Annotated in this window: 111 protein-coding genes (2 of these 111 cut by a window edge); 68 read left to right on the top strand and 43 right to left on the bottom strand. The window is 67.9% G+C overall.

Annotated elements, in window-relative coordinates; all coding sequences use genetic code 11:
- The 4 genes from M2351_RS40155 to M2351_RS40140 form a co-directional block, all read left to right on the top strand.
- A protein-coding gene (locus M2351_RS40155; protein WP_264661557.1) for a hypothetical protein crosses the window boundary here: on the top strand, positions 1-190 show its 3' portion. 440 nt of this gene lie to the left of the window's left edge; 190 of the gene's 630 nt are visible here — the last part of the coding sequence; its start codon lies beyond the left edge, outside the window; its stop codon occupies positions 188-190.
- A 25-nt stretch (positions 191-215) separates the two neighbouring features.
- Positions 216-743, top strand: a complete 528-nt coding sequence (locus tag M2351_RS40150) for a hypothetical protein (protein WP_264661556.1) — start codon at positions 216-218, stop codon at positions 741-743.
- 98 nt (positions 744-841) lie between these two features.
- The gene (locus M2351_RS40145; RefSeq protein ID WP_264661555.1) at positions 842-1,330 is read left to right on the top strand and encodes a YajQ family cyclic di-GMP-binding protein; all 489 of its coding nucleotides are present in this window, start codon (positions 842-844) and stop codon (positions 1,328-1,330) included.
- Positions 1,331-1,645: 315 nt separating this feature from the next.
- Positions 1,646-2,092, top strand: a complete 447-nt coding sequence (locus tag M2351_RS40140; protein WP_264661554.1) for a hypothetical protein — start codon at positions 1,646-1,648, stop codon at positions 2,090-2,092.
- Positions 2,093-2,098: 6 nt separating this feature from the next.
- Here M2351_RS40140 and M2351_RS40135 read toward each other — a convergent pair whose 3' ends face one another.
- The 3 genes from M2351_RS40135 to M2351_RS40125 form a co-directional block, all read right to left on the bottom strand.
- Positions 2,099-2,863, bottom strand: a complete 765-nt coding sequence (locus tag M2351_RS40135; protein ID WP_264661553.1) for a metallophosphoesterase family protein — start codon at positions 2,861-2,863, stop codon at positions 2,099-2,101.
- Between the two features lie 190 nt (positions 2,864-3,053).
- Entirely contained in the window at positions 3,054-3,749 is a 696-nt protein-coding gene (locus M2351_RS40130; protein WP_264661552.1) for a hypothetical protein, read from the bottom strand.
- Positions 3,750-3,853: 104 nt separating this feature from the next.
- Positions 3,854-5,623, bottom strand: a complete 1,770-nt coding sequence (locus M2351_RS40125) for an ABC transporter ATP-binding protein (RefSeq protein ID WP_264661551.1) — start codon at positions 5,621-5,623, stop codon at positions 3,854-3,856.
- 304 nt (positions 5,624-5,927) lie between these two features.
- Here M2351_RS40125 and M2351_RS40120 point away from each other — a divergent pair, with 304 nt between their 5' ends.
- Positions 5,928-6,086, top strand: coding sequence for a DUF3309 domain-containing protein (locus tag M2351_RS40120; RefSeq protein WP_264661550.1), 159 nt, complete (start codon positions 5,928-5,930; stop codon positions 6,084-6,086).
- A gap of 300 nt (positions 6,087-6,386) precedes the next feature.
- On the opposite strand, the gene M2351_RS40115 is transcribed toward M2351_RS40120, so the two are convergent.
- The gene (locus tag M2351_RS40115; protein WP_264661549.1) at positions 6,387-6,602 is read right to left on the bottom strand and encodes a hypothetical protein; all 216 of its coding nucleotides are present in this window, start codon (positions 6,600-6,602) and stop codon (positions 6,387-6,389) included.
- A 197-nt stretch (positions 6,603-6,799) separates the two neighbouring features.
- Here M2351_RS40115 and M2351_RS40110 point away from each other — a divergent pair, with 197 nt between their 5' ends.
- Together M2351_RS40110 and M2351_RS40105 are read left to right on the top strand one after the other, a co-directional pair.
- Positions 6,800-7,276, top strand: a complete 477-nt coding sequence (locus tag M2351_RS40110; protein WP_264661548.1) for a CYTH domain-containing protein — start codon at positions 6,800-6,802, stop codon at positions 7,274-7,276.
- A 271-nt stretch (positions 7,277-7,547) separates the two neighbouring features.
- On the top strand, positions 7,548-9,095 hold the full coding sequence (locus M2351_RS40105) for a BON domain-containing protein (RefSeq protein ID WP_264661547.1): 1,548 nt from the start codon (positions 7,548-7,550) through the stop codon (positions 9,093-9,095).
- 80 nt (positions 9,096-9,175) lie between these two features.
- Here the strand turns inward: M2351_RS40105 and M2351_RS40100 are convergent, their stop codons facing one another.
- Positions 9,176-9,583, bottom strand: a complete 408-nt coding sequence (locus M2351_RS40100) for a bacteriohemerythrin (RefSeq protein WP_264661546.1) — start codon at positions 9,581-9,583, stop codon at positions 9,176-9,178.
- A 221-nt stretch (positions 9,584-9,804) separates the two neighbouring features.
- Here M2351_RS40100 and M2351_RS40095 point away from each other — a divergent pair, with 221 nt between their 5' ends.
- Positions 9,805-10,563, top strand: a complete 759-nt coding sequence (locus M2351_RS40095) for a Fic family protein (protein WP_264661545.1) — start codon at positions 9,805-9,807, stop codon at positions 10,561-10,563.
- Between the two features lie 9 nt (positions 10,564-10,572).
- Here M2351_RS40095 and M2351_RS40090 read toward each other — a convergent pair whose 3' ends face one another.
- Together M2351_RS40090 and M2351_RS40085 are read right to left on the bottom strand one after the other, a co-directional pair.
- Positions 10,573-12,234: a CocE/NonD family hydrolase gene (locus M2351_RS40090; RefSeq protein ID WP_264661544.1), complete on the bottom strand. Its 1,662-nt coding sequence runs from the start codon at positions 12,232-12,234 to the stop codon at positions 10,573-10,575.
- A gap of 163 nt (positions 12,235-12,397) precedes the next feature.
- Positions 12,398-12,913 (bottom strand): adenine phosphoribosyltransferase, encoded by a 516-nt coding sequence (locus M2351_RS40085; RefSeq protein WP_264662433.1) that lies wholly within the window; start codon positions 12,911-12,913, stop codon positions 12,398-12,400.
- A gap of 179 nt (positions 12,914-13,092) precedes the next feature.
- On the opposite strand from M2351_RS40085, the gene M2351_RS40080 reads away from it, so the two are divergent.
- The 6 genes from M2351_RS40080 to M2351_RS40055 all read left to right on the top strand — a co-directional run bounded on the left by M2351_RS40080 (position 13,093) and on the right by M2351_RS40055 (position 18,932).
- On the top strand, positions 13,093-14,235 hold the full coding sequence (locus tag M2351_RS40080) for an MlaE family lipid ABC transporter permease subunit (protein WP_264661543.1): 1,143 nt from the start codon (positions 13,093-13,095) through the stop codon (positions 14,233-14,235).
- Positions 14,236-14,241: 6 nt separating this feature from the next.
- Positions 14,242-15,066 carry an ABC transporter ATP-binding protein gene (locus tag M2351_RS40075; RefSeq protein ID WP_454464606.1) on the top strand — a complete coding sequence of 275 codons (825 nt, stop codon included), beginning with the start codon at positions 14,242-14,244 and terminating at the stop codon, positions 15,064-15,066.
- Between the two features lie 9 nt (positions 15,067-15,075).
- The gene (locus tag M2351_RS40070; protein WP_264661542.1) at positions 15,076-16,035 is read left to right on the top strand and encodes an MlaD family protein; all 960 of its coding nucleotides are present in this window, start codon (positions 15,076-15,078) and stop codon (positions 16,033-16,035) included.
- On the top strand, positions 16,032-16,721 hold the full coding sequence (locus tag M2351_RS40065) for an ABC-type transport auxiliary lipoprotein family protein (protein WP_264661541.1): 690 nt from the start codon (positions 16,032-16,034) through the stop codon (positions 16,719-16,721). Before M2351_RS40070 ends, M2351_RS40065 begins: the two co-directional genes overlap by 4 nt.
- Before the next feature lie 154 nt (positions 16,722-16,875).
- Positions 16,876-17,637 carry a DUF6969 family protein gene (locus tag M2351_RS40060; RefSeq protein WP_264661540.1) on the top strand — a complete coding sequence of 254 codons (762 nt, stop codon included), beginning with the start codon at positions 16,876-16,878 and terminating at the stop codon, positions 17,635-17,637.
- Positions 17,638-17,771: 134 nt separating this feature from the next.
- Complete coding sequence (locus tag M2351_RS40055) at positions 17,772-18,932, top strand: DUF2336 domain-containing protein (RefSeq protein ID WP_264661539.1); 1,161 nt, start codon at positions 17,772-17,774, stop codon at positions 18,930-18,932.
- A gap of 6 nt (positions 18,933-18,938) precedes the next feature.
- Here the strand turns inward: M2351_RS40055 and M2351_RS40050 are convergent, their stop codons facing one another.
- Positions 18,939-19,481, bottom strand: a complete 543-nt coding sequence (locus tag M2351_RS40050; protein WP_264661538.1) for a histidine phosphatase family protein — start codon at positions 19,479-19,481, stop codon at positions 18,939-18,941.
- A 214-nt stretch (positions 19,482-19,695) separates the two neighbouring features.
- Between M2351_RS40050 and M2351_RS40045 the strand changes: the two genes are divergently transcribed.
- From M2351_RS40045 to M2351_RS40035, 3 genes are all read left to right on the top strand, one after another.
- On the top strand, positions 19,696-20,343 hold the full coding sequence (locus M2351_RS40045; RefSeq protein ID WP_264661537.1) for a YjbE family putative metal transport protein: 648 nt from the start codon (positions 19,696-19,698) through the stop codon (positions 20,341-20,343).
- A gap of 110 nt (positions 20,344-20,453) precedes the next feature.
- Positions 20,454-21,344, top strand: a complete 891-nt coding sequence (locus M2351_RS40040; RefSeq protein WP_264661536.1) for a DUF3618 domain-containing protein — start codon at positions 20,454-20,456, stop codon at positions 21,342-21,344.
- A 12-nt stretch (positions 21,345-21,356) separates the two neighbouring features.
- A complete protein-coding gene (locus M2351_RS40035) occupies positions 21,357-22,367 on the top strand; it encodes a YihY/virulence factor BrkB family protein (protein ID WP_264661535.1) in 1,011 nt (336 codons plus the stop codon).
- Between the two features lie 4 nt (positions 22,368-22,371).
- Here the strand turns inward: M2351_RS40035 and M2351_RS40030 are convergent, their stop codons facing one another.
- The 4 genes from M2351_RS40030 to M2351_RS40015 form a co-directional block, all read right to left on the bottom strand.
- On the bottom strand, positions 22,372-23,340 hold the full coding sequence (locus M2351_RS40030) for a heparan-alpha-glucosaminide N-acetyltransferase (protein ID WP_264661534.1): 969 nt from the start codon (positions 23,338-23,340) through the stop codon (positions 22,372-22,374).
- 52 nt (positions 23,341-23,392) lie between these two features.
- Entirely contained in the window at positions 23,393-24,340 is a 948-nt protein-coding gene (locus M2351_RS40025) for a DMT family transporter (protein WP_264661533.1), read from the bottom strand.
- Positions 24,341-24,451: 111 nt separating this feature from the next.
- Positions 24,452-25,018, bottom strand: coding sequence for a DUF2934 domain-containing protein (locus M2351_RS40020; RefSeq protein WP_264661532.1), 567 nt, complete (start codon positions 25,016-25,018; stop codon positions 24,452-24,454).
- Between the two features lie 164 nt (positions 25,019-25,182).
- Entirely contained in the window at positions 25,183-25,746 is a 564-nt protein-coding gene (locus M2351_RS40015; RefSeq protein WP_264661531.1) for an acyloxyacyl hydrolase, read from the bottom strand.
- A gap of 313 nt (positions 25,747-26,059) precedes the next feature.
- On the opposite strand from M2351_RS40015, the gene M2351_RS40010 reads away from it, so the two are divergent.
- From M2351_RS40010 to M2351_RS39985, 6 genes are all read left to right on the top strand, one after another.
- Entirely contained in the window at positions 26,060-27,625 is a 1,566-nt protein-coding gene (locus M2351_RS40010) for a bifunctional aminoglycoside phosphotransferase/ATP-binding protein (RefSeq protein ID WP_264661530.1), read from the top strand.
- Positions 27,626-27,777: 152 nt separating this feature from the next.
- Positions 27,778-28,644, top strand: coding sequence for a universal stress protein (locus tag M2351_RS40005; protein ID WP_264661529.1), 867 nt, complete (start codon positions 27,778-27,780; stop codon positions 28,642-28,644).
- Positions 28,645-28,813: 169 nt separating this feature from the next.
- Positions 28,814-29,074, top strand: coding sequence for a hypothetical protein (locus M2351_RS40000; protein WP_264661528.1), 261 nt, complete (start codon positions 28,814-28,816; stop codon positions 29,072-29,074).
- A 175-nt stretch (positions 29,075-29,249) separates the two neighbouring features.
- The gene (locus M2351_RS39995) at positions 29,250-29,609 is read left to right on the top strand and encodes a hypothetical protein (protein ID WP_264661527.1); all 360 of its coding nucleotides are present in this window, start codon (positions 29,250-29,252) and stop codon (positions 29,607-29,609) included.
- 171 nt (positions 29,610-29,780) lie between these two features.
- Entirely contained in the window at positions 29,781-32,141 is a 2,361-nt protein-coding gene (locus M2351_RS39990) for a PAS domain S-box protein (protein WP_264661526.1), read from the top strand.
- 37 nt (positions 32,142-32,178) lie between these two features.
- Positions 32,179-32,547, top strand: coding sequence for a response regulator transcription factor (locus tag M2351_RS39985; RefSeq protein ID WP_264661525.1), 369 nt, complete (start codon positions 32,179-32,181; stop codon positions 32,545-32,547).
- Positions 32,548-32,616: 69 nt separating this feature from the next.
- Here the strand turns inward: M2351_RS39985 and M2351_RS39980 are convergent, their stop codons facing one another.
- The 3 genes from M2351_RS39980 to folK all read right to left on the bottom strand — a co-directional run bounded on the left by M2351_RS39980 (position 32,617) and on the right by folK (position 34,063).
- Complete coding sequence (locus M2351_RS39980; RefSeq protein WP_264661524.1) at positions 32,617-32,775, bottom strand: hypothetical protein; 159 nt, start codon at positions 32,773-32,775, stop codon at positions 32,617-32,619.
- Positions 32,776-32,998: 223 nt separating this feature from the next.
- A complete protein-coding gene (locus tag M2351_RS39975; RefSeq protein WP_264661523.1) occupies positions 32,999-33,397 on the bottom strand; it encodes a hypothetical protein in 399 nt (132 codons plus the stop codon).
- Between the two features lie 135 nt (positions 33,398-33,532).
- Entirely contained in the window at positions 33,533-34,063 is a 531-nt protein-coding gene (gene folK, locus M2351_RS39970; protein WP_264661522.1) for a 2-amino-4-hydroxy-6-hydroxymethyldihydropteridine diphosphokinase, read from the bottom strand.
- A gap of 228 nt (positions 34,064-34,291) precedes the next feature.
- Here folK and M2351_RS39965 point away from each other — a divergent pair, with 228 nt between their 5' ends.
- From M2351_RS39965 to M2351_RS39955, 3 genes are all read left to right on the top strand, one after another.
- Complete coding sequence (locus M2351_RS39965) at positions 34,292-34,705, top strand: hypothetical protein (protein WP_264661521.1); 414 nt, start codon at positions 34,292-34,294, stop codon at positions 34,703-34,705.
- A gap of 169 nt (positions 34,706-34,874) precedes the next feature.
- On the top strand, positions 34,875-35,609 hold the full coding sequence (locus tag M2351_RS39960; RefSeq protein ID WP_264661520.1) for an SRPBCC family protein: 735 nt from the start codon (positions 34,875-34,877) through the stop codon (positions 35,607-35,609).
- A gap of 129 nt (positions 35,610-35,738) precedes the next feature.
- Positions 35,739-36,119, top strand: a complete 381-nt coding sequence (locus tag M2351_RS39955; protein ID WP_264661519.1) for a c-type cytochrome — start codon at positions 35,739-35,741, stop codon at positions 36,117-36,119.
- A 93-nt stretch (positions 36,120-36,212) separates the two neighbouring features.
- Here the strand turns inward: M2351_RS39955 and pepN are convergent, their stop codons facing one another.
- From pepN to M2351_RS39895, 12 genes are all read right to left on the bottom strand, one after another.
- Positions 36,213-38,870: an aminopeptidase N gene (gene pepN / locus M2351_RS39950; protein ID WP_264661518.1), complete on the bottom strand. Its 2,658-nt coding sequence runs from the start codon at positions 38,868-38,870 to the stop codon at positions 36,213-36,215.
- A gap of 174 nt (positions 38,871-39,044) precedes the next feature.
- A complete protein-coding gene (locus M2351_RS39945; protein WP_209762593.1) occupies positions 39,045-39,392 on the bottom strand; it encodes a HesB/IscA family protein in 348 nt (115 codons plus the stop codon).
- A 16-nt stretch (positions 39,393-39,408) separates the two neighbouring features.
- On the bottom strand, positions 39,409-39,831 hold the full coding sequence (locus M2351_RS39940) for a DUF59 domain-containing protein (RefSeq protein ID WP_264661517.1): 423 nt from the start codon (positions 39,829-39,831) through the stop codon (positions 39,409-39,411).
- A gap of 40 nt (positions 39,832-39,871) precedes the next feature.
- On the bottom strand, positions 39,872-40,339 hold the full coding sequence (sufU, locus tag M2351_RS39935; RefSeq protein ID WP_264661516.1) for a Fe-S cluster assembly sulfur transfer protein SufU: 468 nt from the start codon (positions 40,337-40,339) through the stop codon (positions 39,872-39,874).
- Positions 40,336-41,607: a cysteine desulfurase gene (locus M2351_RS39930; protein ID WP_264661515.1), complete on the bottom strand. Its 1,272-nt coding sequence runs from the start codon at positions 41,605-41,607 to the stop codon at positions 40,336-40,338. The genes sufU and M2351_RS39930 overlap by 4 nt, the downstream gene beginning before the upstream one ends.
- Positions 41,608-41,622: 15 nt before the next feature.
- Positions 41,623-42,984 carry a Fe-S cluster assembly protein SufD gene (gene sufD, locus M2351_RS39925; RefSeq protein WP_264661514.1) on the bottom strand — a complete coding sequence of 454 codons (1,362 nt, stop codon included), beginning with the start codon at positions 42,982-42,984 and terminating at the stop codon, positions 41,623-41,625.
- Between the two features lie 3 nt (positions 42,985-42,987).
- A complete protein-coding gene (gene sufC, locus M2351_RS39920) occupies positions 42,988-43,740 on the bottom strand; it encodes a Fe-S cluster assembly ATPase SufC (RefSeq protein WP_264661513.1) in 753 nt (250 codons plus the stop codon).
- 31 nt (positions 43,741-43,771) lie between these two features.
- The gene (sufB, locus tag M2351_RS39915) at positions 43,772-45,259 is read right to left on the bottom strand and encodes a Fe-S cluster assembly protein SufB (protein ID WP_264661512.1); all 1,488 of its coding nucleotides are present in this window, start codon (positions 45,257-45,259) and stop codon (positions 43,772-43,774) included.
- A gap of 42 nt (positions 45,260-45,301) precedes the next feature.
- Positions 45,302-45,766: an SUF system Fe-S cluster assembly regulator gene (locus M2351_RS39910; protein ID WP_264661511.1), complete on the bottom strand. Its 465-nt coding sequence runs from the start codon at positions 45,764-45,766 to the stop codon at positions 45,302-45,304.
- A 276-nt stretch (positions 45,767-46,042) separates the two neighbouring features.
- Positions 46,043-47,017, bottom strand: a complete 975-nt coding sequence (locus M2351_RS39905; protein WP_264661510.1) for a hypothetical protein — start codon at positions 47,015-47,017, stop codon at positions 46,043-46,045.
- Complete coding sequence (locus M2351_RS39900; RefSeq protein ID WP_264661509.1) at positions 47,014-47,478, bottom strand: phage holin family protein; 465 nt, start codon at positions 47,476-47,478, stop codon at positions 47,014-47,016. Before M2351_RS39900 ends, M2351_RS39905 begins: the two co-directional genes overlap by 4 nt.
- Positions 47,475-48,557 carry a hypothetical protein gene (locus M2351_RS39895; protein WP_264661508.1) on the bottom strand — a complete coding sequence of 361 codons (1,083 nt, stop codon included), beginning with the start codon at positions 48,555-48,557 and terminating at the stop codon, positions 47,475-47,477. The genes M2351_RS39900 and M2351_RS39895 overlap by 4 nt, the downstream gene beginning before the upstream one ends.
- A 250-nt stretch (positions 48,558-48,807) precedes the next feature.
- Here M2351_RS39895 and M2351_RS39890 point away from each other — a divergent pair, with 250 nt between their 5' ends.
- From M2351_RS39890 to M2351_RS39860, 7 genes are all read left to right on the top strand, one after another.
- Positions 48,808-50,139: a hypothetical protein gene (locus tag M2351_RS39890; RefSeq protein WP_264661507.1), complete on the top strand. Its 1,332-nt coding sequence runs from the start codon at positions 48,808-48,810 to the stop codon at positions 50,137-50,139.
- 994 nt (positions 50,140-51,133) lie between these two features.
- Positions 51,134-51,568 (top strand): hypothetical protein, encoded by a 435-nt coding sequence (locus tag M2351_RS39885; RefSeq protein WP_264661506.1) that lies wholly within the window; start codon positions 51,134-51,136, stop codon positions 51,566-51,568.
- On the top strand, positions 51,552-52,358 hold the full coding sequence (locus M2351_RS39880; RefSeq protein WP_406567496.1) for a response regulator transcription factor: 807 nt from the start codon (positions 51,552-51,554) through the stop codon (positions 52,356-52,358). The genes M2351_RS39885 and M2351_RS39880 overlap by 17 nt, the downstream gene beginning before the upstream one ends.
- A complete protein-coding gene (locus M2351_RS39875; RefSeq protein ID WP_264661504.1) occupies positions 52,339-53,937 on the top strand; it encodes a sensor histidine kinase in 1,599 nt (532 codons plus the stop codon). The genes M2351_RS39880 and M2351_RS39875 overlap by 20 nt, the downstream gene beginning before the upstream one ends.
- Positions 53,938-54,084: 147 nt before the next feature.
- Positions 54,085-56,718, top strand: a complete 2,634-nt coding sequence (locus tag M2351_RS39870; protein WP_264661503.1) for a cation:proton antiporter — start codon at positions 54,085-54,087, stop codon at positions 56,716-56,718.
- Between the two features lie 14 nt (positions 56,719-56,732).
- Positions 56,733-57,626, top strand: a complete 894-nt coding sequence (locus M2351_RS39865; protein WP_264661502.1) for a DMT family transporter — start codon at positions 56,733-56,735, stop codon at positions 57,624-57,626.
- 222 nt (positions 57,627-57,848) lie between these two features.
- Positions 57,849-58,241 carry a hypothetical protein gene (locus tag M2351_RS39860; protein ID WP_264661501.1) on the top strand — a complete coding sequence of 131 codons (393 nt, stop codon included), beginning with the start codon at positions 57,849-57,851 and terminating at the stop codon, positions 58,239-58,241.
- Here the strand turns inward: M2351_RS39860 and M2351_RS39855 are convergent.
- Entirely contained in the window at positions 58,201-59,172 is a 972-nt protein-coding gene (locus M2351_RS39855) for a LysR family transcriptional regulator (RefSeq protein WP_264661500.1), read from the bottom strand. The genes M2351_RS39860 and M2351_RS39855 overlap by 41 nt on opposite strands.
- Positions 59,173-59,293: 121 nt before the next feature.
- Between M2351_RS39855 and wrbA the strand changes: the two genes are divergently transcribed.
- From wrbA to M2351_RS39840, 3 genes are all read left to right on the top strand, one after another.
- Complete coding sequence (wrbA, locus tag M2351_RS39850; RefSeq protein WP_264661499.1) at positions 59,294-59,896, top strand: NAD(P)H:quinone oxidoreductase; 603 nt, start codon at positions 59,294-59,296, stop codon at positions 59,894-59,896.
- A gap of 60 nt (positions 59,897-59,956) precedes the next feature.
- Positions 59,957-60,904 (top strand): glutathione S-transferase family protein, encoded by a 948-nt coding sequence (locus M2351_RS39845; RefSeq protein ID WP_264661498.1) that lies wholly within the window; start codon positions 59,957-59,959, stop codon positions 60,902-60,904.
- 80 nt (positions 60,905-60,984) lie between these two features.
- A complete protein-coding gene (locus M2351_RS39840; protein ID WP_264661497.1) occupies positions 60,985-61,368 on the top strand; it encodes a hypothetical protein in 384 nt (127 codons plus the stop codon).
- Between the two features lie 13 nt (positions 61,369-61,381).
- Here the strand turns inward: M2351_RS39840 and M2351_RS39835 are convergent, their stop codons facing one another.
- The 3 genes from M2351_RS39835 to M2351_RS39825 form a co-directional block, all read right to left on the bottom strand.
- Complete coding sequence (locus M2351_RS39835; RefSeq protein ID WP_264661496.1) at positions 61,382-61,759, bottom strand: hypothetical protein; 378 nt, start codon at positions 61,757-61,759, stop codon at positions 61,382-61,384.
- A gap of 103 nt (positions 61,760-61,862) precedes the next feature.
- Entirely contained in the window at positions 61,863-62,249 is a 387-nt protein-coding gene (locus tag M2351_RS39830) for a response regulator (protein WP_264662431.1), read from the bottom strand.
- A gap of 74 nt (positions 62,250-62,323) precedes the next feature.
- Positions 62,324-62,710 carry an Hpt domain-containing protein gene (locus M2351_RS39825; RefSeq protein ID WP_264661495.1) on the bottom strand — a complete coding sequence of 129 codons (387 nt, stop codon included), beginning with the start codon at positions 62,708-62,710 and terminating at the stop codon, positions 62,324-62,326.
- A 176-nt stretch (positions 62,711-62,886) separates the two neighbouring features.
- Here M2351_RS39825 and M2351_RS39820 point away from each other — a divergent pair, with 176 nt between their 5' ends.
- The 5 genes from M2351_RS39820 (at position 62,887) to M2351_RS39800 (ending at position 67,367) form a co-directional block, all read left to right on the top strand.
- Positions 62,887-63,225: a hypothetical protein gene (locus M2351_RS39820; RefSeq protein ID WP_264661494.1), complete on the top strand. Its 339-nt coding sequence runs from the start codon at positions 62,887-62,889 to the stop codon at positions 63,223-63,225.
- A gap of 4 nt (positions 63,226-63,229) precedes the next feature.
- On the top strand, positions 63,230-64,147 hold the full coding sequence (locus tag M2351_RS39815; RefSeq protein WP_264661493.1) for an NAD(P)/FAD-dependent oxidoreductase: 918 nt from the start codon (positions 63,230-63,232) through the stop codon (positions 64,145-64,147).
- A gap of 111 nt (positions 64,148-64,258) precedes the next feature.
- Positions 64,259-65,191, top strand: a complete 933-nt coding sequence (gene coxB, locus M2351_RS39810; RefSeq protein ID WP_264661492.1) for a cytochrome c oxidase subunit II — start codon at positions 64,259-64,261, stop codon at positions 65,189-65,191.
- Positions 65,192-65,260: 69 nt separating this feature from the next.
- A complete protein-coding gene (gene ctaD / locus M2351_RS39805) occupies positions 65,261-66,889 on the top strand; it encodes a cytochrome c oxidase subunit I (RefSeq protein ID WP_264661491.1) in 1,629 nt (542 codons plus the stop codon).
- Positions 66,890-67,175: 286 nt separating this feature from the next.
- The gene (locus M2351_RS39800) at positions 67,176-67,367 is read left to right on the top strand and encodes a hypothetical protein (protein WP_264661490.1); all 192 of its coding nucleotides are present in this window, start codon (positions 67,176-67,178) and stop codon (positions 67,365-67,367) included.
- Position 67,368: 1 nt separating this feature from the next.
- Here M2351_RS39800 and M2351_RS39795 read toward each other — a convergent pair whose 3' ends face one another.
- Both M2351_RS39795 and M2351_RS39790 read right to left on the bottom strand, forming a co-directional pair.
- On the bottom strand, positions 67,369-67,701 hold the full coding sequence (locus M2351_RS39795; RefSeq protein ID WP_264661489.1) for a chaperone modulator CbpM: 333 nt from the start codon (positions 67,699-67,701) through the stop codon (positions 67,369-67,371).
- Positions 67,702-67,729: 28 nt separating this feature from the next.
- On the bottom strand, positions 67,730-68,656 hold the full coding sequence (locus M2351_RS39790) for a DnaJ C-terminal domain-containing protein (RefSeq protein ID WP_264661488.1): 927 nt from the start codon (positions 68,654-68,656) through the stop codon (positions 67,730-67,732).
- A gap of 211 nt (positions 68,657-68,867) precedes the next feature.
- On the opposite strand from M2351_RS39790, the gene M2351_RS39785 reads away from it, so the two are divergent.
- The 3 genes from M2351_RS39785 (at position 68,868) to M2351_RS39775 (ending at position 72,665) form a co-directional block, all read left to right on the top strand.
- Complete coding sequence (locus tag M2351_RS39785) at positions 68,868-69,854, top strand: zinc metalloprotease HtpX (RefSeq protein WP_264661487.1); 987 nt, start codon at positions 68,868-68,870, stop codon at positions 69,852-69,854.
- A gap of 163 nt (positions 69,855-70,017) precedes the next feature.
- On the top strand, positions 70,018-71,988 hold the full coding sequence (locus tag M2351_RS39780; protein WP_264661486.1) for a PP2C family protein-serine/threonine phosphatase: 1,971 nt from the start codon (positions 70,018-70,020) through the stop codon (positions 71,986-71,988).
- 92 nt (positions 71,989-72,080) lie between these two features.
- A complete protein-coding gene (locus tag M2351_RS39775; RefSeq protein WP_264661485.1) occupies positions 72,081-72,665 on the top strand; it encodes a cytochrome b in 585 nt (194 codons plus the stop codon).
- Between the two features lie 44 nt (positions 72,666-72,709).
- On the opposite strand, the gene M2351_RS39770 is transcribed toward M2351_RS39775, so the two are convergent.
- Positions 72,710-73,048: a hypothetical protein gene (locus M2351_RS39770; RefSeq protein WP_264661484.1), complete on the bottom strand. Its 339-nt coding sequence runs from the start codon at positions 73,046-73,048 to the stop codon at positions 72,710-72,712.
- Between the two features lie 61 nt (positions 73,049-73,109).
- The gene (locus M2351_RS39765; protein WP_264661483.1) at positions 73,110-74,243 is read right to left on the bottom strand and encodes a DNA topoisomerase IB; all 1,134 of its coding nucleotides are present in this window, start codon (positions 74,241-74,243) and stop codon (positions 73,110-73,112) included.
- A 145-nt stretch (positions 74,244-74,388) separates the two neighbouring features.
- Here M2351_RS39765 and M2351_RS39760 point away from each other — a divergent pair, with 145 nt between their 5' ends.
- The 3 genes from M2351_RS39760 (at position 74,389) to M2351_RS39750 (ending at position 77,685) form a co-directional block, all read left to right on the top strand.
- The gene (locus M2351_RS39760; protein WP_264661482.1) at positions 74,389-74,721 is read left to right on the top strand and encodes a hypothetical protein; all 333 of its coding nucleotides are present in this window, start codon (positions 74,389-74,391) and stop codon (positions 74,719-74,721) included.
- A gap of 64 nt (positions 74,722-74,785) precedes the next feature.
- On the top strand, positions 74,786-76,420 hold the full coding sequence (locus M2351_RS39755) for an alpha-amylase family glycosyl hydrolase (protein WP_264661481.1): 1,635 nt from the start codon (positions 74,786-74,788) through the stop codon (positions 76,418-76,420).
- A 158-nt stretch (positions 76,421-76,578) separates the two neighbouring features.
- Positions 76,579-77,685 carry a TRAP transporter substrate-binding protein gene (locus tag M2351_RS39750; protein ID WP_264661480.1) on the top strand — a complete coding sequence of 369 codons (1,107 nt, stop codon included), beginning with the start codon at positions 76,579-76,581 and terminating at the stop codon, positions 77,683-77,685.
- Positions 77,686-77,737: 52 nt separating this feature from the next.
- On the opposite strand, the gene M2351_RS39745 is transcribed toward M2351_RS39750, so the two are convergent.
- Both M2351_RS39745 and M2351_RS39740 read right to left on the bottom strand, forming a co-directional pair.
- Positions 77,738-78,358, bottom strand: coding sequence for a glutathione S-transferase family protein (locus M2351_RS39745; RefSeq protein ID WP_264661479.1), 621 nt, complete (start codon positions 78,356-78,358; stop codon positions 77,738-77,740).
- Positions 78,359-78,472: 114 nt separating this feature from the next.
- On the bottom strand, positions 78,473-79,168 hold the full coding sequence (locus M2351_RS39740; RefSeq protein WP_264661478.1) for an EboA domain-containing protein: 696 nt from the start codon (positions 79,166-79,168) through the stop codon (positions 78,473-78,475).
- 140 nt (positions 79,169-79,308) lie between these two features.
- Here M2351_RS39740 and M2351_RS39735 point away from each other — a divergent pair, with 140 nt between their 5' ends.
- The 14 genes from M2351_RS39735 to M2351_RS39670 all read left to right on the top strand — a co-directional run bounded on the left by M2351_RS39735 (position 79,309) and on the right by M2351_RS39670 (position 97,712).
- The gene (locus tag M2351_RS39735) at positions 79,309-81,135 is read left to right on the top strand and encodes an extracellular solute-binding protein (RefSeq protein WP_264661477.1); all 1,827 of its coding nucleotides are present in this window, start codon (positions 79,309-79,311) and stop codon (positions 81,133-81,135) included.
- 34 nt (positions 81,136-81,169) lie between these two features.
- Positions 81,170-81,562: a response regulator gene (locus M2351_RS39730; RefSeq protein WP_264661476.1), complete on the top strand. Its 393-nt coding sequence runs from the start codon at positions 81,170-81,172 to the stop codon at positions 81,560-81,562.
- Positions 81,563-81,913: 351 nt separating this feature from the next.
- Entirely contained in the window at positions 81,914-82,318 is a 405-nt protein-coding gene (locus tag M2351_RS39725) for a response regulator (RefSeq protein ID WP_264661475.1), read from the top strand.
- A gap of 102 nt (positions 82,319-82,420) precedes the next feature.
- Entirely contained in the window at positions 82,421-83,347 is a 927-nt protein-coding gene (locus M2351_RS39720; protein ID WP_264661474.1) for an NAD-dependent epimerase/dehydratase family protein, read from the top strand.
- A gap of 17 nt (positions 83,348-83,364) precedes the next feature.
- Positions 83,365-84,231, top strand: a complete 867-nt coding sequence (locus M2351_RS39715; protein ID WP_264661473.1) for an endo alpha-1,4 polygalactosaminidase — start codon at positions 83,365-83,367, stop codon at positions 84,229-84,231.
- Complete coding sequence (locus tag M2351_RS39710; protein ID WP_264661472.1) at positions 84,228-86,510, top strand: polysaccharide deacetylase family protein; 2,283 nt, start codon at positions 84,228-84,230, stop codon at positions 86,508-86,510. Before M2351_RS39715 ends, M2351_RS39710 begins: the two co-directional genes overlap by 4 nt.
- A 10-nt stretch (positions 86,511-86,520) precedes the next feature.
- Positions 86,521-89,589 carry a tetratricopeptide repeat protein gene (locus tag M2351_RS39705; protein ID WP_264661471.1) on the top strand — a complete coding sequence of 1,023 codons (3,069 nt, stop codon included), beginning with the start codon at positions 86,521-86,523 and terminating at the stop codon, positions 89,587-89,589.
- Positions 89,570-91,141, top strand: coding sequence for a tetratricopeptide repeat protein (locus tag M2351_RS39700; RefSeq protein WP_264661470.1), 1,572 nt, complete (start codon positions 89,570-89,572; stop codon positions 91,139-91,141). Before M2351_RS39705 ends, M2351_RS39700 begins: the two co-directional genes overlap by 20 nt.
- Before the next feature lie 26 nt (positions 91,142-91,167).
- Positions 91,168-91,791, top strand: a complete 624-nt coding sequence (locus M2351_RS39695; RefSeq protein ID WP_264661469.1) for a CsgG/HfaB family protein — start codon at positions 91,168-91,170, stop codon at positions 91,789-91,791.
- A gap of 41 nt (positions 91,792-91,832) precedes the next feature.
- Positions 91,833-93,221 (top strand): GAF domain-containing protein, encoded by a 1,389-nt coding sequence (locus tag M2351_RS39690; protein WP_264661468.1) that lies wholly within the window; start codon positions 91,833-91,835, stop codon positions 93,219-93,221.
- On the top strand, positions 93,218-94,324 hold the full coding sequence (locus M2351_RS39685) for a tetratricopeptide repeat protein (protein WP_264661467.1): 1,107 nt from the start codon (positions 93,218-93,220) through the stop codon (positions 94,322-94,324). The genes M2351_RS39690 and M2351_RS39685 overlap by 4 nt, the downstream gene beginning before the upstream one ends.
- A complete protein-coding gene (pelF, locus tag M2351_RS39680; protein WP_264661466.1) occupies positions 94,321-95,862 on the top strand; it encodes a GT4 family glycosyltransferase PelF in 1,542 nt (513 codons plus the stop codon). Before M2351_RS39685 ends, pelF begins: the two co-directional genes overlap by 4 nt.
- A 1-nt stretch (position 95,863) precedes the next feature.
- On the top strand, positions 95,864-97,243 hold the full coding sequence (gene pelG / locus M2351_RS39675; RefSeq protein ID WP_264661465.1) for an exopolysaccharide Pel transporter PelG: 1,380 nt from the start codon (positions 95,864-95,866) through the stop codon (positions 97,241-97,243).
- 4 nt (positions 97,244-97,247) lie between these two features.
- Positions 97,248-97,712 (top strand): hypothetical protein, encoded by a 465-nt coding sequence (locus M2351_RS39670; protein WP_264661464.1) that lies wholly within the window; start codon positions 97,248-97,250, stop codon positions 97,710-97,712.
- A gap of 43 nt (positions 97,713-97,755) precedes the next feature.
- On the opposite strand, the gene M2351_RS39665 is transcribed toward M2351_RS39670, so the two are convergent.
- From M2351_RS39665 to M2351_RS39655, 3 genes are all read right to left on the bottom strand, one after another.
- Positions 97,756-98,664, bottom strand: a complete 909-nt coding sequence (locus M2351_RS39665) for a hypothetical protein (RefSeq protein ID WP_264661463.1) — start codon at positions 98,662-98,664, stop codon at positions 97,756-97,758.
- A gap of 107 nt (positions 98,665-98,771) precedes the next feature.
- Positions 98,772-99,968: an E22 family MetX-like putative esterase gene (locus tag M2351_RS39660; protein WP_264661462.1), complete on the bottom strand. Its 1,197-nt coding sequence runs from the start codon at positions 99,966-99,968 to the stop codon at positions 98,772-98,774.
- A gap of 119 nt (positions 99,969-100,087) precedes the next feature.
- On the bottom strand, positions 100,088-100,408 hold the full coding sequence (locus tag M2351_RS39655) for a heavy metal-binding domain-containing protein (RefSeq protein ID WP_209762756.1): 321 nt from the start codon (positions 100,406-100,408) through the stop codon (positions 100,088-100,090).
- A gap of 226 nt (positions 100,409-100,634) precedes the next feature.
- Here M2351_RS39655 and M2351_RS39650 point away from each other — a divergent pair, with 226 nt between their 5' ends.
- From M2351_RS39650 to M2351_RS39625, 6 genes are all read left to right on the top strand, one after another.
- Complete coding sequence (locus tag M2351_RS39650) at positions 100,635-101,270, top strand: XRE family transcriptional regulator (protein WP_264661461.1); 636 nt, start codon at positions 100,635-100,637, stop codon at positions 101,268-101,270.
- A 335-nt stretch (positions 101,271-101,605) separates the two neighbouring features.
- Complete coding sequence (locus tag M2351_RS39645; RefSeq protein ID WP_264661460.1) at positions 101,606-102,571, top strand: YqaJ viral recombinase family protein; 966 nt, start codon at positions 101,606-101,608, stop codon at positions 102,569-102,571.
- Positions 102,572-102,588: 17 nt separating this feature from the next.
- The gene (locus M2351_RS39640; RefSeq protein WP_264661459.1) at positions 102,589-103,443 is read left to right on the top strand and encodes a hypothetical protein; all 855 of its coding nucleotides are present in this window, start codon (positions 102,589-102,591) and stop codon (positions 103,441-103,443) included.
- Between the two features lie 46 nt (positions 103,444-103,489).
- The gene (locus M2351_RS39635; RefSeq protein WP_264661458.1) at positions 103,490-103,795 is read left to right on the top strand and encodes a hypothetical protein; all 306 of its coding nucleotides are present in this window, start codon (positions 103,490-103,492) and stop codon (positions 103,793-103,795) included.
- Positions 103,796-103,839: 44 nt separating this feature from the next.
- Positions 103,840-104,190, top strand: coding sequence for a hypothetical protein (locus M2351_RS39630; RefSeq protein WP_264661457.1), 351 nt, complete (start codon positions 103,840-103,842; stop codon positions 104,188-104,190).
- A 155-nt stretch (positions 104,191-104,345) separates the two neighbouring features.
- Complete coding sequence (locus tag M2351_RS39625) at positions 104,346-104,978, top strand: LysE family translocator (RefSeq protein WP_264661456.1); 633 nt, start codon at positions 104,346-104,348, stop codon at positions 104,976-104,978.
- Between the two features lie 4 nt (positions 104,979-104,982).
- Here the strand turns inward: M2351_RS39625 and M2351_RS39620 are convergent, their stop codons facing one another.
- From M2351_RS39620 to M2351_RS39610, 3 genes are all read right to left on the bottom strand, one after another.
- Positions 104,983-106,092: a sensor domain-containing diguanylate cyclase gene (locus M2351_RS39620; RefSeq protein WP_264661455.1), complete on the bottom strand. Its 1,110-nt coding sequence runs from the start codon at positions 106,090-106,092 to the stop codon at positions 104,983-104,985.
- Between the two features lie 115 nt (positions 106,093-106,207).
- A complete protein-coding gene (locus M2351_RS39615; RefSeq protein ID WP_264662430.1) occupies positions 106,208-108,583 on the bottom strand; it encodes a Tex family protein in 2,376 nt (791 codons plus the stop codon).
- A gap of 244 nt (positions 108,584-108,827) precedes the next feature.
- Complete coding sequence (locus M2351_RS39610; RefSeq protein ID WP_264661454.1) at positions 108,828-109,127, bottom strand: hypothetical protein; 300 nt, start codon at positions 109,125-109,127, stop codon at positions 108,828-108,830.
- Positions 109,128-109,228: 101 nt separating this feature from the next.
- Here M2351_RS39610 and hyfB point away from each other — a divergent pair, with 101 nt between their 5' ends.
- Positions 109,229-111,235 carry the 5' portion of a hydrogenase 4 subunit B gene (gene hyfB / locus M2351_RS39605; RefSeq protein WP_264661453.1) on the top strand. It continues 18 nt past the right edge of the window, so only the first 2,007 of its 2,025 coding nucleotides appear in the window; the start codon lies at positions 109,229-109,231; the stop codon falls past the right edge of the window.

Raw genomic sequence — 111,235 nt, 5'->3', positions numbered from 1 at the left:
GGTCCGGGTCGTCGCGCGCGTGAAGACGGAGAACGAATCGGGTGCCGCCACCGTCGCCGCCACACGCGTCCGCCTGGACCATGAAGGGGAGGAGGTCACGGCCTTCCGCTTCAACCTGACGGAAAAGGGCGAACTGGTGCCGGGATCCCTGAACGCCGTGTTCAAGCCGCTTCGATCCGCAAAGAATTGATCCGCCTTTTTTCGAGAGTGCGCCCATGGAAAGCCTCACCGTCATATTCGGCTTTGTCGCGATCGTCCTGCTGTTGCTGGTGCTGTCGGCGCTGCGCTGGGCGCGCAACCGCATGGCGCGGGCGATCATCCTGGGATTGTTCGCCCTGATGCTGCCGGCGGCCTATGCCGCCCCGGCGACCCTGCTGGGCCGGGCGAAGCCGGTCACGCTGGAATGGCTGGGTTCCCACGTCCAGGAGGCGAAGGTGCTGAGCGCCACACTGGTGGAGAACGAGGCGATCTACCTCACCCTGCTGTGGGAGCACGCGCCGAACCTCTACCGCTTGCCCTGGGACCGCCGCATGGCCGAACAGCTCCAGGAGGCGCAGAAGGAGGCGCAGCGCAACGGCACGCAGCCGATGATGCGCCTGCCCTTCGAACGGTCGTGGGACGACCGGGAGCCGCGATTCTACGCGCTGCCGCAGCCGAAGATGCCCGACAAGCCCTACCAGAACAGCCCCGGCAACGGCGGACCGGGCGGGATCGAGTTCCAGCATCCCGGGCAGCCGACGTGATGGGCCGACCTGACGCGCGCGGCCAACCGGAGGCTTGAGGTGGCGGGCCGGCTCGACTAGGGTCTGCCAAATTTGTCCGCTGGAGGAAAGAGGGCGTCATGCCGTCGTTCGACATTGTGTCCAAGACCGACATCCACGAAATCGACAACGCGCTGAACGGCATGCGCCGGGAGATCGAGACGCGCTTCGATTTCAAGGGATCGCGTTGCACGGTGGAGCGCACGGAGAATGACATAACGCTGCTGGCTGACGACGACCCGAAGCTGCAGCAGATGCAGGAGTTGCTGCGCGTCTATGTGACCCGCCGCAAGCTGGACGCCGGCGCGCTCGACTTCTCCAAACAGCCGGAGCGGGCGGCCGGCGACGCCCTGCGCCAGGTGATCACCGTGAAGCAGGGCATCGCCCAGGACCTCGGCAAGACGATCGTCAAGGCGATCAAGGACAGCAAGATGAAGGTCCAGGTCTCCATCCAGGGCGATGAACTGCGCGTGACCGGCAAGAAGCGCGACGACCTGCAGGACGCCATCCAAGTGGTCCGCGGCCTGAAGATCGAGCAGCCGCTGCAATACGTGAACTTCCGGGACTGATGCCGAAGGCGTTTGATGGCTTCCATCAAACGCCTTCGGTTCAAACCCGACAACACATGGCGCAGCCATGTGCGAAAGGGGCATACGGCCGGCCGATCATGGAACTGTTCATGCGCCGGCCGTATGAGAAGCACCACCCCACACCCGTCAAAATTTTCCCTGCGCGCCGGTCCGTTTTTGCCGGGGCGTAGGGCAATTTTTGCCGGGTAACGGCGGCCTCCCGCCGGGAAGTCCCCGTTTTTCCACGGCGCGTTGGTGGCGCGGCGTTTGCTTGACCCTTCCAGGATTGCCGAACGCTCCAAGGGTTCCCGTCCCATGTCGATCTTGGCAAACGCCGATGCTTCCCAGCAGATGCGCATCCGGGCCGAAGAGCTTCTGGAGCGCAAAGGCACGGGCGCGCCCCGGAAGGCGGGGGAACTCGCCGGCCAATTCGCGGCGATGCTGGAGCAGTTGAACGGTGTCGGCGATTCGAGCGGCAGCGGGACAGAGCTGGGAGACGTCGCGGCCGCGGCGACCGGAACGTCGTCCACGGTCCAGCATCGGCTTGGCATCGGCGCGGTGAGCGTCTTCGCCCAAAGCACCGCCGACGATGGGTCGGACGCGAACGCCCAAACGCCGGACCCGCGGATGTCCAACGCGGACGAGGCCATGCAGGTGGTGCAGAGCGCCTTGCAGTCCGGCGGCGCGTCCAACGACTTCCGCTGGCTGACCACGCTGCTGACACAGACCGCGCCCGAGGCGCCGACCTCCAGTTTCGGCTGACCCTTTTTACACCGTGCAGAGGAAGCGCCGCTCGGTGCCTTCTAGGACGAGGGCGGTGAGCCGGTTGGTGGCGAAGGCGCCGGTGTCGATCCCGATCCGGTTCGACCGCACCTCCGGCTGCTCCGCGATGGTGTGGCCGTGCACCACGACCTTGCCATGGTCGGCGGTCGAGTGCAGAAACTCCCGCCGGATCCACAGAAGGTCCGATTCGGTCTGGCGGTCGAGAGGAACGCCGGGCTTGATGCCCGCGTGCACGAACAGATAGTCGCCGATGGCGATGCAATTCCGCAGGCGCTTCAGAAAGGCGAGGTGATGGTCGGGCAGTGCGGCGAGGAGCTGCTGACGCGCCTCCTCCAAAAATTCCGGCGGGGCGTCTTCGGCGGGTGGGACGACGCCGTAGCTGGCCATGGTGGCGTTGCCGCCGTAGGCGATCCAGGCGCCGCCGACCTGGACGTCCGCCAGGAAGTCCAGCATCGCGGCCTCGTGGTTGCCGCGCAGGTGAATGGCGCCGAAGCCGGGCAGGGGCGGGCCCGCCAAGCGCTCGATCACCAGCCGCGACTGCGGACCGCGATCCACATAGTCGCCCAGGAAGACAACGTATTTGACGAGGTCGGCCGCGGCTTCCGCGTCGCGCTCGATCTGCCCCAGAAGCTGCTCCAGCAGATCGAACCGGCCATGAACGTCGCCGACCGCGTAGACACGCACACCGCGCGGCACCGCGGCCACGACGGGTTCCGGGTCCGACCACAGTTTGCGCGCAAAGGCGAACACGCGACGCACTCCTCCTGCGTTATGATCCAACGAAATCTTGCCGGTTCTTATGGTGGGGATGCGGACAGGCACGCTCCATCCCTCCGCGACGGCTTACTTCCGTCGCGAATACGAGGATATGTCAATCCGCTCTTCCGGGTAAGCCGGAATCGCGACCCCGTCCGTTCGCGAGGCCGCTTATGGGCTCCAATCAGGAACCAGGCATCGCCCGGTCGAGCGACGCCAGCAGGTCATCGACGCGCAACGTCACCACCCGGCTGTCCAGCCGCACCCAGTGATAGACTTTTTGCTCCGTTCCGTTGGCGACCTGGAATTCCAGCCGTGCCGTGTGGCCGGTCCGCAGCAGCGGCAGCAGGCGTTCCATCGGCCCGCAGGTCAGGCCCACGCGGCGGGCCTCCTTGACCGCGGCGAAGCGGGTCAGCATCTCCGGACCCGCGTCGGAGTCCTTCACGCGACCGCTGGTCACCTGCTGGAGAAAGCTCGTGAACTCCGGCGGCGCGTCGTCGGGGAGTTTCCCATCGTCGAGCGCACGGGCCAGTTCGCTAAGGGCGCCGGGCGTGTAGAAGCGCTGCGGCGGCGCGCCGTCAACGGTCAGCGTCACCGGCTGGTCGAGCGCGATGGGGCCGTCGAAGACGATGTGGAGGGTGGTGCAGGTCCCGTCGCGGACGGCGTTGAGGCTGAGTTCGCTCTGGCCGCCGCGGTTGTTCGCGAAGTCCTCGACCGCCGAGGCGGTGCAGCGCCGCGCGGATCCGTCGCCCGCGCAGGCGACGGGAAGGGCCGATGGCGGGGCCGTCGAGGCAGGTACCGCCGTTTCGGCCAGTGCCGGGGCGGACAGCCCGATCAACAGCCCCAATCCCAGAAGAGGAAAGCCCATCCAGCGTGCCATCCGCGCGACTCCCTTCGGCAAGACGCCCTGCGTGAAGGGGCGGACGTTAGCGGAAACGGGCTTTCATCTTGGTTAACGAAATCACAATTTCCGACAATTCGTCCTTACGCGGCCAAGGTCATTCCGGAAACCCAACGGCGCACGTCGGTGGTGATGTTGGTGATGCGCCCGGCCTCCATCTCGATCAGCATGTCGCAATCGCGCAGCGTGGCGAGGCGGTGCGTGATCATGAAGGTGGTCCGGCCGTCCATCAGCCGCTCAACCCCGTCCATGATCGCCTGCTCCGTGCGCAGGTCCACGGCGCTGGTCGGCTCGTCCAAGATCAGGATCGGCGCGTCGCACAGGAAGGCGCGGGCGAGCGCAATGCGCTGGCGCTCGCCGCCAGAAAAGCGCATGCCGCGCTCCCCCACCGGCGTGTCGTAGCCGGCGGGCAGACGCATGATGAAGTCATGGGCGTCGGCGGCCTTCGCCGCGGCGACGATCTCGTTCATCGTTGCGTCGGGGCGGCCGTAGGCGATGTTCGCGGCCACGGTGGTGGAAAACAGGATGGTGTCCTGGCCGACGATGGCGAACTGGCGGCGCAGGTCGGCGAGCCGCAGGTCGCGCAGATCCTCGCCGTCCAGATAGACCGCGCCGGCCTGCGGGTCGTAGAGGCGGGTCAGCAGCCCGACCAGGGAGGACTTGCCGGCGCCCGACTTGCCCACGATGCCGACGCGGCTGCCGGCGGGGATGGCGAAGGTCATGCCCTGCACGATGGGACGCCCGGTGCCGTGGTCGAAAGACACGTTGGAGAAGGCGACGTCGCCCCGGGCGCGCAGCATCGGCTTGGCCTGCGGGCGCTCCGCCGGGTCGGTCGTCTCGTCCAGCAGGGAGAAGGCGCGGCGGAGGTTCGCCATCAGCTTCTGCTGGGCGGCGACTTGGTGGCCCATGTTCTGGAGCGGTTGGTAGAGCTGGGCGAGGTAGGAGAGCGCCAGGAGAAGTTCGCCCACCGTCAGGGCTCCGGCTTGCACGTCGGTGACGCCAATCCACAGGACCGCTGCCGTTCCGGAGGCCAGCAGGATCGACACCAGGAAGCCCAGGCCGCTTTCCGCCAGCGCGGCGCGCATGAAGCTGCGGATCAGGTCGTCGGTGCGCTGGGCGAAGCGCGCGACCTCCCGCTCCTCCTGGCCGAAGGCGCGGACCACGCGCAGGGCCGACAGTGTCTCGTGCAGCACGGACTTGGCCGCGCTGTCCTTTTCGCAGACGGCATCCCAGCGGCTACGCAGCCGGTGGTGCGACAGGGCGGTCAGCAGGGCGAACAAGGGGGACACAGCCAGTGCGACGATCGCCAGCTTCGCGTTGATCAGCGCCGTCACCCAGACCATGCCGGCGAAATAGGCGGCGGACGTGACGAAGGGCAGCAGCACGTGGCTGATCTGCCATTGGATGGCGCTGGCGTCGTCCTCGATCCGGTTCAGCGCGTCGGAGATGCCCTTGCTGTCGTGCCGGACGAGCGCGAGGCGCTGGGCGTGCAGGAACAGCTTGGCGCGGAAATCGGCGACCATGCGCTGGCCGGTCCAATCCCGCAGCATGCGGTCGGCCAACCCGTGCAACTGCGTCAGCAGCGCCGCGATCACCACCAGCCCGACCGCCAGGACGATCGGATTCCCCTGCAGCCACTCCGGCACCGCACCGGCCACCGGGCCGGGCAGGGGCTTGCCGCCGATGACCGTGTCCACCGCGATGGTGACCGGCAAGGGCATCAGCAGCCCGAGCGGCGTGCCGAGCACGCCCAGCAGAAGCAGGCCCGCCAGCTGGGGCTGGAAGCGATTGGCTTCACGAAAAACGCGGGTGTAGAGGGAGAACAGTCCGGCTGAAGACGGCGTGGCAGCCATGGTCGGTCTCGCGGAGCGCTGTTGGATAAAATTTGAGCCGACATTCCGCGAAGTTGGTTAATGACTTATTGCCTATGCCTTATGTCGCAAATTTCCCTCCTTTGTACCCTTTCGGCCGATGCCACCGAAGGGTGAGCTGATTCGAAGCCGCAAGCGCTCCGCGAGCAACCAGCCCGTTAATCCGAAAGGCATGTTCTTGCTCGCCCAATTTTCACGGGTCGCCCGGAAGCACACGCAGTGGAGAGGAACAAAACTGTCGAGTTCGCGTTCTGCTGTGCGAATGTTCGTCACTTCGGAGGATGCCATGACCGTTGGCACCATCTTGCTGATCATTCTGATTCTGGTGCTTTTGGGCGCGGTGCCGGCTTGGCCCTACAGCCGTTCCTGGGGGTATGGGCCGAGCGGCATTGTCGGTGTGGTGCTGCTCATCCTGATCGTCCTGCTGTTGATGGGACGGATTTAACCGCGAAAAACAGGCCGGAACCTTGAGCGGCGCCGCACGGTTTCCGGTGCGATGCCGACGGGATCGGCAAGGTCCGCCCCACCGACGGGGCCATCAACGGAGGAGAACCAAAGGATGCCGGCCAATATCTTCTACATCATCGGCGTTGTCGTCGTCGTTCTGCTGATCCTGTCCTTCCTCGGCCTTCGGTAAGGACGGCCCAGGACAGTTCCGGCACCGGACGTGTCCGGCGGAACGCACCGGAGGCTCCGTTTCAGGTCGATGGAACGGCGCCTCCGGTGCGGTCCGCCTTTTGTGTTCTCAGCTCCGGCGCGGCGTGCGGCGCAAGACGAACATCAGCCAGCCGATCGGCCCCAGGATCAGCACCATCACCAGCCATCCCACGCGCGGCCCGAAGGGACAACGCGACCCGGGAGGCGGGCGCCAGGACCCGCCGCGTGGCGACAGCAGGATGTGCAGGAGGGGCGCGCCGTATAGCGCGAACAGGATCAGCCATGGGGTGGGATCACGGGACATGGGATTACTCTACCCGAAAACGGCCATCCACTCCCACTCCGGAGCCAAGCCCACGGCCATGGGTGCGCTTGCGGGGCCTGTGACGAAATGGTAATACCGCATGGCTGGCGATTGAGTCATGCCCGGCTTGCGACCTTGTCGTCTCTGGCCGGTTGACCTATGATCCCGCGTCTCAGCTATGCCGAAAGGCGAGTGTCATGGCCATCGAGATTGAACGACGCTTTCTGGTCCGCAAGGACATCCGTCGTCTCTGCCGGGATGGTGTCCGCATCGTGCAGGGCTATCTGCCGTCGGATGGGGAGCACACGGTCCGCGTCCGTCTTGCCGGATCAGTAGGCACGCTGACCATGAAGAGCCGCCGCCGCGGGCTGTGCCGCGACGAGTTGGAATACACCCTTCCCGAACATTATGCCGCGCGCCTGCTGCGCACCGCCTGCGGCACCGGTCTGATTGAGAAGACCCGCTACCTCGTCCATCATCACGGCCATTGCTGGGAAGTGGATGTGTTCGGCGGCGAGAACGCCGGGCTCGTCATCGCGGAGATCGAGCTTTCGCACCCCGAGCAGATCGTTCCGCTGCCGGATTGGGTCGGGGCCGAAGTGACCCATCTTCCGGCCTACAGCAATTCCTCTCTGTCCCGCTCCCCCATCCGCCGCTGGCTTGCCGTGGCCTGACCAGCCGCCCGGGCCGCCACGGACATCCCAAAAAAAGGCCCCGGTTCGATGAACCGGGGCCGAAGTCTGCGTGGATGACTGGTCTTACCATAGCAATTTGCGTGCCGTTTTGAAGGGGGAACGTCTTTTGGCGGGTCCCTGTTGACCAGAAGCCGATTTCGCGGGACGGCCCGTGGGACGGCAGGGAAACGACAAACGGGACGTTTGCACCATGGCTCAGAACGAAAATCGGTGGAGGAACGAGGGCCGCTCCTGGAGTGAGGACGATCGCTTGCGCGGTGAAAACCGCGACTGGAGCGGGCAGGGCCGAAGCGCCGGGTCCCAAGACCGCAACGAAAGCCACCGCGACGAAAGCCGAGGTTACGGGCGCGGGGATTACGGACGGGGCGCCTACGATGTGGGCGATTATGGCCGTGGTGATTACAATCGCGGCGAATCGATGCGCGGTGGCTACGGCGAAGGCAGCCAGGGCCAGGGCGGCTACAATCGCGATGACAGCCGGAGTGGCTACGGGCGTTCGGAAACCGGGCGTTCGGAAACCGGGCGTTCGGATTACGGCTCGTCCCGGTCCGACTGGCAGGGCGGGCGCGAGACCTATCGCAGCCAGGACACCGGCGGCAACCAGGACTGGGGACGGAACCAGGATTGGGGCCGCGATCAGAACCGTAGCGAGCAGCGCCGGGATTACGGCGGCTATGCCGGCCGGGAAGGATCAAGCAGCTTCGGCGGCTATGGCGGCGCCGGCTACGCCCGCGAGGACCGCATGGGAAGCGACTATGGCGGCCGTGATTTTGGAGGGCGTGATTTTGGGGGGCGCGACTCTGGAGACCGCCAGTTCGGGTCCGGGATGGGCGGTTCCGGCATCGGAAGCGCGGGCGTGAACCGCAATTACGGCAGCCGCAACGACTGGGGCCGGTCGGATTCCGGTTCTTCGGGTTTCCGGTCTTCGGAATATGGGCCATCCAATTACGGCTCTTCGGAAAATCGCTGGTCCGACCGCAACCGCTCCGATTGGGGCCGTTCGGACCAGAGCCGCCAGGATTACGGACGCAGCGATTACGGACGTGGCGATTATGGGCGCGGCGAATATGGCATTGGCACGTCCGGCCGCTCCTGGTCGGATCGCGAGGAAGGCTACGGCCAGGGCCGGGGCTTCGCCGGCTACCGGGGCATGGGCTCCGAGTATGGCTATGGCGAGGACCGCGACCCGAGTCGGCGTTGGAGCAGCGACTGGGGCCACAGCGGCGACCGCGGCCGGCGCGATTACCGCGAGGATCGCGGCTTCTGGGAGCGCGCCGGTGACGAGATCGCGTCCTGGTTCGGCGACGAGGATGCGGAACGCCGCCGTCGCGAGGACGAGATGCGCGCGCAACGCGGCGGGCAACATCACGGCCGTGGCCCGCGTGGCTACAACCGGTCCGACGACCGGGTGCGAGAGGACATCAACGACCGTCTGACCGACGACCCCTACATCGACGCGTCGGACATCACCGTCACCGTGTCGAACGGAGAGGCAACCCTGTCCGGCGACGTCGATCACCGCATGGCGAAACGGCGGGCCGAGGACATCGTCGAGTCGATCTCCGGAGTGCGTCACGTGCAGAACAACCTGCGCGTCCGCCAGCATGGCGGGACCGGAAGCGGCCTGACCGGGACCGGCAGCACGACCACCGCCGGCGCGTCCGCCATGGCCGGGGCGGGGACGTCTTCCGGCACCACGACCGGATCCACCCTGGGGGGCACGGGCACGACGTCGGGGACGACGGCGGGATCCACGACGACCAGTGACCTGAGCGGGACGCGCGCGACGACGCGTTAAACGGCTTGGGACCATAAGGAAAAGGGCTCCTCTTCCCGCGCGGAAGGGGAGCCCTTTTCAATGCGACCGGGCGTGCCGTGTCAGTGGGCGGCGTCCGCCATGAAAGGCGTGTACTGGGCGTCGACGTTCTGGATGTGCTCGATCAGCCATTCCTTGAGCAAAAGGATCAGGTCGATGCGCAGCATCATCTCGTTGCTGTCGTCATTGTCCTGGCAGAGCTTCTGCACCTCGTCGATGAAATAACGGTGCGCCGCCCGGTGCTGCTCAAGGTTCGGGTATTTCTGGCGTTCCATCAAATCTTCTTCGCGGGCGAAATGCACTTTCGTGTAATCATTGAGTCCGCCGAGCAGGCCGGACAGGCTTTCGCGGTCCTTTTCCGCGATGCCCGTTTTCAGGAGGCCGTTGAACATGTCGATCAGCTTTTTATGGTCGTCGTCAAGAACGGCGACTCCGACGCTCATATTTTCATCCCAGGCGACATTTTCCATGGCATCAATCCTCCCTATGGGCCGGAATGCGTGAATATTGTTGCCGCTTTTTACTTTGCGCGGGATCCTAGAGCCGGCAACGGCGCCGATTCAAGCGGCAAAAAACCGCAGGGAGGGGGTGCGGCGATGCGCGCGCCCTTTGTGATCGCCAAACAAGGATGTTCTTTCCGGCGGGACGGGCACGCATTATTACATGAAAGGGATCTGCGGAGTTCCGGCATATGGCGCTGCTCGACGACATCACACAGAAAAAGCGGGCTTTGGACGACGCCAGGCCGTTGCCGCCGGAGGTCGTGCGCGATCTGGCGGACTGGTTCGAACTGGAACTGACCAAGGCCTGCAACGCGGTCGAGGGCGGTGAACTGGCGTCGGACGAGGTGCGCACCGTGCTCGACCGCGGCACGGTGCTGCGCCATCGCCCGCCGGAGGCCCAGCGTCTGGTCCTGAACCACCGGTCCGCGCTGGAACTGATGGCCCGCCTGTCCTACCAGCCCGGCGGAGTCGTGACGGAGCGGACTGTGGCCGCCTTCCACGGCGTGCTCTACCAGGGCATCGACGATGACGCCGGCCGGTACCGCGAAGGGCCGCTGAAGGACGGCAGCGTCGGCGCGTCGCCCGACCCCGCGAAGGTGCGCGTGTCGATGTCGGCTCTGTCCGGCTGGCTGCGCCGCACGGAGCCTAGTCCCGAGTCCGCCTTCGAGGCACACCACCGGCTGATGAGCGTCCGACCCTTCTTCGAAGGCAACGCCGCGACGGCCCTTCTTCTCTGCAACCTCATCCTGAACCGGGCGGGATTCCCGCCGGTGGTGGTGCGGGCCGAGGATGCGGACCAGTACCGCGGGCTTGTGGAGCGGGCCTGGTCGGTCGGCGACAAGACGCCCTTTCGCGACCTGATGATGCGCTTCCTGGACCGCAGCCTGGACGTCTGTCTGGTTGGCGTGTCGAAGGCGCCGGCCGCGGAGGACGCCGAGGAGGCCTGACCGTCCCGTTCAGGCCTCCGCCACAGGCAGCAGCAGACGCGACGGCCGGTTGCCGCCGCCGTGGATCAGCAGCGTGATCGGCTGTGCATCGACCAGCCGCGTTTCGCCCGGCTCCGCCCCCGTACCCGGGTTGACCGGATAGGCCGGGTAGCTCGCCCCGGCGAGGCTGAGGCGCAGCGCGCCTCCCGCCGGCAAGGTCGCGCAGACGGCGCGCAACGTCACCGTCAGCGGGCGCTGGTTGTCGCCGGGCTCCACGCGGGCGTGCCCCTGGGCCAGGGGAAGGGCCCGGCCATCGGGAAGCACCGCCGACAGCACGGCGCTGACGTCGAAGGACGGGGAGTCCGCCTCGACCCAGACCTCCAGCGTGACTCGGCCGGCGAGAAGCCGGGGCTCCGCGACCGGCGCCGTCGTGTAGGTCGCCACATCCGGGCGCGCGTCCACCGTGGCGCGGTCGCGTGGGCCGGCGTCCGGCACCGCGTGGCCACCGACCGTCGGCACGGGATCGCGCGGGTCGTGCACCAGCACGTCAAGGAAGTCGTCCTCCGGGGCGACGTCCCCAAGGTCGCCGCCCTGGCGCCGGCAGGCCAGCCCGTCGCTAACGAGGTGGAGCGGCGTGGTGGGCGCGGGCAGCGCGGGCAGGTCGCGCCAGCGCCGTGTCAGAAGGTCGAACAGCCGGACGGGGCCGGCCCGTTCCGCTCCGTTGGACTCTCCCTTCAAAAAGCGGTCGAACCACGCGAGTTGCAGGCTGTCGAAGGACGGCGCCTCCGTCCCCGCCCAAGGCGCGTCGCCGTTGGCGTCCCACGGCCCGACGAGCAGCCGGACAGGCGCCGACGATCGTTCCGACAGCGCCGCGTGCGCGTCGAGCGTTCCGCTCAGCCGTGGATCGTACCAACCGCCGATCTGCAGGATCGGAACGTCCGCCGGAGCGTCGGCCAGCGAGTCACGCGGCGACAAGGCGTCCCAGCTCGGCGCCGGGCCGGGCGTGGTCAGCCAGTCGTCGTAATGGCAATGGCGCGCATAGTCGCGCAGGACCTTCGGCCGGGAGGGAATCTCGTCGCCGAGCGGCAGGTCGCGCGTGGATTGCAGCAGGGCGCGGAAGGCGGCGCCGTCTTCCAGCCGGCGGGCCGACTCGGTGGCGCAGCGCAGCGCCCAGCCCATGGCGTCGGCGAGCCGGAACGCGCCGCCCTCGTAGGCCCAGTCGGTGAAGACGTCCCACCCCGCCAGCGCCGGAACCATCGCGCGCAACGCGTCCGGCCGCTCGGCCAGGGCAAGCCACTGCGCCATGCCGGCGTAGCCGCAACCGTACATACCGACCGTGCCGTTCGATCCGGGCAGGGACGCCGCCCAGGCGACCGCGTCGGCGCCGTCCTCGCGCTCCGTCTCGAAGGGGCGGAAGCGGCCTTCCGAGGTGCCGCGGCCGCGCACGTCCTGCACCGCCACCACATAGCCGCGCGCCGCGTACCATCGCGGGTGGGCGTAATGGCTGGTCAGGGCGGTGCGCCGCCCGCAGGTGACGCGGACCAGCAAGACCGGCCAGGAGCCGGGCGCGTCGGGACGGTAGACGTCGGCGTCGAGGCGGGCCCCGTCCCTTGCCCGCATTGATACGGTCTCGGGCGGCCGGACGGCCAGGAGCGGGTGGTGTTCGAGAATCACCGGAGCCATGTGGGTCATGCTGCGCCCTTCCGAGCGACGTTGACGATCCACATAGGCAATCTTCGTGCCACGCCTACGCGCTGAGAAAGCCGGTCATAGGCTCCGGCCGGGGCGCCCAACAATTGGGCAAGAGCCTTCATGTTGGGCGAAGACGCCGCGTGATCAGCGCAGGTTGCGCTGTTTACGAATCGTAGGCGGTCAGGGAGACGCTGGGCACGTCGAGCTTGTCGCGGCCGTTCAGGAAGGTCAGCTCGACCAGGAAGGCCGCGGCCCGGACGTCGCCGCCGACCTGGCGAAGCAGCTTGATCGCCGCGGCCATCGTGCCGCCGGTGGCGAGCAGATCGTCCAGCACGACGATGCGCTGGCCGGGCTTCACCGCGTCGGCCTGCACCTCGATGGTGTCGGTGCCGTATTCCAGGTCGTAGGAGTGGGCCACCTTGTCGCCGGGCAGCTTGCCGTGCTTGCGCACCATGATGAAGCCGGTGCCGAGCACCAGAGCCAGCGGCGCGGCGATGAGGAAACCGCGGGATTCGATGCCGACCAGCAGATCGGGCTTGTGCGGGCGGATCGCTTCGGCAAGCTGGTTCACCGCCTCCTTCCACGCCTCGGCGTGCGCGAGCAGCGGGGAGATGTCGTAGAACAGGATTCCGGGCTTCGGGAAATCGGCGATGCCGCGGATGTGGTCCTTGAGGTTGATGGCGTTCGACATGAGGGGCGTGGTTCCTGTGCAACAGCGGCGCCATACTATCGACGCCGTCCGCCCGGTGCAAACCGGCATCGTGACGCGCTATCCCGCGGTATGGTTGACCGGCACGGGGTCTTGCGGCCAAGTTCGCCCTGACGCCTTCGGGGTACACCACGGTGGATAGGGGAAGGATGGCGCGCGACGGGGCCCGTTTGGAGCCGACACGCGACGGGGACGGCGGCTGGACGCTGGCGGCGATCGGCCGGTGGGACCTGCGGGCCACCGGCGGCATGGCGCGCGAGCTGGAGGCCTATGCGCTGGACGGCGCCGGCAACGCCGCGGTCCGCCTCGACCTGTCGCGGCTCGACGCGCTGGACACGGTCGGCGCCTACCTGTTGTCGGCGCTGGCGCAACGCCTGACGGCGGCCGGGCACCCGGTGACCGTGGCCGCCGTCCGGCCGGAACACGCAGCCCTGTTCGACGCCGTGCGCGCGGTCTGCCCACCGCAGCCCGAGCCGCCGGCGCCGCAGCACCCGATCCTGGACATGCTGGAGCGCACCGGGCGAACGGCCATTCACGCGGTGCACGAAGGGCTGGCGCTGCTGTCCTTCCTCGGCCTGATCACGGTCACCTTCGGGCGGCTGGTCCTGAACCCGCGGCGCCTGCGGATTCGCGCGGTGCTGTTCCACATCGAGCAGACCGGGCTGAACGCGCTGCCGATCCTGGGGCTGCTGTCCTTCCTGATCGGCGTGGTGCTGGCCTTCCAAGGGGCCGACCAGTTGCGCCGGTTCGGAGCGGAGCTGTTCGTCGTGAACCTGCTGGGCGTGTCCATCCTGCGCGAGATCGGCATCCTGATGACCTCGATCATCGTCGCCGGCCGCTCCGGCTCCGCCTTCACCGCGCAGATCGGCACCATGAAGGTGAACCAGGAGGTCGACGCCATCAGCACGCTGGGCCTTGATGTGATCGAACTGCTGGTGGTGCCGCGCGCGCTCGCCCTGATGATCAGCCTGCCGCTGCTGGCCTTCTACGCCGACATCATGGGCCTGTTCGGCGGCGCGGTGATGAGCTACGCGACGCTGGACATCACCTTTGGGCAGTTCATCCGGCAGCTGCACGGCGCCGTCACGCTGCCGCATTTCCTGGTTGGACTGGTCAAGGCGCCGGTCTTCGCGCTCGTGATCGCCATGGTCGGCTGCTACGAGGGGCTGAAGGTGTCGGGCAGCGCGGAGAGCGTCGGCACGTTGACGACCAAGTCGGTGGTGGAGTCGATCTTCCTGGTCATCGTGCTGGACGCCGTCTTCTCCATCCTGTTCTCCTTCCTGAGGGTGTGAGGTCCCGTGGCGCCGCAAGACCAGCATCAGCCCGACCAGTCTCCTCCCGAGCCGGCCCGCACCGCGCACGCCCCGCCCGTGATCCGCGTGCACGGGCTCGTCACCCGATTCGGGGCGCAGGTGGTCCATGACGGGCTCGACCTCGACGTGCGCAAGGGCGAGGTGCTGGGCGTCGTCGGCGGATCCGGCACCGGCAAGTCCGTCCTGTTGAAGGAGATCCTGGGGCTGATGCACCCGGCGGAGGGGCGGATCGAGCTGCTGGGCCGCGACACCGCCGGCCTGCCGGAGGCGGAGCGCGTGGCGCTCCAGGCGCGGACGGGGGTGCTGTTCCAGAACGGCGCCCTGTTCAGCTCCATGACCGTGGCGGAGAACGTCATGGTGCCGTTGAAGGAGCACACCGACCTGCCGCTGGCCTTGGCGGCGGAGATCGCGCGGGTCAAGATCGGTATGGCCGGCCTGCCGCCCAACGCCGGGGCCAAGTTCCCGTCGGAACTGTCCGGCGGCATGATCAAGCGCGCCGGGCTGGCTCGCGCGCTGGCGCTCGACCCGGAGATCCTGTTCCTGGACGAACCGACCGCCGGCCTCGACCCCATCGGGGCGGCGGCTTTCGACCAGCTGATCCACAACCTCCAGCGCAGCCTGGGGTTGACCGTCTTCATGGTCACCCACGACCTGGACAGCCTGACGTCCATCTGCGACCGCATCGCTGTGCTGGTGGACAAGAAAGTCCGCGTCGGCACGCTGGACGAGCTGCTCCAGGACACCCATCCCTGGATCCACGAGTATTTCCACGGACCGCGCGGCCGCGCCGCGCGCCATGCAGAGGCCTGACCGAACGCCATGGAAACCCGCGCCAGCTACATCCTGGTCGGCAGCTTCGTGCTGGCCATCCTTGCCGGCCTGTTCGTCTTCACGGTCTGGGTCGCCAAGGTCCAGCTGGAGGAGACCCGCCAGCCCTATTACATCTACTTCACGGGCTCCGTCACCGGCTTGCAGGAAGGCAGCCCGGTGCGTTACCGGGGCATCCCCGTGGGCACGGTGACCGACATCCGGCTCGACCCCAACGACGTCAGCCGCGTGCGCGTGACCATCGAGGTGCAGGAAGGCACGCCGATCAAGACCGACTCCATCGCCTCGCTGGAGGTGCAGGGGATCACCGGCGGCGCCTACATCCAGATTTCCGGCGGAACGGAGCTGAGCGAGCTGCTGCGCACCGCGCACGACAGCGGCGTTCCGGTGATTCCGTCACGCCCATCGTCGCTGACGGTGTTCGTGGACGCCGCCCCGCAATTGCTGAACCGCGCGCTCGACCTGACCAACCGGATGGCCGACCTGCTGACCCCGCAAAACCAGGCGGCCATCGCCGACATCCTGCAAAGCACGCGCACGCTGACGGCGGAACTGGCGAAGGCCAGCAACGGCCTGGAATCGACCATGCAGCAGGCCGGCCGCACGCTCCAGGGGTTCGAGGCGGTCGGGCCGCAGCTGAACCAGACCATGGCCCAGGCCCAGCGCACGCTGGCGACCGTGGAGGGCAGCACCAAGACGCTGACCGGCGACCTGCACGACCTGTCGACGTCGCTGAAGCAGACATCCACCCAGTTGAACGCGATGGTCGGGGAAAACCGCGAAGCGGTGCGCGACTTTACGGGCAGCGGGCTGTATGAATTGACGCTGCTGATCACCCAGTTGCGTGACCTGTCCGGGCAATTGTCCCGCGTGGTCACGCGGATCGAGAATGACCCGTCGAACTTCCTGTTCGGCGGGACCCGGCAAGGCGTGGAGATTCGCGGACGATGAGCGGGCGTTGGACCACTGCAATCGGGCTGGCAACCGGCAAGGCGCGTCGGGCGCTGCTCGCGGCGGCCCTGCTGGGCGCGCCCCTGTGGCTGGGTGCCTGCGCGGTGCTCGACCCGACTGCGCCCAACCTCTACACCCTGACGCCGAGCGGACCGGCCGATCTGAGTGTGCCGCGCGCCGACTGGCAGCTTTTGGTCGAGACCCCGGTGGCCGGCGCTGGCATCGATACGCCGCGGATCGCGGTCACGCGCGGTGTCACCGCGATCGACTATTTCGCCGACGTGTCCTGGGCGGACCGTGTGCCGAACCTGCTTCAGGGGCTGATCGTCCAGTCCTTCGAGAACAGCGGGCGCATCGTGGCAGTCGGGCGCGACACCGTGGGCCTGCGCGCCGACTTCGTGCTGAAGACCGACCTGCGCGATTTCCAGGCGGAGTTCGTGACGGCCAACGCGACCTTCCCCGACCGCGTCCATGTCCGCATCGCCGCCAAGCTGGTCAGTATGCCGCGCCGCACGATCGAGGCGGGGGAAACCTTCGAGGCGATCGTGCCCGTGCACGGCCGGACCTTCCCGGACGTGATCAGCGCCTTCAACGAGGCCCTGGGCACTGTGGAGGCCGGGCTGGTCCAATGGGCGCTGCGCAACGGCAACGCCGTCTACCGGGCTGGAAGTGGTCGGACCGGCTGAGGAAATCGCTTGCTAAGCATACGAATCCTCATACCTAATGGGGATCAAGGATTCCGGGATTGTGGTTATTTCGGATCGGCCGCCTGCGGCGGATTACGGAGGGCCGGAACGGAACCGCAGGGCTTGGGCAAGGGATCACGGGGCTGACCATCCGATGATGGATCTTTCGGAGCTTTCCCGCGAAGAACTCGACGAGATGGCCGAGGCGGCGCGCGAGCTGAGGACCTGCCAGCGCGTCCTGACCAAGACCGGCGACACCGTCGTCGGCGAATTGCTGCGCGGCCACGGCACACTCTACGAATGGCGGCATTACCCGCCGGGCGACGTCTACGACGCCGAATACCACGCCCAATATTACTACCACTGCCACCCGGAGACGGAGCGGCCGGACGGCGAGCACGGGCATTTCCACACCTTCCTGCGGCCGCTCGGCATGCCGGCGGGCGTCGCGCCGGCCCCGCTGGACGATTACGAGGAACCGGAGAACCAGAACGACGCGCTGTCCCACCTCGTCGGGATCGCTATGGACGTGGCGGGACAGCCGGTGCGGCTGTTCACCACCAACCGCTGGGTCACCGGGGAGACGTGGTACGCAGCCGAGGACGTCATCCGCATGCTGGATGGATTCGTGGTGGACCACGCGCGGCCGTCCTGGCCGGCCAACCGCTGGATCACCGCGCTGATGCGCCTGTTCCGCCCGCAGATCGAGGCCCTGCTGCGGGAGCGCGACGAGACGATCCGCCACTGGGCCGGCCGGCACCCGGACGGCTACGTCTACGAGGACCGCAAGCTGGAGGTCGCCTCGCAGATCGTGATTTCGGTGGACGAGCAGACCGCCGCGGTGGAGATGGCGCTGCGCGGCATCCGGCGCCGCCGTTCCGTCCTGCCGGAACCCCCGCGCTTCGTGGAGCCGTAAACAGACGGACGGGTTTCGGCGGCGTTGGCGAGGCCATTAACAAAGACTCAACGCTTTTGGTCGGATGATATCCTGAAACGATGTCCTCCCGAATGATCAACGGGAAAGACTGGGGCAGGAAGGGTCAAGGACCCATGAACAACCATCCGACTGCCGGCCAAGCGATTGGCGGCCAAGTTTCCGGCGACCGGCTGACCAAGGAAGACGTTGCCCGGCTGCTGTCCGACCCGTCGCCCAATGGCCGGTCGGAACTGGCCGTCAAGGTCGCCCAGCAGTTCACCGGGGCCGCGCTGTCCGACGCCGAGCGCAAGCTGGCGGAGGACATCATCCGCGTGATGGCGCGCGACGCCGTCGTCCGCGTGCGCCAGTCCCTGGCTGAAAACCTGAAGGCCAGCCCGTCGCTGCCGCGCGACGTCGCCCTGACGCTGGCGCGCGACGTGGAGGCCGTGGCGATCCCGGTGCTCAGCGTGTCGACGGTGCTGACCGACGCGGATCTGGTGGAGATCGTCCGCACGGGCACCGACGCCAAGCACACCGCCATCGCCCAGCGCCCGGCCGTGCCCGCCAGCGTCGCCGACGCACTGATCGAAACGGCCTCGGAAGGGGCGGTGGCCGCACTGGTGGCCAACAGCGGCGCGGAGTTGGGGGAGAAGAGCCTCGGCCGGGTCATAGACCGCTTCGCCGGAAGCGAGGCGGTGGGCGACCCGCTGGTGCACCGGACGAAGCTGCCGATCACCATCGCGGAGCGGCTGGTCGCCGTCGTGTCGGAGACGCTGCGGCAGCATCTGGTCACCAACCACGAGTTACCGGCCAAGGTCGCCGCCGACCTGATCCTGCAAAGCCGCGAGCGCGCCACCGTGTCCCTGTTCTCCGGCGAGAACGACGAGGGCGCGCTGGAACGGCTCGTCGCCCAGTTGTCGCGGACCGGGCGCCTGACCTCGTCGCTGCTGGTGCGGGCGCTGTGCGTCGGCGACGTGGCCTTCTTCGAGACGGCGATGTCCTACATGGGCAACGTGCCGCTGACCAACGCGCGCCTGCTGATCCACGACGCCGGGCGGCTCGGCCTGAAGTCGATCTACGACAAGGCGAAGCTGCCGCCCGCACTTTTGCCGGCCTGCCGGATCGCGCTCGACGTCCTGAAGGAAACACCCTACGACGGGGAGGCGCACGACATCGAACGCCACCGCCGCCGCGTCATCGAGCGGATTCTGACGCAGTACGAGGACCTTGCGGCGGAAGACCTCGACTATCTGCTCGCCAAGCTCGGCGACCTGATGGTGGCCGAGGCGGCGTGAGGGCGCTCAAGGCTTCTCGAACAGGTAGAGCTTCCCGTTTTCGGGGACGGTGAACTTCGGGCCTTTGAACCCCTGGCGCAGCAGTTCCTTGCGCAGGAAGATCATAAATCCGGCGTGGCCGACGACCAGCGTGTTCTCGCCGCTGTTCGGCAGGATCTCGTTGGCGAAGGTCTTCACGTTGTTGAGGAACACCGTCTTGGCGTCGCGTTGCGACCGGTGCGAGGTCGCCCAGGCGATCCGCAGCATCATCGTCCAGAAGGGGAAGGGCATGCGGATGTTGGCGCGGGCGATGGGCCTCAGCGCCGGTTCGCGCAGCATTGGCGTGCTGTCGATTGGGCCCGGATAGATCGCCTGCGCCGTCTTCAAGGCGCGCGGGGAATCGCTGGAAATGCACCGCGTCCAGCGGATGTCGCCCAGGTCGACCCGGCCCAGGCGGATTTCCGCCCCATCATAGTCGGTCAGCCATTGGGCGATCTGTTCCGGTGTCATCCATTGCCGGTTCGGGATGCCGAGGGTGACTTCGAAATGACGAACAAGGCCGATCTTCATTGTTGTCCGCTTTGGTTTCTTGTTTTCTTCGCCATTCCTACAGCAAACCGCAAGCTGCGCAACACGGTACCCATGCACCCTTTGGGGGGAGAACGGGCACCTTCGGAACCCCGCGGATTTCCGGCCGCGGTGCACCCCTGACGGTCGGCGGGCTTGCGCCGGAGGACCTCGGACGGTATAGGCAACCACACGTTCGGATTGAGGACTGCACGCCGTGCTAGAGACGTACCTTCCGCAGCTGGCCGCCCTCGGCCAGGTGATCCTGATCGACCTTGTCCTGGCCGGCGACAACGCCATCGTCGTTGGCATGGCGGCAGCCGGCGTTGCGCGTGAGAAACGGGCCCAGGTCATCTTCTGGGGCATCTCCGCCGCCGTGGTGCTGCGCATCATCTTCGCGCTGATCACCACCCATCTTCTGAACGTCATCGGGCTGACGCTGGCGGGCGGCCTTCTGCTGCTGTGGGTGTGCTGGAAGTTGTTCCGCGAACTGCGCGGGCAGCGGGAGGAGGCCATGGCCGCCGCCCTGATCGCGGAAGAAAACGGCGAGGACACCGCATCCGGTCCGAAGGCCGGCACCAAGCCGGTGCGCACCGCCGTGTGGGAGGTGGTCGTCGCCGACGTGTCCATGTCGCTCGACAACGTGCTGGCGGTGGCCGGCGCCGCGCGGGAGCATCCCTACATCCTGGCGCTCGGCCTTCTGCTCTCCGTCGGGCTGATGGGCGCCGCGGCCAGCGTGATCGCGCGTTTGCTCAACCGGTTCCACTGGATTGCTTACATCGGCTTGGCCGTGATCGTCTATGTGGCGCTGGACATGATCCGGCGGGGCACCCTGGAGGTCGTAGCGGCGGCCGGACCTTTGTAACTAGGTCCTTCCGGCCGGGTCTTTCCGGCCGGGATCGAGCTTGGATCGCGCCGGAACCTTCTGCCTTTCGTACGTGTTGTGGCGGCAGTCTCAAGAGGGGAGTCGCCGGCATGAACCGAGCCACGGACACGTATGTCAACCGAGGTGGCACCGCCGCGGAGGATGCCGAAGCCCGGGCCGCGAGGTCCGGGACCGTTCCTCCGGCGCCACCCCACCCACCATCCAAGGTTGTTGTTGCCGACGAGCCCGGCACCGCGGGCACCACAGGCGTTTCCGGCGGGCGCCGTTCGCCGGACGATATCGAGCGTGACATCCACGGCATCCGGGCCCGCATGGATTCGGTCCTGGACGAGATCGAGTTCCGCCTGTCGCCCGGGCAGATGTCCGGAGGGGTGATCGACGTGGTCCGCGACGTGGTGGAGGGGAACCCGACGCGCGTCGCCCGTGCCATCCGCTCCAACCCCTGGCCGCTGGCCGTGATCGCGGCGGGCGCCCTCTGGCTCGCCTGGAACGTCTCGCGCACGCCGGAGGTGGAGAAGACCCCGCTGGGCAGCCCCGCGGGAATGGTGAACGACGACAGCATCCGCAGCCTGCTTGCCGACCTGATCGACGCGTGCCGGCAGGGGGCCACCGGCTTCCGGCAGGCCGACCTGATCCTCGACGATCCGGGGCTGACGCCGCGCCTGACCCAGGTCGCCTTGCAGTTCGACCGCAGCGCCGCGGCGCTCGACGCCGAACTCAGCCGCCGCGGCGGCGCGCCGATGGCGGAGGGGCCGGTCCACCCGGTGTGGGACGACCTGCATCGGGAGCTTGGCGGGAACCGCTCTCGCGGGGCGGTGCTCGCCGGGCTGGAGCGTGGCGTTGAGGGGGTGCTGGGGCTGTTCCGCGACGGGCTGCACGGCGATCTGCCGGAACAGCTGCGCGTCGTGGTCGGCGCCCATTTCCACGAGATCGAGACGGTGCGCCACCGCGTCGGTGCGCTGCGCGAAGCGGTCGCGTAAGGGGGGCGGCGGATGCTGGGGCTGAGCCGTCGTCACCACTACAAATACCCGCGGGTGCAAATGGAAGACGGTCGCGGGCGGTCCGCGGACAAACCGTCGGACATCCCGAAGGCCGGCTGGAAGGACATCCTCTGGCGCACCTGGGAGGAGCAGGGCAAGGACAACATCTCCATCGTCGCAGCGGGTGTGGCCTATTACGCCCTGTTCGCGATCTTCCCGGCCATCGCGGCTCTGGTGTCGATTTACGGCCTTGCCTTCGATCCGGCGGGCGTGGAGCGGCAGATCAGCCAGCTGGCCGACTTTCTGCCACCGGAAGCGCTGAAGGTGTTGAGCGACCAGGCGCACAGCGTCGCCACCGCGCCCCGCCAGGGATTGGGCTTCGGCGTCCTGTTCGGCTTCGTGCTGACGCTGTGGAGCGCGTCGCGCGGCACCAACTCGCTGATCACGGCGCTGAACATCGCCTACGGCGAGGAGGAGCGGCGCAGCTTCATCCGGCTGGCGCTGATCTCGCTGGGGCTGACCATCGCCGCCCTGTTGTTCCTGATCGTCACGCTGGGCCTGATCGTGGCGGTTCCGGCGGTCATCAACTTGCTAGGGTTGCAGGACACCATCATTGGATGGGTCGCCAGCTTGGCGCGATGGCCGATCCTGGCGGTGGCGGTCGTGCTCGTCCTGGCGGTTCTTTACCGCTACGGCCCTGATCGTCGAGAGCCGAAATGGCGCTGGGTCACCTGGGGGTCTGCCATTGCGACGATGCTGTGGATCCTCGCCTCGGTCGGGTTCTCGCTCTACGTCTCCCACTTCGGCAGCTACAACCAGACCTACGGGTCGGTCGGGGCCGGCGTCGTGCTGCTTCTGTGGTTCAACCTGACGTCCTACGTCATCCTGATGGGCGCCGAGCTGAACGCGGAGATCGAGCACCAGACGGCCCGCGACACCACCGAAGAGAAGGGGACCGGCGAGAAGCCGCTGGGGACTCGCGACGCTTATGTCGCCGACACGGTGGGCCGGCGGCGGGCGTAACCGTTCAGTTCGGCGCGCTGCAGCGCTGGATGATGGTGTCAACCTGGGCCTGGGCGCGCGCGTTCAGCCGGTCGTTGATGAAGTCGGTCCACAGGTCGGACCGGCCCAGCCCCTCGGTCACGCAGCGGCAGCGGGCGGTGCATTGCGCCGGCTCGATGCCGCTGTTCCCACAGGAGGCGGTGCAGGATTCCATGAAGTTGCGCACGTCCAGCGGCTCGACGCCGATCCCCAGCGCCACCAGCGAGAGAGCGCCGAACAGCATCGGCTGATGGATCAGGTAGATGGCGAGGCTGTGCCGGCCCGCCCAGGCGAAGCCGCGTCCGACCCGCGTCCGGGGCACTCCCGCCGGCCGTGGGCGCCAGAGGCGGCCCAGCGCGATCCCGAACAGCACCGCGCCGAACCAGGGGAACAGCGGCACATAGTCGTTGGACTCCGGCTCGAAGGTCATCAGCCCGACCCAGCGCAACACTGGGGTGTCGAACAGCGGCAGCGCGACGGTCTTGCCGACGGCGATCACCGACACCCCAAGGGCCAGCGTCACCGGCCAGGGCAGGCGGAGAAAGGCCAAGCCCAGCACACTCGCCACGGCGATGTGGTGGAGCACGCCGAAGGAGATCGGGCTGTCGGGGAACATGGCGGAGGACACCGCCGACACCGCCGCCGCCGCGAGTACGAGCAGCAGGAGCCGGCGCCCAAAGCGGCGCGGGTCGAGCCCGCGGTCGGTCGCCAGCACGAGGCTGACGCCGACCAGAAGCAGGAAGCTGCCAAGGATCAGGGTGCGCGCGGCCAGCCACAGCGGGTCGTTCAGCAGGTCGAACTGCGCCAGACCGAGGAAGGTCAGGTCCCAGGAGCCGTGGTAGACCGCCATGGCGAGCAGCGCGACCCCGCGCGCGACGTCGATGGCGCCGAGTCGGTGGGCGCCAGTCTTGGATATGGTGGGGGGCAGCAGGGGCATGGCGCGTTTCTGACGCATTGGCGCCCGCCTGTCCACCGGGGCCATGCGCCCAGCCATGCGCCGCGGTGGCTCAGTCGTCCCCGCCCGGCCCGGCGGACGGCGGGGTCAAAGGGCGGCGCTTGCGCGTTTCCCGGTGCAGGATGTAGAGGCCGCTCGCCGCGACCACCGAGGCGCCGAGCGCCATGTGCGAGGACGGCACGTCGTTCCACAGCAGCCAGCCGAAGATCACCGCCCAGAGCAGCGAGGCGTAGTTGAAGGGGGCGATCACCGCCGCCGGGGCCAGGGAATAGGCCCGCGTCATGAACAGCTGCGCGCCGCCGCCCAGCAACCCGGTCCCCACCAGGATGGCGAAGTCCGGCAGGCTGGCCGGCGTGACCCAGACGAAGGGCATAGCGAAGGCGGTGAGGATCGTGGTGATCAGCGTGAAGTAGAAGACAATGGTGTTGGGCGGCTCGGTCGCGCTGAGCTGCCGGATGGCGATCATCGCGAAGGACTGCGTGAAGGCCGCCCCCAACCCGACGAACGCGCCGAGGTGGAGCAGCATCTCCCCGCTCGGCCGCACGATGATCAGCACGCCGATGAAGCCGACGAGCACGGCGCTCCAGCGGTGCAGGCCGACCTTTTCTCCCAAGAAGGGAACCGACAGCGCGGTCAGGAACAGTGGAGCGGAGAAGTTCAGCGCCACCGCGTCGGCCAGCGGCATGAGATGGAACGACCAGAAGGTCAGCGACATCGACGACAGGCCGATGATGGAGCGCCAGACATGCCCCCACGGCCGGTCGGTGCGCAGCCCCGTCCCCCAGCCACGCTGCAGAGTGATCGCCAGCGCGACCGGAAACAAGGCGAACGCGTTGCGAAAGAAAGTCACCTCGGGCACGGGGTACCGCTCGGTGCCGATCTTGATCAGCACGTTCATCATGGAGAACAGGAACACCGAGCCCAGCATCATCGTGATGCCGAGCGGCGTGTTGTCCACGCGGGTGTGCGTGCGGGCGGGGGAGAGGGATGAGGCGGACACACCCCGATGCTACCAAAGCGAAACCACCCGCGTCACGGTGTCGCGACACGGGCGGTCATGCCCTGGCGGAATGGCCGGATTGCGGGAGTCCCGTTTGCCGGGCCGCAGCAATCAGCGTTGTTGCAGCATCTCCGCGATTTCCGTCTCGGCGCGCAGCCAGTGGTCCATCTCCCGACCGTCGGGCCGGCCCTCGCGCTCCCAGATCTCGTAGGCGCGCTCCTGCACCATGCGGTTCTGCTGGCCGCGCAGCAGTCCCTCCGCGATGTGCATGTTGATGCGCGACAGCGATACCAGCTTGGCCGCCTCGATGGAGCCCTTGGTCGCTTCCATGGTGGTGGTGGACACATACTGCGCCAAGTTGCGCAGGTTGGCCTTCACCGCCGGCTCCAGCGTGTTCTCCTCGTTCTGGAGGACCGTCTTGATGGCCACCCAGAGGCGCAGGTTGTGGTCGAGCGCGACGTTGGCCTTTTCCGGCGTGTCGGCTTCCACCAGCAGGCTGGCGGCGTGCAGCAACGCGACGGCGTCCTGCTCGATCATCGTGAAGTTGGTCTGCAGGACGATCTCGGCGCCGGTGTCGGTGGCGATCGTCTCGGCGGTTTCGGGCGACGTGATGGTGTCGGCAGCGTTCGCGGTTTTCGCGGTGGTGGTCTTCGCGGTGGCGGTCTTGCGCTTGGCCATGGTCGGATCCCCGGGCAGATGTACCAGGGCCAATAGATCGGTGTGTTGTTAACAACCGGTTAAGACTAGAATTTTCAGGGCTGCTGTTCAGCCTTCGCGACAAATGAACAGCGTGGTGATTCGGCGGCGCTTGTGTTGCGCTGCAAAAATGCTCTGGCTGGCGATCACTGTCCGGCCAGTGCGCCGAAGGGCAGGCGGTAGTAGAGACCGAACACGTTGTTGGTCGACGCGTTCGAATCCGGGGTCGAACCGGTGCTGTCGATTCGGCTGTAGCCAAGGCTGAAGCGCGACTTGTTCTCGAACTGGTAGCCGAGTTCGAGTTGCGAGCGGAACTCCATGGTGGAGCCCGTCTCGCGGGTCGCGCGGTTGGCCCGCGGCAGGGTGCCGGCGCCGATGCTCGGCGTGAACACGAAGGACCCCAGCGGCACGTCGATCAGCACGCCACCCATCCCGTGCAGGCTGCCGTCCACCGACGGGGAACTCATCGACACCCAGGGCCGGATGTCGGCGTAGGGTTCCAGCTTGGGCAGAAGGGACGATCCGATGCGCACCTTGCTGTGCAGGTCGGACACCGTGGTGTCGGGTACGTCGCCGGTCACATAGGCCAGCGCGCCGATCTTCCAGTTGCCAATGCGGTCGGCGGACGTGTCCTGGGCGTGCGCCGGAAGGGCGAGCGCGAGGCCCACGGCCACGACCATCACAGGGAAACCCTTGGAGACCCTGCCCACGGCGGAACACTCCCGATTGTGCGTTGCCCCAAGCAAAAACGCAGAAACCAAAGCCGTCGGACCATACCACGCCCGAACTTGTCACTGGTGTGTCATTACGGGCGCGCGTTCCGCGTTTGCAAGCGCCTTTCGGTGCTACTCCCTGATGTCGTTACGCAATGCCCCCACGTCAATGGAGGAGGTGCAGCCACCTTCACCCTCCCAATTGCGGAGTGGGGTTAGCACCGATGGATTCACGGGCCGCGACGCATGGACGCGCCTGCGAACCGGGCGGATCCGCCCCGTGATGGTCCGGCCGTGCTAGACTTCGGCCATGCAGCACGCGCAGTCCGATCCGGTGCAGCGGGAGGTGGCCGCCTTTCTCGGCGACCCGCGCAGTCACGGCGGCGCGGCGGTGGAGCGTGTGGACACGCACGCGGCCATGGTGTTCCTGGCCGGCGACCGGGCTTACAAGCTGAAGCGCGCGGTGCGCTACCCCTACCTGGACTTCTCATCCGTCGAGCGACGGCACGCCGCCTGCGTGGCGGAATTGGCGCTCAACCGCCGCACGGCGCCGACCCTTTATCTGGGCGTCGAGCCGGTGGTGCGACGTGAGGATGGGCTGGCATTCGGTGGAGGCGGCACGGTGCCTTCCGATCAAGTGGTGGACTGGGTCGTCGTCATGCGCCGTTTCCCGGCCGATGCCCTCCTGGAGCGGATGGCCGAGCGCGGCGCGCTCACCGACGACCTGATGCGCGACCTAGCCGACGCGGTGGCCACCTTCCACCAAGCGGCCGAGCGCCGCACGGACGGCGGCGGGGCCGAGGCCATGCGCGCGGTCGTCGACGGAAACCTGCGGGAGCTTCGCGAAACCCCGGCCCTGTTCCCGCCGGAGCACGTCGAGCAACTCGCGTCCCGGTCGGCCTCCGCGCTGGAACGCCTCGCGCCGTTGATGGAGGCGCGCCGGGCGAGCGGTCTCGTGCGCCACGGACACGGCGATCTGCACCTGCGCAACATCGTGCTTCTCGACGGCCAGCCGACCCTGTTCGACGGGATCGAGTTCGACGAGTCCCTTGCGGTCATCGACATCGCCTACGACCTGGCGTTCCTGGTGATGGACCTGGAGCAGCGCGGCCTGCGCAACCACGCCAACGCCGTACTGAACCGCTGGCTGGACGCCACCGGCGATCTAGACGGACTGGCGCTCTTGCCGCTGTTCCTGTCGATGCGCGCCGCCGTGCGGGCGAAGGTCGCCGCGGCGGCGGCCAAGCTGAGCGCCGACGATGGTGCGGCGGCCAAGGACTCGTCGGCCGTACTGGAGCGCGAGGCCGCCGGCTATCTGGATTTTGCCATCCGTGCCCTGGATCCGGCACCGCCACGACTGGTCGCCGTCGGTGGGCTGAGCGGGACCGGAAAGACGCGACTCGCCCTGGGACTTGCGCCGTGGCTGGGGCCCATGCCGGGGGCGGTGGTGCTGCGCTCCGACGTGCTGCGCAAGCGGCTGTTCGGGGCGGCGGACACCGACCGGTTGCCGGCGGAGGCCTACGACGCGGCGGTCACCCGCCGGGTCTACGCCATGCTGGTGGACAAGGCGCGGCGGGTGCTCGCCGCCGGCCACGCGGCGGTGGTGGACGCGGTCCACGCCCGACCGGAGGAGCGCGCGGCCATCGCCGCGGCGGCACGGGACTCCGGGTTGAAATTCGACGGCGTCTGGCTGGACGCGCCCTTGGACACGCGCGTAGCGCGTGTGGCATCTCGCCGCGGCGATGCCTCCGACGCCACGGCGGAGGTGGCGAAAAGCCAGGAATCCTATGATGTCGGCGCGATCGATTGGCTGCGTGTGGACGCGGGCAGGGATGCGGCGGACGCGCTTGCGGCCGTGCGGGAAAGACTGGCGTAATTCCAGGTGGAACGGGCGCGCCGCCGTCCGATGCGGTACAATGGCCGACGCACAGTCCTCGACGCCCGCAGGCGAAGGACGCGCGGCGCTGGACGCGGCGCACCGAACCACCGTCCGATAAAGGGCCGGCGGAAACGGCCCGGGGGGAGATCATGTCACTGAAGACGATTCTCGTGCCGCTGGCCGGCACCGACAGCGACCCGGTGGCGCTGAACGCCGCCATTCAGATCGCGCGGACGTTCGACGCCCACGTCGATGCGCTGTTCGTGAAGCTCGACCCGCGGGACGCCGTCCCGATGCTCGGCGAAGGCATGTCGGGCGCCATGGTCGAAGAGATCATGCGCGCCGCGGAGGGGGAGGCGAACAGCCACCTGCGCACCGCCCGCCGCACCTTCGACGCGGTGGTGCAGGACGCCCAAATCGAGTTGCGGGATGTCCCCTCGGGCGTCGAAGGCCCGAGCGCCCGCTGGCGCGAGGTGGTCGGCCGGATCGAGGACGTGGTGCCGCTGGAAGGGCGGCTGGCCGACCTTCTGGTCTTCGCGCACAGCCGGCTGGACACCGACACCCAAGCCTACGCCACGGTCGAGACGGCGCTTCTCGGCGCCGCCCGGCCGATGCTGCTGGTGCCCGGCAATCTTCCGGACGAAATCGGCCGGACCATCACTGTCGCATGGAACGGCAGCGCCGAATCCGCCCGCGCGATCGCCGGGGCGATGCCCTTCATCCGCAACGCCGACACGGTCCATGTGCTGACCGCCGAAACCGCTCATACGGAGGCTGCGGCGGGTCGTCGCACGGTCGATTATCTGGCTTGGCACGGAGTTAACGTTCAGTTAACTATATTGAAGCCGGGATCGGAACCCGTCGGCCAGACCATCATCAACAGGGCCGCGGAATTGGGCTCGGACCTCCTCGTCATGGGGGGCTACGGGCACAGTCGGATGCGGGAAATGATCCTGGGTGGCGTGACCCGCTATGTGCTGAACCACGCCGGTCTGCCCGTGCTGATGGCCCACTGACCGGGCCGGACTCCGGGACGATCGCCGCGGTCGGATCGTCGGGCGGGAACGTCAACCCGACGCGCGGCGCTGTCTGCTGAATGCGCCCTCCACGCCGGTGGTGAACAACCACAGGGCCGCTGCCGGACGGTATCCGACGGCGGCCCGGCAATCGGGAAGGGAACGCGCCATGTTGACGATCGACGATTGCATCGCGCTGAGCGATCTGACCGAAGACGAGATCGACGCCATCGCGGAACACGAGCACCTGCCGGAAATGGTTGCGGTGGAGCTGGGCTGCTGCCTGGTGCACGCCGCCGACGGCCCGCGCCGGATCGCCCGCATCATCCGCGACGACATCGAAAACGCGCGCAGCCACGGCCAGGCCCGACACGCCGACCAGCTGGTGGTGGTGCTGGATGGGTTCGTGGCGCATCATCCGGCGCTCTGAAAAGAGGCAAGGGGGCGCTGTTCGGCAAACGGCCTTTTGGGAAACGGCTTGGGGGGAAACCAGCCGGGGAAGGGGCAGGCGCCGGAACAACCGGGCCGCCCGGAAAGTTGGATGGGGAGGAAAACGCGGGGGGCGCGGGCGACGCGCTCCCCGTTTCTGCCGGAGGACAACGCCCGTGCCGCTCAAGAAAATCCGCCTCGAACTGGCCCGCACCGCCGACCATCCGGAGGGAAGCGCCGACCACGGTTATGAATTCACCGCGCCGCTGACCGCGGACGGCCATCTCGACCCCGAGGAATGGCGCACGCACAAGACCGCCTGCACCGTCCACCGCTTCTGGCGCGGCGAGGACGACCAGACCGGCCACCTGATCCATCGCGGCAAGGGCTGGCTGTTCGACTATGACGAGGACGACGCGGACGACGACGAGCCGATCTTCCGCTTCGACCGCCACACGCTGGTGGAGGGCGAATACATCTCCATCACCGAGCATGATGGCATCCAGCGGCCGTTCCGCGTGGTGTCGGTGCGGTAAGGGTGCGTTAGGCGCCACTCCCCTGCGACAATCCGCCCAAGCGTCATTCCTCCCGGATGGGCCCGTTCGGCATGGCGGCGCTTCATATCGCCCTCGCGCGTGGGTAGACTTGGCTCCGGCAATTTCTCCGCTTGGGGCGTGCAACGGGTGGTGGCGGACGCGATCCTACCGGTGTCGGACGACGCACTGCTGGTCATCCGGTGGCGCGAGGGGGAAGGGTGTCGGATTGACGCCGCCTCTCCCACCGTCCTCCGCATGCTGGGGGAGACGGCAGAAAGCGAGCCCTGCCTTCAAGCGCTCCTCCATCCGCTCGACCGCGACTGTTTCCTGACGGAGATCGCGCGGGCACGCCGGTGCGGACACGACCGCGCGCGGCACGCTGACCACCGCGTCGTCGACCGCGATGGTCGGGTGTCGTGGTGGCAGACCGTCACCGTGCTGCACCCGCAGCCGGACGGCGGCCTGCGCGCTGTCAGCCACGCCTTCGACATCACCGGACTGCGCGGCTGCGGCCCACCCCAACCGGCGGATGCCCTACCGGAGACCGCCCAACCGGAACACGCCCAACCGGAACACGCGATGCCCTGCGCGGAGCGCGCGCTCCTGCAGGCGATGCTCGACTCCATACCGGACCTGATCTTCTTCAAGGACCTGGACAGCGTCTTCGTCGGCTGCAACCGCGCCTTCGCCGCCTTTCTCGGCCGGTCCGAGGAGGAGATCGTCGGACACAGCGACTTCGACCTCGTCCCGCGCGACCTCGCCCAGGCGTTCCGCGCCGATGACCGGGAAGCGCTGCGGGTCGGGGTGCCCCGCCGCATTGTCGAATCGGTGCGGCTGCCGGATGGGCGCGAGGCACTCCTGGAAACCATCAAGACGCCCTACCGCGGCCCGTCGGGAGAGCTTCTCGGCCTTGCCGCCGTCTCCCGCGACGTGACGGAGGCACGCAGCACCGAGGAAACCCTGCGCACCCTGTCGCTGGCCGTCGCGCAGAGCCCGGTGGCGGTGGTGATCACTGACGCCATGGGCAAGGTGGCCTACGTCAACGCCCGCTTCACCGCGATGACCGGGCGCGAGGCGTCCGCGGTCCACGACCTGGAAAGCTTTGCGCTCTGCTTCGCCGAAACCGGCTCCGACGAGTTCCGGGAGATGTGGCGCGTCCTGTCCGGCGGGGAGACATGGCAGGGCGAGCTTCCCGCCCGCCGCAGCGACGGCGGCCTGTATTGGGCGTCGGTGACCATCGCGCCGGTCCGGGAGGCCGACGGGCGGATCACCAACATCATCGGGACCGCCGACGACGTGACGGAGCGCCGGCAGGCGGAGGAGCAGATGCGCCGCGCCCAGAAGATGCAGGCGGTCGGCGTGCTGGCGGGCGGCATCGCCCACGACTTCAACAACATCCTGACCGCGATCCTGGGATACAGCCACTTGGCGCTCGACAGCCTGCCCGAAGGGTCGGAGGTCCGCGACGACGTCGCCCAGGTCACCATCGCCGCCGAGCGCGCCAAGGGGCTGGTCCAGCAGCTCCTGACCTTCTCGCGCAAGGAAAAGGCCGGGCGCGAGGTCGTCGACCTTCGGCGCATCGTCGAGGAGGCGCTCCACCTCATCCACCCGACCGTTCCGCTCGACGTGACCATCCGCTTCGTCTGCGACGACGGCGACATGGCGGTGTTCGCCGCGCCGACCCAGATCCACCAAGTGGTGGTGAACCTGTGCAAGAACGCGGTGGACGCCATCGGCGACGACCCGAAGGGCGGCGGTATGCCGCGGCTGATCGTCGTGACGCTGGCGCACGCCACGGTCGGGGCACCGAAGGAGCTGGCGCGGGCCCGGCTGAATCCCGGCCGCTACCTCTGCCTCACGGTGTCCGACACCGGCTGTGGCATGGACGCGGCGTTGATCGAGCGGATTTTCGAGCCCTTCTTCACCACCAAGGCGGTGGACAAGGGGACGGGGCTCGGCCTTGCCGCGGTCCACGGAATCGTCGCGGACCACGGCGGCGTGATCGACGTGGTCAGCGCGCCCGGTGAGGGATCGAGCTTTTCCATCTACCTGCCGCGGCATGATCCGGAACTGGGGCTTCGCGCCATCAAGCGCGGGCGCGGGCGCATCCTGCTGGTCGGGGACGAACGCACGATGCTGGGCATGGCCGGACGGTTGCTGCGGATGCAGGGATTCCAGGTCGTCGCGTCCGCCGGCAGCCGGCGGGGGCTGGCCCTGTTCACCATCGCGCCGGAGCGGTTCGATCTGGTGGTGCTGGAGCAGGGTCCGGCCGGGCAGGCTTGGCGGCTGCTGACCCTGGCGCGCGCTTTCGCGGCCGCGTCGCCGGGCATCCCGATCCTGGTCTGCACCAGCCCCGACAGCGAACTGGAAGGTGCGGCGGTCGAAGCGGCGGGGGTGACGCGCATCCTGCGCACGCCGGTCGTGCCGGACCAGTTCGTGACCCTGGCCCGCCAGCTTGTGGAGGAGCGGTTGGCCCAGAAGGCCGGACGGAACGCGGAAACCACCACGGGCCGGGGTCCCCGGTCGGCATGATGGAAGCAAGCACAAGCAACGAGGAGGACGCGCCGCCATGGCCAACGTGCTGATCATCGACGACGACGACATGGTCCGCACCATGCTTCTACGCACCCTGACCCGCGGCGGACACGAGGCGGTCGGCGCGCGCGACGGGATCGAAGGCGTCGACGCCTTCCGCCGGAAGCCCGCCGACCTCGTGATCACGGACATCTTCATGCCGAACCAGGAAGGGCTGGCGACGATCATGGAACTGCGGCGCAGCTACCCCAACATCAAGATCATCGCGATTTCCGGGGGCGGCGCGCGCGCCTCGCTCGACGTCCTTCCAGTGGCCGAAGCGCTGGGCGCGCAGAAGACCCTGCGCAAACCCTTCACCCCGGCTGAGGTGATGGACGCCGTACGTGATGTGCTGGGCGCTTAGACGCCCAGCCCCGGTTCTGATGGTGGGGATGCGGTGTGCGCTGCGGGCGCGGTCCCGTCGGGATTGCCGTCAGGCGGCCATCCGCTCTTCGCGGGCGCGCAGATTGCGCCTTACGCGTTCGAGGAGCTGGTTCAAGCACTCACGGCTGATGCCGTCGCGCTTCATCAGGGCCACGATGATGGGCTCGTCCAGGATCTCCGACAGCGTCGGATCCTTCTGATGGTCCATGCTTTCCTCCCTGGCATCGGCTGGTTTTCGCCGATCAATTTTATTATACGCGTAGAATAGAATTGCGCAATGATACTGCATTGCGAAATTTCATGTCATTCCGCCGGACGGCGGATGACCATCCAGCCTAAATGCCTCAATGCACCACCCTTCGGCTATGCCTTCTTGAGGATTACGCCGATTGCATCACCGGAAGCGCTCCTTAAGAGTCGCTTCGGCCGGGTCAAGTCGCCTGTTCGCGGGTGATCGACACGCCGGATCCCGTCATGTCGGGCAGGGCGGAGGACAGCTCCACATCCACGCGGACGCGGCGGACCTTGGCGTGGGCGAGGCACAGGACGGCCGCGCGGTCGGCCAGGTAATCGGGGCCGGGCACCGCGTCCTCCGCGCACAGGCGGCGCAGATCCTCGACGATGTCCTCATAGGACATGACGGCGGCGATGTCGTCCGGGAAGTCGCGGCCGGGGTGGCTGACCTTCAGCTCCAGGTTGATGCGCGCGGTCGTGCGGTCCGGCCGGCCGGCGAGCGACACGGTGGCCGTGAAATCCCGAAGCAGGATGGTGTAGGTCATCGTCGCGTCGCAAGCGGCGTCGGCGCGTCGGGAATCAGTGTGGTTGGCCAAAAAAGCAGTCTCCAGGCGGCCGTGTCGTCGCCACGCCGACGGCACTATAGCGCAAGCGCCCGCGATTGCCATCGTGTGGAGGTGGGTGTGGAGGTGGGTGTGGAGGGCGCGCGGGCGCGCCCCGGGTTACCGGTATCAGACCGCTTCCGCGATCATGCCGGTCACCGGCACCACCGTATCCCGGCCTGGCACGGCCTCTTCCAACTGCCCGATGCTGCGGCTGAGCGCCGGATGGACCAGATCCGCCGCGATGTCGGCCAACGGGCACAGCACGAAGGCCCGCTCCGCGATGCGCGGGTGGGGGATCTCCAGTTCCGGTGCGTACATGACGAGTTCGCCGTAGAGCAGGATGTCGATGTCGATAGGGCGGGGACCGAAGCGCAGGCCGCCTTCGCTCCGCCCGAGCGCCGCCTCGATCCCCTTCACGAAGCGGAGCAGTTCCCAGGGGCCGAGCAGAGTCTGCCCGCGCACCACCATATTGAGGAAGGCCGGCTGGTCGGTGACGTACATCGGCGCGGTTTCGTAGACGCGCGAGAAGCGGTCGAGGCGCACTTGGGGGCCGAGCTTCCGCTGCGCCTCCTGCAGGTTTGCGGAGCGGTCACCGAGGTTGCTGCCAAGAGCGAGGTAGACCGTGGTCATCGCGATGCCGTCGCTAGTCGAAACCATATCCTCACCTGTCATAACATGATCCCCCCGTGCCGCAATTGACAAAGCGACCTATCCTTCCAAATTGCCACAGCCGCAATGTCCTATGCGCAATCTCCTAGCCGCCTTCCGGCGGGAACCGCAAGCCATCGCTTGGGTTGTGTTCATGGAATGGCCTCAGGTCGGAGGGTGTAAACGATGTTGGTCGGGCGTGCGGCGACGAGGGCGGGACTGCTTCTTGGTTTGGGAATGACGGGGCTGTTGCTCGCTTCCTGCGCGACCGGGCCGGACCCGCAGGTGGCGCGGCGCGCCCAATCCGAAATGCTCGGCATGCCCAAGGAGCGGCTGCTCGCCTGCGCCGGCGTGCCCGCGCGTCAGGCGACCGCGGGCGGCAAGGAATACTTCACCTATGTCGAGCGCCCGGCGGTGGCCGCCGGGCCGGGCACCAGCATCGGCATCGGCGGCTTCGGCGGCAGTTCCAGCGGCGTCGGGGTCGGTCTGGGCTTCGGCTTGCCGGTGGGCGGCTACAGCGGCGGCAGCGGCTGCGAGGCGACGTTCGTTCTCGGCGGCGGCGTGGTGGAGCAGGTGTCGTACCCGGCCAGTTCCGAACTGTCCGCCTGCACGCCCATCGTCCAGAACTGCATCCCGCCGGAACCGCGCTGACTCATACTTTTCGAGGGGGTGACCTCCGGAATGAGGGACTGTCCGAGGTCGCAGCGATGCCGTATCGTCCTGGCCTGAGCTTGGCCTTGCGCGCGATCCGCATGGCGCGCGGGCCGGGCTTCAACAATGCGGGCGTGGGGTTTGGGCAGGGGTTTGGAGGGACGACGTCATGGACATGAGTGGCAGCCAGCGCATCGCGGCACCGCGCGAGGCGGTTTGGAAGGCGCTGAACGATCCTGAGATTCTGCGCCAGTGCATTCCCGGCTGCGAAGAGGTGCAGAAGGTCTCCGATACAGAATTCACCGCGAAGGTCGTCGCCAAGGTCGGTCCGGTCAGCGCGAAATTCGCAGGAAAAGTGACCCTGTCGGATCTCGACCCGCCCAACGGCTACACCATCACGGGCGAGGGGTCCGGAGGTGCGGCCGGGTTCGGCAAGGGCGGCGCCACGGTGACGCTCGCACCGGATGGCGACGCAACCCTCCTGTCCTACACGGCGAAGGCGCAGGTCGGCGGCAAACTGGCGCAGATAGGCTCGCGCCTCGTCGATGCGACCGCGCGCAAGATGGCCGACGATTTCTTCACCCGCTTCACCACGGTGGTCGGCGCGCCGGAACCGGCGCCGGACACGGTGGCCGAGCCCGTGCCGGTGGCAGACCCCGCCAGTGCGGAGGCGGACGTGGTCCCGCGCCGCGTCGTCATCGCCGAGGCGCCGGCCGCGGAGTGGAGCGGGGCGTCGGCAGCACCCGCGCCCACGTCTGCGCCCACCGTGACCCCGGCCGTGGAAAGGCCGCCGGAATTGCCGCTTCCCTTGCCCGCCGCCCGCAGCCGGAGCGGCCTCTACGTTCCCTGGTTGGCGCTCATCGCCGTGGCGATTCTCGTCATCGTGCTGGCCTGGATGAAATAACCCGTCCTTGGTGTTTATTTAACGTGGCGCGACGCCTTGGGGGTTTAGCCTTACCCCAAGAATGTGTATCCTGCGCCACGTTCTCGCCGGCATTGTGCGCCGGCCACATCCGGATAGGGAAAAGCAACAATGAAGAAGCATCTCCTGGGCGCCACTGTGATCGTCGGTATCGTGATGGGCGCGGGTGCCGCGCTGGCCGCCGACGCCGCCGCCGGCAAGGACGTGTTCAAGGTCTGCATGGCCTGCCACACCGCCGAGCAGGGCAAGAACAAGGTCGGCCCGTCGCTGTTCGGCGTCGTCGGCCGTCCGGCCGCGTCGATCGATGGCTTCAAGTACTCCAAGCCGATGCAGGAGAAGGCCGCCGGCGGCCTGGTCTGGAACCCGGAGACCCTGAAGGCCTACATCACCGCCCCTAAGGAAATCGTCCCGGGCGGCACGATGGCCTTCGCCGGCCTGAAGGAGCCGGAGAAAGTCGACAACCTGATCGCCTTCCTGAGCGAGCAGAAGTGATCTGAGCGCGGATTTCCGCCGCGAAGCGCCGGGCCGGAGGGCGACCTCCGGCCCGGTTTCGATTCGGGGGCCTATTTTGATTGGGAGACGGCGTTAGCCCGCCGCCTCCAGGCTCTTGCTCGCCACCTCGAACACGTCGGGGGACAGGCCCGGCGTGGCGACGATGCGCTCCAGTTCGGCCCGCATCAGCGCGCGGCGCTTGGAATCGTAGCGGCGCAGGCGCGAGAAGGGGCCCATCAGCCGGGCCGCCACCTGCGGATTCATCGGGTCGATTCGCAGCACCTGGTCGGCCAGGAAGCGATATCCCGCCCCGCCCGCGTCATGGAAGCGCACCGGGTTGCCGCCGGCGAAGCCGCCGATCAGTGCGTAGACCTTGTTCGGGTTGCGGATCTCGAAGGCCGGGTGGGACAGCAGCTTGGTCACGCGCTCCAGCGTGTCCGGCCGGTGGGAGGTCGCCTGGACCCCGAACCACTTGTCCACCACCAGCGGCTCGCCCTTCCAGCGCTCGTAGAAGCCGGTGATGGCCTCCTCGCGCTCCGGCGCGTCGGCGTTGCTGAGGAACTGCAGCGCGGCCATCACGTCGGTCATCGCCTGCGCTCCGTGGTACTGGCCGAGGCAGAGGCCCAGCGCCTCCTCGTCCTCCAGCGCCATCAGGTAGGCGAGGCACAGGTTCTTCAGCGCGCGCCGGCCGATCGCCGCCGCGTCGACGGAGAAAGGCTCGTTGCCGGCGTTGCGGCGGTAGGTCGCCAGCCAGTCCGGACGCAGCGCCTCGGCCAGCCGCTTGCGGGCGAACTCCCGGGCATCGTGGATGGCGTCGGGGTCGATCACTTCCATCTGCGTGCCAACGTAGCCCTCCGTCGGCAGCACCAAGGCCTGGGCGGCGAAGGCCGGGTCCTTGTCGGCGTCCTTCAGCACGGCGCCGACCGCGTCGATGAAGCTCTGCGGCAGGACCAACTCGCGGCCGGCCTTCCGGTCGGCGACCAACGACAGCAGCAGCCGGGTGGCGAGCACCTGGCCGGCTTCCCACCGGTTGAAGGCGTCGCCGTCGTTGGCCATCAGGAAGGTGAGATCGGCATCGGACAGGTCGGCCTTCAGCTTCACCGGGGCGGAGAAGCCGCGCAGCAGCGACGGCACCGGGCGGGCCGGGACGTCCACGAACTCGAAGGTTTGTTCGGCGGCCGTGACGTGCAGCGTGCGGCTGGTGCCGGCTGCCTTCTCCTCGCCCTTCAGGCGCAGCGGCAAGTCCTTCCCGTCGGGGCCGAGCAGGCCCATGACGAGCGGGATGTGCATCGGCTGCTTGTCCGGCTGGCCCGGCGTCGGCGGCACCGTCTGTTTGACGGTCAGCCGGTAGGTCTTAGCGGCGTCGTCGTAGGCGCCGGTCACGTTCAGGTCCGGCGTGCCGGCCTGCCGGTACCAGAGCTTGAACTGCGTCAGGTCCGTGCCGGTCGCGTCGGACATCGCGGCAGCGAAGTCGTCGCAGGTCACCGCCTGTCCGTCGTGGCGCTGGAAATAGAGATCCATGCCCTGGCGGAAGCCCAGCGGCCCCAGCAGCGTGTGGTACATGCGGATGACTTCCGACCCCTTGTCGTAGACGGTGGGGGTGTAGAAGTTGTTGATCTCCACATAGCTGTCCGGGCGCACGGGGTGCGCCATGGCGCCGGAATCCTCCGGGAACTGCACGGTGCGCAGGCGCTGTACGTCGGCGATGCGCTTCACCGCGCGCGAGTTCATGTCGCTGGAGAATTCCTGGTCGCGGAAGACCGTCAGCCCTTCCTTCAGCGACAGCTGGAACCAGTCGCGGCAGGTGACGCGGTTGCCGGTCCAGTTGTGGAAATATTCGTGCGCCACCACCGCTTCGATGCCCAGGAAATCCTGGTCGGTGGCGGTCTCCGGCTTCGCCAGGATGTATTTGGTATTGAAGACGTTGAGGGACTTGTTTTCCATCGCCCCCATGTTGAAGTCGCCGACCGCGACGATGTTGAAGATGTCCAGGTCGTATTCCAGCCCGAACACCTCCTCGTCCCAGCGCATCGACTTGATCAGCGAGCGCATGGCGTGGTCGACCTTATCCTCGTTGCCCGGCTCCACATAAATGCGCAGGGTCACGTCGCGGCCGGACATGGTCTGGAAGTGGTCTTCCCGGTGCCGCAGGTTGCCGGCGACCAGAGCGAACAGGTAGCAGGGCTTGGGGAAGGGGTCCTCCCATACCGCGCGGTGGCGGCCGTCGGGGAGGTCGCCGGAGTCCACGAGGTTGCCGTTGGACAGCAGCACCGGATAGCGCGCCTTGTCCGCCGTGATCGTCGTGGTGTAGCGCGCCATCACGTCCGGCCGGTCCGCGAAGTAGGTGATCTTGCGGAAGCCTTCCGCCTCGCACTGGGAGCAGAAGTTGCCGGAGGACTTGTACAGCCCCTCCAGCGCCGTGTTTTCCTGCGGCTTGATGCGGACGACGGTCTCCAGCGTGAAGCTCTCCGGGACGCTGTGGACCGTCAGGTGGTCGGGCGTGACGGTGTAGTCGCCGTCGGTCAGCGGCATGCCGTCCAGCGCCACGGACACCAGCTCCAGCCGCTGGCCGTCCAGCGTCAGCGGCTGCGCCGCCGCGTCGCCGCGCGCCGGGTTGCGGCGCATGCCGAGCACCGCGCGCACCGTGGTCACGTCCTCGCCCAGGTCGAAATGCAGATCGACGGTGTCGATCAAATGCGCGGGCGGGCGGTAGTCCTGCAGGCGGATGGCCTTGGGCGTGCCTTTGTCCATGATGGCGTTTCTCTAACCTTGTTTGGCCGGAACGGCGTCGCTGGGACGAACTTTAGCATGGAGAGAGTGGGGTTGAAGGGCGCCGTTGGACAGGGGCGATGAACCTACGGGCCCATGCAAAAAGCCCCTTTCCGGTTGGAAAGGGGCTATTGGATCGTGGCGCTCAAGAACCGGTCAGACGTGGAAGCTTTCGCCGCAGCCGCAGCGGCCTTTTTCGTTCGGGTTCTTGAAGACGAAGCCAGTCTGGAACTTGTCGTCGACGTAGTCCATCTCGCTGCCGATCAGGAACATGACGGCGGCGGGGTCGATCAGGATGGTGACGCCCTTATCCTCCACCACCTCGTCGAACTTCATCTTTTCCTTGGCGTATTGGACGTCGTAGCTGAGGCCGGAGCAGCCCCGCGCCTTCACGCCGATGCGCAGGCCGATGATGTCGTCGGTCGCCTTGGTCATCAGCGACTTCACGCGCTCGGCGGCGGCGTCGGTGATGGACAGGGCCTTGGGAAGAGCAGCGGTAGCCATGGGGATCTTCGCCTCCTTAGAACATGTCCAGCTGGATCCGCGCGACCTCGGACATCATGTCCTGGCGCCAGGGCGGCTCCCACACCAGTTCCACCTTGCATGTGGTGACGTCTTCGACGGACTCAACCGCCTGCTGCACCTGCAAGGGCAGTTCGCCGGCGACCGGGCACATCGGGCTGGTCAGCGTCATGTCGATCTCGACCTCGTTGTTCGGGCCGACGTCGACGCGGTAGATCAGGCCCAGTTCCCAGATGTCGACGGGGATTTCCGGGTCATAGCAGGTCTTCAGCGCCGCAATCACGGCGTCGCCCAGCGCGGCGCGCGGGTCATAGGCGGCCTTGGCCGCGGCCATGTCCGCCTCGGTCTGGTTCATCGGCCGGGTCTCGGAGGACGCAGCCTCGTTGGTCCCGGCTTCATTGGTCATCGCGTCTTCGGACATCGCGGGTTCACCGTCTCTAAAAATGCTACTCGCCAAGGCCCTATTCACTGGACGCCTTGTCCTGGCCTTCGATGGCCGCGTTCATCGCGTGCCAAGCCAGGGTGGCGCACTTCACGCGCACCGGGAACTGACGGACGCCGGACATCACCATCAGCTTTTCCATGGCTTCCTCGTCCACCGGGCCGTGGTCGCCGTGCTCGTGGTCGTCCTTGGTGCAGAGGTCGTGGAAGGTCTCGAACAGGGCCTTGGCCTCCGCCTCGGTCTTGCCCTTCACCACCTCGGTCATCATCGATGCGCTGGCCGTGGAGATGGCGCAGCCGCGGCCCTGGAAGGCCACGTCCTCGACCACCCCGTCCTTCAGCTTCAGGTAGATCATGAAGCGGTCGCCGCACATGGGGTTCTCGCCCTTGGCCTCCCGGTTGGCATCGTCCGGATGCCGGAAGTTCCGGGGGTTCTTGCCGTGGTCCAGGATCACTTCCTGGTACAGCTCGCGCAGTTCGTCCATCATGCTCCGAAGAACTCCTTCACCGCGATCACCGAAGAGACCAGAGCGTCCGCCTCGGCCCGCGTGTTGTAAAGGGCGAAGCTGGCCCGCGCCGTGGGGCCGACGCCGAACCGTTCCGACAGCGGTTCCGCGCAGTGGCGCCCGACGCGCACCGCCACGCCGTACTGGTCGACGATGGTGCCGACGTCGTGCGGGTGCACGCCCTCCACCGTGAAGGACAGGATCGGGCCCTTGCCGGGCGCGGTGCCGATGATGCGCACCCCTTCCACCTGTGACAGCTTCTCCGTGGCGTAGCGCAGCAGGTCGTGCTCGTGCGCGGCGATGGCCTCGCGGCCCAGCGATTCGATGTAGTCGAGCGCGGCGCCGAGCCCGATCACCTCGGTGATGGCCGGGGTGCCGGCCTCGAAGCGGGCGGGCGGCAGCTTGAAGGTGGTGCCTTCGAAGCTGACGCTCTCGATCATGTCGCCGCCGCCCTGGTAGGGGGGCATCTTCTTCAGCAGGTCGTACTTGCCGTAGAGCACGCCGGTTCCGGTCGGGCCGTAGAGCTTGTGGCCGGTCATGACGTAGAAGTCGGCGTCGATGTTCTGCACGTCCACCACGCCGTGTACGGCCGCCTGGCTGCCGTCGAACAGCACCGGCACGCCGCGCTCGTGCGCCAGCCGCGCGATTTCCTTGGCCGGCGTGACCGTGCCCAGCACGTTGGAGCAGTGGGTGATCGCCACCAGTTTCGTGCGGTCGGACAGCAGGTCGGCGTAGGCGTCGAGGTCGAGCACGCCGCGGTCGTCCACCGGCACGACCTTGATCCGGACACCCTTGTCGGCCTGGAGCAGCTGCCACGGCACGATGTTGGCGTGGTGCTCCATAATGGAGACGATCACCTCGTCGCCCTCCGACAGGAAGGCGCGCCCGTAGCTGTGGGCGACGAGGTTGACGGCCTCCGTCGCGCTGCGGGTGAAGACGATGTTGCGCTCCGACGGCGCGTTCAGGAAACGCGCGACCTTGCCGCGCACGGCCTCGAACTGGTCGGTGGCGGTCTGCGACAGGAAATGGACGCCCCGATGGATGTTGGAATAGTCCTCCTCCAGGAAGCGCGTCATGGCGTCGATGACCTGACGCGGCTTCTGCGCGGAAGCGGCGCTGTCCAGATAGACCAGAGGCTTGCCGGGCTTTCCCTTCTTGTCGTGCACGGTGCGCGACAGGACGGGGAAGTCGGCGCGGACGCGCTCAACATCATAAGTGATCAGGGTGGGATCCGCGATCTGGGTGTCCATGTCCCGTTTCCTTCGTTAGCGCGCGTTCTGCCAGGCGGAGACGTAGGCCTGGAAGGCCTCGCGGACGCCTTCCTCGGGAATCTCGTCCAGGGCCTCCGCCAGGAAGGCGCCGATCAGCAGGCCGCGCGCGGTCTCCTTGTCGATGCCGCGGGCGCGCAGATAGAAAAGCTGCTGGTCGTCCAGCTCGCCGGCGGTGGCGCCGTGGCTGCACTTCACGTCGTCGGCGTAGATCTCCAGCTCCGGCTTGGCGTCGATCTCCGCGGTCTCCGACAGGAGAAGCGCGCGGTTCTGCTGGTAGCCGTCGGTCTTCTGCGCGCCGGGGCGCACCAGGATCTTGCCCTGGAACACCGCGCGGGCGGTGTCGTCGATCACGCCCTTGTAGACCTCGCGGCTGGTGCAGCAGGGCACGGCGTGGTCGATGAAGGTGCTGGTGTCCACATGTTGGTCGCCGCGCACCATGTAGGCGCCGCTGACGTGCGTATCGCCGTGTTCGCCGTCGAAGGTGCTGCGCACCTCGTTGCGGGACAGCTTGGCACCCGTGGTCAGGATGAAGTTGTCGTAGACGCCGTGGCCGCCGACCTTCGCCGCGGTGTGCGACAGGTGGAAGGCGTTGGTGTGCTCGCGCTGGACCTTGTAGTGGTGGACCGACGCGTGCGCACCGACGAAGACCTCGCCGACGCCGTTCGACAGCGTGGCGCCGGTGCCCAGGCCCACATGGTGCTCCACGATCACAACGCGGCTGTTGTCCTCCGCGATGATCAGCGTGCGCGGGTGGAAGGAGGTCGGGTGCTCGTCGGAGCCGACGGAGACGAAGACCAGCTCCACGGGTTCCGCCACCTCGACGCCCCGCGGCACGTGCAGCACCGGCCCGTCCGCCAGGAAGGCGGTGTTCAGCGCGACCAGCGACAGGTCGTCCGGCGTGGCGAGGCGACCGAGATGCTCACCCACGAGCTCCGGCTTGTGGGCCAGCGCGTCGGCGAGGTTCAGCAGTTCCACGCCCGCCGGCAGGCCGGCGGTGGAGGACAACTCCGCCCGGAAGCGGCCGTCGACGAAGACCAACCGCGGGCCGGTGGTGCCCGCCGCGCGAACGGTCGGCAGAACGTCGAAGCTCACACCGGTCTCCGCCGCGACGGCCGGCTGGAAGGCCAGCTTGTCGAGCGCGCGGAGGTTGGTGTAGCGCCAGGACTCGTTCTTGACGGTCGGGAAGCCCAGTTCCGCGAAGCGGGCGCGCCCCTGCTCGCGCAGGTCGCGCACCCAGGACAGCGACCCGCCGGGCAGGTCGGCCTTCAGCCGGTCGAACTGCTCCAGGAAGGGCCGGGCGGTCGCCGGGTCGAAGCCGCGCGGTGTCGCCGGACGTGAGGTGGTGGTCGTCGCCATGGCTCAGGCCGCCTCGTTGACGCCGAACTCGGCGTAGCCGTTCTTCTCCAGCTCCAGTGCCAGCTCCTTGCCGCCGGAGCGCTGGATCTTGCCGTGGGCGAGAACGTGCACATAGTCCGGCACGATGTAGTCGAGCAGGCGCTGGTAGTGGGTGATGACCAGCATGGCGCGCTCCGGCGAGCGCAGCGCGTTGACGCCCTCCGCCACGATCTTCAGCGCGTCGATGTCCAGGCCGCTGTCCGTCTCGTCGAGGATGGCGAACCTCGGCTGGAGGACGGCCATCTGGAGCGTCTCGTTGCGCTTCTTCTCGCCGCCGGAGAAGCCCACGTTGACCGCGCGCTTCAGCATCTCGTCGGTCATGTTCAGCGACTTGGTCTTCTCGCGCACCAGCTTCAGGAACTGCATGGCGTCGAGTTCCTGTTCGCCGCGCTGCTTGCGGATGGCGTTGAGGGCCGACTTCAGGAAGGTGGTGTTGGCGACGCCGGGGATTTCCACCGGGTACTGGAAGGCCAGGAAGACGCCGGCGGCGGCGCGCTCCTCCGGCTCCATCGCCAGCAGGTCCTGGCCGAAATACACGACCGAGCCCTTGGTGATCTCATAGCCCTCGCGGCCGGCCAGCACGTAGCTGAGCGTGCTCTTGCCCGACCCGTTCGGGCCCATGATGGCGTGGACCTCGCCGGGGCGGATCGTAAGGTTGATGCCCTTCAGGATCTCCTTGCCGTCCACCGTGGCGTGCAGGTTCTTGATTTCGATCATGGTTTCTTGTCCTTCGCAATACGGTGGGCGGTTAACCGACGCTGCCTTCCAGGCTGATGCCGACGAGCTTCTGGGCTTCCACGGCGAATTCCATGGGCAGCTCCTTGAGCACTTCCTTGCAGAAGCCGTTGACGATCAGCGACACGGCGTCCTCTTCCGACAGGCCGCGCTGGCGGCAGTAGAAGAGCTGGTCCTCGCTGATCTTGGCGGTCGTCGCCTCGTGCTCGATGCGGGCGGTGCGGTTGCGGCTTTCGATGTAGGGCACCGTGTGGGCGCCGCACTGGTCGCCGATCAGCAGGCTGTCGCACTGGGTGTGGTTGCGCGCGCCCTCCGCCTTCGGCAGGATCTTCACCAGCCCGCGGTAGGTCTGCTGCGCGCGGCCGGCGGAGATGCCCTTCGACACGATCGTCGACCGGGTGTTCTTGCCGATGTGGATCATCTTCGTGCCGGTGTCGGCCTGCTGGAGGTTGTTGGTGATGGCGACCGAATAGAACTCGCCCACCGAGTTGTCGCCCTGCAGGATGCAGCTCGGGTACTTCCAGGTGATGGCGGAGCCGGTCTCCACCTGCGTCCAGGAAATCTTCGAGTTCTTGCCGCGGCAGGCGCCGCGCTTGGTCACGAAGTTGTAGATGCCGCCGACACCCTCTTCGTTGCCCGGGTACCAGTTCTGGACCGTCGAGTACTTGATCTGCGCGTCGTCCAGCGTCACCAGCTCGACCACCGCGGCGTGCAGCTGGTTCTCGTCGCGCTGGGGCGCGGTGCAGCCTTCCAGATAGCTGACGTAGGCACCCTCGTCGGCGATGATCAGCGTGCGCTCGAACTGCCCGGTGTTGGCCTGGTTGATGCGGAAGTAGGTGGACAGCTCCATCGGGCAGCGCACCCCCTTGGGGATGTAGACGAAGCTGCCGTCCGTGAAGACCGCCGAGTTCAGCGTGGCGTAGAAGTTGTCGGTGTAGGGGACGACGGAGCCGAGATACTTCTGCACCAGCTCCGGGCACTTGTGCACGGCCTCGGAGATCGCGCAGAAGATGATGCCCATCTCTTCCAGCTTGGCCTTGAAGGTCGTCGCGACCGACACGCTGTCGAACACGGCGTCCACGGCCACCGCCGGGCTGCGGCCTTCGGATCCCTCGACGCCCGCCAGGATCTCCTGCTCGCGGAGCGGAATGCCCAGCTTTTCATAGGTCTTCAGCAGTTCCGGATCGACCTCGTCCAGCGACTTCGGCCGCGCCTTCATCTTCGGGGCGGCGTAGTAGTGCGCGTCCTGGTAATCGATCGGCGGGTAGGAGAGCTTGGCCCAGTGGTGCGGCTCCTCCATCTCCTGCCAGGCGCGAAACGCCTTCAGGCGCCATTCGAGCAGCCATTCCGGCTCCTCCTTCTTGGCGGAGATGAAGCGGACGGTGTCCTCGTTCAGGCCCTTCGGCGCGACATCGGATTCGATGTCCGTCGTGAAGCCGTACTTGTACTTCTGCTCCGTGACGGCGCGGACCTGTTCGACGGTTTCGGTCGTGGCGGCCATGTGCTCTCGTTCCCTAAAAGCGTTTCCAGATTGCGCCGAACGTCAGACGGCGCGCCGTGTCGGTGCGGATTCGTTGTTAGCCAAGTCGATGTCGGGCCATACGGCGGGCCCCATCATGTCGGCCAGGGTCACTTGTTCGAGCGCGCCGCGGATGGCGCGGTTGACCTTTTCCCAACCGCCGCGCATCGGGCACATCCGCTCCACGCCGCACTGGCTTTCGGCGCCCTCGACACAGGCGGTCAGCGCGATGGGGCCGTCGAGCGCGGTGATGATTTCGGCGATGGATATTGCATCGGCGGTGCGGCTGAGCGCATAACCCCCGGCAGCGCCCCGGTGCGAGGTCGTCAGGCCGGCCGGGGTGAGGGCCTTCATCAGCTTGGCGACGGTGGGGGCGGGCACGCCGGTGCGTTCGGCGAGGTGAGTCACGGTGTGGACCGTGCCCACATGCCGCGCCATCTCGCTCATGACGACGATGGCGTAGTCGGTCAGCTTGCTCAGCCTTATCATAATCGCCCCATACAGGACTAAATTAGTCCTGATTAAGTGGCCATCATAAGACCTTTGTCAAGCGGAACCGTGGCTTAATATCCGCCGGAAACGCTCGGTTATATTAATGGCAGGATTGCATGGCGCGCACTGCGACGTTCCGCCGCAGGCGACGGTTGAGCCGCACCGGAAAGTAAGTGTCGTTTGGAAAGAAGAAAGGCGGCCCCGCGGGATGGCGCGGGGCCGCTGACGTCGAGACGTCGAACGCGATGGAAAATCAGGAAAAGCGCCCGTCCGTCAGGACGGCTTGCGCGCTTCCTCGCGGGCCGCATCGCCGACCGCGGTGACGGCGTCGCCGACCTCCTCCTTCGCCGCTTCCACGGCGGCGCGGGCCGCGCGGGTGCCGCGGTCCATGGCCTCCTGGGCCAGTTCCTTGGCGCGGTGCGTCGCCTCGTCGGCGTAATCGCCGATCCACTCGTTCTCGTAGCGAGTCGACGGGATGCTGGCGCCGAGTGCGGCACCCAGCGCCACGCCCATCACGCCGGCGACCAGCGGGTGCTCGTCCACCATGTCCCACAGGCGGCTGGTCGCGCTGTGCATGCGCTCCGTCGACATCAGGCCATGACGGCCGCCGTCGCCGTGCGAGGAAGACGACTGGTGCTGGGACTGGCCGACGCTGTAGGTGCGGTTGCCCATGCCCGGGATGTGGTCGCGGGCGCTGCTGACGGCGTCGCTGGCGCGGTCATAGGCGTCGCCGGCCAGATCGCTGGCGCGGTCGTAGGCGGTGCTGGCAGCGTCGCGCACGCTGCCGGTGGCGCTGTAGAAGGTGTCGCGGGCGTATTCGGCAGCACTGCCGGCCCGGTCGCGCACGGAGTGGACGGCGCCGCTGCGCGCAATGCGGCGGTCGTAGCCGCTGCCCGACAGCGCGAGCCAGCCGATGCCGAGGCCGATCAGGGCCAGCGGGATCGGGTTGTCGCGCACGGTGCTGGACACCGATGACGTCCAGCCGCGGGATTGGCCACCCTGGTATCGATAATCGTTGCGGTCGTCCTGCTGGCGCTGGCCGCGCCCGCCGCTGCTGGTATTGTGCATCCGGTTCATGGCGTTCTCCATCACAGTCCTTGGGGCGAGCTGCCCGGCCTTGTGCCGCAGCGCGCCGATCGTTTCGGTGATCCGCGACTGACTTTCGCGGATGTCCCGCTGCAGAGCGTCATAGTCGCGGGACTGGTCCGCGGAGGACCGTTCCCGCCCGTGATCCGCGCGCCCGCTCATCGGGCCAGCTGGGATCGGGCCCAGCGCTTGTCGTCGCGCAGCGTCTCCATGGTGCGCCGCGGCTGCAGGTTCTCCGGCTTCAGCCGGTTCTTGCCCATCAGGGCGATCACGCCCCCGATGGCCAGCACCACCACGCCGACGATCACGGCGGCGAGCCAGGGCGCCATCACGGTCGCCAGGGCCAGCACCGCGGCGGCCAGCAGGACCAGGACGCCCGCGAAGGCGACCAGCCCGCCGGCGGCGACGAAGGCGACGCCGCCCGCCGCCTGTCCCGCCTTTTCCGTGAGTTCGGCCTTGGCGAGTTCGATCTCCGTGCGCGCGAGGTTGGTGGTCTCGCGCGCCAAGTCGGCGAACAGGCCGGCGATGGGACGGTCCTGCCGCGGGTCATGAGGACGATCCTGACGCGGATCATAAGAGCGATCCTGACGAGGATCGTGGGAACGGTCCTCCGCGGCACTCATGGCAGGGTGCCTTGGGGCTTGACGCCGGTCACCGGGGTGCTGTCGGCGCCGGTCCGGCTCTGGTTCGACTGGCCGGTGCCAGTGCCGGTGCTGCCGATGCCGCTGGTGCGGGTCGGTTCCGGCGAACCGCCGGCCATCAACTGGGCCGCGTCACGGGTGCGGGCGGCGCTGGTCGCGGCGGTGGCCGCGTTCAGGGACGCCCGCGGCGGGGCCGCGCCGGCGGTGGCGTGGTTGCGGTCATAGGCGCTGGACGAACCCGCGGCGGTCGAGCCGGCGATGCCGCCCGCCATGCCCCGTCCAACGTCGCGGCCAGCGCCGGACGCCATGCCCGTGCCCATGCCGGAGGCCGTGGCGGAGCGGCCGGCGCTGAAGCTCGACCGGTCGTCGTCGCGGTGGCCCGACATGCGATCCGACGTCATGCGCGACGTCGGGGCCCGGTAGCCCCCCTGGTGCCCGGACTGGTATCCGCCCTGGCCTTGAAATCGGCGCTCACCCGAGCTTTTGATGAAGCGGGCGAACAGGAAGCCGACCGCGAAGGCCGCGCCGACGAACACCTCCGGCTGGCGGCGGGCGAAGCGCTCGACTTGGCCGACCATGTCGTCGACGCTCGAGGTGCGCAGCATGTCGGCGACCTGCTCGACGCGGTCGGCGGCTTGGCCGGCGTAGCGCGCGGCGGTGCCGTTGTTCTCGTCGTTCAGCTGCTCGGCGGCCTTGTGCAGCGCGTTCGCGACGCTGCCGAGCTGGTCGGCGGCGCGGTGGCTCTGCTGCTCCAGGAGCGAACGGATCCGGCCCTGGGCGGAGTTGATGCTGTCGCGTCCCGCCTGGGTGGCGTCGTCGGCCATGCGGCTGACGTCGCCGCTCATGCGGTCGGTCGAGTTGTTGCCGGTCGAATTGCGGTCGGTGTTGCTCATGCGGCCCATGTCGTTGTGTTGGCTTCCGGCCTGCTGGCTGGTTGCGTTCGGCTGGCTGCCCGGCTGGCTCGTGCCGTTCTGGCCCGTGCTGTTCTGGTCCTTGCGGTTCGATCCGCCGGTACCCGCTCCGAAGCTCCCTCCGATGCCCGACGTGTCGCGGTCTGCCATCTGCTTTCCTCCTCCGGGATTTCATTCTCCGCGGCATGCGGCGTCTCGCCGCGCTGGGCGGCGTCCGATGTCAACCCTTCAAACAACAGCGCGGGCTTCGGAGTTCCAAGGTGTGTACAATCCTTTGCCGCGGCAACGCGGGGTTGCCGGCGGGAACCCGCGCGTGGGCGTCGTAATTGGACAGAACGCAAAAGTCTGCTAAACTTTGCCGCGAAGCGAACTCGGCCCCGATGAACCGGAGGAGGCAGGCGTGAGCGGGATTTTCAGCGTGCAGTCCGACGGCCAGTCCAGCCTGTTCCGCCTTCAGCAGGCCAAGAAGGCCTGGGAACGCGACATGGAGGCGATGGACGCCAAGGACGCCAAGCAGCGCCTGACCGACAAGGCCGCCGCGATGCAGCAGCCCTTCGCGCTTACGCCCAGGCAGCAGCAGGAACGGTCATCCGCCCTGACCGCCATGGAGGAGGCCAAGCGCGTCGGCGGGCCGAAGGCGGCCGCCGAACGGAAGCTGGAGGAGGTGGAGCGCAAGATCGCCGAACTGAAGGTGATGATGCGCTTCTCCCATGGCAACCGGGAGAAGCTGGCGCAGCTGGCCCGCGAGGCGGCGATCCTGGCCCGCGAGGCCGGGCGCGCGGCGAAGGAATACGGCCAGGGCGTGGCCGCCGCCGCCGAAATGGGGCTGCCGGGCGGGGCGGGCACCCCGGGCGCGGGGCAGGCGACGGAGATCGTGCACACCGTCACGCGGACGTCGCTGACCGTCGTCCAGACGGAGATGTCCGTGGATGTCACGGTGACGCTGAGCCCGGACGCCTTGGCGAAAGCGCAAGAGGCGAAGGCCCAGGGTGGGGAGATGGTGGGCGGGGAGGCGGCTGGTGCCGCCGTCTTCGCCCAGGACGTGGCCTCTTTGTCCGCCAGCCAGGACTCCCCCGGCGACGGAGCGCCGGCTGGAGAAGCAGACGCCCTGGCGGCCGAGGCGTCCGGTTTGGAGGGGCAGGCTGTCAAAGCCGGTCCCGACGAGGAGGAAGGCTCCAAGCCCGACGACGCACCGACGGACGGAATGCCGCCCGACGTCGCCGAGGCCGTGAAGGCGGCGCTGGGCGGGCTTCAGCCGGGGTCGGGGGCCTTATCCAGCGACAGCCGGCGCGCGCTGATGCAGCGGATGATCGCCGACAACGACCTGAAGATGTCCCGCTACCGCGAAGCGGACGATTTCGGCCGCCGGGTCGAAAAGGTTCTGGAGACGGTGAAGTCGGTCATCGGCGAAGCCAAGGTCGCCAACGAGGCCGACCAATCGGAGGAACGGCGTAAGGCCCGGCGTGAGTCCTTTAAGGCCTACGACAAAATCGTCGAGGGCGCCCAGGACGAGGTCAACGGGCTCCGCCAGGCGGCGTTCGGCTCCGGCATCTCACCGCAGGAGGTGCTGAGTATCCTCACCGGCGCCGATGACGGCAGCGCCACCGCGGCCGATGGGGGAGCCGATGCCGAGGCTGTTGCGGGGACGGATACCGGGGCGGTGGCGGCGGTTCCGTCGCCCGATGCCGCCGTATCCGCCAGTGGATCGGGCGCGGTAAACCTGCTGGCGTGACAGCATCGGCACAACAGAAGGATTGGGTGCGTGTCTCCTTCGCAGTATTGGGCACTTCAATCGTGGTATTCCCATAAGGGAAAGGACCACGATTGCGTATTGCCCCGGTATCTTGACACGGGGAATGGGCCGGCGCACCATGGCGGGCGTGAAGGTTGATGCTCGAAAAGCATTGGACACACGACGCCGACCGGTCGTGAGACCGGCCGGATAGACGGCTGGAGTTCGCGCGGCAACATCCCTTCGGCCGCCCTTGGGCGTGCTCTTCGGAATGATCCTGTTGCCCATCCGGCTGACCGGCGGTGGGGCCATACCCGGGTGGCCCCGCCGCCGATTGCCTTTGCCGCCGATTGTCTTCGTCAATTGTCTTCCAGGCGCCCCCAGGGCGCCTTTTTTGTGCCCGTTTGTTCCCTTTTCCTCTTCGCCGTCATCGCGCCGACACGGCACCAGGACTGCGCCCCTGCGGCGGATGTCGGCCTCTCGTGGCATGCGTGATCATCGCCGATCTCTCTCGCGCAAGGAGAGAGCCAGAGCTTCGCCTTGCATTTGAGGCGATCTCACCTCAATCCACTGACCTCTTGATGGATAAATTGTTTCGAAAATCACCCTATCGATAGGAGTGGGAATAAAAAGTGGTCGCAAATGCGCGCAAAAAGGGGGTAGATTTGGGGCGCTTAACGCCACATTAACCAGACTGGACTGAGTTTGTGTCTCACGGAGGCGGCAAGTGCAGGCATGGAGCCGGCAAGACCGCCCGCGAATTCAACCACGATGCTTGAAAGGCCCGAGCATGACCATGACGGGTACAAAATGCGAAGTGGCTGGAGCTGCTGTCGGAGCGGGGTGCCGGCGCGGTGCGGGCCTGATGCTGGCGGTTCTACTGCTGGCGGGGTGTCCCGGCACCGCCGTTCCTCCCGAGACGCAGACCGCCTCGCCGCCGCGCACGGCTTCGGCCGTTCCGCCGGTCCCGCGGACGAAACCCAAGCCTCCGCCGATGGCCGTCGCCACGGCGAAGGACGCGACCGCCTCTCCGGCGGTGACCGGTCCGACGACCGGCGCCACCGCGGGAACGGTCGCCGTGACCGGTGCGGAGGTCGCCGCATTGCCCGCCAACCCGATGATCTCGGATCCCGCGGGCCGCAAGGCGTCCACCAACCTGTCACCTGATACGCTCGTCGGCCTGGACCAGGTCCAGACCCGGCGTCTCCTGGGCACCCCTGCCGCCACGGAAGAGGCACCTCCTGCAAAGGTGTGGCACTACGCCAAGGGCGATTGCACGCTCAAAGTCTTCTTCTTCATGGACATGACGTCCTCCCAGGACTTCCGAGCCCTCTCCTACGACCTGAAGAGCAGCGACAATGTCCCAGATGTCGATAAACGATGCTTCGCTCAACTCCTCGCCCAAGGCTGGGATGTCCCCAATGACTGAGAGCACGGTCGCGCGCGTCGCGCTGGTCGATGACGACGACCTGTTCCGCGAATCCCTCAGCCTCAACCTCGGTGACGAGGGATACGAGGTCGTGACGTTCGACCGCGGGGAGCCCGCGCTTGACTTCTTCGCCAACGGCGGTTCGGTGGACATCGTCCTGCTGGACTGGCGCATGCCCAAGATGGACGGCATCGACGTCCTGCGGCAGATGCGGTCCCGCGGCATCGACCTGCCGGTGATCTTCCTCACCGTGCTGTCGGACCAGATTTATGAAGAGGCCGCGCTGGCCGGCGGCGCGCTGGACTTCGTGGAGAAGTCGCGCAGCCTGTCGATCCTGCTGAAGCGCATGCGCCTCATCGTCGACGGCTCCAAGGGCACGTCCGAGGAAACGGAGTCCAAGGAACCCATCTACGCGCTGGGCGCGCTTGAGCTTCGCCTGGACAACAGCCGCGCGCTGTGGAACGGCAAGCGCATCGACCTGACGCTGACCGAGTTCAACATCGTCAAGCTGATGGCGACCCGCCCGGAAGAGGACGTGTCCTACCGCGAGATCTACGACCTCGTGCATGGCAAGGGCTTCCTGGCCGGCTACGGTCCGTCGGGCTACCGCGCCAACGTCCGCGCCTTCATCAAGCGCATCCGCCAGAAGTTCCGCGTCGTGGACGGCAACTTCGATTGCATCGAGAACTATCCGGGCTTCGGCTACCGTTGGGGCAGCGGCGCCAACGGCACGGGCCGCACGCGTGATGACGCCGACGATGTGATGGCCGATGGCGCTGCTGCCGATTGAGGCCCGCCACCCCGAACGGGTGCCGGTGCGCCGCGTGAGCATGGGCTTGCCCAAGCTGCGGGTGCGATGGCTGTGGCGTTCGCTGGCCAGCCGGCTGGCGCTGCTGACCATCGTGTTCCTGGCGGTTCCGGTGCTGATCTACGATCAGTTCCAGCGGGCCGACGTGACGACGCAGACCCTGCTGCTGCAAAGCGCGCAGCGGCAGGGCGAGCTGATCGCCCGTGCGCTTGAGCCGGACCTGTCCCGCGCCAACCGTGCGGCCCTGCCGCACCTCGGCTCGGTCCTCGGGCGCTTCGCGGACGAGAACACGCGGCTGAAGCTGCTGGTCCGGCCGCGCACCATGTCGGGCAGCGAAGCGTTCTTCTACGTCGGAGCGGCGCCGTCCGTCCCAACCGACGACCTGAACGCGGAGCGCCGGCAGCTGCTGGAGCAGGGCGTGCTCGACCGGCTGGGGGCGTCCTGCGCGGGCAACGCGCCGCTGGCGCTGCGCCTGCCGCGCTCCTCCGGCGGGATGGAGATCCTGACCTCCGTCACGCCGGTGAACACCGAATTCGGATGCTGGGCCCTGGTCACCAGCCACACGGCCGGCGGCTACCTGGAATCCTCGCTCGGCCGGCCCTATTGGAGCACGCCGGTGGTTCAGGCCGCGGCGCTGATCTATGTGGGGATGGCGGCGCTGGTGATGGCCGTGCTGCTGGGTGTCTGGCGCAACCTGCACCGTTTCCGCGACCTTGCCCGCGACATCGTGTCGGGCGGCATTGGCGGCGAAGGCGGGCAGGGGTCCTTCACGGCGCGCAACACGGTGCCGGAACTCAGCGGCGTCGCCGAGGACTTCGACCGGCTGGTCGACACGCTGCGCGAGAGCGCCCGGTCGCTCCGCCGCGCGGCGGAGGACAACGCCCACGCCTTCAAGACGCCGATCGCGGTCATCCGCCAGTCGGTGGAGCCGCTGCGCCGGTCCCTGTCCGGCGGCGACCACCGCAGCCAGCGCGCGCTGACCATGATCGAGAAGTCCGTCGACAAGCTGGACGGCCTCGTCTCCTTCGCTCGCCGCATGGACGAGGCGGCAGCCGACCTGATCGCACCGCCGCGGCGCCGGGTGGACCTGTCCGACCTCGTGGAGCGGATGGCCGGTGGCTACACCAGCCTGCTCGCCGAACGGCAGCTCCACATGCGCTCCCGCATCGAATCGGGTGTGGTGGTGCGGGCCAGCGAGGACATCCTGGAGACGGTCATCGAGAACCTGGTGGAAAACGCCGTCAGCTTCTCGCCCCAGGAAGGCACCGTCAGCGTGCGCCTGACCGCCGACGGCGGCTGGGCGGAGCTGGTGGTGGAGGACGAGGGGCCGGGCGTCGATCCAGCGAACCTGCCGCGCATCTTCGAGCGCTACTTCTCGCAGCGAGAGCCCGGCCGCGGCATGCCCGAGGACGAGACGGCGCAAAACCAGGCGGAGGCGACCCATTTCGGCATCGGCCTTTGGATCGTTCGTCGCAACATCGAGGCGTTCGGCGGCAAGGTCCGGGCCGAGAACCGGCCGACCGGCGGCTTCCGCATGACCGTGGCGCTGCCTCAGGCTTAGCCGACAAGCGTAAACGCGGCCGGCGCTGAGTTTATTCCCCTCTCCGCACCGCGGAGGGGGGAATACCAGTGTCACCGATCCTGCCCTTGCCCCGGCGGGAGTGCGGCGATACCGTGCGCCCCCAGCCTCAACCGGCAAGGCGGGCCAATGCACGACATCGTCATCTACGTCCTCGGCGTCTCCGGCCTTTTGGCGCTGGTGAGCTTCCTGCCGCCTCTCGCGGCCCGGTTGCAGGTGCCCTACACGGTTCTGCTGGCCGCGGTCGGCGTGGCGCTCGGCGCCGTGATCCAGTCCTTCGCCGGGGTGCAGGGGGCGGGCCCGGTCCACGATTTCCTGAACTCGCTGGCCGGGCTCGACGTCTCGTCGGAGGTGCTGCTCTACATCTTCCTGCCCGTGCTGCTGTTCGAAACGGCGCTGGCGGTGGACGTGCGGCGGCTGTTCGACGATATCGGGCCGATCCTCGTGCTGGCCGTCGTCGCGGTCTTCGTCTGCACCTTTGCGGTCGGTTTCGCGCTCAGCCTCTTCACCTCCATGGGGCTGGTGTCCTGCCTGTTGCTGGGTTCCATCCTCGCCACCACGGACCCGGCGGCGGTCGTCGGCGTGTTCCGCGACCTGGGTGCGCCGCGCCGCCTGACCATGCTGGTCGAAGGCGAAAGCCTGCTAAACGACGCCGCGGCCATCGCGCTGTTCACCCTGCTGCTCGGCATGCTGACCAGCCGGGCGCATGGCGGCGCCATGGAGGCTGCGACCGAGTTCCTGCGCGACTTTGCCGGCGGCGTGCTGACGGGCTATGTCTGCGGCCGCGTCGCCTGCTTCCTGGTGGAGCCGGTGCGCGACCAGCCCATGGCCGAGATCACGCTGACGGTCGCGCTCGCCTACCTGACCTATGTGCTGGCCGAGCATTACGTCGGCGCGTCGGGCGTGGTCGCCGTGGTGACCGCAGCGCTGGTGGTCGGGTCGGTCGGGCGCACGCGCATTTCCCCGGCGACCTGGGGGGCGCTGGAGCATGTCTGGCGCCAGCTGGGCTTCTGGGCCAACTCGCTGATCTTCCTGATGACCGCCATCCTGGTGCCGCGCCTGCTGCTGGGGATCGGCTGGGTCGACGTCGGGTTGCTCGCGGTCGTCGTGGTCGCCGCGACGGCGGCGCGGGCGCTGGTCCTGTTCGGTCTTCTGCCACTGCTGTCCGCCACCGGGCTCGGGCAGCAGGTCAGCCATTCCTACAAGGCGGTGATGCTGTGGGGCGGGCTGCGCGGGGCGGTGTCGCTGACGCTGGCGCTCGCCGTCACGGAGAACGGCCGGCTGCCGGAGCGGGTGCAGAGTTTCGTCGCCGTCATCGTCACCGGCTTCGTCTTCTACACGTTGTTCGTCAACGGGACGACCTTGCGCGCGCTGATCCGCTTGCTGAAGCTTGACCAGCTGTCGCCGGTGGAGCACGCCATGCGCAACCGGGCGCTCGCCCTGTCGCTCGCCAGCATCCGGGAGCGGGTGGAGAACGTCGCCCGCCATTACGAGGTGGACGAGGCGGCGACCGAGGCCGTCGTCTCCCAGTACGCCGACCGGCTGGGAGCCATCGACCGGGAACGCGAGGCGGAACTGCCGATCAGCAACGAGGACCGGGTCACCATCGGCCTCGCCATCCTGGTCAACCGGGAGGAGGAGCTGTACTTCGCCCACTTCAAGGAAGGGGTGCTGTCCCGCGGCGTGGCGGAACTGCTGACCGCGCGCAGCGCGCGCCTGCTCGACGCCGTGAAGGCGCAGGGCCGGGCCGGCTACCGCGCGTTCGAGGAGCCCTTCATCGCCTTCACGCCGTGGATGCGGGTGGCCAGCCTGTTGCACCGGCGCCTCGGCTGGCGGGCGCCGCTGGCCCGCCGGCTCGCCTTCCGTTTCGAGATTCTGGTCGGTGTGCGCACCGTGCAGCGCGAGCTTCTGGACTTCACCCAGACGAAGATCGCCCAGGTGCTGGGCCAGGACGTGTCCTGCGAGCTGGAGGGCATGCTCGCCGTGCGGCTGGCGATGGTGGAGCAGGCGCTTGCCGCCATGAAGCTGCAATATCCGGACTACGCACTGATGCTGCAGAGCCGCTACGTCGGCCGCGCTGCATTGCGGCTGGAGGAAGCCGATTTCCGCGCCCTGCACGCCGAATCCATCATCAGCGCCGAGGTGCTGACCGACCTGGAGCGCGACCTGGACACGCGCCGCCGGGCGCTGGAACGACTGCCGAAGCTTGACCTGCGGCTGGACCTGATGGACTTGGTCGGACGCGTGCGGTTCTTCGACGGGCTGGAGGAGGGGCGGCTGCGCGGCATCACCACGCTGCTGAAGCCGCGCTTGGCACTGCCGGGGGAAACCATCGTGCGGCGGGGCGAACGCGGCGACGCCATGTTCTTCATCGCGTCGGGCGCTGTGGAAGTGCTGGTGCCCGGCCTCGCCGAGCCCGTGAAGCTGGGCACCGGCGACGTGTTCGGCGAAATGGCCTTGCTGACCCGCCAAAGGCGCAACGCTGATGTGCGTGCGCTCGGCTATTGCCAAATGCTGGTGCTGGATGCGAAGGATTTCCGCCAGCTGATGCGCCGGGACACCGAACTGCGGGCGCATTTCCAGGCGCTGGCCGAAGCGCGGCGCAACGCGCTGAAGCCGAAGCCGCCGGCCGATCAGGTTGTCAAGGGGCCGGCCGAAGCGGGTGAAGCTGTGGCCGCCGGGCCAGTGGCACAAGAAGCGCCACAAGCGGCGCCGCAGGGGGCGCCGCAAGGGGCGCCACAGGGGGCGGGAGCCCAGGGGTAGGAGACGATGGGACGATGACCGTGCAAGCATCCGCCTCCGCTGGCGGGCGGCCGGAATGGGTCAACATGATGCCGGCCGTGTTCGTGGTGCTGTGGAGCACGGGGTTCATCGGCGCGAAATACGGCCTGCCCTACGCGGAGCCGCTGACCTTCCTACTGGTGCGTCTGGGGCTGGTCGCCGTTGTACTGACGGCCGTCGCCCTGGCGACCAAGGCCCCCTGGCCGAAGACGTGGCGCGAGGCCGGGCGCATCGCCATCGCCGGGCTGCTCGTCCACGGCGTTTATCTGTCGGGCGTCTTCTGCGCGATTTCCAAGGGCGTGCCGGCGGGCGTGACCGCGCTTATCGTCGGCGTGCAGCCGCTGCTGACCGCGGCCTTGTCCGGCCCGCTTCTGGGGGAACGGGTGAGCGGCCGGCAGTGGGGCGGCCTGCTGCTCGGGCTCATCGGCGTGCTGCTCGTGGTGAGCGAAAAAGTCCACTTCGATTCGGGCAACGCCGCCGGAGTCGGGTTGGCCGTCGCCGCCTTGCTGGGCATCACCTTCGGCACGCTGTACCAGAAGCGCCACGGCACGGCGATGGACCTGCGCAGCGGCGCCGCAATCCAGTACGCCGCCACGGCGGCGGTGCTGGCCGTCTTCGCCCCGCTGTTCGAAACCATGCACATCCGCTGGACTGGGGAGTTCGTCTTTGCGCTGCTCTGGCTCAGCTTCGTGCTGTCGGTGGGGGCGATCTTCCTGCTGTTCGCGCTGATCCGCCGCGGTGCGGCGGCCCGCGTGGCAAGCCTGTTCTACCTGACCCCTCCGGTCACGGCGGTAATCGCCTGGGCGATGTTCGACGAGCGACTGGGCCTTCTGGCGCTGGCCGGCATGGCGATCGCCGTCGGCGGCGTGGCCCTGGTGAACCGGGCTTGACCGTGGCCCCACATCCAGGCCTGCAACCAGGCGCGGCAGCGTGCGCATTGCCAGCGCCGTCGCGTCCGACTATGCTTCTTCGCACCAGCAGCGGTCGCGCCGGACCGGGGATGATCCCCGCTGCGTCGCTCCGCAACCTGGCGATTGACCGCGTGGCAACCAACGTGCCAACCGACACTGTGCCAACCACCATCGTGCCGACCAACATCGGAAGTGAGTGCCATGGACGGCCTTGAGCCCATCTCGCTCGATGACACCCAAACCCTGCAGGCCATCGGCATCCTCGCCGACGTCCTGGACGGGGTGGATGGCCCCGGCGGGCTCGACACGGTGCTGGTGTCCAAGGCGCTGCGGCAGGTGATCGCCACCAAGTCGCAGCCGGCCTTCGAGTTCGCGTCCCGTGCCTTCAACACGCTCGACCCCGACATCCGCCGCAAGGTGGCGGAGGACGCCGACAACGCCGCCCACGACGCGGTGGAACTGCGCGCCCGCGTCGGCGGCTTCCTGGCGACCCCGGCAGCGCGGGAGGCGGGCGCGACCGGCCCCGCTCAGCCGACCAGCTTCCTGAACGCCCTCAATCTCCGTGCCCGCCGCCGGCCAAATCAGCCGGAGTGAGCGCGTTCCCATTCTCCAGCCGGAGCAGGGCGCAGTCCCAATAGGGCCTGGGCCCGAACCGGTCGGCCAGGAAATCGACGAAGGCCCGCACCTTGGGCGACAGGTGCCGATTCTGCGGGTAGACCGCGTAGACGTTCGATTCCGACGTGTAGCAATCCAGCAGCAGCGTCTTCAGCGCGCCGGACGCCAGCGCCTGCCCGACCATGAAGGTCGGCAGCACGACGATGCCGACTCCGGCCACCGCGGCGGCGTGCAGCAGGTCGCCGTTGTTGGCCCGCAGCGATCCCGACACGCGGACGGTCCGCATCTCCTCCCCAACCCGGAACTGCCACTGCTCGGCGGCCGGAACGTTGGTGTAGATCAGGCAGTTGTGATTGATCAACTCCTCCGGGGTCGCCGGCGTGCCGTGCTGCTCCAGGTAGGCCGGGCTGGCGCAGACCACGCGGCGGGCGGGGGCGAGGCGCTTGGCGATCAGGGAACTGTCGCGCAGCCGCCCGATGCGCACCGCCAAATCGTAGCCCTCGTCGATCAGGTCCACGTAGCGGTCGTTCAGGTCCATCTCGATCTCGATGGACGTGTAGCGCGCCAGGAACTCGGCGATGGCCGGGGCGAGGTGCTGCATGCCGAAGGACACCGGGGCGTTGACGCGCAGCCGCCCACGCGGGGCGGCGTGCAGGTCGGCTACCGCCTGCTCCGCCTCCTCCAGGTCGGTCAGGATGCGGGAACAGCGCTCGTAATAGGCCTGCCCGACCTCCGTCAGGCTCAGCTTGCGCGTCGTGCGGTTCAGCAGGCGCGCGCCGAGCCGGTTCTCCAGCTCCGCAATGCGGCGGGAAACCACGGACTTGGACAGGTTCAGGCGCTCCGCGGCGGCCGTGAAGCTGCGCGTGTCCACCACCTTGATGAAGGCGAGCATGTCGTCGAGGCGATCCATGGCATTGTTGTACACCCGCGAACAATGAAGTTCCAGCGCGCCGGATTTGCGGGGAGCCGACAACGCGATATGTCTGTTGGCACCAGCACATCACACTGCATGGAACACAGGGAGTTCGGACATGGCCAAGGTTCTGGTCCTCTACTACAGCAGCTACGGGCATATCGCGACGATGGCGCAGGCCGCTGCGGAGGGCGCGCGTTCCGTTCCCGGCACCGAGGTGACCGTCAAGCGCGTGCCGGAACTGGTGCCGGAGGAGGTTCGGCAGAAGGCGCATTTCAAGGAAGAGCCGAACATTCCCATCGCCGACCCGAACGAACTGGCGAATTACGACGCGATCATCCTCGGCGTGCCGACCCGCTTCGGCAACATGCCCGGCCAGATGAAGAACTTCCTCGACCAGACCGGCGGCCTGTGGATGAAGGGCGCGCTGGTCGGCAAGGTCGGCAGCGTCTTCTCCTCGTCCGCGACGCAGCACGGCGGGCAGGAGAGCACAATCCTCACCACCCACACCGTTCTGTTGCACCAGGGCATGGTCATCGTCGGGCTGCCCTACAGCTTCCAGGGCCAGATGGGCGTGGACGAGGTGATGGGCAACAGCCCGTACGGCGCCAGCACCATCGCCGGCGGCGACGGTTCCCGGCAGCCGAGCGCGGTCGAGTTGGACGGCGCCCGCTACCAGGGCAAGCACGTTGCCGAGATCGCGACGAAGCTGCACGGTTGATGACGTCCCCTCTCCCGGCCCGGCTGGGAGAGGGCTTCGGATAAACAGAAGGGTACGGAAATGGGCCTGCTGATCGAAGGCCGCTGGCAAGACCAGTGGTACGACACGAAAACCACCGGCGGTGCGTTCGTGCGGCCGGAGACGCAGTTCCGGAACTGGGTGAAGGCCGACGGCTCGACTCCATACCAGCCGGAGGCCGGGCGCTATCACCTGTTCGTGTCGCTCGCCTGCCCATGGGCGCACCGCACGCTGATCGTCCGGGCGCTGAAGGGGCTGACGGAGGTCATCGGCGTCAGCGTCGTCGACCCGCTGATGCGGGAAGACGGTTGGACCTTTCCGGAGCTTGACCCCGTCACCGGCTCCACCCGCCTTTACGAGGTCTACGCGAAGGCCAAGGCCGACTACACCGGGCGCGTCACGGTGCCGGTGCTGTGGGACAGGAAGTCCGGCACGATCGTGAACAACGAGTCGGCCGAGATCATCCGGATCTTGAACCGCGAGTTCGACGCGTTTGGCGACCCGTCCGTGGACCTTTACCCCGCCGACCTCGCCGGAGCGATCGACGAGCTGAACGCCTTCGTCTACGACCGGATCAACAACGGCGTCTACAAGGCCGGCTTCGCCACCAGCCAGGAGAAGTACGAGCAGGCCTTCGACGCCCTGTTCGCCGCCCTGGACGAGTTGGACGCGCGGCTGTCCGACCAACGCTACCTGTTCGGCGACCGCCGGACGGAGGCCGATTGGCGCCTGTTCACCACGCTGGTGCGCTTCGACGCCGTCTATGTCGGCCACTTCAAGTGCAACCTGCGGCGCATCGCCGACTACCCGAACCTGTCGGGCTATCTGCGCGACCTCTACCAAGTGCCGGGCATCGCGGAGACGGTGAACTTCGCGCACATCAAGCGCCACTATTACGCCAGCCACACCATGATCAACCCGACCGGCGTCGTGCCGAAGGGGCCGGCGCTGGACCTTGATGCGCCGCATGACCGGGCGCGGCTGGGCTAGGAAAAAGGACTGCGCCGTCCGCAACATCCTCCACTTCCGCCGGTTGGCCTAAGGACCAGCCATTGCAAGGAGTGGAGTTCATGCGAGGCATGCCTTTCGCCGCCCCAGTAGCCGCCTTGGCCTTCGGGTCGCTTCTCGCCCTGTCGCCGGTGGTGTCGCCGGCGGCACAGGCGCAGCAGAGTCAGGGGCAGGGGTGGGGCGGCGCGCTCGACACGCTGAACCGGGCCGTCAATCCCAACAACTACCCCGCCGACCAGGACCGTGACCGCGACCGGCAGGTGCGCGAAGACCGCCGATACGAAGGGTCCAGCACGGACGACCGGCGCGGCCGCTCCGAATACAGCCGCTACTCCGACCGCGACCTGCAGGACCGCTACGAGCGGATCGTGGACGAACAGCGCCAGATGCAGCGCGAGCGTCGCAGCATGGAGGAAGAGATGAACCGCCGCGGTATCCGCCGGTAACGGCGGACCACGGTCAGGATTTGAAGCAGCGGGCCATGTCCTGCTCAAGCCCGATGATTTCGCAGATGAAGCCGTTGGAGAACTTGAAGCGGTACGGGCCCGTTTTGCGCACGCTGATGGCGGTCTGGCCGGACGTGTCCTTGAAGGACACCCAGGCCGAGGAATCGAAATGGGTGTTCAGGCCGTTGCTGAGGCGCACGCGCCCCTGGTTGTCCTTGATGATCTGGACGCCGGTGTTGTAGGCGAGCACGTTGGGGTTGCTGGCTGTCGCGGCCAGCCCGTTGGTGCAGTTGACGCCTTCCGGCTGCACCGCCACGCACTCGTAGGGTTTCGGCTGCGAGGCCGTCAGCACCATCGCGTAGATGGCGACTTCCAGGACGTTCATCGGCATGCGGCGCCTCCCGGACTGCCCTTGATGAATGGGCCCCTGGTTGATCGACAGGGTTTGTAGGCAGTCTAACGGGGGCGTGGTTACAAAAAGGATAACGCCAGGGTCAAGCTCTGTCTGAAGGAGTGTCCGATTGTTTCGCGGACAGCGCCTTGTCGAGCTTCTGCCGCAGCGTGTCGGGCGTCAGCGGCTTCACCAGATAGCCACTCGCCCCGAATCGGAGCGCCGACTGGACGACCTCCGGTTCCCGGTGTTTGGTCAGCATGATGACCGGGGCCGACCGGCTCACCGCCCGTTCGCGGTCCCGCAGGGCTTCCACGAAGGCGAGGCCGCCCATCGGCATCATGTCGACGTCGCAGAGGATGGCGTCGAAGGACAGCCGGTCGCAGCGGGCCAGCGCCTCCGCCCCGTCGGCTGCTTCGACCACGTCGCCGACACCGAGTTGGCGCAGCAGCCGGACGGAGACGGAACGCGTCACCACCTCGTCTTCCACCACCAGAACCGAACAGAACCTATACGCCACAGCCAACCCCCGTTCTCGTGAAACGAGTACCGGGGTATGATAAATCAAATGCGGGCGATCATGGAATGGACGTCGTCGAGCGCGGGAGCAATCGCGACCGCCTCCTGGCGCGCGCGATCCGTGTTGCCGCTGACCAGGTTCTCCTCGATGGACGAGAAAAGGCCAGCCAGCCGTCGCGCGCCGGCGGTTCGGGCAGCGCCGGCCGCGGCGTGGGCGGCAAGGCGTGCGCCGGGCAGGTCGCCCTGTTCCAGACGGTCGTTCAGCCGCTCGGCCAAGTCGCGTTCGTTCCTCAGAAACAGGTCGTACAACATCGCGACCGTTGGGCCGAGGGTGCCGAAATTGCGGACCATCGGTTCAACATCCAGGATTTCCGGGTCGGGACCGGACGGCAAAGGCGTGTTCAAGGAATTGGATGGCGGGGACGCGGGCATGGCGGGCTCGCGGTTGCGACTGTAGGTGATACAGTCTGGAGGTAATGTTCCACCGTCAAGACGTGCGCCGCGCGGCGAAAAGCCGCCCTTGCCGCCGTCCAGAGCCCGGCATGGAACCGGATGCCACCCGGCCTTGTTCCCCGTCCAGATGGAACCCCGCGTGGAATGTCCGACCGATGACGGCCGTCCCGGATCCGCGCCACGGCGCAACGCGACCAACTCCGACTCTGGGCCCAGCGCTGGACTCCGGCGCGCGGACTTCCGCGACGGTGCCGCGCCTGCTGGACATTCTGGGGATCGGGGCCGTTGCCGGCGGTGGGTTGGCGGGGGCTCTTCTGCTCGTCCATTCGCCGTTCGACGGGCCGTGGCGGCTGGTGCTGGCCGTGGCCGTGGTGTTCGCCGGGATTTACGCCGGTTTCCTGATGATCGGCTTCGCCGCCAACCTGCGCGAGTTGGAAGCCGTCCGCCGCTGCCTGGCCCTGGTTGCCCGTCGCCAACGACCGCGAGAACCCTGAATCCATGGACAATGAACGTCTCGACGTGCTGGTCGTCGGCGGCGGCCCGGCGGGCCTGACCGCGGCCATCTATCTGGCGCGCTATCGCCGCCGCTTCCTGGTGATCGACGCCGGCGCCAGCCGCGCCGCATGGATCCCGCTGTCGCACAACCACGCGGGCTTTCCCGACGGGGTGACCGGCAACGATCTGCTCGCCCGCATGCGCGCCCAGGCGGAGCGTTACGGATCGCACATCCTGTCCGGCACGGTGGAGGCGGTGGAGCGGACGGCGGACGGCTACCGCGCACTCACCGCGGACGGGCGGGAGTTCCGCGCGCGGACGGTGTTGGCCGCCACCGGGGTGATCGACCTAGAGCCGGAGCTTCCCAACCTCTATCAGGCGGTGCAGCGCGGGCTGATCCGCCATTGCCCGATCTGCGACGGGTTCGAGGTGATCGACCACCGCATCGGCGTGATCGGCTTCGGCACCGACGCGCTGGGCGAGGCGCTGTTCCTGCGGACCTATTCCCGCGACATCACCATGCTGACGCTCGGCCAGCCGATGAAGCTGGAGGAGGCGGAGGAGCGGCGCATGGCCGAGGCCGGAATCCGCGCCGTCGAGGACCCCGTCGTGGAGGTCCATTCGGAGGGTGGTCGCATCGCCGCGCTGACCACGGCGACGGGCGAGCGGCTGGCCTTTGACACGCTCTATTCCGCGCTCGGCACCATGCCGCGCACCGACCCGGTGAAGGCGCTGGGCGTGCGGATCTGCCCGGACGGGCGGCTGGTCACCGATGGGCACCAGCAGACGGGGATCGAGGGCCTGTACGCCGCGGGCGACATCGTGGAGGGGCTGAACCAGATCTCCGTCGCCATGGGTCAGGCGGCCATCGCCGCCACGGCGATCCACCGCCGCCTGTCCAAGGAGGACGGAGACATCTAACCCGCTCGTAGCCCCCTGTGAACTTTCCGCGCCGCCGACTGTTCTGGCCTGGATGGGGCGCGTCCGGTGCGGACCCCCCTTGCGGGCACCCTTGGGGTTGGGGGAGGAACGATGACGATCGGGAAAGCAACGATCGCGCGACTGTGGGCCGCCACGTTGGTCGCAATGATGTCGGTCGCGATGATGACCGCCGCGTCCGGCGCGTGGGCGCAGCAACCGTCCGGCCCGGCGACGCCGCCCGGCCAGACACCTCCGCAGACACCCTTGCCGGTGATCGGCGAGCCGCACCCCTGGCAGATCTGGCACCAGACCCCCGGTTCGCCAGTGATGGACATGATGGACTGGTTCCATCGCCTGCTGGTCTGGATCATGGTGGCGGTCTGCATCCTCGTGCTGGCGCTGCTGGCCGTCGTGGTGTTGCGCTTCAACGAAAAGAAGAACCCGGTCCCGTCGCGGACGTCGCACAACACGGTCATCGAGGTGATCTGGACCGTCGTTCCGGTCATCATCCTGGTGGTCATCGCCGTGCCGTCCTTCAAGCTGCTGTATTTCGGCGACCGCACCCAGGACGCGGAGATGACGCTGAAGATCACCGGGCGGCAGTGGTACTGGGATTACGAGTATCCGGACCAGGGCAACTTCACCTTTTCCTCCATCATGATCCCGGAATCCGACATCAAACCCGGCCAACGCCGGCTGCTGGAGGTCGATAACCGGGTCGTCCTGCCGGTCGACACCAACATCCGTCTGCTAGTGACGGCGGGCGACGTCATCCATTCCTTCGGGCTTCCCGCCTTCGGGCTGAAGGAGGACGGGGTGCCCGGCCGCCTGCACGAATCCTGGGTCCGGATCGAGCATGAAGGCGTCTATTACGGCCAGTGCTCCGAGATCTGCGGCACCAACCACGGCTACATGCCCATCGCGATCGAGGCCGTGTCGAAGGAGCGCTTCGCCCAGTGGGCGGAGCAAGCCAAGCAGAAGTTCGCCAAGTCCGGCGCGCCCAAGGCGCCGCCGGTGACCGAGTTGGCCGCCATACCGGAATGACCGCCGCACCGGCAAGCACAACACTAGTATCAAGCCCAGAACCAAGCCCAGAACCAAGCGAGGACCGCGATGGTTGATTCGCCTTTCGCCGGCGGGACCGGGACGCAACACGGCCACGCACATGACGACCACGCGCACCATGACCACAAGCCCGGCTTCGTGCAGCGCTGGCTGTTCTCGACCAACCACAAGGACATCGGGACGCTCTATCTGGTGTTCGCTGTGGTGGCCGGCATCGCCGGGCTCGCCTTTTCCGGCATCATCCGGGCGGAGCTGCAGCGGCCCGGGCTGGGCGTGGTCGGTGACGGGCAGATGTGGAACGTCGTGATCACGGCGCATGGCCTGATCATGGTGTTCTTCGTGGTCATGCCGGCGCTGATCGGCGGATTCGGCAACTGGTTCGTGCCGATCATGATTGGCGCCCCGGACATGGCCTTTCCCCGCCTGAACAACATCAGCTTCTGGCTGCTGGTCCCGGCGCTTCTGCTGCTGTTCAGCTCCGTCTTCGTGGGGCTGGGGGCGGGAACGGGGTGGACGATCTACCCACCCCTGTCATCGGGAACGGCACACCCGGGGCCATCGGTCGACATGGCCATCTTCTCGCTGCACCTTGCCGGCGCGTCGTCGATCCTGGGGGCGGTGAACTTCATCACCACCATCTTCAACATGCGCGCGCCGGGCATGACGCTGCACAAGATGCCGCTGTTCGTCTGGTCGATGCTGGTGACGGCCTTCCTGCTGCTGCTGGCCGTGCCGGTGCTGGGCGGCGCCATCACCATGCTGCTGGCTGACCGCAACTTCGGCAGCACTTTCTTCAACCCGGAGGGCGGCGGCGACCCCGTCTTGTTCCAGCACCTCTTTTGGTTCTTCGGCCATCCCGAGGTCTACATCATGATCCTGCCGGGATTCGGGATCATCAGCCAGGTGGTGTCCACCTTCTCCAAGAAGCCGGTGTTCGGCTACCTGGGCATGGCCTACGCGATGGTGGCGATCGGCGTGGTCGGCTTCGTGGTGTGGGCGCACCACATGTACACGGTCGGCCTGGACGTCGACACGCGCGCCTACTTCACCGCGGCGACGATGATCATCGCGGTGCCGACGGGCGTGAAGATCTTTTCCTGGATCGCCACCATGTGGGGCGGTTCCATCGAGTTCAAGACGCCGATGCTGTTCGCGCTCGGCCTCATCTTCCTGTTCACGGTCGGCGGCGTGTCGGGCGTGGTGCTGGCCAACGGCGGCTTGGACAAGGCGCTGCACGACACCTATTTCGTCGTCGCGCACTTCCACTACGTGCTGTCGCTGGGCGCCGTCTTCTCGATCTTCGCAGGCTGGTACTACTGGATCGGCAAGATGTCGGGGCGGCAATACCCGGAGTTCTGGGGCAAGGTCCATTTCTGGCTGACCTTCGTCGGCACCAACCTGACCTTCTTCCCGCAGCATTTCCTGGGGGTGGCCGGCATGCCGCGCCGCATCCCCGACTATCCCGACGCTTTCGCCGGCTGGAACATGATTTCCTCCGTCGGCTCCTACGTGTCCTTCGCCGGGCACATCGTGTTCATCGTGACGGCGATCTGGACTCTGCGCTACGGCGCGCGAGTCGGGGCGAACTATTGGGGACCGGGCGCCACGACGCTGGAATGGACGCTCAGCTCTCCGCCGCCGTACCACCAGTTCGAGGAGCTGCCGCAGGTCAAATAGCCGCACCCCTGCGCGCCGGGACTATGACCAAGGGCCGAGCCTCCGCTCGGCCCTTTGTTTTACACGTATTTTACGGAAGCGCATAAGAGGGACATAGGCCCGTATGTGCCGTTGGGCGGATGGTCGTTTACGTCCGGTTAAGAATCCCGGTCCTAGGAATGACTCATCCGCGGCGGTGGAATGTGGTCCGGGTGTGGCCCGGGGCACAGCGGGAACGGCGAGAAGACGGCATCCTGTCTTCATCGACGAACCCGCCCATCAACGCCACACCATTGGAACTTGCGTCATGGCCCAATCGGTATCCCGCGCCCTTAAAGCCATCAAGCGCCACAACGCCCAGCCGGAACAGATCGACCACGCCATCCTCTGCGCCATCAACGTGACGCTCTGCCTCCTCTCCGGCGGCAACGACCGGGTCGCCGAGGGCTTCAACCAGGACATCGCGCTGAGCGGCCGCGCCTTCGGGGTGCGCTGCTGACCTACTCCTCCTCCAGTTTCCGCAACTCCTCGCGCAGCACATCGCGCGCTTCGGGCGGAAGCTGGCCGATCGCCCCGGCCAGGACGCGCAGACGCCGCCGCAGGGCATAGACCGAATCCAGCAAAGACAGAACGACCGGCATCGCCTCGTCGTCGAGCGCCAGATCCTCCCGCAGGTCGCAGATCATCTCGACCCGCGCGACGTCCGCCTCGCTGAACAGAAGGGCGCCGCCTTCGTGCTGCGGACGAACCCAGTGCCGCTCCACCCACAGCGTCAGGTCGCGGGCGTTGACCCGCCGACAGACCATCAGAACCTCTTCCGTCCTCTGTGCCATCCTGCGGCCTCCACTCAAGCGGCCCGTTCTAGGCGGATTCCATGGCGCGGCGCGGGTTGTAGTCCGCCGACCAGCCCCGCACGAACTCTTCCAACGCCGGATCGGTCTCGTCGGGCAGCGCGATGCGCACCGTCACATACTGGTCGCCGCGGGCGTTCTTTTGCGGATCGGGAATGCCCTTGCCCTTCAACCGCAGCCGCGTCCCGTTGTTGGCCCCCTTCGGCACGGTCAGCATCACCGCGCCGTCGATGGTGGGAACGCGCACCTTGCCGCCCAGCACCGCCTCCGCCAGCGTCACCGGCAGGTCGAGGTGGACGTCGTCGCCCTCACGCCGGAACCAGGGGTGCGGGGCGACGGTGATGGTGATCAGCGCGTCGCCCGGCGGCCCGCCGTTCACGCCGGGCAAGCCCTTGCCCTTCAGGCGGATGGTCGCGTGGTCCTCCAGCCCGGCGGGCAGGTCGATGTCCAGAGTCTTGCCGTCGGGCATGGTGACGCGCTGCTTGCCGCCTTTGGCCGCGTCGACGAAATCGACGGTCAGCGCGAGGCTGAGATTGCCGCCCTTCATCGGCATCGACCCGCCGCCGGCGCCATGCCCGCGCGCAAAGCCCCGTCCGCCGAAGAGGTCGGAGAAGATGTTCTCCAAGTCGTCTGAGGCGAAGCCTTCCGCGTGGCTGTAGCGCGCACCGCCGGGGCCTTCCGCGAAATCGCGGTAGTATTGGCGCTGCGGCCGTTCCTGCCCGGAGGAGTCGATCTCGCCGCGGTCGAAGCGCGCGCGCTTCTCCGCATCCGACAGGAGGGAATAGGCGGCGCTGATGTCCTTAAAGCGCTGCTCCGCCTCTTCCTTCCCGGGATTCAGGTCGGGGTGGTATTTCTTGGCGAGCTTGCGGTACGCCTTCCGGATGTCGTCATCGGAAGCGGTGGATGATACGCCGAGGATCTCGTAGGGATTGCTCATGGCGGCGACCATTGGCCATCGACAGGGATTTTTGAGCACGTCTGGCGTGTATGTGTTCAACGCCGGCGGCCAAATCAAGAGGGTCGACGCTACAGGCCGTGCAAGTCCCCTGTGCTTGCGGCGGGGATGACGGCCGGGCTAACCGCCACAACATGTTCTTCCGTGCCTTTTCGTCGAAGAGGTCCAGTTCACGAAATCCGGAAGGCGGTTCATGGCTTTTGCGTCCACCGACGGGGCGGTCGCCGGGCTGCGGCGGCGCCACAAGATCGGCAACCTCGTGCAATCCCTGCTGCTGCTCGGCGGGATGGTGCTGATGCTGGGGATGTGCGGCTGGATCCTCGCCGGGTCGGACGGGGTGATGTGGGCACTGGCCGGCGGCGGCATTAGCCTTCTGCTCAGCCCACGCCTGTCGCCGCGCGTGATCCTGGGCATGTTCGGCGCCCGCCGGCTGTCCTACGCCGACGCGCCGCGCCTGTTCGAGACGGTGGGCGTCATCGCGCGCCGTGCGGGCCTGCCGGCCCCGCCGGAGCTGTGGTACATCGCCAGCCCCACCCTGAACGCCTTCGCCGTCGGGCGCCGCCGGCAGTCGGCCATCGCCGTGACGGACGGGCTGCTCCGCACCCTGGACTTGCGCGAACTGGCCGGCGTGCTGGCGCACGAGATCAGCCACATCCGCAACAACGACCTTGCCGTCATGGGCCTCGCCGACACGGTGACCAACCTGACGCGGCTGATGTCGCTGTTCGGGATCGCGCTGCTGATTATCAACCTTCCGCTGCTGGTGATGCAGCCGGAGGCGACGCCCTGGCTGCTCATCCTGCTGCTGATCGCCGCACCCTGGGGCGGGGCGCTGATGCAGCTCGCCCTGGCGCGGACACGGGAGTTCGACGCCGACCTCGACGCCGCCCACCTGACCGGCGACCCGGAAGGGATTGCCACAGCGCTGGCCCGCATCGACGGGCTGCAGCGTGGCCCGTGGGAGGTGCCCTTTTTTCCCGGCCGGCGCACCCCGGCCATCCCGTCCCTGCTGCGCACCCATCCCCACACGAAGGAACGCGTCCGCCGCCTGATGGAACTGGGTGCCGGCCGGCGGCCCCCGGCGTGCGCCTTTCCGGGGCTCGACCGCACGCCGGTTCCCCTCGGCCTGCCGCGGGCGGTGCGACGGCCGCGGTACCGGCTGGGCGGCTACTGGTACTGAACGGTTACAGCCTGCGACCCCGCCTCTCCTGGACTCCCGCCCGTTGCCCCGGTAGAACCGGGGGGAGCGGACCGGTGATTTGTCTCGAATCCCTTGCCTTTTCCGGGCGGCGGAGCGAGGCCGGCCCGCATCCTGCGGTTGGCTGAAGAGGCGGGTCTCCTCCATGACCTTTCAAGGGCGTTTGATCCTTCTGATCACCGGGCTGGTCACTCTGGCGGTGCTGTCGATCACGGCGATGCTGGCCTGGACGACGCACGCTTCCATGCTCGCCCGGATCGAGACGGACAGCCGCCTCGCCGCGGCGCTGCTCGCCCGGTCGGCGGTCCAGGCGCGCGAGATTCCGCGCGACGTGGAGGCCCTGCTGGGCGAACGCCTGCTGTCGGAGGCGACGCTGTCCGCGCACATCGTCGCCCTGATGGAAGGGGCGAAGGCCGCGCCGAAGCCGATCAGCGACCGCTTCAAGGCGATTGCCGAGGCCGGCGGCCCCGATGAGGTGTGGGTGACCGACAACCGCGGCCGCGCCTACATCCACAACCTGCCGGGCCCGGACATCACCTTCGGGTCCGACGCCAAGGCGCAACCGCAGCACGCGCCCTTCTACGGCTTGCTGAACCGCGCGCCGGAGAGGGTCGTGACCGACGCCGCGACCGAGGGTGGAAAGCTGATGAAGTTCGCCGGCGTGGCGGGCGTGGACAAGCCGCGCATCGTGCAGGTCGGCGCTGATGTCCGGCGGCTGGGCGACATCGCCCGCAAGGCGGGCGTCGACGGGCTGATGGAGGCCTTTGTCGCCACCAAGGCCGTTGATGGCGTCTGGCTGCTCGACAATGCGGGACGTCAGCTGGTGCGCGCCGCCGCGCCCGGCGAGGGCGGGCCGCTGTCCGACGCCGCCATTGAGGCCGCGAAGGCCGCGGCGGGCGCGGGCGAGGTCCGCACGCTGCGCCAGGGCGCTTTCCTGACCGCCTTCGCCCCGGTGAAGGCCACGGGCGGGCAGGGCGCCGGCATCGCCGTGGTGCGCGTGCCGGCCGCCGACGCGTCGGCCGTCGTCGCGCGGGAGGCCAAGGTCGGCGTGCTGATCGGGGTCGTGGTGCTCGGGCTCGGCATCGCCGCCGCGGTCCGCTTCGCGCGCCGCCAGATGGCCCCGATCGAGCGGTTGGGCGAAGCCGTGGCCGCTGTGGAGGCCGGGCGCTTCAACCCCTTCACCCTGAACGACGCGATGGAGCGCAACGACGAGATGGGCCGGCTGGCCCGCGTCTTCCGCACCATGGCGCTGGAGGCGAGCGCCCGCGAGGAGACGCTGGACGCCCAGCTGGTCATGAAGTCGGCCGAGTTGGAGACCAAGTCCGAGAAGCTCGCCGCCGCCGAATGCCTGATCGAGGAGGAGCAGCGCGCCGCCCGCGACGTGCAGGCGAGCCTGCTGCCGCGCCAGCTCCCCACCGGGCGCGACAGCCAGTTCTACGGCCTGCTGGTTCCCGGCGCCACCGTCAGCGGCGATTTCTACGACGTGATCGAGTTGGACGAGACCCGCACCCTGATGGTGGTCGCCGGCGTGTCCGGCGGCGGGGTTCCGGCGGCCTTCCTGATGCTGCTGGTCCGCGGCGCCATCCGCGAGCTGGTGCGTGCCGATTCCACCCCGTCCGCGATCCTGGCGGGCGCCAACGACCTGCTGTGCGGGCAGAGCCCCTTCGACGGCTTCGCCACCGCTTTCGTGGCGCTTTACGACCGCAGCACCGGCATGCTGCGCCATTCCAGCGCCGGCAACCGCGCGCCCTGCCGGGTGCTGGCCGACGGCACGGTGCTGGCGCTGGCCGACGCCGGCGGCCCGGCGCTGGGCGTCCGGAAGGGCGTGCCATACGGGGAGGCGATCATCCGGCTCGACCAGGAGGACACGCTGTTCCTCTGCACCGACGGTCTGGTGAAGGCGCCCAACGCGGAACGCGAGCCCTTCGGGGAGGAGCGGCTGGCCGCCGCCCTGGCGCACGGCCATGGCCGTTCGGCGCGCGACCGGATCGAAACCGTGCTGCACGCGCTGGGCGCTCACGTGGGTGCCCACGGCCTAGCCGGCGACGTCGTCTGCCTGACCGTCCGCCGCCTGCTGCCCGCGACGGAGGTGGTGGTGGAGGCGACACCGGCCTGATTTGTCCGGGTCGGCGCGCCCGTTCAGACAAGGTTCAGCTACGGGCGTCCAGGATGGTCGGAACGAACGCTTCTGCTAAACGGAGGACGACCATGTCCAACCCCGCCGCATCCGGTTCCGGAAGGGATCGCTACGACCTGCCGATGCAAGCCCTGCACTGGGCGATCGCGCTGCTGATCATCACCGCCTTCGTCCTGATCCAGGTCGTGGACGGCATGCCCCGCGGAGCGGAGCGCACCGCGCTCATGGGCGTGCACAAATCGGTGGGCGCCACCGTGATTCTGCTCGTGGTCCTGCGGCTCGTCTGGCGCCGGATCAGCCCGCCGCCGGCCCTGCCCACGGGCACGTCGCCGCTGATGGCGCTGGCCGCCAAGGGCGGACACGTCGCGCTCTATGTCCTGATGATCGCCGTGCCGGTCGTCGGGGTCCTGATGTCGCAGGCCAAGGGCCGCCCGGTCGAGGTCTGGGGCCTGTTCACCCTGCCGGCCCTGCTGGGCGAGAACAAGGACCTCGGCCACCAGTTGGAAGAGGCGCACGAGGTTCTCGGCAACCTGATCATGATCGTCGCCGGCCTGCACGCCGCCGCCGCCATGTTCCACCAGTATGTGCTGAAGGACGGCGTGCTGGCGCGGATGCTGCCGTGGGGTGATGCAGGGCGGGCGCGCGAGGTGCGGTGACGGGGAGGGTGGTCGCCAGAACCCACGCGACCACCCCAACCACCTCAATGCCGTGCGGCCTTGTGGTCGCCGTGTTCGCGTTTCTCGGCGGTGTCGCGGCCGATCAGCTTGTTGAAGTTGGAGCCCTCCTCATAGAGCAGCGCCAGCTTCGAATCCTCGAATTGCTTGAAGAACTCGTCCCACTGGATCTCTTCCAGTTCGTCGTGGTCGGACTGGCGGGCCTTCGGGAACATCAGGCGCAGCAGGCCGACGCCGGTCTTGCGGCTCTTTGTGCCCCGGCTTTTGGCGTCTTCATGGTGGGTGCTGCGCACGACGGCGGGCTTGCCCCCGTGGCTTTCGGCCCAATGGCGGATCTCGTCGTGGTCGGTCGTCGTCTTTGCCATGGCGGTTCTCCCGGTTCTTTTCCCATAAGCGGGGATTTCTCTTTCACGAGAACAGCCGGGTTCACGCGGCGTTGCGCTGCCCATTGCGCCGCCTTGCACCCTCGCTGGCGCGGGCGCGGGTTTCCCGTTCCAGCCGTTCGCGCAGGAAAGCCAGCACCGCCGCTTCCTCCGCGTCGAGCCCGGACAGCTCCTCGCGAAGCTCCGTCTCCACCTCGCGCTTCAGCGATTGCAGCAGGTCGCCTTCCAGATAGGCGTCCAGCACCTCCGGGTGCACGTAGCTCTTGCGGCAGACGCTGGCCGTGTTGCCGAGGCGGGACGCCACTTGCTCGATGGCGCGGGTGACGTTGCGCTTCGCTTTGGTCTTGTTGTCGAAGCTTTCGAACTCTTTCAGCGCCATGGCGGCGAGCACGGTGCCGGCCCAGGTGCGGAAGTCCTTGGCGGTGAAATCCTGGCCGGTGATGGAGCGCAGATAGTCGTTCACGTCGCTCGACGTGATGGCGTGACGCTGCTTGTCGGCGTCCACATACTGGAACAGCTCCTCTCCGGGGACGTCCTGGCAGGCGCGGACGACGCGGGCGAGCCGGCGGTCCTTCAGCGAGACGTTCCACTCCTTTCCCGACTTTCCCTTGAAGGAGAAGCGGATCTCCGAGCCATCGATGTCCGCGTGGTCGTCGCGGAGCGTGGTCAGGCCGTAGCTCTGGTTCTCGCGGGCGTAGGTCTCGTTGCCGACGCGGATCAGCGTGGTTTCCAGCAGGCGGACGACGGTCGCCAGCACCTTTTCCCGCGGCAGCCCGCGCCGGGACAGATCCTCGTCCACATGCTGGCGGATGGTGGGCAGGGCGCGGCAGAACTCCAACATGCGGCCGAACTTCGTGCCCTCACGCACTTCGGTCCAACGGGGATGGTAGCGGTACTGCTTGCGGCCCTTGTCATCGCGCCCGGTGGCCTGGAGGTGACCCTCCGGTTCCGTGCAGATCCAGACGTCGCGATAGGCCGGGGGGATGGCCAGCTTGCGGATGCGCGCCAGCGTGTCCTCCTCCGTCACCGTCTGCCCGTCCGGCCACTTGTAGGTAAAGCCCTTGCCGGCCCGGCGCCGGCGGATGCCCGGCTCCTCGTCGGAGACGTAGATCAGGCCGGCGCAGGCCGCGGCCTCTTTCGAATCGGCTTGCAGGTCGTTGGGGAGGGAGCCATCCATGGCGGAACCTTTTGGCGGAATTCTTCCTTTCAACGGGGGCGGAGCTTTTTGGTTGCGCGGCGTGGCTGGGCGTCCCGCGGCGAAAGGTATCTTCGCACATGCAAAAGCCTTATCCTGCCCGCCGGCCCCCTTTGGGAGAGTGACGATGGAAGAGACCAAGCTGACCGCCGCCCTGCCCAACATGGACATCCAGATCCTTCACCGCGAGGACCCGGAGCGCGGGGCCGAAATCATCGCGTTGCAGATCACGGCGACCCCGTCCTTCGACGCGGCACTCGGTCTGTTCGGGCCGGCGCTGCTGGGCCAGATGATGCGGAATCCCGGTGTGAATCCGATGATGGCGAACCCGATGATGGCGCTGTGGGCGGCACCGATGCAGGCCTGGACGCAGGCTTGGACCGGAATGGTGCGGCAAGCTTGGGCGCCGTGGCTTCGCCTGCCATATGGCGACCAGAAAAGGCCCGGTGACCAAAAATAGCCGGGTAACCAATCGTTAGGGGGAGGGGCCGACCCTTCGCACAGGTTTCGTGCGGAGTGCGTCGATGTCCCAGGGTTCGTCTTGGCTGCGCGGTGCGGCCCTTTACCAGATCTATCCCCTTAGCTTCCTCGACGGAAACGGCGACGGCTGGGGCGACCTCGACGGTGTGCTGGACGGCATCAACCATGTTGCGTCGCTGGGTGTGGACGGGGTGTGGATCAGCCCTTTCTACCCGTCGCCGCTGAAGGATTTCGGCTACGACATCACCGACCACCGCGCCGTCGACCCGCGCATGGGTCGGCTGGCGACCTTCGACCACATCGTGCACAAGGCGCATCTGCGGGGGCTGAAGGTCATCGTCGACCTGGTCTGCGGCCACACGTCGGACGCGCATCCCTGGTTCGATGCCAGCCGCCGGGCCCGCGACGGGGAGTTCGCGGACTGGTACGTCTGGGCCGATCCGCGGCCGGACGGCACGCCGCCCAACAACTGGCTGTCGGTGTTCGGCGGCGCGGCCTGGACCTGGGAACCGCGGCGGCGCCAGTATTACCTGCACCATTTCCTGTCCAGCCAGCCGTCGCTGAACCTGCACAACGAGGCCGTGCTGCAGGCGCTGTGCGACACCGCGGCCTTCTGGCTGGAACGCGGCGTGGACGGCTTCCGCATCGACGCGGTGGACTTCTTCGCGCATGACCCGCAGCTGCGCTCCAACCCCTCGGTCGTGTGGAATGCGCCGGAGCCGCCGCTGAAGCCCTTTGCGCTGCAACGGCACCTCTACGACATGATGCACCCCTCGGTGCGCGATGTGGTGGCGCGGCTGCGCGCGGTGGTGGACCGCTACCCGGGGCGGGTCTTGCTGGGCGAGCTGTCGAGCCAGCCCGGCGCCGGCCAGCGCATCGCCTCCTACTGTGGGCCGCAGGGGCTGCACGCCGCCTACACCCTGGCGTTGGCCAAGCAGCCCTTCACCGCTAAGGGTTTCGCCAGCGCGCTGGCGGGCTCACCAAGGCCGGAAGCGATTTGCTGGAGCTTTTCCAACCACGACGTGGAACGGGCGGCGAGCCGCTGGCTGCCGGTCGGCGCCGAACCGGACCGCTTCAACGCGCTGCTGGCGTCGCTGTTCGCGGCGCTGCCCGGCACCGTGTGCCTGTACCAGGGCGAGGAGTTGGCGCTGCCCAACGCGGCGCTGGAGCACCACCAGCTCCGCGATCCCTTCGGCATTACCTACTGGCCGGAGTTCCAGGGGCGCGACGGCAGCCGGACGCCGATTCCCTGGCGGGCCGACGCGCCGAACGCCGGCTTCTCCACCGCGCGGGAGCCGTGGCTGCCGGTGGCCGAGGCCCACAGGGCGCTCGCCGTCGACGCGCAGGAACGCCGCCCGGGAAGCCCGCTGGACATCTGGCGGCAGGCCTTCCGCGTGCGGCGCAACCACGCGGCCCTGACCGCGGGTGGCGTGGAGGCCGTGGAGGACAAGGGCTCCGTCCTGGCCTTCGAGCGTGTGGCGGACGGGGAGAGCCTGCTGGCGGTCTTCAACTTCGCCAACGAGCCGGCCGAATACTCACTGAAGCGCAAGCCGCAACTTGTCGCACTCGACCTGCCGCGCCCGCCCGGCGCGCCGGTGCCGGAGATCACCGCCGACGGCCGGACGCTGGTGTTGCCGCCGCTGTCGGCTTTCCTTGGGCTTCGCACCGGCGCTGGTTGAACCAAGGTAGACCAGACATGCGGATTTATGCGGTGAAACGGTTCTAAAACACTGCTTTGTTACGCCGGTCAAAAATCCCCCGCAACAAGTGGTCCCGGAGACGTCCGGTCAAGCCCCTTGGAACCGTCGGGGAGGCAACGCCCATGGGAGATAGAGTCGTGAAAAGACGTGCGTTTCTGAAGTCGGCGGGCGCCGGTGCGGCGGCAGCGGGTGCCGGCCTTGCGGTTTCCGGCGTGGCCGCCCCGGCCATCGCGCAGTCGCAGCCGGAGATCCAGTGGCGCCTCGCGTCGAGCTTCCCGAAGAGCACCGACGTCCTGATCGGCGCGTCGGAGGTCATCGCCCGCCGCGTCGCCGAGTCCACCGACAACAAGTTCCAGATCCGCGTCCACGCCGCCGGTGAGCTGGTCCCCGGCCTCCAGGTGCTCGACGCCGTCCAGAACGGCTCGGTCCAGTGCGGCCACACCTGCGGCTATTACTACGTCGGCAAGGACCCGACCTTCGCCTTCGACACGGCGATCCCCTTCGGCCCGAACGCGCGCCAGATGAACGCCTGGCTCCAGGCCGGCGGCCTGGACCTGATGCGCGCCTTCATGAAGAACCACAACGTCATCCAGTTCGCCGCGGGCAACACCGGCGTGCAGATGGGCGGCTGGTACCGCAAGGAAATCAAGACCGCCGCCGATTTCCAGGGCCTGAAGATCCGCATCGCGGGCATCGCCGGCCAGATCATGACCAAGATGGGCGCCACCCCGACCCAGATCGCGGGCAGCGACGTCTATCCGGCGCTGGAGAAGGGCACCATCGACGCGACCGAGTTCGTCGGCCCCTACGACGACGAGAAGCTCGGCTTCTATCAGGTCGCCAAGTACTACTACTACCCGGGTTGGTGGGAAGGCGGGCCGAACGTCTCGCTCTACGTCAACCTGCAGGAGTATGAGAAGCTCCCGAAGGCCTACCAGTCGATCCTGACCGCGGCCTGTGCCGAGGCCAACACCTACATGACGGCCCGCTACGACGCGGAGAACGCCAAGGCGCTGAAGCGTCTGGTCGCCAAGGGCGCCATCTTGCGCGCCTTCCCGCGCGACCTGATGGAGCAGGCGCACAAGATCGCCTTCGACCTGTACGACGAGATTTCCAAGAACAACCAGAACTTCAAGACGATCTACGAGAACTGGAAGCCGTTCCTGGAAGAGACCCAGCTGTGGGCCCGCGTGGCCGAGCTGCCGTACGACAGCTTCGTGACGTCGGTCGGCGCCAAGAAGTAAAAGTTTGAACGGAAAAGCCCCTCTCCCAAGCGGGAGAGGGGCTTTTTTGTTATCACCCGACGTCCTGACGGGGCATCAGGTCGTATTGGCGTTTGGCTCCCGGCTGCGTCAGCACGCGGGCGTGCCAAGCCTGGACATTCGGGTATTTGGCGAGGTCGATGGCCGCCTCCTCCACAAGGTCGATCCAGGGGAAGGCGAAGATGTCGGCGATGGTGACCTGCTCGCCTTCGATGAAGCTGCGTCCGCCCAGGTGCCGGTCGAACTGGGCGAGGCCGGACGCGGCGGCGGCGTCGAGCCAGGGCAGGGCGTTGCGGTCGCCGTTGAACTGCCGCACGGCGCGGGCGCGCTGCACCGGCAGCAGGACGTCGGCCAGCCAGGACAGCCATTCCGCAAGCTTCAGCTTCTCCCGCTCGTCGCGGCCGCCGAACTTGCCGGTCTTTTCCGCAAGATAGGTCAGGATCACGCCCGATTCGGACACGCTGACGTCGCCGTGCACCAGGGTGGGGACGCGGCCGAACCGGTTGATCGCGAGGTAACCGGGGGATTTCTGCTGGTCGGTGCGCAGGTCGACGTGGCGGTAGGCGAAGGGCTCGCCCGCCATCGACAGGAACAGCACGACGCGAGTCGCCGGCTGGGAATTGTACTGGCCATAAACGGTGTAGGCGGCGGTCACGGTCTCTTTCTCCCTTCTGGCATCGCGCGTCTGGGCGCGTGGAGTCGGCCGCACCATGACGGTGAAGCCTGAGCGATGCCAGGGTAATCCTTTGGACGGCTGCCGCTCTGACCGTCAGCCCGTGGCTTGCCAGATGCCTGGATCGACCGGATGCCCTGAGTCCTTGCGCTGTTGCGCGTAGTCGCGAAGCTCGCGGGCCAGCATCGGGTTCGCCCGGCGGTCCAGACCGTCAACGTCGGCGAGCGGCACGCCCAGGAACACCGCCTTCATGATCAGGCTGTTCCAGGACGGCTCGTCGAAGCGCTCCGCCGGGTAGGGGTTGCCGAGCGCGAGGGCCTCGAACAGCTCCCGGTGGTCCGACCGTGTCGCGGCCGTGGCCCACGACAGATGCCGCTCCGGGTAGGGCAGCAGCGGCAGGCACCGGAACATGGTCGCGGAGATTTCGCCACGGCCGAGCTTCAGCAACCCGGTCACCATCCCCGCGTAGGCCTCGCCGTCGCTGTCGTCGTAGCTGAGCAGCAGGACCGCGCGCGCGGCCACGTCGGCGGTCCAGCGCTGCGGGTGCCAGCCCGGCCGGGCCTTGGCTGCGTCCGCCCGGTCCTCCTGCGTCAGGCGAAGGGGCGCGTGACCGAGCTGCTTCGGCACCGCCACGATGGCGGCGGTGAACACATCGTCGTCGATGCCCTCGTTCACCGTGTCGCGGGCGTCGTCCAGCCAATCGACCCCGGCCGGCGGCGACACCGCCTTCAGCCATTGGCGCAGGAGGAACAGGACATGCTGCGTGTCGACAGGATGATAGGGCTGGACCATGGCCGGGGACCCTTCGCAGGTGGGCGTTCCCGTCAACCGGCGGCCGGGCTGAAGGTTCCGAAAGGAGAGGGCGCCGTGCCGACCCCAGCACTCCATCTGTTGATTTATCGACGGTGGGGGATAAGCGAGGGAAGACGGAGATGCGTGCGATTGCCGGTCCGCTGGCCGCTTCGATGGCGGCCTTCACCCTGATTGCGCTGATGGTGGCGCACCCTGCCGCGGCCGATCCGCGCCATGGCATGGCGCTTTACGGGGAGCCGAAATACGGCGCGGACTTCAAGAATTTCGACTATGTGAACCCGGGAGCGCCGAAGGGCGGCAAGGTCACGTTGCAGGCCATCGGGTCCTTCGACACGCTGAACCCCTTCACCCTGAAGGGCGTGCCGGCGGCCGGCGCCACCATGATCTACGACACGCTGATGGCCAACTCCGCCGACGAGCCGTTCACCGAATACGGGCAACTGGCCGAGAGCATCGAGGTGCCGGAGGACCGGTCCTGGGTCGCCTTCACGCTGCGCCCGCAGGCCCGCTGGCACGACGGCAAGCCGGTGACCGCCGAGGACGTGGTCTTCACCTTCCACACCCTGACCGAGAGCCATCCCTTCTACCGCAGCTACTACGCCGCCGTGGACAAGGTGGAGGCCGACGGCGACCGGCGGGTGCGCTTCACCTTCAAGCCGGGCGACAACCGCGAGCTTCCGCTGATCGTCGGGCAGCTTCCCGTCTTGCCGAAGCATTACTGGCAGGGCAAGGACTTCCAGGCGACGACGCTGGAGCCGCCGCTCGGCAGTGGGCCTTACCGCATCGCCGCCTTCGATCCCGGCCGCAGCATCAGCTACGAGCGCGTGGCCGACTATTGGGGCAAGGACTTGGCCGTGAACGTCGGCCGCAACAACTTCGACACGATGGCCTACGAGTATTTCCGCGACGCCAGCGTGGCGCTCCAGGCCTTTCGCGGCGGGCTGTACGACTTCCGCCAGGAGAACGTCGCCAAGACCTGGGCGACCGGATACGACTTCGACGCCGCCCAGGCCGGCAAGGTGGTGCGGGAGGAGATCCCGAACCAGGTGCCGGCGGGCATGCAGGGCTTCGTCTTCAACACGCGCCGCCCGATGTTCGCCGACCGCCGCGTGCGCTGGGCCATCGCCCAGGCCTTCGACTTCGAATGGACGAACCAGACCCTGTTCTACGGCGCCTACAAGCGGACGGAGAGTTATTTCGAGAACTCGCCGCTGCAGTCGCAGGGCGTTCCCCAGGGACGCGAACTGGCCCTGCTGGAGCCCTGGCGCGGGAAGATCCCGGACGAGGTCTTTCAGAAGCCCTACAAGGCACCGTCGACCGATGGCCAGAATGGGCTGCGCCGCAACCTTCTGGAGGCCAAGCGCCTGCTCGACGAGGCCGGGACCGACGTCCGCAACGGCCGGCGCGTCGTGGTCGCGACCGGGCAGCCCCTGTCCTTCGAGATCCTGCTGGACAGCCCGACCTTCGAGCGCGTGACGCTGCCCTTCGTGGAAAACCTGAAACGGCTCGGCATCCAGGCCAACGTGCGCACGGTTGACACGACCCAGTATGAGAACCGCATCCGGGATTTCGACTTCGACATGACTGTCCATGTCTGGGGCCAGTCCCTGTCGCCGGGCAACGAGCAGGCGGGATTCTGGGGCTCCAGCGCCGCGGAGCGTCCGGGTAGCCAGAACGTCGCCGGCATCCGCGATCCGGCGGTGGACGCCCTGATCGGCAAGGTGGTCAGCGCCGGCAGCGAGGAGGACCTGAAGGCGGCGGTTTCCGCGCTCGACCGCGTTCTGCTGTGGGGCCACTACGTCGTGCCGCAGTGGTATTCGGGCGTCTATCGCGTTGCCTACTGGAACCGCCTGAAGCGGCCGGCCACGCTGCCGCCCTACTCGCTGGCCTTCGACGCGTGGTGGCTCGGCGACGCCAAATCGGTGGCCGAGCAGCCGCCGCGGTGACGCGAGGGATTCCGATGGGCGGGAGGTGACCGGCATGGGCAGAATCATGGTGGTCGAGCACGACGCGATCCTGCGTGCGCACATGGCGGGGGTCCTGCGCAAGGCAGGGTTCGACGTCGAGGAGGTGGCGGGCGGCCAAGGGGCACTCGCCCGGCTGAACGAGGAGGTGTGTCCGGCGCTCATCCTCCTCGGCCTGAACCTTCAGGACCCGGGCATGAACGGGTGGGAGTTCCGGGCGGCGCTGCTTCAGGACCCCGACCTCGCGCACATTCCCGTCTGCGTGCTCATCGACGCGGGGACGGAGGAGGAGATGGCGGAACGGCTCTGCGCCGCAGGCGTGCTCCACCATCCCGTCAAGGACGTGCAACTCGTCCAGATGGCGCGGAGATGCACCGGTCATGCCGATCCTGCGGATGACGCCGAGTAACCGCTCCGGCAACCTGAACCCGACAACCTGACCCAGCAACCTGACCTTGTCACCACCGGCCGGCATCGGAACGGGGTAGCTGTCTTGAAGCGTTGCGGCACAGCGGCCACAGGGGGCAGGCAATGGCCGCCCGCGCGCTCAATCCGCTTGCAAATTTAGAATAATTCTATTTTATTCGCGCCGACCACGGGGCACGGCCGCGTTGCGGGGGCAGCCGGTTTTCGGTAAATCTCAGCTTGACCACAGCCGGTGCGGGTGGTGCGCGACCGCCGCCTGCGCGGCGTCTCGCGTCGAAGCCCTCGAACCCACGCGTGTGGCTACGCCCATTTTCAACTTGCGGACAGCACGGCCATGACTTCGGTGAACAAGGCGCAGACCATCCTGGTGGTCGAGGACAATGTGCTGATGCGCAAGCTGTTCGTCCGCTGCCTGGAGGAAGGCGGCTACACGGTGGTGGAGGCGGAGGATCCGCGCTTGGTCATCGACCTGATGCGCGACGTGACTCCGGACCTCGTCGTCATGGACATCGTGATGCCGAACGTCTCGGGCGTGGAACTGATCAAGATGATCCGCGCCAACGCCGCCCTGGCCGCCACGCCGGTGGTCGCCGTGACGAACCTTGCGACGCCCGCCGACAAGCGCCGTCTCACCGACGCCGGCTTCGACGCGCACGTGTCGAAGCCGATCAAGCCGAAGGACTTCCTGGCGACGATCGTGGGCATCATGGACCGGACCCTTCCGGCTCCGGCCGTCTGAGACCTTTTTGGTGCCTTGAGATCCGGACCGCGGCCGATTGCGTAAACGTTCGGCCGGGTTACTCCGAATGTGTTAATCACTTCATCACAGAGGGCAGAAACGATGGCGCGCTATCTCGTCACCGGCGGCTGCGGCTTTATCGGCTCGCACTTGATCGAACGCCTGCTGGCCGCCGGGCACGACGTCCGCGTGCTCGACGACCTGTCCACCGGCAAGCGGGAAAACCTGCCGGCCTCGGTCCCGGTCACCGTCGGCAACGTCGCCGATCCGGCCGCGGTCGACGCGGCGATGAGCGGCGTCGACGGCTGCTTCCACCTGGCCGCCGTCGCCTCCGTGGACCGTTCGCGGGAAGCGTGGCTGGAGACGCACCACGCCAACCTGTCCGGCACCATCGCGGTGTTCGACGCGGCCCGCCGCGCCAGGGGCGACGGCCCCGTTCCCGTCGTCTACGCCTCCTCGGCCGCCGTCTACGGCGACAACCCGAACATGCCGCTGACGGAGGACGCCGCGACCCGCCCCCTGTCCGCCTACGGCGCCGACAAGCTGGGCTGCGAGCTGCACGCCCGCGTGGCCGACGGGGTGCATGGGGTGCCGACCACCGGCTTCCGCTTCTTCAACGTGTTCGGGCCGCGGCAGGACCCGAAGTCGCCCTATTCCGGCGTGATCTCCATCTTCGCCGGCCGCATCGCCCGCGGCGAGCCGATCACCGTCAACGGTGACGGGGAGCAGGTGCGCGACTTCGTCTATGTGAAGGACCTCGTGCGCTACCTGACCGCGGCCATGGAGCGGCCGCAAGCCGGGGCGCCGGTCTACAACGTCTGCACCGGCACGTCGACTTCGGTGAATCGGCTGGCGGCGGTGCTGGCCGCGGTTGCCGGCAAGCCGCTCGACCGCCGCACCGGCCCGGCGCGGCCCGGCGACATCCGCGTGTCCATCGGCGATCCGTCGCGGCTGGTCGCTGCCTTCGGCATGGCCTGCGAGACGTCGCTGGAAGAGGGCTTGCGCGACACGTTGGCGTGGCTGGCGTGATCGGACGCCGGTCCTTCATGGGTGCCCTAATGGGCGGAGCGGCGGCGCTGACGCTCGCTCGCGGGGCTCAAGCGGCGTCTGTGCCCGCCCCGTGGGCGGTGTATTACGCCGACAAGGAGCCCGTGAAGGCCTTCGAACCCTACCGGCTGCTCGTGCTGGACAGCGCGCACCACCCGCCGTTGCGCGTCCTGAAGGACCGCGGCAAGACTCTGCTCGGCTACATCAGCCTGGGTGAGGTGGAGCAGCACCGCCCCTGGTTCGCCCCGGTGAAGGATTGGGGCCTGCTGTCGGAGGAAAATCCGAACTGGGCCGGCAGCTTCTACGTCGACGTTCGCGACCAGCGCTGGGTCAAGCTGGTGGTCGAGGAACTGGTCCCGGCCATCCTGCGCCAGGGGTTCGACGGGATCTTCCTCGACACGCTCGACAACCCGCCGCACCTGGAGCGCACCGACGCCAAGCGCTGGGCCGGAATGACGGAGGGGGCGGCCCGGCTGGTCCGCGCCATCCGGGCCAACTGGCCGGGCATCCGCATCATGCAGAACCGTGCCTACGAGATCCTGCCGGACGTCGCCCCGATGATCGACTTCGCGCTGGGAGAAAGCGTCTACGCGGGGTGGGATTTCGCGGCCAAGACACCGCGGCTCCAGTCCGCCGACGATTACCGCTTCCAAGTGGAGGCGCTGACCGGTGCGCGGCGGGTGAACGCCGCGTTGGGCCTCTATTCCCTTGATTATTGGGACCCGGCCGACGCGGAGGGACTGCGCCGCATCTACGCGCTCCAGCGCGCGAACGGCTTCGTGCCCTACGTGTCCGTGGTCGACCTCGACCGCATCGTGCCGGAGCCCGCGATGGCCGGAACCCGGGGTGTGGAGAAGCCTCTGTGACCCTGGGGAGCGTCCTCCGTCGCCTGGCCGTCCTGCTGATCCTCGCTGCAGCGCTCCTTCCCGGCGCAGCGCGGGCGGCGGGGGGGCGCGCGGTTCCGCGCACCATCCTCGCGCTCGTGGACCTGCGGGAGGAAAACATCGTCCGCCGCACCCGCATCCACACCATGGCGGAGATGCCGCTGAACCACCTGGGCCTGACCGTTGCCTATTGGAACGTGGCGGACGGGCTGCCGGACCTGTCGCGTTACCCGGACCTGCGCGGCGTCGTCACCTGGTTCACCAACGAGCCCTTCGCCGACCCGCAGGACTACATCGCCTGGGCATCGGCCGCCATGGACCGCGGCCTGCGCTTCGCGGTGCTCGGCCAAGCAGGGGTGCGCGGCCGGTCGAACGGGCAGACGATCCCGCTCGCCCTGTCCAACCGCTTCTTCGCGCGCTTCGGCCTGCGCGACGACGACGGCTACGTGGACCTGACCTACCGCGCCCGGCCGGTGGTCAGCGACGCCTTGGTCGGCTACGAACGGCCGCTCATCGGCGTGCTTCCCGGCTTCGCGCTCTACCGCAAGATCGACGGTCGGTTCCAGTCGCATCTGGTGATCCGCCGCAACGGGGAGGAGGCGACGGACACGCACCTCGTCGTCACCGGGCCGACCGGCGGCTTCGCCTACACCGGCTATGTCCGGCACTACGATCCGGAACTGAACCGCAGCCTCTGGATCCTCGACCCCTTCGCCTTCTTCCGCACGGTTTTCGCCACCGACGACCTGCCGAAGCCGGACGTCACCACCCTGTCCGGGCGCCGCATCTATTTCAGCCACATCGACGGGGACGGCTGGCGCAACGTGACGGAGGTGGAGCCCTACAACAAGGATCCAAACAATAAAGGTGGGGTCATCGCCGCCGACGTGGTCCGGCGCGAGGCGATCGAGGCGTTCCCGGACCTGCCGGTCACCGTCGCCCCCATCGTCGGCGACGTGGACGCGGACTGGAAGGGCACCGCGGAGACGCGGGGAGCGGCGTCGCGCCTGTTCGCGCTGCCGCAGGTGGAGCCCGCCAGCCACACCTGGACGCATCCCTTCCGCTGGTCCTTCTTCGCCGACTACACGCCGCAGAAGGAGGCCGTGTTCAACGAGCGCGCCGAAGACGCCCCGCGGCGCGGCCTGCTGGACGAAATTCTGGGACGCAACAGGGCCGCCACCCCCGGCCACGAGGCGGTCGGCGAGGTGTCGGACATCGGGCGCTATTCGATTCCGCGCGCCTATCTGGAACGGCCCTTCGACCTGGACCAGGAGATCGGCGGCGCGCTCGCCTACTTCACGCGCATGGCGCCGGAGGGGAAGAAGGCCGTGCTGGTGCAGTGGCCCGGCGACACCTCGCCCTTCGCCGCGGCGGTAGCGGCCACGCGCAAGGCAGGCGCCCGCAACATGAACGGCGGCGACGCCCGCCTCGACGCCGAGTTCCCGTCCATCACCGCGGTGCCGCCCATCGGCCTTCCCGTGGGAGCGGAGCGGCAGATCTATTCCGGGAACAGCAACGAGAACACCTACACCGACCTCTGGACCAACCGCTTCTTCGGGTTCCAGAACCTGATCAACACGGTGCGCAACACCGACAGCCCGCTGCGGCTGAAGCCGTTCAACATTTATTACCACATGTATTCCGGCCAGAAGACCGCCAGTGTCCAGGCGCTGCGCCGGAACTTGGCCGCCGCGCGGGAGGCGGAGATTGCGCCGGTGATGGCCTCCACCTACGCCGCCATCGCCGACGGATTCTACGCAACGCGCCTCATCCCGGACGGGGAGCGGCGGTGGCGCGTCAAGGACCGCGGCGACCTCAACACGCTGCGCTTCGATCGCGCCAGCTTCACCGCGGTGGACCTCAATCGGTCCACGGGGGTGATCGGCCAGCGGCATCACCAGGGCAGCCTCTACGTGGCGCTCGACCCCGCCGTTGCGGAGCCGGTGGTTGCCTTGGGCGAGGCCGCGCGCGCCGACCAGGACCCGCCGGTGGCGCGGCCCTACCTCGTGCAGGGGCGCTGGGCGTTCAACGGACTGGTCGTGGATGGCGGCGGCTTCCGCGTTGGTGCGCAGGGCTACGGCAAGGGCGAGATGGTCTGGCACGTGCCGGAGCCCGGTCGCTACGCCGTGACCGCTGAGCGCGGCGGCGCCATCCTGTGGGAGAGCGAGGCCGACGTCGGGGCCGACCGGCGTCTGAGCGTCGCTGTCGATGCCGCCGCGATCCGTCCGCTGACGCTGCGCGTCCGCCGGACGGCACAGTAGGGGGAGCGGGATGCGCGCGAACATCCTGTTCGTCCTTGTGATGCTTGCGGTCGGCGTCGGCGTGAGCCTGCTGCTGATTCCGCGCGGCGAGGAACTGGCCCTCCAGAAGTTCCGCGACCAGGACTACGCGACCGCGCGGCTGGCCTACGAGCAGCGCTTCGACGCGGGCGACCATTCGGCCGCGACCGTCATGCCGCTGACCCGCCTGTACCTCGACGGCGGCGAGGTCGACCGGGCGATCGCGCTGATGGAGGCGTTCGTCGCCCGCGAGCCGGAAGCGAACGCCTCCTACGCCGAGGGACGGCAGATCCTCTCCCGCCTCTACCGCGACGCCCAGCGCATGGGCGATTACCTGGAGAACCTGGAGGTTCTGGCCCGGCTGCGCCCGACCGACGAAAACTACCGGGAAATGGCCACTCTGGCCGGCTTCCACGGCCAAATCGACCGGCAAATCGACGCGTTGCGCCAGTACTGCGACCTACGCCCCGACGACGGCGATGCCCAGATGGAACTTGGAACGCTGCTGGCCTCGCAAGGCGCCACCGCGGAGGCGATTGAACGGCTGGGCCGGGCCGACGACCGGGCCAAGGGGGCCATCGAGCCGAACGGTCGCGAACTGCTGATGAGCCTGCTGCTCGACCAGGGGCGGGCGGGGGAGGCCTACGCACGCGCCCGGCAGTGGATCGCGCTGGACGCCACCGTGGGCGACACCATCGGCCTGCTCAGCCAGCTTGCTGCGGCAAACCGCCCCGACCTGTCCGTCAAGCTGCTGGAACCGAAGCTGGCCGATCCGGGCCGCCCGCTGGCGCTGGAACTGACCTACATCGACCTGCTGACCGCCGCAGACCGGATGGGCGAGGCGCGGGCGCGGCTGGAGGCGCTGCCGGACGCGGTGGACGACCTGTCGCTCGGCCGGCTGGTTGCCTTGCAGATGAATGTCGGCATGGGACGGAAGGCGCTGGAGACGGCCAAGGGACGCGACCTCAACTTGATCCCCGACTGGGCGCTGGTCGGCATGGCCGAGACGGCCTTCCGGGAGCGTGACGAGGCAGTCCTCGACCGTATGACGCGGGAACTGGGCGACGCCGTCCTGGCGAAGCACCCGGTGCTCGCCGCGAACATCGCCATCGCCCGCGGGAACAAGGGGGAGGCGGGGCGCCAAGCGCGGGTGGCGCTCGCCGACGCGACGCTGCCGCTGGCCGAGCATCTGGCCGCCGTGCGCCTTTTGGACCGCGCCGGGCAGCGCGGGGCAGCCGCCGACGCTTTCGACCGTTTGCCCCTGAGCGGAGCGCTGCCGGACGAAGTTCTGGAGGAGTTGGGCGGCCTGTTCCTTGACCTCGACCGTGCAAAGGTAGGCGTCGCCTGGTTCAACGCGCGCCGTGCCGCCTCGCCGTCGCAGGCGGCGGATCTCGGCTGGTTGCGGCTGGCCGCCAAGGCCGGCGACGCCGCCCAGGTCGCGTCCTGGCTCGATGCGCATCCCCGGCTTGATCCCGCGTTGTTGCAGGACATCGCCGGAATCGCGGCCGAGCGGGGCGCCTCCGCCCTGGCGCTGAAGGCGGCGGAGCGGGTCTACGCTGCGGCTCCAACGCCGCGCAGCCGCTTTGCGCTCGCCGTTGCTTTGCTGTCGGCCAAACGGCCCGCCGACGCCTTGCCGCACCTGACGGCGATGCTCGCCGATGGAGGTGCCGAGGTTGAATCGGCCTATGCGGCGGCCCTCGGTGCGCTCGGCCGCAACGAGGAGTTGGCCCGCTTCGTCGCCGCCAAGCTCGCCAAGGGAGGCCTGCGCGAGGAGGAGGAGACGGCGCTCGTCTACACGCTGCTCGACCTCAAGGCTTACCAGCCCGCGCTGCCGCTGCTGCGCGACCGGGCGCGGCGGCTGGGCGGGGAGTGGTTGTTCGCCTACGCGGACGCCGCCCGCAAGGCGGGGGCCATCGGGGAGTTGGCCGACCTGTTGGAAGCGGACCTCGCGCGTCCCGACCTGGACGCGAAGGGGCGGGAGGATCACGCCGGACTGCTGCTCGACGTCGCGGGGCCGGCGCGCGCCCTTCCCGTGCTGAAACAGCTGGCCGCCAGCGGCGAGGCGCGCTGGGACGGCCTGTACCGGGATGCGCTGACAAAGCTGGGGCGCAAGGACGAGTTGCGCCGCTATCTGGTTGCCCGCGCCGGCGACGACCGGGTGCCGGCCAAGGAACGGCGCGAGATCGCCTTCGCGTTGCTCGACCAGGATGACAAGGCCTCCGCCGAACAGGCGCTGCTGCGCCTCGCGGCCGGGCAGGGGCCGGACAGCCCGGACTTCAAGCAGCTGACCTACCTATGGGGTCCGCGCCCGCCGGCAGCGGCGCTCGACTGGATCGAGGGGCGGGCGAAAGGGGCGACCTCCCCCGCCGAACAAGCGGCTTGGTACGACCGCCTCGCGGAACTCGGCGGGGCGCGTCGGGTCGCAGACCGGCTGGGGCAGGCCGGCGCGCCCGCGGCCAAGGACCTGAAAGGCCCCTACATCGAGGCGCTCGCCGCCCAGGGCAAGGGCAAGGAGTTGGCAGAGGCTGTCAAGTCCGCCGTTGGGCAGGAACGGGAGCCGGAACGCCTGCGCCGCTACGCCCGTCTGGCGGAGCAGACCCGCCAGCGCGGCGCCGCCGCCGAGGCCTGGAAGGCCGTGCTGGCGCACAAGCCCGATGACGGTGACGCGCTGCGCCAGCTGGGCATGCTGGCTTACGACGAGAACCGGCTGGGCGACGCGGAACGGCTGCTGCGCGGCTTCCTCGCCAAGGGGGCGGGCGATTATGAGGCCAACTACTTCCTCGGCGAGTCCCTGACCGCTCAGAAACGGCCGACCGAGGCCGTACCCTTCTACCGCCGCGCGCTGGAGCAGGTCCGCGCGCTGAAGGCCAAGAGCGACAACGTCGTGCAGACGGAGGCGAATATCCTGCACCGGCTGGGCAAGGTGGACGACGCGGTGGTTCTGTTCGAGGCCCTGCGCAAGCTGCGGCCGGCCGACCGTCAGTTGAAGGCGGACTACGCGTCAATGCTGATCGACAGTGGCCGGATGACGGAGGCGCGCCGTGTGCTCAGCCTTCCGTAAGAGTGTCCGCGCGCTCGCCGGCGCGCTGCTGCTGGCCGTCGCAACCCCAGCCATCGCGCAAACCAAAGCCGCTGCCGTGCGCGTCGAGGCGACCCGCGAGGAGTCCGGCGCGCGGCTGACGCTCCGCTGGCCCGGCGCGGTCACGGTGAGTCCGGGGCTCGACGGCCGCGAGCTGACGCTCCGCGCGTCCCGCCCGCTCGGCGACGCCCCGCTGGAGACTATCCCCGACCGGCTCCAGGGCTGGGTGGACAATGTCCTCTACGGCTATGACAGCGTGCTTCTGGTGCTCGCCCAGGGGGTGACCGCGGAGGTCGCCGTCGAGGCCAACGGGGTGAGCATCGCCTTCACCCGCGAACGGCGGGCCGACCGGCGCAGCGCGGAGGAGCAGTCTGCGGAACAGGCAGCGCAGCGGCGCATCGACTATTTCCGCGCGGTCACGCTGATGGAGCAGGGCGACGTGCGGGAGGCGCGCAGCCTGCTGATCGACCTGCTGCGTGCCAACCCAAACGACGCCCAGTCCACGGCGCTGCTCGCCCAAGCGGAGGAGCGGCTTGGCCGCTGGCGGGAGGCGGTGCGGCTCTACGACCGCGCCCTGGAACTGACTCCGGACGAGCCGTCGCTCGTCGCCGGCAAGGCCAGCCTGCTGCGCGAACGTGGGGAGCAGGCGCGGCTCGACTGGGACCTGTTCCAGGTGAAGAACGCCGACGTCCAGCGCATCGGCCGGCTGACCGGAAGCCTGGAGGTGGGCGGGAACACCAGCCTCCTCTACGCGCTGGAAAACCGGACGGTGGACGTCGACCAGGCGGTGCGGGCCGACGGGGCCGTGGCGCCGTTCCACGGCAACCGCCAACGCGGGGAGCTGACGCTGCGGCACGACTGGCCGGAGCTGCAGCAGTCGCGCCTGTCGCTGTTCGCCGCGCAGAAGACGGTCGGTGCCGGCTATGTCCATGGCTGGCGCGACGAGGAGTCGGAGACCCGCGCCGGCGTGGCGTGGCGGGAACCGAACTACACCTTCATCGAGGGCATCGTCGGCGGCGGCCGACGCGACCGCGTCTTCCTGAGCCACGAGGAGCGGCTGTCGGATCGCTGGTCCGCCAACATGGGCGCCGGCTGGAACCGCTACGGCCTTACGGGGGACAGCGACCTCGCCAGCTCGGCGACAGTGGAGGGGGCGGTCCGCTACGTGCTGACGCGTGACGGGCCGGTGACCAGCATCGCCTATGTGCTGGACGCGGAATATGTCACGCGGCGCGCCGACCGGGTCAACGAGGCCGGGGCCATCTACCAGCCCCTGCCGGTCCAGACGCGCGAGGTGCACGCGCTTCAGCTCGCGCTGGACGACGCTCTGACCGATTATTTGCGCTACAACCTCCAGGGTGGCTACGCCTACGATCGGCGCGGGCAGGGCGGGCCGCAAGGCTCGCTGGCCCTCGCCTACGAGCCCCTGGAGAGTCTGGAACTCGGCCTGCGGGCCAGCTACACCCGCGCCACGGCGCGCGGCAACGGCGCCACCGCCACCGCGGCGGGCGGCTATCTGATCATGCGCTATTGACGGCGCGGTTGGGGGAACGGGCGGACATGACGACGGACGGGCGGAGAGGGATGATGCCGGGGCTGGGAATGGCGCTGAGGGCGGCCATGGCAATTGGCATGGTGATCGGCGTGGCGGTGGCCGTGTCGGGGTGCAGCCGGGGCACCAGCCGCGACTTCGCGGGCGGGGAGGTCTCCGTGCTGCGCAGCGGCGCCACGGTGGCCGTCCTGCCCTTCGAGAACCTGACGACCCACCAGAACGCGGGCATGATCGCGTCGGATCTGGTGTCCACCAACCTCTACGGCATGAACCTGTTCCGCGTCGTGGAGGCGAGCCGGGTCCGCAACCAGCTGATCAGTGCCAAGGTGGACGTGGAGAAGCTGACCGAGACCACCTACGCGCAGGAGGTCGGGCGGACGCTCGGCGTCGACGCGGTGCTGGTGGGCAGCGTCACGGAATACGGCTACCAGCACGGCCTGCGCGAGGAGCCGGTCGTCGGCATGAACGCCCGTCTGGTGCGGGCGTCGGACGGGACGGTGCTGTGGGCCTCCAGCCAGTCGCAGGCCGGGCGCAGCTACTTCGCCCGCGACAGCGTGAACAACCTCGCGCAGCGCGTCGTCGAGCGCATGCTGGCCGGGCTGCGCGCGGGCGTGGATAAGGGCGCTTCCTGACCGGACCGCCATTGGGGACCGCCATTGGAAAGAACCGCGGCATGAGCGACTCCACATTGGAACCGGGTCTCAATCCCGGAAGCCCGGCGGCGGCGCAGGCCGGACCGCGCCGCGTCCTCGGCCTGCGCCGCGTGGCGCTGGTGGAGCTTGCCCTGTTCTTTCTGGTGGCGTTGGGGCTCGATGCGGCGGTCGGGGCCGGCCTGCGCTTCGACGGGGTGCAGCCGCATCCCTTCTGGATACCGGTCCTGCTGCTGGCCATCCAGTACGGCACGAACGAGGGCGTGCTGGCCGCCGTCGTGGCGTCGCTGGCTCTGCGGGTCGGCAACCTGCCGGAACAGCTGATCTCTCAAGACTTCTATCAGTATCTGTTCACGATCAGCCGGGAGCCCATCCTGTGGCTGGTCGCCGCCGTGATGTTCGGCGAACTGCGCATGCGCCAGATCCGGGAACGGGACGAGTTGCGCGCCCACCTGGACCTCGCCCGCCGGGAATCGGACGCCATCACGCGTTCCTACCGGCAGCTGAAATCGGTCAAGGAGAGCCTGGAAACCCGCGTCGCCGGCCAGCTGCGCACCGTTTTCACGCTCTACCAAGCGGCCCGCGCCATCGACAAGCTGGACGAGGGCGAGGTGGTGCTGGGCGTCGCCGACCTGGTCCGCTCCGTCATGCGGCCGGAGAAGTTCTCGCTGTTCCTTCTGAACAACGACGTCCTGGAATCGGTGACGAACGAGGGGTGGGACGACGAGGACGACAGCTACGCCCGCTGGTTCGACCATTCCTCCCAGCTGTTCGAAACGGTGGTCGGCCGCCAGCGCATCCTGTGCGTCGCCCGCGCTGAGGACGAGCGCATCCTGAAAGGTGAGGGCGTCCTGGCTGGCCCGCTGGTCAGCGACGACACGGGCGAGGTCGTCGGCATGCTGAAGATCGAAAGCCTGGGATTCCTGGATCTCGGCGTGAACAGCCTGGAGAACTTCCGCATTCTCTGCGAATGGATCGGTACGGCCCTGGCCAAGGCGCGGCAGTTCCGGGAGCTGAACGAGCAACGCCTCTATTCGGGCGACGGCTCGCTCTATTCGTCGGGCTTCATCGACCGGCAAGCGATCTTCCTGGCGAACCTGGGCCGACGGCTCGGCTTCGAGACGACCACCGTCACCATTCGGCCGCAGGGCCTGTCCCGGCTGAGCGCAGACCGGCGGGCGGAGGTCGCGGCCGCCATCGGGCGGGCGGTGCGGCAGGGGCTGCGCGACACGGACATGGCCTGCGACGTCGGCCAGCACGGCATGGTGTTCGGCGTCGTCCTGCCCGGCACGCCGATGGACCGGGCCCAACTGGTGTCCGAACGACTGGAGGCGTCCGTCCGCAAGGCCCTGCCGGCCGATCTCGCCGACCTGCCGATCTCCTTTACGGCGCAGAAGGTGGGGGCGGAATGACCAGCCACGCCGAACCCGCAGACGCCGTGCTGGAGGAGGCGCCAAACAGCGGCACCGCCGGCCTGCTGGCCGCGCTCGCGCTGGCGCTTGCCGCGGAGGCCGGCGTGGTCGCCTGCGCTATCGGACTGCCGGGGCCCTTCGGGCTTGCCGTGGCCTTCGGGGGCCATGCCGGCGTCGTGGCGGCTGTCGCACTGTGGGTGCGGTCGCGGGCGAGGCGCGGGCTGGACTTGCGATTGGCTGGCCTGCTGCTCGTCACCACGCCGGTGCTGGGGCCGATCGGGCCGGCCTGCACGCTGCTGACGACGCTGCTGCACGCCCTATTCCGGCGCTACGCCACCGGCTTTCAGGACTGGTACCTGTCCCTGTTCCCGGAAAGCCAGTCCGAACCGGCGCAGGAGCTGTACGAGCTGATTGTGTCGGGTCGCGAAACCTCGCACCTCGCCGCCGCGGAGTCCTTCACGGATGTCATGTCGGTCGGCTCGCCCCAGCAGAAGCAGGCGGTGATCGCGCTGGTCGCCCGGCACTTCCGCCCGGCCTTCACCCCAGCGCTGAAGGCCGGGCTGGCCGATTCCGACCCGTCCGTGCGCGTCCAGGCGGCGACCGCCACCGCGCGCGTGGAGCACGAGTTCAACGAACGTTGGCTGGAACTGGATGGGGCTGCCCGGGCAAATCCACAGGACGCGCGTGCGGGGCTGGCTCTGGCGCGGCACCTGGACGACTACGCCTTCTGCGGCCTGCTCGACACCAACCGGGAGCAGGAGATCCGCGACAAGGCCCAGGACGGCTATCGCCGTGGGCTGGAGCTTGCGCCCGATGATGATGACGCCCGGCACGACTTCGGCCGCCTGCTGCTGCGCTGCGGGCTGGTGGAGGAGGCCGCGCGGACGCTGGACCCGCTCGTCGAGCGGACGGACGACCGGCGTGTTCTGTTCTGGTACGCGGAATGCCTGTTCCGCCTGCGCCGCTACGGCGACCTGCGCGCCATGGCGGAACGGCGCGCGGACCTGATGCCGGACGGCGGGGACAGCACCGACACGCTGGCGTCGGTCATAGCGCTGTGGAGCGCTCCGGCCGAGGACCGGAAAGAGCCGGTGTTCGCATGACCGATTTCTGCAAATCCAAAGAGCCGGCCGACGTCTGCCTGCTGATGGAGGGCTCCTACCCCTACATCCTCGGCGGCGTGTCCACCTGGACGCATGACCTGATCAAGTCGCACGCGGACCTGACCTTCCACGTCGTCTCGCTGGTCGCCGACCGGGCCACGCGCACGATGGCCTACGAACTGCCGCCGAACGTCACCGGCCTGACCCACGTCTATCTTCAGGATCCGGATCCGGGCTGGCCCTGGGTGCCCGGCAAGGCCGAGCTGATGCGCCGGATCGAGGCGCCGCTGAAGCGCTTGCAGCAGGGCGGCGGCCTTCCGGAGGTCGAGGAGATCGTGCGCCTGCTGTCGCGCCGGCGCGGCAGGGTCGGGCGGCGGGTGCTGCTGAACTCCGAGGAAGCCTTCCGCATGGTGGTCGGGCTGTGCCGGGAAACCCTGCCCGACGCCTCCTTCCTGGAGTATTTCTGGGGCTCCCGCGCCTTGATGAGCGGGCTGTTCGCGACGATGCTGGCGCCGATGCCTGCGGCGAAGGTCTATCACGCAATATCAACTGGTTACGCTGGTTTGTTCGCAGCCCGTGCGAAGCTGGAGACCGGCCGTCCGGCCCTGCTGACGGAGCACGGCATCTACACAAACGAGCGGCGCATCGAGATCCTGATGGCCGAATGGCTGTTCGAAGGGGCCGACACCTCGCTGGTCGTGGACAAGAAAAAGCGTGATCTGAGAGACCTTTGGCTGGATACCTTCGCAAGCTACTCGAAGGCCTGCTACGACGCCTGCGACCGCATCCTCACGCTGTACGGCGGCAACCAGGAATTCCAGCGGCGCCAGGGCGCGGACCCAAGCCGCTTGAAGGTCGTCCCGAACGGCATTGATTACGCTGGATATTCGAAGGTTCAGCGCGACACCTCCAAGCGTCCGCCGACCATCGCCCTGATCGGCCGCGTGGTGCCCATCAAGGACGTGAAGACCTACATCCGCGCGGCCGGCATCCTGCGCGAGGACATCCCCGACCTGAAGGCGATGATCCTCGGACCGCTGGAGGAGGATCCTGGCTATGTCGAGGAGTGCCGGACCATCGTGAAGCATCTGGGTCTGGAGGAGACGGTCATCTTCGCCGGCCGCGTGAAGCTGACGGACTGGCTGGGCAAGGTGGACGCCATCGCGCTGACCAGCGTCAGCGAGGCGCAGCCGCTGGTGATCCTGGAGGCCGGCGCGTCCGGCGTGCCGAGCGTGGCGACGGACGTCGGTTCCTGCTCCGAACTGATCCTGGGCCGCGACGACGAGGTTCCTCCGCTGGGGCCGGGCGGTGCCATCACACCGCTGGCGAGCCCGCTGGACACCGCGCGGGAATTGCGCGCCCTGCTGCTCGACGAGCCCTGGCGGGAACGCTGCGCCGCAGCCATCGCGCAGCGCGTCGCCCGCTACTACGACAAGGTGGAGATCGACCGCATCTACCGCGGCATATACGACGAGCACATCGCGCTGCCGACGCGGCCGAGCCTGTTCGAACGCCCCCCGGCGCAGGGAGCGGCGTGACATGGCGGGCATCGGTTTCGCGCTGCGCAAGCTGGCCCGCCGGGACGACCTGCTGGGGGTCCTGCAGGGCTACGCGCACTCGGCCTTCATCACCTCCGGTCCCTGGATGTTCACCATCCTGGCGCTCGCCGGCATCAACCTGATCGGGCAGGTGACCGTTTCGATGGAGGAGTTGACGCTCTTCCGCGTGGTGGTGATCTACAATTTCTGCTTCTCGGTCGTGCTGACCGGGCCGCTGGTGCTGGTCGCCACGCGCTATCTGGCGGACGCGATCTACGCCAAGCAGGTGGACGCGGCGCCGGGCATGCTTCTGGCGACGCTCGGGCTGGCCTACGCGCTGTCGGCCATGACGGCGGGGCCTTTCTACCTGTTCTTCAGCGATTTGCCGACGCCCATGATGGCGGCGGCGTTGGTGGGATTTTTCCTGGTCAGCGGCATTTGGGTGGTGTCGATCTTCCTGTCGGCGCTGAAGGACTATGTGGCCGTCACGGCAGCCTTCGGGATCGGCATGGCGGTGGGAACCGTCGCGACCGCGGCGTTGGGGGTGGCTGCCGGACCGACCGGGATGGTCTGGGGATTCTCCGCGGGCCTTGCCGTCATCCAGTTCGGGCTGATCGCGCGCGTCTTCGCGGAGTATCCGTACCGCGTCGCGCGGCTGTTCGCCTTTATAAGTTATTTCCGCCGTTATTGGGACTTGGCCCTGGTCGGGCTGGTCGCCAACGTCGCGGTCTGGGTCGACAAGTGGATCATGTGGTTCGTGCCGGAGTGCGAGGCCGTGTCCGGCGCGATGGTGATCTATTCGGCCTACGACAGCGCCATGTTTGTCGCCTACCTGACGATCATGCCGGCGCTGACCCTGTTCACCGTGAATGTCGAGACGCGATTCTTCGAGCGCTACCAGGGCTTCTACCGCGACATCCAGGAGCACGCGACCTACGACCAGATCGCCCGCAACCACCGAGGCATCATCCAGGCGCTGCTGGACAGTTCGCGCAACCTGATCATCCTCCAGGGCGCGGTCTGTGCCCTGGCGATCTTCCTGGCGCCGAACATCGTCGGGGCGCTCGGCCTGCATTACCAGCAGATCGGCATGTTCCGCTTCGGCGCGCTGGGGGCCTTCTTCCAGGTGGGATTCCTGTTCTGCACGGTGATCCTGGCCTATTTCGACCTGCGCCGGCGCAACCTGTTCGCGCAAGTCTTCTATCTGGCCGCCAACGGCGGGCTGACGCTCGCCTTCAGCCGCATGGGCTTCGCGTGGTATGGCTACGGCTACTTCCTGTCGTCGCTGCTGTCCTTCGCGGTCGCCTACCTGCTGGTCGCCACGGCGGTGCGGAAGCTGCCCTACGTCGCCTTTGTCGCCAACAACCCGTCGGTCCGATAACGCCATGAACGGCTTGGCCGTCGTCGCTCTGATCATGCTGGCCGCTGCGCCTGCCCTGGCCGACCCGGTGCGGGTGGAGCGCACCGCCCCCGACCACCTGCGCGCGCTCATGCAGCCGCCGGTGGTTCCCAAGGAAATCCTTCCGCCCCGCACGCGCTTCACCCGCTCCCAGGCGGTCTACAGCTTGCCGAAGGGGCTCGACGGCCTCGCCAAGTTCGATCCGGCGCTGTCGCACCTGTGCCAGCGCGGGGCCTTTCTGCAAGAGAGTGACGGATTCTATTGGGCGCGCACGCCGGACAAGCGTTACGGCGTCGCTTTTTCCGGCGGTGCGAATCTGGTGGACCCGCAAGGCAAGCGGCAGAAGGGGCAGGTCTATTTCTTCGACGGGCAGGACAGCCGCTGCCGGGTGTATGTCGGGGAACAAGCGCGGCTGATGCCGAACTACATCGGGCAGGGCGGACGCCCATAGACGCCACCTCCCGGCCAGAAAAGGCCGGGAGGAGGAAGCGCGTTTACTTCGAGGCGACGGTGGCCGCGGGCTGGGCCGGACGGCCGACGGCGAACAGGATGTCCTCGCTGTTCACATGGTCTCCGGGGCCGAACTGGAAGCTGTTGATGGCCCCCCGCGCGTCGGTGCCGAACAGGATGAAGCCCGGGCCGACTCCGTTGGCCGAGACCTTGCCATCCACCACCGTGTCGCGCACGTCCGGATAACGGGCGTAGGCCTGGGCGAGGCCCGGATGGGCCTTCAGCACGGCCGGCGGCAGGGTCTTGGCGCTGTAGTGGGCCACCGACGAGGAATCGAGGACCATCAGGTACGCCTTGCCGCGCCCGGCCGGGATCGGCTGGCTCATCACCACCATGACGTGGCCGGTGTCGTTCGCCGGCTTGCCCGTGTAGGGGATGCCGCAATGGCCGGGCAGGCACCAGGACAGGATGTCGCCGGGCCGCACGTCGGCCAGCTTGCGGACGGGCGTGAAGGGCGCGCCGGGCTTCAGGTTGGCGAAATACTGCCGGTAGACGTTGGCGCGCGGGTAGGGCTTTTCCGCCTCGCCCGGCACCTGGGACTGGTAGGCGTGCACCGCCTCGTACTGGAGCGGCAGCTTCTTCAGGTTGTGCGACACCCAGCCGGAGCAGTCGGCCTCGACCTCGTACTTCCCGTCGCCGAGCGGCAGGACGACCGCCGCGGGGCTGTTGTTCTCCTGCTCGTGGACGTATTTCGTCTTGCCCACGACGCTGGCCAGCGAACCAGTCACGCCGGCCAGATGGGTGGCGGGCGTTGGCACGGGCAGGGCGGACTTCTGCTGGGCCAGGGCGGGAAAGGCCACCCCGGCGAGGATGGCGCCGAGCGCTGCGGTCTTGGCGAAAACATTCATGGCGATATGCACCCGATGGGACAGGGTCAGGATGAATTTCGCCATTTTATAGAGATAACCGGGCCGGTGAACTCCCAAAACGCGAATGTCGCGCCGCACCTGTGCGGCGGCCCGGATGATGCGGGGCCGCCGCCTGCGGTTCCGGTGGATGGCTATTTCGCCAGGAACTGCGCGATGGTGTCGCCCGCCTTCGCGATGTTCACCACGCCGTCGAGATGGCCCAGCGTGGAGGTGATCGCGTCTGTGTATTCGACCTTCAGCCCTTGCTTTTCCAGCCGTTCCTTCAGCGGGCGCATGTTGCCGTCCGGCGGGAAGACCATGTCGTCGGCCGACGGGATCAGCAGCACCGGCGCCTTGATCTTCGCCAGCCCTTCCTCCACGGTGCCGCCGTTGCCAGTGACGAAGGTCTGGTTGGCCTTGACCAGATAGAGGAAGTGGTTGGCGTCGCTGACCGACGCGCGGGCGGCGGCGGCCTTGTCCAGCCACGCCTCGATCGCATACTGGTTGTTCATCGACAGGCGCGGGTCCTTGCCCTCCTCGGCCCATTTGCGGCCGAAGGTGGCGTCCGCCCATTTCCAGTGGCGCGCGTGAAGGGTGACCAGCTTCAACGCCTCCGTCAGGCCGGCCTTGGGCTCCTCCTTGCCGTAGTAATCGCCGTTCTGCCAGTTGGGGTCGACCTTGATCGGCGCCGCCCACAGGTTCAGCCAGCCGATCAGGAAGGGGTCGGCCTCCGCCCCGCCGATGGCGGCGATGACGCGCTTGACCATCTCCGGGTAGGAGGCGCCCCACTCGAACGCCTGGAGCGAGCCCATGGAGCCGCCCATCACGGCCTGGAGCGACTTGATGCCCAGGCTGTCGAGCAGGGCTTTCTGCACGTTCACGAAGTCGCGGATGGTCACGACCGGGAAGCTCATGCCGTAGGGCTTGCCGGTGTCCGGGTTGATGCTGGCCGGCCCAGTGGTGACCACGGTCGGGTCCTTGGGCGAGAGGTTCACCAGCGTGTCGGAACTGATGATGAAGTACTTGTCGGTGTCCAGCGGCTTGCCTGGGCCGATGATCGAATCCCAATAGCCGGGGGCGGTGTCCTCCGCCTTGTATTTCCCGGCGGCGTGGCTGGAGCCGCTGAAGAAATGCGTGACGAGGATCGCGTTGTCCTTGGCGTCGTTGAGCTTGCCGTAGCTCTCCCAGCCGACGCGGACATTCTTGATCGTGCCGCCGCCGGTGGTCGTGTAGGACGGCATCTCGAAGACCTTCTTCTCGACGAGGCCGTCGAGCGCCAGGGCCGGTGCCGCGCACAGAAGCCCGGCGGCCATGACGAGGCCGCCGAGGCGCATGGCCACGGATCGCATGATGGTTCCCCTCCGGATGTTCTTCGTTCGCAGAAGCGTTGCTTGGACGAGAAGTCTACGAACAGCCTCCGACCTGTCCAGTAGGGCAATCGGCGGAGCCTGAAGGGGAACCTCTCGTTTCAGCCCAGCCGCACGGCGGTGCCGTTGATGGAGACCATCAGCATGCCGTTTTCCTTGCCCAGCACCTCGTAATCGATGTCCACCCCGACCACCGCGTCGGCGCCGAGCGCACGCGCGGATTCCTGCAAATCGGCAAAGGCGGCCTCCCGCGCGTCGCGCAGCGCGTTCTGGTAGCCGCCGGCCCGCCCGCCGACGATGTCGCGGATGCCGGAGAACAGGTCGCGGAACATGTTCACGCCCAGAATCGCCTCCCCGGCAACCATGCCCAGGTACTGGGTGATGCGGCGGCCCTCGACGTTGTCGGTGCTGGTGACGATCATGGCAACGCTCCCCGTTGGTGTGCGCCTTGAAGGTGGCGCCGGAATCTTCCGCCGCAATAGGGAGCATCGGCGTGCCGCCGGAGGAGGCAGGAGGGCGCATGGCGATACTGCGAAATCGCAGCGTATCCTCGACGAAATTACGGCATAGTCGATGGACCCTTGCGCGTTCCGCCAATGTTCTCTCTTATCGGCGCAAAAGGGGCGTTGAGGTGGTGAGGACCGGGCCATGGACGACACGCGGCGGGCGATCCTGCGCTGGATGACCGGGGTGATGGAGGCGCACGGCTGGAGCGCCGGCGCCTGGGCGCGCCTGGCCGGCGTTACGGCGACCAACCTGACCCGCTTCCTGCGCGACCCCATCGCCGGCAGCGTGCCGAGCGCGGAGACGCTGGGCCGGCTTGCCCGCATTGCAGGATCGGAGCCGCGCTTCCTGGACGAGCGCGCCTACCCCCCGACGACCCGCGTGCCGGTGCTGAGCGTGGAGCAGGTGCACGCCTTCCTGGACCTCGGCCGCCGGGCGGGGGAGGCCTTCATCGCCTCTGCGCTCCGGGACGGCGGGCGCAGCATCGCGGTGGACCGGCCGGCCTCCCGCCGGGCCTTTGCCCTGACCATCGCGTCCAGGAGCCTGAACGCCGCCGGGGTTCTGCCCGACGACTGCGTCGTCCTGGAACCGACCGACGTGCTGGCGCCCCAGGCCGGCGACGTGGTGGTGACGGTGGGCGAGGGCACGGTCTGCGGCTACCGCTTCTTTCCGCCGCAGTTGCTGCCCGTCAGCACCGACCCTGACTGCCGCCCGACGCCGATCGGCGATGCCAACGTCGCTGGGGTGGCCGTGCACGTCGTCCGTTCCCTGCGGATTTGACGAAGAATTTCGAAAAGAGAGTCGCAAAGGCGCGCGGATAATTATTTACGAACCACCTCTTAAACGGGGCGTGGTCGTGTCCATCTGTGTGCTCTCCCGCGCCGAGTCGCGAAGCGCTGCCGCAGCATTTCAGGCGGCGACTTACTTTCATGAAAACAATCGATCTTTCGATCCTTACGGCCACGTTGCAGGTTCTCTTTTTGTTCTTGAATCCTGCATGTTCGCAGCCCATATTCAGCGTACGGCTTATGATTAATGCCGAAGGTGCTGCGAAGGCGCATTTCGGAAGGGCGTAAGGCGGGGAGGTTGGCAACGGCTGGGGGGCCGGAAGGGGAATGGCGATTACCGACGCGCAGCGCGCCGCGCGGGCAGGGCGGATCGGGTCTTCCGACGCCACCCGCATTATGGCGGGCGACTGGGTGGCGCTGTGGCGGGAGAAGACCGGGCGCGCGGATCCCGCGAACCTGGACCTCGTCGCCGCCGTGCAGATCGGCATTGCCACGGAACACCTGCACCCCCGCTTCGTGGAGCACGCGACCGGCGTGCGCTGCGTGGCGGCGGAGGACACCTGGGTTCACCCCGAGCATGGATGGATGGTGGCCCACCCCGATTTCCTGACCTGGGAGGACGGGGCGGTGGATGGCGCGCCGGACACTGTGGTGGAGGCGAAGTTCACCGGCGGGTTCCAGTCGGACGCGGAGCTGGCCCAGCGCTACCACTGGCAGCTCCAGCACCAGCTGGCGGTGATGGGGCTGGAGCGGGGGCTTCTGTCGATCCTGCGGCCCACCGGCCACGCGATCGTGCGTGTTCGCAGGAACGAGGACGATTGTGAACGGTTGCTGGAGACGCTGAGCGCCTTCTGGTGGCACGTCACCAACGACGTGGAGCCGAGCGACCCCGTGCCCTTCGACGCGCCGGTCTACGAGACGCGGCGGGTCGTGGACATGGCGCTGCACAACCGCTTCGTCTCGCTGGCGGCGGTGCTGGTGGAGCAGCGCTCCACCGCCATCGCGGTGAAGGAGGCGGAGGTGGCGTTGAAGGCGCTGATGCCCGCCGACGCGCGCATCGCCTTTTTCGCGGGGGAGGAGCCGGGCCGCGGCCTGTACCTCGTCCGCGACCGCGAGGGGCGCCTGTCGCTGCGCTACGGCGCGCCGCCGCGGCGCGCGCTGGATACCGCCGAGCCGTGGCAGCCCGCTGCGGACGGCACCCTGGACCTGATTGCTGGGGATTTGTCCCCTGACCCGAGCCTGGACGCTGTGCTCAGCGGCGGCTGGGGTGAGGGGAGAGACGAACGCTTCTAAAGACGAAGGACCCGACCATGGGACGCATGAGCAAGACCGACACCGTCGCCGAAACCGAAAAGGCCGAGAGCAAGGCCGAGCCGAAGATCACGGGCTCGAAGGCGGAGACGGCGTCCGCGTCCGCCCACGCTTCGGCCCACACTTCGAAGGCCGACGCTCCCACCTTCGAGAACCTGCATCTGTGGAACAAGCTGAAGCGGACGGACCCGAAGGCGACCAAGCCCTTCACCCGGTCCGGTGGCTTCCGCGGCACGCAGATCGACCCGACCTGGCGCCTGATGATGATGACCGAGGTGTTCGGTCCCGTCGGCAAGGGCTGGGGCTACGAGCAGATGGACTGGACCATCGCCGAGCGCATGGTCTTCATCTGCGCCCGCGTCTGGTACATCGACCCGGAGACGGGCGAAAAGTGCTGGACCGGCCCGCAGTGGGGCGGCACCGAGATGGTCCGCCGCCGCAACGGCATCGAGGCGCCCGACGACGAGTGCTTCAAGATGTCGATGACGGACGCGGTCGGCAAATGCCTCGTGCAACTCGGCCTCGCCGCCGACGTCCACATGGGGCAGTTCGACGACAGCAAGTACCGGGAGGAGTCGGAAGCGTTCTACGCCGCCAAAGCCAACCCGGACCTGCAGCCCACCGCCATCGCCGCCTTTGAGGAGGAGGTCAAGAAGCGCCTTGGCGCCTGCCTCGACCTCGACGACCTGGAGGAGGTCTGGCGGGCCGGCGTCGGCACCCGCCTGCGCGAGATTGGCAGCGTGGATCGCGCGGCCCAGCACCGGATCACCAGCCTTTTCGCCCAGAAGAAGGCCGAGATCCTGAAGCGCGAAGAAAACGGTGATCAGGACGGCGGCGAAATGGAGGCCGCCTGAGGCCCATGAAGTCTTAGCCCGTGACACAGGCTGGAAAGGAGACGTCATGACCGCAACCCGCGCCGAACGCTCTCCCAGCGGCCTGTTCCGCATGAGCGCCTGGGAAGGCGAGATGGAGCGCAGCAACGCCCAGCTGCCGCGCTGGTACTGGAACGAGGCGGACCGGCGGCGCCAGTACGCCCGCTGGGTGGAGGCGGAGGCGGAAAGCATGGCCATGCGGCTGGCCGCCCTGCTCCGCCCGGACACGCCGGCCGAAACGGCGGCGCCGGCCCGCGCGCTGGTCGAATCGCTGGCGCGTGACGCCGAGTGGGCCCGCCGGTTGGAAGAACGGCTTCTGTCGGAAGCGGCCTGACGATCAGGCCAGAAGATAAGGCCAGAAGATAAGGAACCGACGCCATGATGATCGAGGAGGTCCAGGCCCGGCTGCGCGCGGCTCACGCCCGTATCGGGCACGAGGGCCGCTTCGCCCTCACCCTCAGCCTGAACGGAACCGAAGAGTGCTACATCACCCACTGGTTCCGCCCGGAACCCCACGCCTTCGAGGACTGCAAGGCCGTGGGGTCCGGCACCATCGCGGAATGCCTGGCGGCGCTGGACCGCTACGTCGCCGCCTACCAGCGCAAGCCGACGGATGAGGAGGTTGGGCGGACGCTCGGTCTGCTTCCGTCGGACGCGGCGACGGCCAAGCGCGTCCGGCCGCGCAGCGCCCCGCGCAAGAACCCAGGCGTGATGATGGCGGCGGAATGAGCCGCAAGCGTCATCACGCGCCGGTCGAAACGGAACGGGCCGCCATCGAAGGATGGCGGCCCGTCTGCCGTTCGGGGCTGCGGCGTTCGGACGCCTGACAGGCCCGCGCCACTCGATTATCGTGGCCTGTGAAATCAATCGCGGAGCCCGTTGCCATGGACGCGTCCGTTGCCCTGTTGAGCATTCTCGGCGCCTTGGCGATCGGCGCCATGAGCCCCGGCCCCAGCTTCGTGCTGGTGGCGCGCACATCAATCGCCGTGTCGCGGCGGGCCGGCCTGGCCGCGGCGTTGGGCATGGGCGTCGGGGGTGTGGCCTTCGCGGCGCTCGCGCTGCTTGGTCTGCACGCGCTGCTGACGCAGGTCGGGTGGCTGTATCTCGGGTTGAAGGTCGCGGGAGGGCTGTACCTGATCCATCTGGCCGTGCGGATCTGGCGCAGCGCCGGAGAGCCTATCCATGTGGCGGAAGGACCCGTGGACGCGACCGGCGCGACCCGCGCTTTCTGGTTCGCGCTTGCCACCCAGCTGAGCAATCCGAAAACCGCGATCGTCTACGGCAGCATTTTCGCGGCGCTGCTTCCCGCGGCCCCGCCGGCGTGGGTCCTCCTGACTTTGCCGCCCGCCGTGTTCCTGATCGAGGCCGGCTGGTACGCCATCGTCGCCGTCGCCTTTTCCGCCGGGCGCCCGCGCGCGGCCTACCTGCGATCCAAAGGCTGGATCGACCGTATCGCGGCGTCGGTCATCGGGGCGTTGGGGCTGCGGCTGGCGTTTGAGGCGGCCCGGCCCGGCTGACGCTTCAGGTCGCGCCCAGTTCGAGGCGGTTCTTGCCCAGGCGCTTGGCGCGGTACATGGCTTGGTCGGCGGAATGCAGCAGCGTGTCCGCGTCCGCACCGTCCCACGGGTAAAGCGCCAGCCCGACGCTGGCCGACACTCGGTGGGAAAGGCCGGGCAGGGGGGCGTCGATGGCGGCGATGACCTTTTCCGCCACGGCGCGTGCACTTGCGGTCGATATGTCGCCTTCCAGCAGGGCGGCGAACTCGTCGCCGCCCATGCGGGCGGTGCTGTCGCTGTCGCGCAGCACACCAGCGAGGCGCTTGCCGATGATCACCAGCACCTCGTCCCCTTTGTGGTGTCCGTAGGTGTCGTTGATCTCCTTGAACCCGTCGAGATCGAGGAACAGGAGCGCGAAGCTCCGGTTCTCCCGGCGGGCGCGGGCGATCGCGTGCTGCAGCCGATCCTCGAACCGAATGCGGTTGCACAGGCCGGTCAGCATGTCGTGCCCGGCCAGATAGCGCAGCCGCTCTTCCAGATGGTGCTGCGCCGTGGTGTTCCGCGCCACGCCCTCGACGCCCAGCGCGCGCCCGGACGGGTCGCGACGGATGTAGGCGTTGGCGGTCACCCAGATCAGCTCACCGTCCTTGCGGCGCATTGGAATGCCATAGTCGCGGATCTGGCCCCCGGCCTCCTTCAGCGCGGCGATGAACCGGTCGCGTCCGTCTTCTTCCACGTAATGGTCGGTGATCCGCGTGCCGACGACCTCCTCCGGCGCGATGCCGAACTCCCGCGCGAAATGGGGCGAGGCCATGATCACGCGCCCCTCCAGGTCGGTGCGATAGAAGGCGTCGGGCAGGTTTTCGATGATCGACCGAAGGTCGGCCTCGGACTGCGCCAGCCGTTCCATGGTCGAGCGGAGCGCTTCCTCCGACCGTGCCCGGCGGGTGAACTCCCGGCGCAGGAAGAACCACAGGAGGATCGCCGTAACCAGGACGAAGGTGACGCCCTTGGACTTTTCGACGAGCGCGTTCCCGCCGAGCCCGATGGCGTCCAACAGATCGTGCGATCCGACCACCCAGACAATGGCGAGAACAGCGTAGGCGCCGGCGATCCTGATTGCGGGTGCGGTCATATGAGACGGTGTGCCCTTGGCCTTTCCGCGAACCTAACCTTTCGCAGCCCAAGCGTCCACGCGCAACGGCGTGGACGCTTGGATGTCCCAGATTCGGAGCGCTGAACCGAGCCGCTTACCGCTTCTTGCCGGCCTGGGCGCGCGCGAAGGCTTCGGCGAAGGCACTGTTGATCGGCTCCGGCGCCCGCGCTGGGGTAGGGGTGGGCTTCGCGGCCGGCTTGCCGGACGGCGGACCGTTGCGGCGCCCCTCTTGCGGACGGCCATCGCGTTGGCGGTCATCGCGGGGGCGTTCCCCGCGCGGTCCCTGGGCCTTTTCGGGGCGGGGGGCCGCGTCGGTCAGGCGCATGGTCAGGCCGATGCGCTTGCGGGGGATATCCACCTCCAGCACCTTGACCTTCACGATGTCGCCCGCCTTCACCACGGTGTGCGGGTCCTTCACGAAGCTGGTCGAAAGCTGGGAGATGTGGACCAGCCCGTCCTGGTGGACGCCGACGTCGACGAAGGCGCCGAAGGCGGTGACGTTGGTGACGACGCCTTCCAGCACCATGTCGGGCTTCAGATCCTTCAGCTCCTCCACGCCTTCCTTGAACTCGGCGGTCTTGAACTCCGGACGAGGGTCGCGGCCGGGCTTCTCAAGCTCCTTCAGAATGTCCTCGACGGTCGGCACGCCGAAGCGTTCGTCCGTGAAGTCTTCCGCGGACAGGCCGCGCAGGAAGCGCGCGTCGCCGATGACGCTGCCGAGATCCTTGCCGGTCTTCTTCAGGATGCGCTCGACCAGCGGGTAGGCTTCGGGGTGGACGGCGGAGGTGTCCAGCGGGTTCTCGCCCTCGCGGATGCGCAGGAAGCCAGCCGCCTGCTCGAAGGTCTTCGGCCCGAGGCGCGGCACCTCCAGAAGCTGCTTGCGCGAGCGGAAGGCGCCGTTCTTGTCGCGGAATTCCACGATGTTGCGGGCGATCGTCTCGTTCAGGCCCGACACGCGGGTGAGCAGCGGGATCGATGCGGTGTTCAGGTCGACGCCGACGGCGTTCACGCAGTCCTCTACCACCGCTTCCAGCGAGCGGGCGAGCTTGCCGCCGGAGACGTCATGCTGGTACTGGCCGACGCCGATCGACTTCGGCTCGATCTTCACCAGCTCGGCCAGCGGGTCCTGGAGGCGGCGTGCGATGGACACGGCCCCGCGGAGCGACACGTCCAAGGTGGGGAACTCGGCTGCCGCGGTCTCCGACGCGGAGTAGACCGACGCGCCGGCCTCGCTGACCACCAGCTTGGTCAGCTTCAGCTCCGGATGGCGCTTGAACAGGTCGGCGACGAGCTTGTCGGTCTCGCGGCTGGCCGTGCCGTTGCCGATGGAGATCAGCTCCGCCTTGTGGCGGACGGCCAGCGCGGCGATTACGGCGATGGAGCCGTCCCAGTCGTTGCGCGGCTGGTGCGGATAGATGGTCGTGGTGTCGACCAGCTTGCCCGTCGCGTCCACGACCGCGACTTTCACGCCGGTGCGGATGCCCGGATCGAGGCCGATGGTCGTGCGCGGGCCGGCCGGCGCGGCCAGCAGCAGGTCGTGCAGGTTGCGGGCGAAGACGCGGATCGCCTCGTCCTCCGCCCGGTCGCGCAGGTCGCTCATCAGGTCGGTTTCGACGTGCGGGCCGATCTTCAGCTTCCAGGTCCAGCGCACGACGTCCGACAGCCACTTGTCGGCCGGGCGGCCCTGGTCGCGGATGCCGGTGTGGGCGGCGATGGTGCGCTCCGCCGGGTGCGGCTGCCCATCTTCCAGCGGAAGGTCGAGCCGGATGTCCAGCACGCCCTGCGTGCGGCCGCGGAACAGCGCCAGCGCGCGGTGCGACGGCAGCTTGGCCCAGGCCTCGTCGAACTCGAAATAGTCGGAGAACTTGGCGCCCTCGGCGCGCTTCTCCTCGATCACCTTGGCGGTGACGACTCCCTTGTCGGCCATGGTCGCGCGCAGCCGGCCGACCAATTCCGCGTCCTCGCCGAAGCGTTCCACCAGGATATGGCGGGCACCGTCCAGCGCGGCCTTGACGTCCGCGACCTCCTTCTCGGCGCTGACGAAGGCGGCAGCCTCCGCTTCCGGCGCCTTGGACGGGTCGGCGAGCAGCCGATCGGCCAGCGGCTCCAGCCCGGCCTCGCGCGCGATCTGCGCCTTGGTGCGGCGCTTGGGCTTGTAGGGCAGGTAGAGGTCTTCCAGGCGCGTCTTGGTGTCCGCCTGTTTGATCTGGAGTTCCAGCTCCGGCGTCAGCTTGCCCTGTTCCTGGACCGAGGATAGGATCGCGGCGCGCCGATCCTCCAGCTCCCGCAGGTAGCCGAGACGCTCCTCCAGCGTGCGCAGTTGCGTGTCGTCGAGCCCGCCCGTGGCTTCCTTGCGGTAGCGGGCGATAAAGGGGACGGTGGAGCCCTCGTCGAGCAACTTGACGGCCGAGGCAACCTGGGACTCGCGAACCGAAAGCTCGTCGGCGATGCGCTGGCTGATGGACAGCATGGATGACCGGTCACTGGTGAAAGACAAGGCGGCTCCTATACCGCGAAGGGGGTGCCCACGACCAGTGGCGATCTGGGGTATGACGGAACATGGGGTGCGATGCCGCTGGAGCGGGTGCCCGTGCAGCCTTCCGGGCGGACGGCGCTGTTCGACAGGGAGCGGCACATCGGCGCGTTGTTCGCCTGTCCACGATAAAGCGGTACGCTCTGCAAAAAAGTATAGGAGAAGAAAAAAGCCCTGTCATTTACCGGTCGTTAACCATGGCGACCCTATACATGGTCTTGCAACTTGGTTGCGTTTCCTCCCGAACCAAACTTCCAGCGGCTCGCTGCATCTGTGGCTGAGCCGCTTTTTCTTTGCCTAAAATGCTCTGGAAGAAAAATCCAGTATGGTGAAGAAATCCAGTTAACTCGTTAACCAATAATTCAGGCCCCATTGATAGGGTCATCTTCAGCAACTTGGTTGCGTTTCCTCCCGAACCGACTTTGGCGGCTGCCGCACCGGCATGCCGCCATTTTTCTGTCCAGCCGAAGCCAATTCCCAATCTGTCCGTGTCAAGTGTGCGGGACAGGGTTTTTTCCCCTTGCTTTGGTTGGGGGAAACATCCTTACTTGTTGTGGGTCTAATCCAGTCGGAATCTCTCCCTTGGGCTTTGTCGTTTCGGCAATCGCCTTCCTCTTCGTCATGGCGGCCACCGGGGTCGCGGCGCGGCGCCTGCCGTCGGCGCCGGCGATCGTCTACGGTGGATCGGCGGCAGCCTGCGCGGTGGTCGTGCTGTGGGCCGCGGCCACCCTGGCGGGGGGAGGCGGCGTGGCGGAGGGATGGGTTCTCCCCATCGGCCTGCCGTGGATCGGGACGCATCTGCGCGCCGACGCGCTGTCCGCCTTCTTCCTGCTGATCGTCAATTTCGGCGGCATCACCGCCAGCCTGTTCGGCTGGGGGTACGAGCGCGCGCACCGCGATTCGCACGCGGGACCGGTTTTGCCGCTGTTCCCGCTGTTCCTCGCGGCGATGAACATGGTGTTGATCGCCGACGACGCCTTCGCCTTCCTGGTGTCGTGGGAGTCCATGTCGCTGGCCTCCTGGCTGCTGGTCCTGTCGACCCACCGGGAGGAAGGGACGCCGCGCGCCGCGCGCCTCTACCTGATCATGGCGAGCTTCGGGACCGCGTGCCTGCTGCTGGCCTTCGGGCTTCTGGCGACCGCGCACGGGGATTACAGCTTCGACGCGATCCGCGCCCACGCGCCGTCCGTGTCCGCCGCCGCCTTCTGCGTCGTCCTGGTGCTGCTAGGGGCCGGGTCGAAGGCCGGATTGGTGCCGCTGCACGTCTGGCTGCCGCTGGCCCATTCCGCCGCGCCGAGCCACGTGTCGGCCCTGATGTCCGGCGTGATGACCAAGGTCGCGGTCTACGCGATGATCCGCGTGCTGTTCGACCTGCTGGGCGAGCCCGTCTGGTGGTGGGGCGCGGTGATGTTGGGCTTCGGCGCGCTGACCGCGGTGATGGGCGTCCTCTACGCCCTGATGCAGGAGGATGTGAAGCGGCTGCTGGCCTATTCGACGGTGGAGAACATCGGAGCCATCGTCATCGCGCTGGGGCTCGCGCTGGTGTTCAAGGCGAGCCACACGCCGGTCATCGCCGCCCTCGCGCTCACGGCCGGGCTGCTGCACGTCGCCAACCACTCCCTGTTCAAAAGCCTGCTGTTCTTCACCGCCGGCGCCGTGCTGACGGCGACAGGCAGCCGGGACCTGGGGCGGCTGGGCGGACTGATCCACCGGATGCCGACCACGGCCGTGCTGGCGCTGGTCGGCGCTGCGGCCATCTCGGCCCTGCCGCCGCTGAACGGCTTCGTTGGGGAGTGGCTGCTGTTCCAGGCCATCCTGAACGGGCCGGCGCTGCCGGAATGGTCGCTGAAAATCGAGATCGCCGTGGTCGGCGCCGCCCTGGCGCTCGCCACCGCGCTCGCCGGCGCCTGCTTCGTGCGATTCTACGGCATCGCCTTCCTCGGCCGCCCGCGGTCGCGCGCGGCGATTGAGGCGACGGAGGTCGGGACGGGGATGCGCCTCGGCATGGCCGTGCCGGCGGCGCTGTGCGTTGCGCTGGGCGTGCTGCCGACTCCGCTGATCCGCCTGTTCGAGCCCGCGGTGCGGCTGATGGTGGAGGCCGGTCCCTTCGACGACCGCGCCTACCAGCCCTGGTTCTGGCTTGCCCCGACATCGGCCATCGGCAACTCCTACAACGGGCTGATCATGCTGGCGGTAATCGCGCTGCTGTCGGTCCTGCTGGTCCTGGTCATCCACCGGCGTGCCAGCGACCGGCTGCGGCTGTCGATCCCCTGGGGCTGCGGCTTCGACGGGCCGGATCCCGCGGCGGTGACGCAGTACACCGCCTCCAGCTTCGGCCAGCCGATCCGGCGCGCCTTCGGCAGCACGGTGTTCCGCGCCCGCGACCAGGTGGAGATGCCGGAGCCCGGCGACACGCGCCCCGCGCGCCTGACCGTCCGTTGGACCGACCCGGCTTGGGCCCTGCTGTTCACACCCATCGCAACGGCCGTGGACCGCCTGGCGGAGCGGGCGAGCCGGCTGCAGTTCATGACCATCCGCCGCTACCTGACGCTGATGTTCCTAGCGTTGGTCGTTCTCCTCGTGATGGTC

This window comes from Azospirillum canadense, from assembly GCF_025961225.1.
In the GTDB taxonomy this organism is placed as follows: domain Bacteria; phylum Pseudomonadota; class Alphaproteobacteria; order Azospirillales; family Azospirillaceae; genus Azospirillum; species Azospirillum canadense.
This window is presented reverse-complemented; position numbering and strand designations above follow the sequence as displayed.

What these genes read in the sequence shown, in the direction of transcription:
- M2351_RS40150 (WP_264661556.1), top strand. Translation starts at nt 216, where the DNA reads ATGGAAAGCCTCACCGTCATATTCGGCTTTGTCGCGATCGTCCTGCTG.
- M2351_RS40145 (WP_264661555.1), top strand. Translation starts at nt 842, where the DNA reads ATGCCGTCGTTCGACATTGTGTCCAAGACCGACATCCACGAAATCGAC.
- M2351_RS40140 (WP_264661554.1), top strand. Translation starts at nt 1,646, where the DNA reads ATGTCGATCTTGGCAAACGCCGATGCTTCCCAGCAGATGCGCATCCGG.
- M2351_RS40130 (WP_264661552.1), bottom strand. Translation starts at nt 3,749, where the DNA reads ATGGCACGCTGGATGGGCTTTCCTCTTCTGGGATTGGGGCTGTTGATC.
- M2351_RS40125 (WP_264661551.1), bottom strand. Translation starts at nt 5,623, where the DNA reads ATGGCTGCCACGCCGTCTTCAGCCGGACTGTTCTCCCTCTACACCCGC.
- M2351_RS40120 (WP_264661550.1), top strand. Translation starts at nt 5,928, where the DNA reads ATGACCGTTGGCACCATCTTGCTGATCATTCTGATTCTGGTGCTTTTG.
- M2351_RS40115 (WP_264661549.1), bottom strand. Translation starts at nt 6,602, where the DNA reads ATGTCCCGTGATCCCACCCCATGGCTGATCCTGTTCGCGCTATACGGC.
- M2351_RS40110 (WP_264661548.1), top strand. Translation starts at nt 6,800, where the DNA reads ATGGCCATCGAGATTGAACGACGCTTTCTGGTCCGCAAGGACATCCGT.
- M2351_RS40100 (WP_264661546.1), bottom strand. Translation starts at nt 9,583, where the DNA reads ATGGAAAATGTCGCCTGGGATGAAAATATGAGCGTCGGAGTCGCCGTT.
- M2351_RS40095 (WP_264661545.1), top strand. Translation starts at nt 9,805, where the DNA reads ATGGCGCTGCTCGACGACATCACACAGAAAAAGCGGGCTTTGGACGAC.
- M2351_RS40090 (WP_264661544.1), bottom strand. Translation starts at nt 12,234, where the DNA reads ATGACCCACATGGCTCCGGTGATTCTCGAACACCACCCGCTCCTGGCC.
- M2351_RS40080 (WP_264661543.1), top strand. Translation starts at nt 13,093, where the DNA reads ATGGCGCGCGACGGGGCCCGTTTGGAGCCGACACGCGACGGGGACGGC.
- M2351_RS40070 (WP_264661542.1), top strand. Translation starts at nt 15,076, where the DNA reads ATGGAAACCCGCGCCAGCTACATCCTGGTCGGCAGCTTCGTGCTGGCC.
- M2351_RS40065 (WP_264661541.1), top strand. Translation starts at nt 16,032, where the DNA reads ATGAGCGGGCGTTGGACCACTGCAATCGGGCTGGCAACCGGCAAGGCG.
- M2351_RS40060 (WP_264661540.1), top strand. Translation starts at nt 16,876, where the DNA reads ATGATGGATCTTTCGGAGCTTTCCCGCGAAGAACTCGACGAGATGGCC.
- M2351_RS40055 (WP_264661539.1), top strand. Translation starts at nt 17,772, where the DNA reads ATGAACAACCATCCGACTGCCGGCCAAGCGATTGGCGGCCAAGTTTCC.
- M2351_RS40050 (WP_264661538.1), bottom strand. Translation starts at nt 19,481, where the DNA reads ATGAAGATCGGCCTTGTTCGTCATTTCGAAGTCACCCTCGGCATCCCG.
- M2351_RS40040 (WP_264661536.1), top strand. Translation starts at nt 20,454, where the DNA reads ATGAACCGAGCCACGGACACGTATGTCAACCGAGGTGGCACCGCCGCG.
- M2351_RS40035 (WP_264661535.1), top strand. Translation starts at nt 21,357, where the DNA reads ATGCTGGGGCTGAGCCGTCGTCACCACTACAAATACCCGCGGGTGCAA.
- M2351_RS40030 (WP_264661534.1), bottom strand. Translation starts at nt 23,340, where the DNA reads ATGCGTCAGAAACGCGCCATGCCCCTGCTGCCCCCCACCATATCCAAG.
- M2351_RS40020 (WP_264661532.1), bottom strand. Translation starts at nt 25,018, where the DNA reads ATGGCCAAGCGCAAGACCGCCACCGCGAAGACCACCACCGCGAAAACC.
- M2351_RS40010 (WP_264661530.1), top strand. Translation starts at nt 26,060, where the DNA reads ATGCAGCACGCGCAGTCCGATCCGGTGCAGCGGGAGGTGGCCGCCTTT.
- M2351_RS40005 (WP_264661529.1), top strand. Translation starts at nt 27,778, where the DNA reads ATGTCACTGAAGACGATTCTCGTGCCGCTGGCCGGCACCGACAGCGAC.
- M2351_RS40000 (WP_264661528.1), top strand. Translation starts at nt 28,814, where the DNA reads ATGTTGACGATCGACGATTGCATCGCGCTGAGCGATCTGACCGAAGAC.
- M2351_RS39985 (WP_264661525.1), top strand. Translation starts at nt 32,179, where the DNA reads ATGGCCAACGTGCTGATCATCGACGACGACGACATGGTCCGCACCATG.
- M2351_RS39980 (WP_264661524.1), bottom strand. Translation starts at nt 32,775, where the DNA reads ATGGACCATCAGAAGGATCCGACGCTGTCGGAGATCCTGGACGAGCCC.
- folK (WP_264661522.1), bottom strand. Translation starts at nt 34,063, where the DNA reads ATGGTTTCGACTAGCGACGGCATCGCGATGACCACGGTCTACCTCGCT.
- M2351_RS39965 (WP_264661521.1), top strand. Translation starts at nt 34,292, where the DNA reads ATGACGGGGCTGTTGCTCGCTTCCTGCGCGACCGGGCCGGACCCGCAG.
- M2351_RS39960 (WP_264661520.1), top strand. Translation starts at nt 34,875, where the DNA reads ATGGACATGAGTGGCAGCCAGCGCATCGCGGCACCGCGCGAGGCGGTT.
- M2351_RS39955 (WP_264661519.1), top strand. Translation starts at nt 35,739, where the DNA reads ATGAAGAAGCATCTCCTGGGCGCCACTGTGATCGTCGGTATCGTGATG.
- pepN (WP_264661518.1), bottom strand. Translation starts at nt 38,870, where the DNA reads ATGGACAAAGGCACGCCCAAGGCCATCCGCCTGCAGGACTACCGCCCG.
- M2351_RS39945 (WP_209762593.1), bottom strand. Translation starts at nt 39,392, where the DNA reads ATGGCTACCGCTGCTCTTCCCAAGGCCCTGTCCATCACCGACGCCGCC.
- M2351_RS39940 (WP_264661517.1), bottom strand. Translation starts at nt 39,831, where the DNA reads ATGTCCGAAGACGCGATGACCAATGAAGCCGGGACCAACGAGGCTGCG.
- sufU (WP_264661516.1), bottom strand. Translation starts at nt 40,339, where the DNA reads ATGATGGACGAACTGCGCGAGCTGTACCAGGAAGTGATCCTGGACCAC.
- M2351_RS39930 (WP_264661515.1), bottom strand. Translation starts at nt 41,607, where the DNA reads ATGGACACCCAGATCGCGGATCCCACCCTGATCACTTATGATGTTGAG.
- sufD (WP_264661514.1), bottom strand. Translation starts at nt 42,984, where the DNA reads ATGGCGACGACCACCACCTCACGTCCGGCGACACCGCGCGGCTTCGAC.
- sufC (WP_264661513.1), bottom strand. Translation starts at nt 43,740, where the DNA reads ATGATCGAAATCAAGAACCTGCACGCCACGGTGGACGGCAAGGAGATC.
- sufB (WP_264661512.1), bottom strand. Translation starts at nt 45,259, where the DNA reads ATGGCCGCCACGACCGAAACCGTCGAACAGGTCCGCGCCGTCACGGAG.
- M2351_RS39910 (WP_264661511.1), bottom strand. Translation starts at nt 45,766, where the DNA reads ATGATAAGGCTGAGCAAGCTGACCGACTACGCCATCGTCGTCATGAGC.
- M2351_RS39905 (WP_264661510.1), bottom strand. Translation starts at nt 47,017, where the DNA reads ATGAGCGGGCGCGCGGATCACGGGCGGGAACGGTCCTCCGCGGACCAG.
- M2351_RS39900 (WP_264661509.1), bottom strand. Translation starts at nt 47,478, where the DNA reads ATGAGTGCCGCGGAGGACCGTTCCCACGATCCTCGTCAGGATCGCTCT.
- M2351_RS39895 (WP_264661508.1), bottom strand. Translation starts at nt 48,557, where the DNA reads ATGGCAGACCGCGACACGTCGGGCATCGGAGGGAGCTTCGGAGCGGGT.
- M2351_RS39885 (WP_264661506.1), top strand. Translation starts at nt 51,134, where the DNA reads ATGGCCGTCGCCACGGCGAAGGACGCGACCGCCTCTCCGGCGGTGACC.
- M2351_RS39880 (WP_406567496.1), top strand. Translation starts at nt 51,552, where the DNA reads ATGTCCCCAATGACTGAGAGCACGGTCGCGCGCGTCGCGCTGGTCGAT.
- M2351_RS39875 (WP_264661504.1), top strand. Translation starts at nt 52,339, where the DNA reads ATGGCGCTGCTGCCGATTGAGGCCCGCCACCCCGAACGGGTGCCGGTG.
- M2351_RS39870 (WP_264661503.1), top strand. Translation starts at nt 54,085, where the DNA reads ATGCACGACATCGTCATCTACGTCCTCGGCGTCTCCGGCCTTTTGGCG.
- M2351_RS39865 (WP_264661502.1), top strand. Translation starts at nt 56,733, where the DNA reads ATGACCGTGCAAGCATCCGCCTCCGCTGGCGGGCGGCCGGAATGGGTC.
- M2351_RS39860 (WP_264661501.1), top strand. Translation starts at nt 57,849, where the DNA reads ATGGACGGCCTTGAGCCCATCTCGCTCGATGACACCCAAACCCTGCAG.
- M2351_RS39855 (WP_264661500.1), bottom strand. Translation starts at nt 59,172, where the DNA reads ATGGATCGCCTCGACGACATGCTCGCCTTCATCAAGGTGGTGGACACG.
- wrbA (WP_264661499.1), top strand. Translation starts at nt 59,294, where the DNA reads ATGGCCAAGGTTCTGGTCCTCTACTACAGCAGCTACGGGCATATCGCG.
- M2351_RS39845 (WP_264661498.1), top strand. Translation starts at nt 59,957, where the DNA reads ATGGGCCTGCTGATCGAAGGCCGCTGGCAAGACCAGTGGTACGACACG.
- M2351_RS39840 (WP_264661497.1), top strand. Translation starts at nt 60,985, where the DNA reads ATGCGAGGCATGCCTTTCGCCGCCCCAGTAGCCGCCTTGGCCTTCGGG.
- M2351_RS39835 (WP_264661496.1), bottom strand. Translation starts at nt 61,759, where the DNA reads ATGCCGATGAACGTCCTGGAAGTCGCCATCTACGCGATGGTGCTGACG.
- M2351_RS39825 (WP_264661495.1), bottom strand. Translation starts at nt 62,710, where the DNA reads ATGCCCGCGTCCCCGCCATCCAATTCCTTGAACACGCCTTTGCCGTCC.
- M2351_RS39820 (WP_264661494.1), top strand. Translation starts at nt 62,887, where the DNA reads ATGACGGCCGTCCCGGATCCGCGCCACGGCGCAACGCGACCAACTCCG.
- M2351_RS39815 (WP_264661493.1), top strand. Translation starts at nt 63,230, where the DNA reads ATGGACAATGAACGTCTCGACGTGCTGGTCGTCGGCGGCGGCCCGGCG.
- coxB (WP_264661492.1), top strand. Translation starts at nt 64,259, where the DNA reads ATGACGATCGGGAAAGCAACGATCGCGCGACTGTGGGCCGCCACGTTG.
- ctaD (WP_264661491.1), top strand. Translation starts at nt 65,261, where the DNA reads ATGGTTGATTCGCCTTTCGCCGGCGGGACCGGGACGCAACACGGCCAC.
- M2351_RS39800 (WP_264661490.1), top strand. Translation starts at nt 67,176, where the DNA reads ATGGCCCAATCGGTATCCCGCGCCCTTAAAGCCATCAAGCGCCACAAC.
- M2351_RS39795 (WP_264661489.1), bottom strand. Translation starts at nt 67,701, where the DNA reads ATGGCACAGAGGACGGAAGAGGTTCTGATGGTCTGTCGGCGGGTCAAC.
- M2351_RS39790 (WP_264661488.1), bottom strand. Translation starts at nt 68,656, where the DNA reads ATGAGCAATCCCTACGAGATCCTCGGCGTATCATCCACCGCTTCCGAT.
- M2351_RS39785 (WP_264661487.1), top strand. Translation starts at nt 68,868, where the DNA reads ATGGCTTTTGCGTCCACCGACGGGGCGGTCGCCGGGCTGCGGCGGCGC.
- M2351_RS39780 (WP_264661486.1), top strand. Translation starts at nt 70,018, where the DNA reads ATGACCTTTCAAGGGCGTTTGATCCTTCTGATCACCGGGCTGGTCACT.
- M2351_RS39775 (WP_264661485.1), top strand. Translation starts at nt 72,081, where the DNA reads ATGTCCAACCCCGCCGCATCCGGTTCCGGAAGGGATCGCTACGACCTG.
- M2351_RS39770 (WP_264661484.1), bottom strand. Translation starts at nt 73,048, where the DNA reads ATGGCAAAGACGACGACCGACCACGACGAGATCCGCCATTGGGCCGAA.
- M2351_RS39765 (WP_264661483.1), bottom strand. Translation starts at nt 74,243, where the DNA reads ATGGATGGCTCCCTCCCCAACGACCTGCAAGCCGATTCGAAAGAGGCC.
- M2351_RS39760 (WP_264661482.1), top strand. Translation starts at nt 74,389, where the DNA reads ATGGAAGAGACCAAGCTGACCGCCGCCCTGCCCAACATGGACATCCAG.
- M2351_RS39755 (WP_264661481.1), top strand. Translation starts at nt 74,786, where the DNA reads ATGTCCCAGGGTTCGTCTTGGCTGCGCGGTGCGGCCCTTTACCAGATC.
- M2351_RS39740 (WP_264661478.1), bottom strand. Translation starts at nt 79,168, where the DNA reads ATGGTCCAGCCCTATCATCCTGTCGACACGCAGCATGTCCTGTTCCTC.
- M2351_RS39735 (WP_264661477.1), top strand. Translation starts at nt 79,309, where the DNA reads ATGCGTGCGATTGCCGGTCCGCTGGCCGCTTCGATGGCGGCCTTCACC.
- M2351_RS39730 (WP_264661476.1), top strand. Translation starts at nt 81,170, where the DNA reads ATGGGCAGAATCATGGTGGTCGAGCACGACGCGATCCTGCGTGCGCAC.
- M2351_RS39725 (WP_264661475.1), top strand. Translation starts at nt 81,914, where the DNA reads ATGACTTCGGTGAACAAGGCGCAGACCATCCTGGTGGTCGAGGACAAT.
- M2351_RS39720 (WP_264661474.1), top strand. Translation starts at nt 82,421, where the DNA reads ATGGCGCGCTATCTCGTCACCGGCGGCTGCGGCTTTATCGGCTCGCAC.
- M2351_RS39715 (WP_264661473.1), top strand. Translation starts at nt 83,365, where the DNA reads ATGGGTGCCCTAATGGGCGGAGCGGCGGCGCTGACGCTCGCTCGCGGG.
- M2351_RS39705 (WP_264661471.1), top strand. Translation starts at nt 86,521, where the DNA reads ATGCGCGCGAACATCCTGTTCGTCCTTGTGATGCTTGCGGTCGGCGTC.
- M2351_RS39695 (WP_264661469.1), top strand. Translation starts at nt 91,168, where the DNA reads ATGACGACGGACGGGCGGAGAGGGATGATGCCGGGGCTGGGAATGGCG.
- M2351_RS39690 (WP_264661468.1), top strand. Translation starts at nt 91,833, where the DNA reads ATGAGCGACTCCACATTGGAACCGGGTCTCAATCCCGGAAGCCCGGCG.
- M2351_RS39685 (WP_264661467.1), top strand. Translation starts at nt 93,218, where the DNA reads ATGACCAGCCACGCCGAACCCGCAGACGCCGTGCTGGAGGAGGCGCCA.
- pelF (WP_264661466.1), top strand. Translation starts at nt 94,321, where the DNA reads ATGACCGATTTCTGCAAATCCAAAGAGCCGGCCGACGTCTGCCTGCTG.
- pelG (WP_264661465.1), top strand. Translation starts at nt 95,864, where the DNA reads ATGGCGGGCATCGGTTTCGCGCTGCGCAAGCTGGCCCGCCGGGACGAC.
- M2351_RS39670 (WP_264661464.1), top strand. Translation starts at nt 97,248, where the DNA reads ATGAACGGCTTGGCCGTCGTCGCTCTGATCATGCTGGCCGCTGCGCCT.
- M2351_RS39665 (WP_264661463.1), bottom strand. Translation starts at nt 98,664, where the DNA reads ATGGCGAAATTCATCCTGACCCTGTCCCATCGGGTGCATATCGCCATG.
- M2351_RS39660 (WP_264661462.1), bottom strand. Translation starts at nt 99,968, where the DNA reads ATGCGATCCGTGGCCATGCGCCTCGGCGGCCTCGTCATGGCCGCCGGG.
- M2351_RS39655 (WP_209762756.1), bottom strand. Translation starts at nt 100,408, where the DNA reads ATGATCGTCACCAGCACCGACAACGTCGAGGGCCGCCGCATCACCCAG.
- M2351_RS39650 (WP_264661461.1), top strand. Translation starts at nt 100,635, where the DNA reads ATGGACGACACGCGGCGGGCGATCCTGCGCTGGATGACCGGGGTGATG.
- M2351_RS39645 (WP_264661460.1), top strand. Translation starts at nt 101,606, where the DNA reads ATGGCGATTACCGACGCGCAGCGCGCCGCGCGGGCAGGGCGGATCGGG.
- M2351_RS39640 (WP_264661459.1), top strand. Translation starts at nt 102,589, where the DNA reads ATGGGACGCATGAGCAAGACCGACACCGTCGCCGAAACCGAAAAGGCC.
- M2351_RS39635 (WP_264661458.1), top strand. Translation starts at nt 103,490, where the DNA reads ATGACCGCAACCCGCGCCGAACGCTCTCCCAGCGGCCTGTTCCGCATG.
- M2351_RS39630 (WP_264661457.1), top strand. Translation starts at nt 103,840, where the DNA reads ATGATGATCGAGGAGGTCCAGGCCCGGCTGCGCGCGGCTCACGCCCGT.
- M2351_RS39625 (WP_264661456.1), top strand. Translation starts at nt 104,346, where the DNA reads ATGGACGCGTCCGTTGCCCTGTTGAGCATTCTCGGCGCCTTGGCGATC.
- M2351_RS39620 (WP_264661455.1), bottom strand. Translation starts at nt 106,092, where the DNA reads ATGACCGCACCCGCAATCAGGATCGCCGGCGCCTACGCTGTTCTCGCC.
- M2351_RS39615 (WP_264662430.1), bottom strand. Translation starts at nt 108,583, where the DNA reads ATGCTGTCCATCAGCCAGCGCATCGCCGACGAGCTTTCGGTTCGCGAG.